The sequence below is a fragment of the Acinetobacter sp. NIPH 542 genome (assembly GCF_000369825.1).
In the GTDB taxonomy this organism is placed as follows: Bacteria; Pseudomonadota; Gammaproteobacteria; order Pseudomonadales; family Moraxellaceae; genus Acinetobacter; species Acinetobacter oleivorans.
Genome location: NZ_KB850206.1, coordinates 1,963,474 through 2,078,816 on the forward strand (window position 1 = coordinate 1,963,474; position 115,343 = coordinate 2,078,816).

The 115,343-nt window shown below is 38.3% G+C and carries 113 protein-coding genes and 4 tRNA genes (2 of these 117 only partly in view); 42 read left to right on the forward strand and 75 right to left on the reverse strand.

Features of this window, described 5'->3' with window-relative positions; all coding sequences use genetic code 11:
- The 8 genes from F886_RS14630 to F886_RS14665 all read right to left on the reverse strand — a co-directional run.
- Window positions 1–142: the start of a sterol desaturase family protein gene (locus tag F886_RS14630; RefSeq protein ID WP_005306805.1), read on the reverse strand. It extends 1,010 nt beyond the left edge of the window; the window shows 142 of its 1,152 coding nt (coding positions 1–142); the start codon lies at window positions 140–142; the stop codon falls past the left edge of the window.
- 132 nt (window positions 143–274) lie between these two features.
- A complete protein-coding gene (locus F886_RS14635; protein WP_005306807.1) occupies window positions 275–1,165 on the reverse strand; it encodes a LysR family transcriptional regulator in 891 nt (296 codons plus the stop codon).
- Window positions 1,166–1,254: 89 nt separating this feature from the next.
- On the reverse strand, window positions 1,255–2,610 hold the full coding sequence (locus F886_RS14640) for an MFS transporter (protein ID WP_005306808.1): 1,356 nt from the start codon (window positions 2,608–2,610) through the stop codon (window positions 1,255–1,257).
- Window positions 2,611–2,652: 42 nt separating this feature from the next.
- Complete coding sequence (gene salA, locus F886_RS14645; RefSeq protein WP_005306809.1) at window positions 2,653–3,930, reverse strand: salicylate 1-monooxygenase; 1,278 nt, start codon at window positions 3,928–3,930, stop codon at window positions 2,653–2,655.
- A gap of 177 nt (window positions 3,931–4,107) precedes the next feature.
- Window positions 4,108–5,481, reverse strand: coding sequence for a PQQ-dependent sugar dehydrogenase (locus F886_RS14650; RefSeq protein ID WP_005306811.1), 1,374 nt, complete (start codon window positions 5,479–5,481; stop codon window positions 4,108–4,110).
- 70 nt (window positions 5,482–5,551) lie between these two features.
- Entirely contained in the window at window positions 5,552–5,962 is a 411-nt protein-coding gene (locus tag F886_RS14655) for a PH domain-containing protein (protein WP_005306813.1), read from the reverse strand.
- A 69-nt stretch (window positions 5,963–6,031) separates the two neighbouring features.
- On the reverse strand, window positions 6,032–7,861 hold the full coding sequence (locus F886_RS14660; RefSeq protein WP_081402280.1) for a DUF1302 domain-containing protein: 1,830 nt from the start codon (window positions 7,859–7,861) through the stop codon (window positions 6,032–6,034).
- 101 nt (window positions 7,862–7,962) lie between these two features.
- The gene (locus F886_RS14665) at window positions 7,963–8,568 is read right to left on the reverse strand and encodes an RBBP9/YdeN family alpha/beta hydrolase (protein ID WP_081402190.1); all 606 of its coding nucleotides are present in this window, start codon (window positions 8,566–8,568) and stop codon (window positions 7,963–7,965) included.
- Window positions 8,569–8,858: 290 nt separating this feature from the next.
- Between F886_RS14665 and F886_RS14670 the strand changes: the two genes are divergently transcribed.
- Window positions 8,859–9,869: an AraC family transcriptional regulator gene (locus tag F886_RS14670; RefSeq protein ID WP_005306820.1), complete on the forward strand. Its 1,011-nt coding sequence runs from the start codon at window positions 8,859–8,861 to the stop codon at window positions 9,867–9,869.
- Between the two features lie 92 nt (window positions 9,870–9,961).
- Here the strand turns inward: F886_RS14670 and F886_RS14675 are convergent, their stop codons facing one another.
- The 8 genes from F886_RS14675 to F886_RS14710 form a co-directional block, all read right to left on the reverse strand.
- Window positions 9,962–10,972 (reverse strand): YeiH family protein, encoded by a 1,011-nt coding sequence (locus F886_RS14675; protein WP_005306822.1) that lies wholly within the window; start codon window positions 10,970–10,972, stop codon window positions 9,962–9,964.
- A complete protein-coding gene (locus F886_RS14680; protein WP_081402281.1) occupies window positions 10,965–11,273 on the reverse strand; it encodes a Rieske (2Fe-2S) protein in 309 nt (102 codons plus the stop codon). Before F886_RS14680 ends, F886_RS14675 begins: the two co-directional genes overlap by 8 nt.
- Window positions 11,274–11,287: 14 nt before the next feature.
- A complete protein-coding gene (locus F886_RS14685) occupies window positions 11,288–11,944 on the reverse strand; it encodes a DsbA family oxidoreductase (protein ID WP_005306828.1) in 657 nt (218 codons plus the stop codon).
- The gene (locus tag F886_RS14690) at window positions 11,941–13,290 is read right to left on the reverse strand and encodes an MFS transporter (protein ID WP_005306830.1); all 1,350 of its coding nucleotides are present in this window, start codon (window positions 13,288–13,290) and stop codon (window positions 11,941–11,943) included. Before F886_RS14690 ends, F886_RS14685 begins: the two co-directional genes overlap by 4 nt.
- Before the next feature lie 117 nt (window positions 13,291–13,407).
- Window positions 13,408–14,460: a beta-keto acid cleavage family enzyme gene (locus F886_RS14695; protein WP_005306833.1), complete on the reverse strand. Its 1,053-nt coding sequence runs from the start codon at window positions 14,458–14,460 to the stop codon at window positions 13,408–13,410.
- A gap of 59 nt (window positions 14,461–14,519) precedes the next feature.
- Entirely contained in the window at window positions 14,520–15,368 is an 849-nt protein-coding gene (locus F886_RS14700; RefSeq protein ID WP_005306837.1) for a TauD/TfdA dioxygenase family protein, read from the reverse strand.
- A gap of 11 nt (window positions 15,369–15,379) precedes the next feature.
- Entirely contained in the window at window positions 15,380–16,366 is a 987-nt protein-coding gene (locus F886_RS14705; protein ID WP_005306840.1) for a quinone oxidoreductase family protein, read from the reverse strand.
- Between the two features lie 136 nt (window positions 16,367–16,502).
- Complete coding sequence (locus F886_RS14710) at window positions 16,503–17,255, reverse strand: aspartate/glutamate racemase family protein (protein WP_005306843.1); 753 nt, start codon at window positions 17,253–17,255, stop codon at window positions 16,503–16,505.
- 280 nt (window positions 17,256–17,535) lie between these two features.
- Here F886_RS14710 and F886_RS14715 point away from each other — a divergent pair, with 280 nt between their 5' ends.
- The 3 genes from F886_RS14715 to F886_RS14725 are packed head-to-tail and all read left to right on the forward strand — an operon-like array spanning window position 17,536 to window position 19,282.
- Complete coding sequence (locus F886_RS14715) at window positions 17,536–18,108, forward strand: nuclear transport factor 2 family protein (RefSeq protein ID WP_005306846.1); 573 nt, start codon at window positions 17,536–17,538, stop codon at window positions 18,106–18,108.
- Window positions 18,075–18,569, forward strand: a complete 495-nt coding sequence (locus F886_RS14720; RefSeq protein WP_005306848.1) for a chalcone isomerase family protein — start codon at window positions 18,075–18,077, stop codon at window positions 18,567–18,569. The genes F886_RS14715 and F886_RS14720 overlap by 34 nt, the downstream gene beginning before the upstream one ends.
- Window positions 18,570–18,586: 17 nt before the next feature.
- Window positions 18,587–19,282, forward strand: coding sequence for a response regulator transcription factor (locus F886_RS14725; protein ID WP_005306850.1), 696 nt, complete (start codon window positions 18,587–18,589; stop codon window positions 19,280–19,282).
- On the opposite strand, the gene F886_RS14730 is transcribed toward F886_RS14725, so the two are convergent.
- The 10 genes from F886_RS14730 to F886_RS14775 all read right to left on the reverse strand — a co-directional run bounded on the left by F886_RS14730 (window position 19,279) and on the right by F886_RS14775 (window position 29,597).
- The gene (locus F886_RS14730; protein ID WP_005306852.1) at window positions 19,279–20,607 is read right to left on the reverse strand and encodes a sensor histidine kinase; all 1,329 of its coding nucleotides are present in this window, start codon (window positions 20,605–20,607) and stop codon (window positions 19,279–19,281) included. The two genes, F886_RS14725 and F886_RS14730, sit on opposite strands and share 4 nt — an antisense overlap.
- A 29-nt stretch (window positions 20,608–20,636) precedes the next feature.
- The gene (locus tag F886_RS14735; protein ID WP_005306855.1) at window positions 20,637–21,686 is read right to left on the reverse strand and encodes an SAM-dependent methyltransferase; all 1,050 of its coding nucleotides are present in this window, start codon (window positions 21,684–21,686) and stop codon (window positions 20,637–20,639) included.
- 8 nt (window positions 21,687–21,694) lie between these two features.
- Entirely contained in the window at window positions 21,695–22,474 is a 780-nt protein-coding gene (locus F886_RS14740; RefSeq protein ID WP_005306858.1) for a DUF1295 domain-containing protein, read from the reverse strand.
- Window positions 22,475–22,503: 29 nt separating this feature from the next.
- Window positions 22,504–23,703: an SAM-dependent methyltransferase gene (locus F886_RS14745; RefSeq protein WP_005306860.1), complete on the reverse strand. Its 1,200-nt coding sequence runs from the start codon at window positions 23,701–23,703 to the stop codon at window positions 22,504–22,506.
- Complete coding sequence (locus F886_RS14750; RefSeq protein WP_005306863.1) at window positions 23,700–24,491, reverse strand: DUF1365 domain-containing protein; 792 nt, start codon at window positions 24,489–24,491, stop codon at window positions 23,700–23,702. The genes F886_RS14745 and F886_RS14750 overlap by 4 nt, the downstream gene beginning before the upstream one ends.
- Before the next feature lie 24 nt (window positions 24,492–24,515).
- Window positions 24,516–25,778: an NAD(P)/FAD-dependent oxidoreductase gene (locus tag F886_RS20165; protein ID WP_005306866.1), complete on the reverse strand. Its 1,263-nt coding sequence runs from the start codon at window positions 25,776–25,778 to the stop codon at window positions 24,516–24,518.
- A complete protein-coding gene (locus F886_RS14760; protein ID WP_005306868.1) occupies window positions 25,775–26,746 on the reverse strand; it encodes an acyl-CoA desaturase in 972 nt (323 codons plus the stop codon). Before F886_RS14760 ends, F886_RS20165 begins: the two co-directional genes overlap by 4 nt.
- Before the next feature lie 119 nt (window positions 26,747–26,865).
- Window positions 26,866–27,429, reverse strand: coding sequence for a lipocalin family protein (locus F886_RS14765; RefSeq protein ID WP_005306872.1), 564 nt, complete (start codon window positions 27,427–27,429; stop codon window positions 26,866–26,868).
- Between the two features lie 96 nt (window positions 27,430–27,525).
- Window positions 27,526–28,929 carry a heavy metal sensor histidine kinase gene (locus F886_RS14770; protein WP_005306875.1) on the reverse strand — a complete coding sequence of 468 codons (1,404 nt, stop codon included), beginning with the start codon at window positions 28,927–28,929 and terminating at the stop codon, window positions 27,526–27,528.
- Window positions 28,926–29,597, reverse strand: a complete 672-nt coding sequence (locus tag F886_RS14775; RefSeq protein ID WP_005306878.1) for a heavy metal response regulator transcription factor — start codon at window positions 29,595–29,597, stop codon at window positions 28,926–28,928. The genes F886_RS14770 and F886_RS14775 overlap by 4 nt, the downstream gene beginning before the upstream one ends.
- A 125-nt stretch (window positions 29,598–29,722) precedes the next feature.
- Here F886_RS14775 and F886_RS14780 point away from each other — a divergent pair, with 125 nt between their 5' ends.
- Window positions 29,723–30,190 (forward strand): GlcG/HbpS family heme-binding protein, encoded by a 468-nt coding sequence (locus F886_RS14780; RefSeq protein ID WP_081402282.1) that lies wholly within the window; start codon window positions 29,723–29,725, stop codon window positions 30,188–30,190.
- Window positions 30,191–30,200: 10 nt separating this feature from the next.
- Window positions 30,201–30,602, forward strand: a complete 402-nt coding sequence (uraH, locus tag F886_RS14785; RefSeq protein ID WP_005306885.1) for a hydroxyisourate hydrolase — start codon at window positions 30,201–30,203, stop codon at window positions 30,600–30,602.
- Between the two features lie 59 nt (window positions 30,603–30,661).
- Here the strand turns inward: uraH and F886_RS14790 are convergent, their stop codons facing one another.
- From F886_RS14790 to F886_RS14805, 4 genes are read right to left on the reverse strand one after another with little or no spacing between them, the layout of a single operon-like run.
- Complete coding sequence (locus F886_RS14790; RefSeq protein WP_005306889.1) at window positions 30,662–31,369, reverse strand: PqiC family protein; 708 nt, start codon at window positions 31,367–31,369, stop codon at window positions 30,662–30,664.
- Window positions 31,359–33,026: a PqiB family protein gene (locus F886_RS14795; RefSeq protein WP_034591362.1), complete on the reverse strand. Its 1,668-nt coding sequence runs from the start codon at window positions 33,024–33,026 to the stop codon at window positions 31,359–31,361. Before F886_RS14795 ends, F886_RS14790 begins: the two co-directional genes overlap by 11 nt.
- A gap of 7 nt (window positions 33,027–33,033) precedes the next feature.
- Window positions 33,034–33,843 carry a paraquat-inducible protein A gene (locus F886_RS14800; protein WP_005306896.1) on the reverse strand — a complete coding sequence of 270 codons (810 nt, stop codon included), beginning with the start codon at window positions 33,841–33,843 and terminating at the stop codon, window positions 33,034–33,036.
- The gene (locus F886_RS14805) at window positions 33,840–34,448 is read right to left on the reverse strand and encodes a paraquat-inducible protein A (RefSeq protein WP_005306899.1); all 609 of its coding nucleotides are present in this window, start codon (window positions 34,446–34,448) and stop codon (window positions 33,840–33,842) included. Before F886_RS14805 ends, F886_RS14800 begins: the two co-directional genes overlap by 4 nt.
- Window positions 34,449–34,797: 349 nt before the next feature.
- Between F886_RS14805 and F886_RS20590 the strand changes: the two genes are divergently transcribed.
- The 3 genes from F886_RS20590 to F886_RS14815 all read left to right on the forward strand — a co-directional run bounded on the left by F886_RS20590 (window position 34,798) and on the right by F886_RS14815 (window position 38,865).
- The gene (locus tag F886_RS20590) at window positions 34,798–34,914 is read left to right on the forward strand and encodes a tautomerase family protein (protein WP_228129973.1); all 117 of its coding nucleotides are present in this window, start codon (window positions 34,798–34,800) and stop codon (window positions 34,912–34,914) included.
- Window positions 34,915–35,524: 610 nt separating this feature from the next.
- Window positions 35,525–37,210: an aspartate-alanine antiporter gene (aspT, locus tag F886_RS14810; RefSeq protein WP_005306902.1), complete on the forward strand. Its 1,686-nt coding sequence runs from the start codon at window positions 35,525–35,527 to the stop codon at window positions 37,208–37,210.
- 56 nt (window positions 37,211–37,266) lie between these two features.
- Complete coding sequence (locus F886_RS14815) at window positions 37,267–38,865, forward strand: bifunctional aspartate transaminase/aspartate 4-decarboxylase (protein WP_005306905.1); 1,599 nt, start codon at window positions 37,267–37,269, stop codon at window positions 38,863–38,865.
- An 83-nt stretch (window positions 38,866–38,948) separates the two neighbouring features.
- Here F886_RS14815 and F886_RS14820 read toward each other — a convergent pair whose 3' ends face one another.
- Window positions 38,949–39,503 (reverse strand): TetR/AcrR family transcriptional regulator, encoded by a 555-nt coding sequence (locus F886_RS14820; RefSeq protein ID WP_005306909.1) that lies wholly within the window; start codon window positions 39,501–39,503, stop codon window positions 38,949–38,951.
- A gap of 629 nt (window positions 39,504–40,132) precedes the next feature.
- Window positions 40,133–41,359: an oxygenase MpaB family protein gene (locus F886_RS14825; protein WP_005306912.1), complete on the reverse strand. Its 1,227-nt coding sequence runs from the start codon at window positions 41,357–41,359 to the stop codon at window positions 40,133–40,135.
- 111 nt (window positions 41,360–41,470) lie between these two features.
- On the opposite strand from F886_RS14825, the gene F886_RS14830 reads away from it, so the two are divergent.
- Window positions 41,471–42,529 carry an AraC family transcriptional regulator gene (locus tag F886_RS14830; protein ID WP_005306915.1) on the forward strand — a complete coding sequence of 353 codons (1,059 nt, stop codon included), beginning with the start codon at window positions 41,471–41,473 and terminating at the stop codon, window positions 42,527–42,529.
- 130 nt (window positions 42,530–42,659) lie between these two features.
- On the opposite strand, the gene F886_RS14835 is transcribed toward F886_RS14830, so the two are convergent.
- On the reverse strand, window positions 42,660–43,751 hold the full coding sequence (locus tag F886_RS14835; RefSeq protein ID WP_005306918.1) for a DUF6670 family protein: 1,092 nt from the start codon (window positions 43,749–43,751) through the stop codon (window positions 42,660–42,662).
- 474 nt (window positions 43,752–44,225) lie between these two features.
- Between F886_RS14835 and F886_RS14840 the strand changes: the two genes are divergently transcribed.
- A complete protein-coding gene (locus F886_RS14840; protein WP_005306921.1) occupies window positions 44,226–44,603 on the forward strand; it encodes a DoxX-like family protein in 378 nt (125 codons plus the stop codon).
- Window positions 44,604–44,653: 50 nt separating this feature from the next.
- Window positions 44,654–45,487: an SDR family NAD(P)-dependent oxidoreductase gene (locus F886_RS14845; RefSeq protein WP_005306924.1), complete on the forward strand. Its 834-nt coding sequence runs from the start codon at window positions 44,654–44,656 to the stop codon at window positions 45,485–45,487.
- 86 nt (window positions 45,488–45,573) lie between these two features.
- Here F886_RS14845 and F886_RS14850 read toward each other — a convergent pair whose 3' ends face one another.
- A complete protein-coding gene (locus F886_RS14850) occupies window positions 45,574–47,403 on the reverse strand; it encodes a monovalent cation:proton antiporter-2 (CPA2) family protein (protein WP_005306926.1) in 1,830 nt (609 codons plus the stop codon).
- 208 nt (window positions 47,404–47,611) lie between these two features.
- The gene (gltS, locus tag F886_RS14855) at window positions 47,612–48,847 is read right to left on the reverse strand and encodes a sodium/glutamate symporter (protein WP_005306928.1); all 1,236 of its coding nucleotides are present in this window, start codon (window positions 48,845–48,847) and stop codon (window positions 47,612–47,614) included.
- 360 nt (window positions 48,848–49,207) lie between these two features.
- On the opposite strand from gltS, the gene F886_RS14860 reads away from it, so the two are divergent.
- Complete coding sequence (locus F886_RS14860) at window positions 49,208–50,359, forward strand: alpha/beta fold hydrolase (RefSeq protein WP_005306931.1); 1,152 nt, start codon at window positions 49,208–49,210, stop codon at window positions 50,357–50,359.
- 717 nt (window positions 50,360–51,076) lie between these two features.
- Complete coding sequence (locus tag F886_RS20285; protein WP_005306934.1) at window positions 51,077–51,418, forward strand: hypothetical protein; 342 nt, start codon at window positions 51,077–51,079, stop codon at window positions 51,416–51,418.
- Here F886_RS20285 and F886_RS14870 read toward each other — a convergent pair.
- The 8 genes from F886_RS14870 to F886_RS14905 form a co-directional block, all read right to left on the reverse strand.
- On the reverse strand, window positions 51,393–51,863 hold the full coding sequence (locus F886_RS14870) for an AnBLUF65 family BLUF photoreceptors (RefSeq protein ID WP_005306937.1): 471 nt from the start codon (window positions 51,861–51,863) through the stop codon (window positions 51,393–51,395). The genes F886_RS20285 and F886_RS14870 overlap by 26 nt on opposite strands.
- A gap of 203 nt (window positions 51,864–52,066) precedes the next feature.
- The gene (locus tag F886_RS14875) at window positions 52,067–52,276 is read right to left on the reverse strand and encodes a cold-shock protein (protein WP_003650775.1); all 210 of its coding nucleotides are present in this window, start codon (window positions 52,274–52,276) and stop codon (window positions 52,067–52,069) included.
- A 459-nt stretch (window positions 52,277–52,735) separates the two neighbouring features.
- Window positions 52,736–52,809 (reverse strand) — tRNA-Trp (locus F886_RS14880).
- 69 nt (window positions 52,810–52,878) lie between these two features.
- Window positions 52,879–52,963, reverse strand: a tRNA-Leu gene (locus F886_RS14885).
- A 27-nt stretch (window positions 52,964–52,990) separates the two neighbouring features.
- Window positions 52,991–53,064 (reverse strand) — tRNA-Trp (locus tag F886_RS14890).
- A 53-nt stretch (window positions 53,065–53,117) separates the two neighbouring features.
- Window positions 53,118–53,202, reverse strand: a tRNA-Leu gene (locus tag F886_RS14895).
- Window positions 53,203–53,304: 102 nt separating this feature from the next.
- On the reverse strand, window positions 53,305–54,111 hold the full coding sequence (locus tag F886_RS14900) for a protein kinase domain-containing protein (RefSeq protein WP_005306942.1): 807 nt from the start codon (window positions 54,109–54,111) through the stop codon (window positions 53,305–53,307).
- The gene (locus F886_RS14905; protein WP_005306944.1) at window positions 54,098–55,606 is read right to left on the reverse strand and encodes a DUF3336 domain-containing protein; all 1,509 of its coding nucleotides are present in this window, start codon (window positions 55,604–55,606) and stop codon (window positions 54,098–54,100) included. Before F886_RS14905 ends, F886_RS14900 begins: the two co-directional genes overlap by 14 nt.
- 178 nt (window positions 55,607–55,784) lie before the next feature.
- Here F886_RS14905 and F886_RS14910 point away from each other — a divergent pair, with 178 nt between their 5' ends.
- Both F886_RS14910 and F886_RS14915 read left to right on the forward strand, forming a co-directional pair.
- Window positions 55,785–56,666: an ATP-binding protein gene (locus tag F886_RS14910; RefSeq protein WP_005306947.1), complete on the forward strand. Its 882-nt coding sequence runs from the start codon at window positions 55,785–55,787 to the stop codon at window positions 56,664–56,666.
- A 108-nt stretch (window positions 56,667–56,774) separates the two neighbouring features.
- The gene (locus F886_RS14915; RefSeq protein ID WP_005306949.1) at window positions 56,775–57,878 is read left to right on the forward strand and encodes a DUF6670 family protein; all 1,104 of its coding nucleotides are present in this window, start codon (window positions 56,775–56,777) and stop codon (window positions 57,876–57,878) included.
- A gap of 2 nt (window positions 57,879–57,880) precedes the next feature.
- On the opposite strand, the gene tsaD is transcribed toward F886_RS14915, so the two are convergent.
- A complete protein-coding gene (tsaD, locus tag F886_RS14920; RefSeq protein ID WP_005306952.1) occupies window positions 57,881–58,891 on the reverse strand; it encodes a tRNA (adenosine(37)-N6)-threonylcarbamoyltransferase complex transferase subunit TsaD in 1,011 nt (336 codons plus the stop codon).
- A gap of 145 nt (window positions 58,892–59,036) precedes the next feature.
- Here tsaD and rpsU point away from each other — a divergent pair, with 145 nt between their 5' ends.
- Together rpsU and F886_RS14930 are read left to right on the forward strand one after the other, a co-directional pair.
- Complete coding sequence (gene rpsU / locus F886_RS14925) at window positions 59,037–59,252, forward strand: 30S ribosomal protein S21 (protein ID WP_001136722.1); 216 nt, start codon at window positions 59,037–59,039, stop codon at window positions 59,250–59,252.
- A gap of 25 nt (window positions 59,253–59,277) precedes the next feature.
- A complete protein-coding gene (locus F886_RS14930) occupies window positions 59,278–59,724 on the forward strand; it encodes a GatB/YqeY domain-containing protein (RefSeq protein ID WP_004791284.1) in 447 nt (148 codons plus the stop codon).
- A gap of 89 nt (window positions 59,725–59,813) precedes the next feature.
- On the opposite strand, the gene F886_RS14935 is transcribed toward F886_RS14930, so the two are convergent.
- The 12 genes from F886_RS14935 to F886_RS14990 all read right to left on the reverse strand — a co-directional run bounded on the left by F886_RS14935 (window position 59,814) and on the right by F886_RS14990 (window position 72,169).
- Window positions 59,814–61,241 (reverse strand): M48 family metalloprotease, encoded by a 1,428-nt coding sequence (locus F886_RS14935; RefSeq protein ID WP_081399123.1) that lies wholly within the window; start codon window positions 61,239–61,241, stop codon window positions 59,814–59,816.
- A 142-nt stretch (window positions 61,242–61,383) separates the two neighbouring features.
- Window positions 61,384–62,349 (reverse strand): 2-hydroxyacid dehydrogenase, encoded by a 966-nt coding sequence (locus F886_RS14940; protein ID WP_005306958.1) that lies wholly within the window; start codon window positions 62,347–62,349, stop codon window positions 61,384–61,386.
- An 11-nt stretch (window positions 62,350–62,360) separates the two neighbouring features.
- Complete coding sequence (locus tag F886_RS14945) at window positions 62,361–63,008, reverse strand: hypothetical protein (protein WP_005306961.1); 648 nt, start codon at window positions 63,006–63,008, stop codon at window positions 62,361–62,363.
- Window positions 63,009–63,108: 100 nt separating this feature from the next.
- On the reverse strand, window positions 63,109–64,998 hold the full coding sequence (locus F886_RS14950) for a M48 family metalloprotease (protein WP_005306963.1): 1,890 nt from the start codon (window positions 64,996–64,998) through the stop codon (window positions 63,109–63,111).
- Between the two features lie 78 nt (window positions 64,999–65,076).
- Window positions 65,077–66,618, reverse strand: a complete 1,542-nt coding sequence (gene purF, locus F886_RS14955; RefSeq protein ID WP_005306965.1) for an amidophosphoribosyltransferase — start codon at window positions 66,616–66,618, stop codon at window positions 65,077–65,079.
- 25 nt (window positions 66,619–66,643) lie between these two features.
- Window positions 66,644–67,231 (reverse strand): CvpA family protein, encoded by a 588-nt coding sequence (locus F886_RS14960; RefSeq protein ID WP_005306969.1) that lies wholly within the window; start codon window positions 67,229–67,231, stop codon window positions 66,644–66,646.
- A gap of 6 nt (window positions 67,232–67,237) precedes the next feature.
- Window positions 67,238–68,242: a quinone-dependent dihydroorotate dehydrogenase gene (locus F886_RS14965; RefSeq protein WP_005306972.1), complete on the reverse strand. Its 1,005-nt coding sequence runs from the start codon at window positions 68,240–68,242 to the stop codon at window positions 67,238–67,240.
- An 89-nt stretch (window positions 68,243–68,331) separates the two neighbouring features.
- Complete coding sequence (gene gspM / locus F886_RS14970; protein WP_005306976.1) at window positions 68,332–68,811, reverse strand: type II secretion system protein GspM; 480 nt, start codon at window positions 68,809–68,811, stop codon at window positions 68,332–68,334.
- On the reverse strand, window positions 68,811–69,950 hold the full coding sequence (gene gspL / locus F886_RS14975) for a type II secretion system protein GspL (protein ID WP_005306979.1): 1,140 nt from the start codon (window positions 69,948–69,950) through the stop codon (window positions 68,811–68,813). Before gspL ends, gspM begins: the two co-directional genes overlap by 1 nt.
- A gap of 23 nt (window positions 69,951–69,973) precedes the next feature.
- Entirely contained in the window at window positions 69,974–70,429 is a 456-nt protein-coding gene (locus F886_RS14980; RefSeq protein WP_004791265.1) for a SixA phosphatase family protein, read from the reverse strand.
- Between the two features lie 56 nt (window positions 70,430–70,485).
- Window positions 70,486–71,559: an NAD(P)H-dependent glycerol-3-phosphate dehydrogenase gene (locus F886_RS14985; protein ID WP_005306983.1), complete on the reverse strand. Its 1,074-nt coding sequence runs from the start codon at window positions 71,557–71,559 to the stop codon at window positions 70,486–70,488.
- 34 nt (window positions 71,560–71,593) lie between these two features.
- Window positions 71,594–72,169: a nitroreductase family protein gene (locus F886_RS14990; RefSeq protein WP_005306986.1), complete on the reverse strand. Its 576-nt coding sequence runs from the start codon at window positions 72,167–72,169 to the stop codon at window positions 71,594–71,596.
- Between the two features lie 209 nt (window positions 72,170–72,378).
- Between F886_RS14990 and F886_RS14995 the strand changes: the two genes are divergently transcribed.
- The gene (locus F886_RS14995) at window positions 72,379–72,759 is read left to right on the forward strand and encodes a hypothetical protein (protein ID WP_003650739.1); all 381 of its coding nucleotides are present in this window, start codon (window positions 72,379–72,381) and stop codon (window positions 72,757–72,759) included.
- Between the two features lie 38 nt (window positions 72,760–72,797).
- On the opposite strand, the gene rhlB is transcribed toward F886_RS14995, so the two are convergent.
- Window positions 72,798–73,949, reverse strand: coding sequence for an ATP-dependent RNA helicase RhlB (rhlB, locus tag F886_RS15000; RefSeq protein WP_004791258.1), 1,152 nt, complete (start codon window positions 73,947–73,949; stop codon window positions 72,798–72,800).
- A gap of 103 nt (window positions 73,950–74,052) precedes the next feature.
- On the reverse strand, window positions 74,053–74,265 hold the full coding sequence (locus F886_RS15005) for a cold-shock protein (RefSeq protein WP_000126912.1): 213 nt from the start codon (window positions 74,263–74,265) through the stop codon (window positions 74,053–74,055).
- Between the two features lie 375 nt (window positions 74,266–74,640).
- On the opposite strand from F886_RS15005, the gene F886_RS15010 reads away from it, so the two are divergent.
- The 5 genes from F886_RS15010 (at window position 74,641) to F886_RS15030 (ending at window position 77,374) form a co-directional block, all read left to right on the forward strand.
- Window positions 74,641–74,886: a sulfurtransferase TusA family protein gene (locus tag F886_RS15010; RefSeq protein ID WP_004791256.1), complete on the forward strand. Its 246-nt coding sequence runs from the start codon at window positions 74,641–74,643 to the stop codon at window positions 74,884–74,886.
- A 133-nt stretch (window positions 74,887–75,019) separates the two neighbouring features.
- Window positions 75,020–75,886, forward strand: coding sequence for an RNA polymerase sigma factor RpoH (gene rpoH / locus F886_RS15015; RefSeq protein WP_004791254.1), 867 nt, complete (start codon window positions 75,020–75,022; stop codon window positions 75,884–75,886).
- 112 nt (window positions 75,887–75,998) lie between these two features.
- On the forward strand, window positions 75,999–76,364 hold the full coding sequence (locus F886_RS15020) for a DUF423 domain-containing protein (RefSeq protein WP_004643452.1): 366 nt from the start codon (window positions 75,999–76,001) through the stop codon (window positions 76,362–76,364).
- 13 nt (window positions 76,365–76,377) lie between these two features.
- Window positions 76,378–76,575 (forward strand): sulfur carrier protein ThiS, encoded by a 198-nt coding sequence (gene thiS / locus F886_RS15025; protein WP_004791249.1) that lies wholly within the window; start codon window positions 76,378–76,380, stop codon window positions 76,573–76,575.
- 13 nt (window positions 76,576–76,588) lie between these two features.
- Entirely contained in the window at window positions 76,589–77,374 is a 786-nt protein-coding gene (locus F886_RS15030) for a thiazole synthase (RefSeq protein ID WP_001154366.1), read from the forward strand.
- A 198-nt stretch (window positions 77,375–77,572) separates the two neighbouring features.
- Here the strand turns inward: F886_RS15030 and yaaA are convergent, their stop codons facing one another.
- A complete protein-coding gene (yaaA, locus tag F886_RS15035) occupies window positions 77,573–78,352 on the reverse strand; it encodes a peroxide stress protein YaaA (protein ID WP_005306994.1) in 780 nt (259 codons plus the stop codon).
- A 125-nt stretch (window positions 78,353–78,477) separates the two neighbouring features.
- On the opposite strand from yaaA, the gene F886_RS15040 reads away from it, so the two are divergent.
- Window positions 78,478–79,110 carry an alpha/beta hydrolase gene (locus tag F886_RS15040; RefSeq protein ID WP_005306997.1) on the forward strand — a complete coding sequence of 211 codons (633 nt, stop codon included), beginning with the start codon at window positions 78,478–78,480 and terminating at the stop codon, window positions 79,108–79,110.
- A 58-nt stretch (window positions 79,111–79,168) separates the two neighbouring features.
- Here the strand turns inward: F886_RS15040 and rtcR are convergent, their stop codons facing one another.
- Window positions 79,169–80,767 carry an RNA repair transcriptional activator RtcR gene (gene rtcR, locus F886_RS15045; RefSeq protein WP_005307000.1) on the reverse strand — a complete coding sequence of 533 codons (1,599 nt, stop codon included), beginning with the start codon at window positions 80,765–80,767 and terminating at the stop codon, window positions 79,169–79,171.
- 67 nt (window positions 80,768–80,834) lie between these two features.
- Here rtcR and F886_RS15050 point away from each other — a divergent pair, with 67 nt between their 5' ends.
- From F886_RS15050 to rtcA, 5 genes are all read left to right on the forward strand, one after another.
- Window positions 80,835–81,809 (forward strand): ribonuclease Z, encoded by a 975-nt coding sequence (locus F886_RS15050; RefSeq protein WP_005307003.1) that lies wholly within the window; start codon window positions 80,835–80,837, stop codon window positions 81,807–81,809.
- A 254-nt stretch (window positions 81,810–82,063) separates the two neighbouring features.
- Window positions 82,064–83,332 (forward strand): RtcB family protein, encoded by a 1,269-nt coding sequence (locus tag F886_RS15055; protein ID WP_005307006.1) that lies wholly within the window; start codon window positions 82,064–82,066, stop codon window positions 83,330–83,332.
- Window positions 83,333–83,334: 2 nt separating this feature from the next.
- Window positions 83,335–83,718 (forward strand): DUF7684 family protein, encoded by a 384-nt coding sequence (locus F886_RS15060; RefSeq protein ID WP_005307009.1) that lies wholly within the window; start codon window positions 83,335–83,337, stop codon window positions 83,716–83,718.
- 12 nt (window positions 83,719–83,730) lie between these two features.
- Complete coding sequence (locus F886_RS15065) at window positions 83,731–84,189, forward strand: DIP1984 family protein (RefSeq protein WP_005073494.1); 459 nt, start codon at window positions 83,731–83,733, stop codon at window positions 84,187–84,189.
- A gap of 259 nt (window positions 84,190–84,448) precedes the next feature.
- Window positions 84,449–85,510, forward strand: coding sequence for an RNA 3'-terminal phosphate cyclase (gene rtcA, locus F886_RS15070; protein WP_005307012.1), 1,062 nt, complete (start codon window positions 84,449–84,451; stop codon window positions 85,508–85,510).
- A 19-nt stretch (window positions 85,511–85,529) separates the two neighbouring features.
- Here rtcA and F886_RS15075 read toward each other — a convergent pair whose 3' ends face one another.
- From F886_RS15075 to pheA, 4 genes are all read right to left on the reverse strand, one after another.
- Window positions 85,530–86,990 carry an aminoacyl-histidine dipeptidase gene (locus tag F886_RS15075; protein WP_005307015.1) on the reverse strand — a complete coding sequence of 487 codons (1,461 nt, stop codon included), beginning with the start codon at window positions 86,988–86,990 and terminating at the stop codon, window positions 85,530–85,532.
- A gap of 170 nt (window positions 86,991–87,160) precedes the next feature.
- Window positions 87,161–87,544: a hypothetical protein gene (locus F886_RS15080; protein WP_005068294.1), complete on the reverse strand. Its 384-nt coding sequence runs from the start codon at window positions 87,542–87,544 to the stop codon at window positions 87,161–87,163.
- 127 nt (window positions 87,545–87,671) lie between these two features.
- Window positions 87,672–89,918, reverse strand: coding sequence for a bifunctional prephenate dehydrogenase/3-phosphoshikimate 1-carboxyvinyltransferase (locus tag F886_RS15085; protein ID WP_005307018.1), 2,247 nt, complete (start codon window positions 89,916–89,918; stop codon window positions 87,672–87,674).
- 107 nt (window positions 89,919–90,025) lie between these two features.
- A complete protein-coding gene (gene pheA / locus F886_RS15090) occupies window positions 90,026–91,135 on the reverse strand; it encodes a prephenate dehydratase (RefSeq protein ID WP_003650703.1) in 1,110 nt (369 codons plus the stop codon).
- Between the two features lie 184 nt (window positions 91,136–91,319).
- Between pheA and F886_RS15095 the strand changes: the two genes are divergently transcribed.
- Window positions 91,320–92,264: an alpha/beta hydrolase gene (locus tag F886_RS15095; protein WP_005307021.1), complete on the forward strand. Its 945-nt coding sequence runs from the start codon at window positions 91,320–91,322 to the stop codon at window positions 92,262–92,264.
- Window positions 92,265–92,372: 108 nt separating this feature from the next.
- Window positions 92,373–92,999 carry a hypothetical protein gene (locus tag F886_RS15100; RefSeq protein WP_005307024.1) on the forward strand — a complete coding sequence of 209 codons (627 nt, stop codon included), beginning with the start codon at window positions 92,373–92,375 and terminating at the stop codon, window positions 92,997–92,999.
- A 50-nt stretch (window positions 93,000–93,049) separates the two neighbouring features.
- Here the strand turns inward: F886_RS15100 and F886_RS15105 are convergent, their stop codons facing one another.
- Entirely contained in the window at window positions 93,050–94,195 is a 1,146-nt protein-coding gene (locus F886_RS15105) for an acyl-CoA dehydrogenase family protein (RefSeq protein WP_005307026.1), read from the reverse strand.
- A 163-nt stretch (window positions 94,196–94,358) separates the two neighbouring features.
- Window positions 94,359–95,717: a dicarboxylate/amino acid:cation symporter gene (locus F886_RS15110; protein ID WP_005307027.1), complete on the reverse strand. Its 1,359-nt coding sequence runs from the start codon at window positions 95,715–95,717 to the stop codon at window positions 94,359–94,361.
- 505 nt (window positions 95,718–96,222) lie between these two features.
- Between F886_RS15110 and F886_RS15115 the strand changes: the two genes are divergently transcribed.
- On the forward strand, window positions 96,223–97,236 hold the full coding sequence (locus tag F886_RS15115; RefSeq protein ID WP_005307029.1) for a glycosyl transferase family protein: 1,014 nt from the start codon (window positions 96,223–96,225) through the stop codon (window positions 97,234–97,236).
- Window positions 97,237–97,438: 202 nt separating this feature from the next.
- Here the strand turns inward: F886_RS15115 and F886_RS15120 are convergent, their stop codons facing one another.
- Together F886_RS15120 and F886_RS15125 are read right to left on the reverse strand one after the other, a co-directional pair.
- Window positions 97,439–97,711, reverse strand: a complete 273-nt coding sequence (locus F886_RS15120) for a YeaC family protein (protein ID WP_004791223.1) — start codon at window positions 97,709–97,711, stop codon at window positions 97,439–97,441.
- Window positions 97,708–98,616 carry an NAD(+) kinase gene (locus F886_RS15125; protein ID WP_004791221.1) on the reverse strand — a complete coding sequence of 303 codons (909 nt, stop codon included), beginning with the start codon at window positions 98,614–98,616 and terminating at the stop codon, window positions 97,708–97,710. The genes F886_RS15120 and F886_RS15125 overlap by 4 nt, the downstream gene beginning before the upstream one ends.
- A 185-nt stretch (window positions 98,617–98,801) precedes the next feature.
- Here F886_RS15125 and mrcB point away from each other — a divergent pair, with 185 nt between their 5' ends.
- Together mrcB and F886_RS15135 are read left to right on the forward strand one after the other, a co-directional pair.
- Complete coding sequence (mrcB, locus tag F886_RS15130; RefSeq protein ID WP_005307032.1) at window positions 98,802–101,198, forward strand: penicillin-binding protein 1B; 2,397 nt, start codon at window positions 98,802–98,804, stop codon at window positions 101,196–101,198.
- Between the two features lie 21 nt (window positions 101,199–101,219).
- Window positions 101,220–101,768 carry a tetratricopeptide repeat protein gene (locus tag F886_RS15135; protein ID WP_005307034.1) on the forward strand — a complete coding sequence of 183 codons (549 nt, stop codon included), beginning with the start codon at window positions 101,220–101,222 and terminating at the stop codon, window positions 101,766–101,768.
- Window positions 101,769–101,790: 22 nt separating this feature from the next.
- On the opposite strand, the gene F886_RS15140 is transcribed toward F886_RS15135, so the two are convergent.
- Window positions 101,791–102,693, reverse strand: a complete 903-nt coding sequence (locus F886_RS15140) for an NUDIX domain-containing protein (protein ID WP_005307036.1) — start codon at window positions 102,691–102,693, stop codon at window positions 101,791–101,793.
- A 136-nt stretch (window positions 102,694–102,829) separates the two neighbouring features.
- On the opposite strand from F886_RS15140, the gene hemP reads away from it, so the two are divergent.
- Window positions 102,830–103,000: a hemin uptake protein HemP gene (hemP, locus tag F886_RS15145; RefSeq protein ID WP_004643472.1), complete on the forward strand. Its 171-nt coding sequence runs from the start codon at window positions 102,830–102,832 to the stop codon at window positions 102,998–103,000.
- 73 nt (window positions 103,001–103,073) lie between these two features.
- Here hemP and F886_RS15150 read toward each other — a convergent pair whose 3' ends face one another.
- The 4 genes from F886_RS15150 to F886_RS15165 all read right to left on the reverse strand — a co-directional run bounded on the left by F886_RS15150 (window position 103,074) and on the right by F886_RS15165 (window position 107,373).
- A complete protein-coding gene (locus F886_RS15150) occupies window positions 103,074–104,414 on the reverse strand; it encodes an ATP-binding protein (RefSeq protein WP_005307038.1) in 1,341 nt (446 codons plus the stop codon).
- Entirely contained in the window at window positions 104,411–105,073 is a 663-nt protein-coding gene (locus tag F886_RS15155; RefSeq protein WP_005307039.1) for a response regulator transcription factor, read from the reverse strand. Before F886_RS15155 ends, F886_RS15150 begins: the two co-directional genes overlap by 4 nt.
- A gap of 107 nt (window positions 105,074–105,180) precedes the next feature.
- Window positions 105,181–105,540 carry a NirD/YgiW/YdeI family stress tolerance protein gene (locus F886_RS15160; RefSeq protein ID WP_005307042.1) on the reverse strand — a complete coding sequence of 120 codons (360 nt, stop codon included), beginning with the start codon at window positions 105,538–105,540 and terminating at the stop codon, window positions 105,181–105,183.
- A gap of 75 nt (window positions 105,541–105,615) precedes the next feature.
- Complete coding sequence (locus F886_RS15165; RefSeq protein ID WP_005307046.1) at window positions 105,616–107,373, reverse strand: type IV pilus assembly ATPase TfpB; 1,758 nt, start codon at window positions 107,371–107,373, stop codon at window positions 105,616–105,618.
- 289 nt (window positions 107,374–107,662) lie between these two features.
- Here F886_RS15165 and F886_RS15170 point away from each other — a divergent pair, with 289 nt between their 5' ends.
- Entirely contained in the window at window positions 107,663–108,934 is a 1,272-nt protein-coding gene (locus F886_RS15170; protein WP_005307048.1) for an MgtC/SapB family protein, read from the forward strand.
- A gap of 18 nt (window positions 108,935–108,952) precedes the next feature.
- Here F886_RS15170 and tsaA read toward each other — a convergent pair whose 3' ends face one another.
- On the reverse strand, window positions 108,953–109,675 hold the full coding sequence (gene tsaA, locus F886_RS15175; RefSeq protein ID WP_081402192.1) for a tRNA (N6-threonylcarbamoyladenosine(37)-N6)-methyltransferase TrmO: 723 nt from the start codon (window positions 109,673–109,675) through the stop codon (window positions 108,953–108,955).
- 101 nt (window positions 109,676–109,776) lie between these two features.
- On the opposite strand from tsaA, the gene F886_RS15180 reads away from it, so the two are divergent.
- Window positions 109,777–110,556, forward strand: a complete 780-nt coding sequence (locus tag F886_RS15180; RefSeq protein WP_005307052.1) for a ferredoxin--NADP reductase — start codon at window positions 109,777–109,779, stop codon at window positions 110,554–110,556.
- 53 nt (window positions 110,557–110,609) lie between these two features.
- On the opposite strand, the gene F886_RS15185 is transcribed toward F886_RS15180, so the two are convergent.
- Window positions 110,610–111,479, reverse strand: a complete 870-nt coding sequence (locus F886_RS15185) for a PhzF family phenazine biosynthesis protein (RefSeq protein ID WP_005307054.1) — start codon at window positions 111,477–111,479, stop codon at window positions 110,610–110,612.
- Window positions 111,480–111,709: 230 nt separating this feature from the next.
- Between F886_RS15185 and F886_RS15190 the strand changes: the two genes are divergently transcribed.
- The 4 genes from F886_RS15190 to abeS all read left to right on the forward strand — a co-directional run.
- The gene (locus F886_RS15190) at window positions 111,710–113,176 is read left to right on the forward strand and encodes an aminotransferase-like domain-containing protein (protein WP_081402193.1); all 1,467 of its coding nucleotides are present in this window, start codon (window positions 111,710–111,712) and stop codon (window positions 113,174–113,176) included.
- Window positions 113,177–113,232: 56 nt separating this feature from the next.
- On the forward strand, window positions 113,233–114,603 hold the full coding sequence (gene yegQ, locus F886_RS15195; protein ID WP_005307059.1) for a prephenate-dependent tRNA uridine(34) hydroxylase TrhP: 1,371 nt from the start codon (window positions 113,233–113,235) through the stop codon (window positions 114,601–114,603).
- 2 nt (window positions 114,604–114,605) lie between these two features.
- Window positions 114,606–114,869, forward strand: a complete 264-nt coding sequence (locus F886_RS15200) for a YfhL family 4Fe-4S dicluster ferredoxin (RefSeq protein WP_005307061.1) — start codon at window positions 114,606–114,608, stop codon at window positions 114,867–114,869.
- A gap of 231 nt (window positions 114,870–115,100) precedes the next feature.
- Window positions 115,101–115,343: the 5' portion of a multidrug efflux SMR transporter AbeS gene (gene abeS / locus F886_RS15205; protein ID WP_005307063.1), read on the forward strand. 87 nt of this gene lie beyond the right edge of the window; only the first 243 of its 330 coding nucleotides appear in the window; its start codon is at window positions 115,101–115,103; its stop codon lies beyond the right edge, outside the window.

Here is a 115,343-nt window from a genome sequence, read left to right on the forward strand (position 1 = left end):
TCGTTAATACACTAGGAAATAAAAAGCATAATGCACCAAACAGACAAAGTAAGCTGAGTGACATCGAAATAAAGGCGCTGATTTTCCCTAAACCTGCGTTCAGTTCTAAATTCTCAAATTTTGCTCTTAATTGATCTGTCATAATTCATATACAATTCTTATTCTGTATAACGCGAATGCTATCAAAATTTAATAATAAATTGGAAAGAACTTTAAGTTCTCAAATCAAAGCGCTTAATCTGAAAATGAAATTTTAAATAGCTGTAAATAGTTTTTATAAAACTTCAAATATTTGACCGACAGATTGAATCAGCCATTTTCTAGCAATAATATCATCACTACGATTAAACCAGTTCAAGCTCACTTTAAAAGAATCCATAGCGAAAGTTAATTCAAACATTTGGACATTACCATGTGCTAAATAATGTCGAGCTGCTCGCGATGGTAATGTAACCAACATATCTGAACTCTGCAAAACACCTTGTAAAACACTAAAATGTGGAACCTCTAAACGAATTCGTCGCTTCAAATCCATTGTTTTTAAATATTGCTCAACTTGGATATGCCCTGTCGATGACTTGATGGCAACATGATCTTCTTGCAAATATTGCTCTAACGTCAGTTGCTGTTGTAGCCTTGGATGGTCAGCTCTAGCAATGCATACATATCTTTCTTCAAATAAAGTACGCGTTTCTATTTTGGGCATTATGGTCTGTGTACTATTAAATACGGCTAGATCTAAAAAGCCATCAATAAGCCACTGTTCAACCTTAGACGACTGAATCTCTTCAATCTCAATTTGAATATAGGGCGCTGTTTTCTGCAAAAAGGCCATAAGACTAGGCAATAGGCAAATCTCCCCTGCGTCGGACAGTCCGATTCGGAAAGTTTTATTGGAGTTTTGAGGATGAAACTCCTGTGCTTGAGCAATCGCTGATTCAATATTAAAAATTGCTTGATGAAAAATTGGATAAAGCTCATGTGCAACTTTTGTAGGTTCGACGCCACCTCTGCTTCGGGTGAACAACTCGTCATTTAATTGACGGCGTAAACGGTTCAAATTATAAGTCACAGAAGGCTGACTCAAATTCAATTTATCAGCAGCTTTACTAATATGACGAGACTCATAAATACAAACAAAAACTTTAATCAAACCTAAATCCATGGTTCTGATCCTTTAAATACTCTAAACAAAGACTTTAACTTCTTTGCTTAGAGTTTAGTTCCTTTTACAGGAATGAAAATGCTTAATTCTTATGGAGATATACTTGAATTTAGCATTACACGTTTGGTTCGATTACAAATACTTATGGCAATAACACTTAAGGTTGCCAGCACACAAGGAATGGCTAGCGCGATAAAATTATATTCAATGGGTAAATGCAAACTTAAAAGCCAGCCGCATAAAATCGGACCTAAAATCGCCCCAATACGGCCTACGCCCAAAGCCATACCAATGCCAGTACTGCGAATTGGTGAAGGGTAAAACTGAGCCATATAAGCGAGCAATAAAATTTGCCCGCCGATAGAAGCCGCTCCTGCAATGGCAATACAGAGATATAAAATGACCATGGGTAAAGCATAGCTCAGCAAGTAAAGTGAAATTGCACCCGCTAAGAAGAGTAAACAAATGACTTTGCCTAGGTGAAAACGATCAGCAAAGTAACCACCACCGATTGCACCCAACATCCCACCCAAGTTTAGCGCCAATAAAAAGACCAGACTGGTTGATAAATCATATCCGGCCTCGACCATAAGTTTTGGTATCCAGTTACCGAGCGCATACACCATCAGTAAAGCCATAAATACACTCATCCAGAAAAACACAGTGACTAAAGCACGGTTCTCGGTAAATAGAGCAACCAAAGGACGAGCGGCGGTTTGTTGATTTTCTTGGTGTAATACGATGCTTGTATGATCAGCTATGTTTTGTTCTGGTGCTAGCTGTTGAAGTAAATCATGCACCTCATTCCATTTTTTCTGGCGAACTAGATAATCGATTGATTCGGGTAAAAATTTCCAAATAATAGGTAATGAAATGAGTGGAATACCCGCCAAAATAAACATGATTTGCCAACCAAATTTAGGAACCAACCACATGCCTAAAAGTGCTGAGCTCATGCCACCAATTGCATAGCCACTAAACATGAGCGATACCAAAGTTGATCGTAATTTCTTTGGGGCAAACTCGGTCATTATGGCAATAACATTTGGCATTACGCCGCCCAAACCGAGGCCGGCAATAAAACGATAAATGGCAAACTCTTTAGGACTGTTGGCAAAACCGCATAACACCGTAAAACCGCTAAAAATAAAGACACACAGCATAATTAAACGCTTACGGCTAAAGCCATAGGACTCTAATTTGTCGGCCAAACTACCGAAAATCATTGCACCAAACATCATGCCAAATAATGCAACACTGCCCAGCAATCCAGCAGTCATACTATCTAACTGCCAATGTTGCATGAGCTTAGGCAATGCCACCCCATAAATGACTAAGTCATAGCCATCAAAAATAATAATGAGCGCACTCAGCAAGATCACCCGCCAATGTAATGGTGTTAATCTTGCATCATCAATCAATTGATTTGCATTTAGTTTTTCCATAATTGCTTTCCTTAGCAAATTGTGTGTAAAACAAAAATTTATTTAAATGGTTGCCATTCCTAATTGATGTAATTGTTGCTGTGCTTCTGCAACATCCTTTTCTAGGTCGTGTTGCCATAACCAATCAAAGCGATGCTCAAGATGTTCGCCAATTTCGGCAAACGTTGGGTACTGAGTCGAATAACACTCATAAATTTCGCCAGACTCACGAGAAGTTTGCTGAACACGACAAGCACGTTTTAAACGGAGCTTTTCATATATCGAAGACACATCGTTTAACTGATCTGCTTGTAAGTTTTTTGTCGATAATAAGGCCGCAAGGATTAATGCATCTTCAAGACCTTGGCCTGCTCCTGCACCTTGGTGGGGTAACATGGCATGTGCAGCGTCGCCCATGACAATGACATGACCTGAGGTACTTTGATAAGTCGAAAGTTCTTCAATTTCATGTAAAGCCCAAATGGTAGGCTGTTCAATTAAACCGAGTAATGTTTGGCAGCTTTCACTCCAGTCTGAAAAATCGGAAAGCATTTGAGCTTTATTGACAGGCTTAGTCCACGGTGTATCGGCTGGTAGTACTGTATCTTCGCGGTTTGAGCAGAAAGCAACGATATTAATTTGCTCTCCCTTTCGAATGGGGAACGTTAAAATATGTTTGTCTTTGCCCAATAACATTTGGGGAATATCTGCTAAATCTGTATCGCCATTTATTTGCTGCAAAGCTTCTTTAAATGAAGCGTGAGAAATAATGCCACGATATGCCCAAGTTCCTGAAAAACGTGGATGAACCGGTGGTAAATGATGAGAAGCTAAAACATATTGGCGCGCCACCGAGCGGATACCGTCAGCCCCAATCAAATAGTCAAATTCATGCTGACTACCATCATTAAAATGCAGAATCACGTGATCATCTTGTTCTTCAATCGCCTCTAGGCGTTTAGAAAAGTGGACATTTTGCGTAGGCATGTGAGGAATAATGGCATCAAGAAAGTCAGCACGATGAACAGATGACTGCCCTACACCTGTCGCGATAGATGCCGATAAATAATCATCGGTATAACCATTGCGCCATTGAAACCATACATCTTGAAATGGTGGCGATACTTTATCTGCAATTGCATGATATTCGTTGGCTAAACCTAACAGTTCAATGGCTTTGACAGCATTAGCACCAAAAGAAATCCCTGCCCCAATTTCAGAAAACTGAGGTGCAGATTCAAACATTTGGACATCTAAATGGGGGTGTTTACTTAAATTACTTGCTAAAGCCAGACCAGCAATACCGCCACCGACCACGGCAATTCGAATATGTGTATTCATGTGTTTGTTCCTTAAACATCATTATCGTTTTCACATATTCATTTTTGAGAAGTTGGCTTATAAAGTCCAATTAGTATTTTTTTTGTTCAGTTATTTAAAAATTAAATAATAGCCATTTGGGCGAGCCTCTATAAAGCCTAAAGGCCGCCCATGCTAATAAATGATCGTTAAAACACTTTATGGTGTGCCTGGCGGGGTTCCAATAGCATATTTCATTGGAGCTTCATAAGTTGTCTCTGCAACTGGCGAAACGCGCCAAATCGTATTGCCCACATCATCTGCAACTAACACGGCACCTGAGAAATCAATTGCCACACCCACAGGACGACCATACGCTTTGCCTTTATCACTGAGGAATCCAGTCAAAATATCTTGCGGCGGACCAGAAGGTTGACCACTTCTAAATGGTACAAAAATGACTTTATAACCACTGTGAGGCTTACGGTTCCAAGAACCGTGCTGACCGATCAATGCACCTCCTCTAAATTGCGGCATGAGTTCGGCTGCATAAAATGTGAGGCCTAAAGAAGCCGTATGGTTGCCTAGTGCATAGTCTGGTTTAATTGCACGAGCAACCATTGCTGGATTTTGTGGTTTTACTCGTACATCAACATGTTGACCATAGTAGCTGTAAGGCCAGCCATAAAAAGCGCCATCTTGAACTGACGTCATATAGTCGGGTACTAGGTCACTCCCAATTTCATCGCGCTCATTAACAACCGTCCAGAGTTTTCCACTTTGAGGTTGCCAAGCCATACCATTTGGATTACGCAGGCCTGTTGCAAATGGGCGTGACTGGCCACTTGCGATATCAAACTCTGTAATTTGTGCTCGGCCTTTTTCTTGATCTAAACCATTTTCAGCAACGTTACTGTTAGAACCAACGGTAATGTACAACTTGGTACCAGCTGGATTAGCAATCACATTTTTGGTCCAATGGTGATTTAAAGGGCCACCCGGTAAGTCCAACACTTTGGTTCCACTGGCCGTAATTTGAGTTTCGCCCTCTTGATAAGGAAAACGTACTAGTGCATCTGTATTAGCGACATACAGGTTATTACCTACTAATGCCATACCAAATGGGGAATTCAAGTTTTGAAGGAATACCGTTTTTTGATCAGCAATTCCATCTCCATTAGTGTCTCGAAGCAAACTAATACGGTTGGCACTCGGATGAGATGATCCTGCACGTCTCATCACGAAAGTCATAATTTTACCCTTAATCCCTTTACCGTCTTCTGGTTTAGGTGGGGCATCTGTTTCAGCAACCAATACATCACCATTGGGTAACACATAAAGCCAACGCGGGTGTTCAAGCCCTTTTGCAAATGCTTTTACCTTCAAACCTTCTGCCGGTGTTGGCATAACACCACTCGGCCAGCCTTCTGCTGGAGCTATATTAACGGTTGGTAATAGGCTTGATTTAGGCTCAGGAAGTTTTGGATCTGGCCCATAACTGTCGGTAATTGGATATTGAGAGGATGAAGCGCATCCAGCTAATGTAATTAAAACCGTAGTGCCAAAAATTGGCAGTAAAAAACGTGTCGCCATGGGTTATCTCCATTTATTTTTTGTCGTCATGGAAATAGCGTAATTTATGTTTGCAATTAAACAAGCAACTTTAATGGAGTCTTTTGTTTATGGCTTGAAAAAAACGTTCTTTATCTTTTGGTGAAATCATCACTGAAGTAATTTCTCCATTTTTCATATAATAAATTTTGAGTCGATCTAATGAGAGTGCTGGAGATGAGAGTGGATTATGAGTAGGCTCTATTTGGGTAATATCATCAATATTAATTTTCCATCGGAATACCAAACTCTTAATCATTAAAGTGTTGTTTTCTACCACATAATAAGTATTAAAGATGGGAAGCCAAATAATAAAAATGATTAAACTATAAATGACAAGATGTGGAAAATTTGAAGCTAAAGAATAATGATGATTTGCTTCATAAATCTTCATAAGGATATTGGCAGTGATAACAACAAATATTAATAAAAGCCACCAATCAATTTTTGATCTAAATTTCAAAAGTTATCCTCCACGTCTAAATCTCATTTATAACGAGTCTTTCTATATTTTTTTAATAAAATAATTGAACTAAAAATTAGCTTTAAATGTTAATGATACAAAATCTCGATCATCTATGGTGCTAAATTCATTAGAACCAAAAAAGTTATTATAGGCAATCTCTGTTGTATATTTTTGCTGATAAGTCATAGATAACGCCGCACTTACACTCATTTGCCCTTCTTGAAAGTTTTGGCTATATCCATAAACATCATGTCTAAAACTAAGACTTGGCGTAATCACTGTAGAGGGTAAAATATCTTGATAATTTAATGCACCACGTAATCGGTAGCCAAATGACCATTCATTAAAAAAACCATTTTTATTACAAAAGCGTTCATTTAAATTGTCTATTTCTGCATTTGTAAGATGAGCTGTACCATACGGCGTACATTTAAACTCACCTGTTTCAGGATTATAAGCCCCTGTTGAAAGCTCACTACGGCCAAATGCGCCTGTCCGGCCAATCCGATGATTACCAATATCTGCAATATGGTTTAAGCCAAACTCTGTAGACCATGTCAGCGAATTTGCACCCCAAATATTGAATATGCTATCAGTTGCTCCCACCGAAAATTGTGTTACGGGTAAACGTACATAGCCTTGAATATATTGACCTAATTCAACAGTTTTTCCCGAAGGCGCAAATGGTGTTCCTTCCGATAACACTTGGGCATAGACAATGTCTGTACCGTTTAGTTGTAAAGGTTGATTAGGTTTGTGGGTTAATTCACTAAAAACGGTTGTTGTTCCAACTTTCCCAGTCAGACTTAATCCAAACATTTTGATATTTTCAGGATAGATAGAAAAATAACTCGCGGTATTAAAATGTTCGGGTCCTGCTGCTGTTACAGCGGTTCCATCAAAGTTTGCATTACGGCTATGGTAGTTCGCATAGTAAATACCTAACTCAGCATTATTTAAACTTGGTAATGTCTGTTTTAAAGCAATACCATATTGGCCGTTATCCTTTGCTTTTCTACTTTCTGCACGTGGAATATAGGTACGTAAACGAATTGCGGTATCTGATAATTTATCTCCCCCTCCAGCAATCAGAACTGGACCTGCATTTTCGGGCACAAAGTCTGAAATCTCAAAAAAAGTTCCGTTACCATCAACAACTGAAGGTCTAAATTTAAATTGATAGAACCCTTCTATTTTCAAATTTTTATTAATGCTTGTGTCGAACGAAAACATTTCGGTTGGAATGATTCTTTCTTTTGCATCACCACCCGGTCGGTTAATTGCAGCAAAATCAAAGGCACTCACCGAATTTAAACCGTTTTGAAAAAACTGAGATTTCCCCCAATTTAAAGTCTGTTTGCCTAATTTTAAATTGATGCTTTTTCCATCATCTAATTCAAAATCTTTCCATATATAGGCATTCCATAAATCGATACCTTTGAACTTTGCGAGCCTTGGCCACGCTGAATCATTAAAGGGTTTAAAGTCTCCTTGTCCTGTCTCATAGGCATGGTCATACCAGTATTTAGTGCTAATGACCGCACCTTGTTGTTTTCCATTTAGCTTAACTTCAGTTATGCCTCTAATAATCTGTGAAATGGCATCATATTTACTAAAATTCATACGCCCATCATCACCATTCACATCAATGCTAGCACCTTGTTTCCCTATTTTGTTTGCGTCAGGCCGATAAAGTAATGAAACAGATGGGTCTTGTGTACTCCAACTGGCACCTAGGCTTAATGTCGTTTTTGTCTCGAACTTCCAGTCTTTATCAATATCAAAACTGGCTGCGTTCGCTTTAGACATGAATAAAATTAGGCTTAATGAAACACCTATTTTTTGAATATATAAAACGTGATTATTTCTTTGATTTAAATAGACGTAATGACCCATCATATTATCTCCTTATAAATATGATTTTTTTTATTTATTGCTTATTACTCAAAGCCATCCATTGGCTTTTAAATGGTTTACATAAGCAGGTATTTTTTGCCCTAGGCTGGTTGTTCGACCTGATCTAATTGTTGAATGAATTGTTCAGCTAAAGGCCAATAGCCAAAGCCAGATGCAGGGTTTAAATGTCCCACTTCACCTAAATTTACGAGTTGACTACCCCACTTTTCTGCCATTTCACTTACAGCTTCATAACGAGCTAAATGGTCATTGGTGCTTGCAATCAAAATGCTGGGGAAAGGTAGTGTTTGATTAGGTAAAGGACTCCATCCTTCTTGATGAAGTACGGTTGGGCTTGGATAATTTTCTGGCCAGCTTTCGTTTAAGTCAGGTGGAGCCACAAGTAGAGCTCCTTGAATTGGTCTTTGATATTTTGCTGCCCAGTGTATTGTCATCAGCACGCCTGCGCTGTGTGCAACCAAAATGACAGGCCCTTGTATTTGTTCGAGTTGTGCCTGAATAGCAGCAACTCTATTTTCACAATTGAGTTTATTGATTTGCACAGGTGGTACAGAACGAACCTTTGCTAGCCTTGTTTCTAAAATCGTTTGCCAATGCTCGGGAACATGATCGCGTAACCCCGGAATAATTAAAATTGTTGCTTTGGTTTGTATTTTTTTCATTTCGACGCCTGTGAATTTTGCCATCTAGGATGCATAAGAATTTTTATAAAACTCCATTCACAATAAAGGCTCATTTCAGTTAATGGTGTACATAAGGCGTCACGGACTTTTCATTTGACGACACATCTTTTTAAAAGTTCGTAAATTAATTAAAATAGTATTTGTAATTACAAGTGAATTAAAAGAACAGGTTTAAAATTAAATAGACATCACGATTAGGCTCTTAAATAAAAGCTTTTGTAATGTGGATATTTTAGTTATAACTAGATATGAGCTGTAAGGAATATGGCTGATTAAGAACAGGAGATAATAAAATGGTGCCTCTTGCGCATACCGCCTCTTTAAAAAATTATCTGGCAGTTGCTCAGCAATTAGATCTAAATCCCTACCATTTATTATCACGTGTTGGGCTTAGCCAAACTCAATTGAATGATCTTAAACAACGTATTCCTGTAGATAAAGCCATTACCTTGCTTGAAGACTCAGCCCAAATGAGTAATTGTGATGTTTTCGGTTTACATATGGCTGAGCAACGCGAAATCGCGGATTTTGGTGAACTGAGCTTATTATTAAGTTACCAATATACTTTGAGAGAAGCGCTACAAACGATTGTTCGTTATAGGAATTTACTCAATAACTCACTTGAAATATATATTGAAGAAATTGATGATACGGTTGTTATTCGAGAGGAAGTTGTGACAACAACTTGCGGGTATAGCCGCCAAGCGACGGAACTTGCTTTAGGGATTACTCATCGTTTTTGTGCAGCACTCATGATGCAAAAATGGCGGCCGTTAAGTGTACACTTCACTCATAACCCGCCTAGCGATTTAACTTTACATCGGCGGATTTTTGGCTGTGCGCTCGAGTTTGGTAGTGACTTTAATGGTATTGTTTGTACGGTGGCCGAACTTGATACAACGAACCCTCAAGCAAATCTGGCTATGGCTAACCATGCACAACGTTATTTAGATATTTTGCAGAATAGTAATGAATCGACCATGATTTTTGATATTCGTAAAAGTATTTATCTTCTTTTGCCAATGGGGCGCGCTACGATTGATCAAGTCGCTCAAACACACGGTATGCACGTACGGACTTTACAGCGTCGATTAGAAGAAGCTCAGACGAGTTTTAGTGATTTAATGAATGAAGTACGCAAAGATCTCGTATTTCGTTATTTAAAAAATCTAAATTATTCACTTGCTCAAGTATCTGATATTTTAGGTTACTCAATGCCGAGTTCTTTTACGCGTTGGTTCATTAGCCAATTTGGTATGTCACCGAATACGTGGCGTAGTCACAATAAAGCCCTGCTCAATTAATTTCTCTTTATGTGAAGCCCAATGAAGTCGTTTAAAATATAAGGAAGCTGGGGAACTATTCCATAACTTCCTTAAAAATTTAATTTTTAAAATTAAAACCACAAGCGCATAAGCCCAAGAACTAACACCACTAAAAAGATGCTTTCGCCGATCATTAAAAGAATTGGTTTAATGCCGACAGATGCTAATTCTTTTAACTGAGTTTTCATTCCTAAAGCACTAATTGCGATGACTAAAAACCAGCGTGATAAATCATTAATTCCATTTTGAACCATCGTTGGCACCCATCCTGTACTGTTAATACCAGCCAATATTAAAAAGCCAACAGCAAACCAAGGCAGTAATGGCGGTCGTCCCCCCGTTGAATCTGCTCCTTGCATGCGAGTAATCATAGCCGCACAAACAATTACTGGAAGCAGCATTGCCACACGCATAAGTTTAACTACAGTCGCCGTATCCCCCGTTTGAGTAGACATGCTATAACCAGCGCCGACCACTTGCGCCACATCGTGAATCGTAGCACCAAGAAACACACCAGCAGCTTGTGGTGATAACTCTAACCACTTCGCAATCATGGGATAGACAATCATTGCAAATGTTGAAAGTGCCGATACGCCAATCACGGTAAATAAAGTCGCTTTTTCTTTTTGCGGATGATTTGGAAAAGCAGCCGATAGTGCCAATGCGGCTGAAGCACCACAGATTGCTGTTGATCCACCAGTGAGCATGCCAAATAGTTTTTGGAAACCTAAGATTTTAGCGGCAATAACAGAAACGGCGATTGTGACAATAACTAGAGTGACAACTAACGCAACAGGCTGCCAACCTAGTGCGGTAATTTGCCCCAAAGTTATACGCATGCCGAGTAACGCGATGCCCATTCTGAGCACACTACGTGCAGTAAACTCAATACCTACCTTACATTTACTTTCAGCCGCTAAAAAATTCACGCTCATGCCAAGCAGTAGTGCAAATAGCATGACTGGCGCACCATAATGCTCTGATAAAAAACAGGCAGCCGCAGCAACGACCGAACTGACCACAAAGCCTGGCGCTAATTCTCTTGTACGCTGGGAAAAATTTTTCAGAACTAAACTACTCATGATTTTCCCCACAACGCATCACAATAAATACCTTGTCCTCGGCCACTTCCACGGGATAAGTCGCAACTTTAAGATGCGCAGAATTAACCAAACAGCCATTTGTTAAATCAAAACGTAGACCATGGGCACAACACTGAATCACTCGTCCTTCTAGACGTCCACTAAATAGCGATGCCCCCTGATGAGGACAGCTGTCATCGATTGCATAAAACTGAGCCGCAACGTTAAATAGTGCGAGATTTTTATCTCCAATTTTTAAAAAAGCCCGCTCACCTAAATTGGGAATTTTTTCAAAAGGCACTTCAAATCGGTTGCTCATATCAACTCTCCCTGCCCCGCTAGCGCCTCTTGCATTGCTTGATAAAGTGCATCTGCTGATTGCGCGCCCACTAAAGTAGAAGCCCGATCAAAAATAAAATAAGGCACGCCATTACCTCCTGTACTTGCAGAGATAAAATCTTGATGATCTTGAATAAGTAAATCTTTGATAAGCTCAGGTGAGAAGCCACAACGTTTCGCGATTTTGTATAAAGTGGTGGTATTTCCGATGTCTAACCCATCATAAAAATATGCAGCAAAGAGTTGTTCTAACAACGCATTGCACTGATCAGGAGTTCCTATTTTTAAAGCTTTATCAAATAAGCGATGAGCTTTGGCCGTATTTGGCATCCGTTTAATCTGTTCAAAATCGATCTTGAGCCCAACTTTATGTGCAGCTTTATTGACCTGTTCTTGTCTCATACGAACTGCTGTCAAGCTACCTAACCGTTTCAAATAAAACGTTTGAAACGGTACACCTTCAACAGCTAAATCAGGTATGAGCTGAACACCTCGCCAGTGCACGACAACTTTGACTTTAGGGTAAAGCTGATAAAATCTATTTATAGCGATCAGTAACTGACGTTTTCCGATCAAACACCAAGGACAAATAAAGTCAAAAAATACATCAATGTGTAATTGCCGAATCATCATTTGTTATTCATCCCGCATTTTTGTATTTGGTTACCTGAATGATTTTTAAGCTCAGTTATTCCTTGCTGCTCAAAGCGTGCAATATCTTTGTGATAATGGCGTTTGGCATAAAAAAATACGGCTGCGGCTGCAATACTGACCAATGGCATAAGTTGAAATGCGCTATGTAAACCAATCACATCAGATATTCTGCCGACCACCAAAGGACCAAGCGCTAAACCAAGAAAATTGTTAGCTAAGGTGAGTGTTGCAAATGCAGAACCATGAACTGAGTTATGTGTGAGATTAGCTACCATGGCACTAGATGGCCCATTGGTTCCTAGGGCAATAAACATTCCGAGGCAGATGAGAAGTAACTGGTTACGTCCCGCAGGCACAGCAAAAGCAATTAATAAAAGAACACAACCGAGCAAGCAGTATGTAATCGCTAAACTGACCTTACGATCTGGACAGTTACGGCCCAAATAATCACACAACATGCCGCATAGAATTGTGCCTACTGCACTACATAGCAAAATGACCGCTGCCATCACACCTGCCTTGTCGGTACTCATGCCGTAATACCGATTGAGATAACTCGGCATCCAGACAATCACTGTGCCACCAACAAATAATTGCAGACCACTACCAATGTAAGTGGCAATAACTGAACGACTTGAATATAAAGTTTTTAAAGGGCTTTTAATGTGCTGGGTTTTACTACGATTTTTATTTTGAGGTATTGCGTTTATTCTGTTTTCTTTCACTAAAATTGGATATAGAAAGGCCAAAATGAGACCAAATAAAGCAATGCCTCCAAAAGCCCAACGCCAACCGAAATGCTGTGCGAGTACACCACCTAAAGCCACACCCAAAAATGAGCCAAATACGCCACCCGCCATAAAAGCACTGGCGAGTGTTGCACGCATTTCTCTTGGAAAAACAGCCACAACCACCGCGATTCCCACGCTGCCATAAGCAGCTTCACCCACACCAACCATAAAACGAGCAATAAACATTTGCTCATAATTTTCAGCCAGTGCACATCCTAAAGTCGCCAAACTCCATAAAGCCGCCATAATGGCCAAGCTTTTCACTCTTCCAAAACGGTCTGCCATTAATGACAACGGCAGAGTCAATAAACCCACCATTAAGGCGACAATGCCACTGAGCAAACCTAACTGGCTATCGCTGAGCAACCACTCATTTTTAAGTAAAGGAAAGACTGCGTTTAAGACTTGCCTTGACATGTAATCTGAAATGAGCAAACCAAATGTCAAAGCAAAAACAAGCCATGCATAACGACGAGGTATACTGATTGACGTATCAACATCGCTCATCTGATCTGAATACTGATGTGCATTCATACGACCTCCTTGTATTTTTTATAATTTCTATTTAGCTAGTGCAGCAACGCACTTTTAAAAACAAAGCGAATAAACTGCACTACATTTGAGGTCTAAATTCCGTTAGACCTTGTCACATTAGTTACGCTGCGGCACACCCTTTTGCCCTGCTTTACGATTAGGTGCAATACCATTTGCGATTAGGGTTTCTTCAATACTGTTGTATTGCACCCCAATACGATAAATTTCACGGGCTTCTTTTCCTGAGGCAATTTCACGGCCTAATTCATGGGCAATCCGAACGGTTTGCTTAATTTGCTCTACAGATGAAAAACGGCGCCCGTGATGATCAATGATCGTGTCTTCGTTACCCACACGAGCATGTAAACCCATTGCCATCGACATGGTGTTAAAAGGCAATACATTTTTGAGCAGAGATTCTGATGTCAAAGTACATCCATCAGGTACGCGATGAATAAAATTAAAGAAATTAAATGGGTTTGGACCATCAAAACCACCGCCAATTCCAATCCAAGTTAAGTTTAACGGCCCCATGTACAACCCTTTACGCACCATACGTTCTAGCGTCTCAAGGCCATGCATACCCGTTAACTGAAAGTGCGGTTGAATATTGTTTTTACATAAGCGCTTAATATGTTCGGCAACCCATGCAGGCCCTGCTGGCACAGTCATCTCTGCATATGCTGCCTGAGTCGCTGGATGTGCCAATGAAGTCCCTTCTAAATATTCAGGATAGAGCAATTCCATAATATTCATTTGTGTGGTGTTAATTGCCACCGTGACCTGATCGGGCTTTGGTGTAAGTTCAGCCAACATATGTCGGGTGTCATCACTTAGCCATAAAGCCGCTTCACCTTCACTTTCTGGTGCAAATGAAATCGAACCACCTACCTGAATAATCATGTCAGGCACAGCCTCACGAACACCTGCGATAAGCTCGTTAAATTTTGACAAGCGTTTAGAGCCTTTGCCATCAAGTTCACGGACATGTAAATGCAACACTGTAGCGCCCGCTTCATAACACTCAACCGCTTTTTGTATTTGCTCATCCATGGTCACCGGAATATCTTCGGGAAAATCTTCCGGCATCCATTCGGGTCCATATGGCGCAACCGTGATTACCACTTTTTCCATATTTTCTGGGTGCAATGAGTCGTCAAAGAATTGCATGTGCATCTCCTGATATATTTTTAGAATTTTCAATTAGATAAAATTATTAACCTATAGATTTAATAGGTTGCGTCACCAATAATGCCGGCCCGCTCCATTTTTCGGTGGCAAGGTGGGTAATCCATGACTGCATAATGTTGTGTGCTGCGGTTATCCCAAATGGCAATGCTGTTAGGTTTCCAGCGCCAACGCACTTGAAACTCTGGAATATACGCTTGAGAAATTAAGTAACGCAGTAATTCAGCTGCGCCCGGATTGGCATCTTGTCCAAACCTGACTCGCTCTTTGGTGTGATAGTTACTGAAGTGGGTTGTGAACGCGTTGACGTATAAAATTTTCTCGCCCGTTTCAGGATGGGTACGTACCACAGGATGCTCAGCATCGGGAAATTTTGCTTTTAAGTCCAAGCGTTTTTCAAGTGGCATAGCCGCACCAAAACTCGCTTCTATGCTGTGATAAGCGCGTAAGTCAGCAATCTTATCCTTAATATCGTTGGGTAACGACTCATAGGCCATCACCATGTTGGTCCACATGGTATCGCCACCCACTGGTGGGCATTCAACACAGTGCAGCACACATCCCATCGGTGGAACCTTGCGCCAGCTTGCATCGCTGTGCCAAGCATTTTCATAACGATCGACGGGACTTTCCGGATGTTTATAAATCTGCACCAAACCCGGATGATCAGGATGGCTGCCTACAGCAGGATGATCTTCTAACTGTCCAAATTTTTCTGCAAATGCGACATGATCCTGACGGCTTAAGTGCTGATCTCGCAAGAACAACACACGGTGTTTAAGCAGTTGTGTGCGAATTTCAGCAAATAATCCATCATCATAAATCGCATCAGCAAGTTTGACTCCACTGAGCTCTGCACCAATATTGCAAGTTAACTGTTCAATTTGCATAAGAAATCCCTTCAAATTACAAAGATTGATGAACCTATTGTTTTACGTGCTTCCAAATCACGATGAGCTTGTACGGCATCCTTTAGCTCATAACGCTGATTAATTTCAATTTTGATTCGTCCATGTCGAACATGATCAAATAATTCATTTGCCAGTTCTTTCTTCTCGGCAGGATCTGCAATGTAGTCGGCCAAAGCTGGACGTGTGACAAACAATGAACCTTTCACGGCGAGTAATACCGGATCAAAAGCAGGAATTGGACCAGACGCTGTTCCTACGCAGACCAACAAACCACGGCGTTTGAGTGAGTCTAATGAACTCATGAAAGTGGCTTGACCGACACTATCGAAAACGACATTTACACCAACGCCGCCTGTTAACTCACGTACACGTTGGGCAACATTTTCATGGCTGTAGTTAATGACATGATCACAACCATGAGCTCGCGCTACGGCAGCTTTTTCTTCTGAAGAAGTGGTACCAATAACAGTCAAACCAAGTAATTTAGCCCATTGAGAAACGATCAGCCCAACACCACCTGCGGCTGCATGTAATAAAATTGAATCGCCCGCTTTAAAGTCATAAATGCGGCGCATCAGATAAGCAGCGGTCAGCCCTCGCATGGTCATGGCTGCCGCTGTTTCACAAGAAATTTCTTCGGGTAATTTAATTAAAGCATTTGCTGGAATTAGACGATGGGTACTATATGCACCTAACGTATTTAAAAAACCTGTATAAGTAACTCGATCGCCTACTTTAAGCTGAGTGACTCCTTCGCCTAAAGCTTCAACGATACCTGAAGCTTCGACGCCCATGCCATTAGGCATTGGAATTTGATAGGTTCCATTGCGAAAATATGTATCGGCATAATTTAAACCGACTGCCACATGACGTAGGCGTACTTCTCCAGCTTTTGGATCTCCTACTTCTACATCTTCATAGCGCATTACTTCTGGCGTTCCTGTTCCATAGAAACGTATAGCTTTCGTCAACGTCATGTCCTATTCCATATTTTGGTTTTTTATTGAGTGCCTATAAAAGCAATAACCAAAATTACAACAGTTAGGATATGGGCCACTTTACATTTCACGACACAAGCTTAACGTTTAATGACAAAGGATATTCCAAATATTGCTAAAGAATACTCCCAGCAATTGCAGCAGACTTATGTAGATTGGCGCTATTAGAGTTTTTATTTTCGTTTAAGCTAAAACTTACCGCCTCTTTTGCGTGAATAGTGGTGGTATCAAATAAAGGAACCGAGAATTTAAGCTCACCAATTAACATACAAATTTCGGTACAACCTAAGATAATTCCTTGAGCTCCTTCAGCAATGAGCCTCTCTACAATAGCGATGTACTTTTGCTGTGAATCGGGATTAATCACACCTAAACAAAGTTCTTCATAAATGATGCTATGGACTATTTTTCGGTCGGCTTTATTTGGAATAACAACATCAATTCCATAATCCTGCAATCGAGCTTTATAAAAATCTTGCTCCATTGTAAAAGCTGTGCCCAACAGCGCAACTTTACCAATGTTTTGACTCAAAATTTCTTTTGCCGTTGCATCAGCAATGTGTAAGAACGGAATCGTAATTGAATCTTCAATCTGTGCAGCAACTTTATGCATGGTGTTAGTACACACCAAAATACAATCTGCTCCTGCCTTTTCTAAATTTTGTGCTTGCTCAGCTAAATATGCGCCAGCTTCTTGCCATAAACCCTTCGCTTGCAAGGCTGCTATTTCTTCAAAATCGACACTATTAATAATGACCTTAGCAGAGTGTAATTTTCCTAACTTATGATGAACCATTTTATTGATTTGTTGATAATAAAGTGCTGTAGATTCCCAACTCATTCCGCCTAATAAGCCGATTGTTTTCATTATTGAATCCTTCTATTTATGCAAAACTTATCTATATCTCTTATGGGTAAAGTGCAGCTAGAATAAAATTGCTTTATTAAATTTTTTCTAGCTTATCTTATTTATTAATCTTAAACGCTGTGACATCCAAAGAAACTTCTAAGTTGAATAGACCTAATTGATGAAAATTCCAAAACAGAAAATGCTCTCCATTAAACCCAAATCATAAAACATAAGAATTCACGCAAACTTCACGACCAGCTCTTTAACTTAATCTTATAAAGTTGGTTCGGATATAGACATGAAAATTATAACTACAGCCTTAGGGCTAATTACCTTGGCAGGTTTAACAGCGTGTAAAAGTGTGCCTAGCTACTCAGGTGATTACGGCAAAGCCGAACAAAAAATTACTGGAATAGAATTAAATGACCAACAAGCGCTAGATATTGGCAATCGTTTTATTGCCGCATTTAATACGCTTGGTACCCCTTCTTTTGTGAATAACGCGAGTCATCTTTACGCCGATCAACTTTATATCAACGATACACTCTCGCAGTTCTCTCAGAAAAAAGATTTGATTAAGCATTTTGAAGGCATGAATGCCCGAGTGAGTAATGTCACTGTAAAACTCATTAGTGCAACTCATCACCAAGATACAGCCTATATTCATTGGTACATGACCTATGACTTTAAAATGTTAGGTCGCTCAAAAACCATGGCTTCTTATGGAATTAGTCAAATTAAGATTAATGAGCAACAAAAAATTATTTTCCAGCAAGATTATTGGGATCCGGCGAATGGCCTTTACCGTTCTTTACCAATATTTGGAGGAGTATATAAATGGGTATTACCGTTCAAAAAAGTCGAATCTTGATATTTCTAGGAATCTTAATCGTATCTCAAGCGAACGCGGCTGAACTAAAAAAATGCAGTTCAGCACCTTTAACGGTTACGAGTAAGAAGGTGGGAAATGTCAGTTACTTTGCTGAAGATTGCCTAAAAAATTGGCAAAGCCAAAGCATCAAAATGGAGTTTAGCTATAACCGTGATATTCCCGAGTGGGCATTTAAACGGGCAGCAAGCCACTTTTTGAAGAAAAATGTTAGCGGATTTGATGCAAAATCTCCGCTTAATCATATTAATGAACTATATAGACCAATTAAGAGTGGAGATCTTTACAGTCTTTACTATCAACATGAAAATCAAAAACTAGAACTAAAATTAAACCAGAAGCTGCTCGGTTCTATAGACAATCCGAATGCAAATCAATATTTTAAAATCTGGTTTGGTAGCGAACCGTTTAATGCTAAATTAAAACAACAACTATTAAATTAATGGCTTAATAAAATCTCATGGGTAATCACTTTATCCTCATGGTTGAGGACCATTTTGAACTCGCAGCAACGGTCTGCGAATTTCTTGAAATGCATGGTTATGTCGTCGACCATGCGCGTAATTTAGATGCTGCACGGACTTTTCTTAAATCTCAGCATTATCACCTTTTACTGCTCGACATAAATCTACCTGATGGCTCGGGTTATGACCTGTGCAACTGGCTACGTACCGAACAAGGTGTTGATATTCCAGTTCTTATGCTGACAGCAAGAGATACTTTAGATGACAAACTTAAAGGTTTTACTGCTGGCACAGATGATTATTTAGTCAAACCTTTTGATTTTAACGAATTAGTAATGCGGATTCGTGCATTAATAAAAAGAGCAGCTGGCGAAGTCACTCATCATAAAATTCAAATTCACGACTTAATTCTTGATAGCGCAACTCAAACTGTAGTTCGTGCCGGCAATAATATCGAGTTACCACCTATTCAATTTAAACTATTAAAAATTTTGATGCGCCAGTCTCCAAAAGTGGTGACCAAGCAAGAACTGATGATGGAATTATGGGGCGACGAAGAACCTGAAAGCGATGCGTTACGCAGTCACATCTACAACTTAAGAAAAATGGTTGATAAACCTTTTGACCTTAAACTATTACACACAGTGGCAGGTGTCGGTTTAAAAATTGCTTTAGACAGTTCAGCAAGTTAACTCAAATAGACCACAACAATTAAGCCCGTGGTCGGCTCCAACTTTAGTTCAGGATGAGTTGTTAAATAATATTGTCGATCAAACAACTCGACTCGCCATCCTAATTGTTTACAAAGCTTTTGTACCAATTGCAAACCAATTCCATGACCTTTAGCCTTTAAAGAGAGTTGTGAATCGCTGAGCTCTTGTACTTTCACATCGTTAGGTAAAGAAATTCCAATTCCATTATCTGCAATAATTAGGCTGTTTTTTTGTTGAATGATGTCGATTTGTGAGCCTTGAGAATAGTTCAGCGCATTACGTAAAATATTGCTTAACACCATTTGTGTCATAGAGGGATATAACCAACGCGGCTGTTCAGAAAGATCGGGTTGAATATGAATATGTATCCCCTTACTCTCACTGACCCCCTCTAAACTTTCGACTAAATCCCTCACAATTCTGGATAAAAAATTCTTTTCAGATGGTAAGCTTTTTACTGTATTACGTGCGATTGCCAGTAAGGTGTCGACTAATAACTGCATATCTTCAATTGTATTATGAAGTCGAACTAGGGCTTTATCCTCTCCATACTTCGCCTGACAAAGTTGCACATTACCCTTCAAAATTGTGAGTGGAGTGCGCAACTCATGACTCACATCTCCTGTAAATTCTCTTTCACGTCGAATAAAATCGCTTAAAACCTGATGATATTTTTCCAAGGCTTGTTTGAGATATTCTGCTTCCATATTGCCATTGGTATTAATATCTTTAAAAGGAGAAGCTTGAGTGTCTTGATGTGCCCAATCAATATTTTCCAAAGCATTTGCTAAACGCGTAATTGGGGAAAAATAGCGTCTTGCTCTTCGGTTTGACCACCATAAAAAGCTATATAAAACAGATAAACTGAACATCAGTGGAGCAAGTCCAAATAACCAGATCAGTTTATTGACATTACTTTCGCCAAATACCAATAGAACATGCTGACCGTTATGCTCACCATATACCGTCATCCGTTCTTTACCATCAACAAATACTCGATGCACACCACTTTCTAAACGCATGTCTTTAAAAGGTTGAGGTGCAACCTCTGTATTCCACCGATATCCATATAAATTTTTGGTATCTGGTAAATCTGCATTTGGATTATGTTCGATGCGTAACCAATAGTGTTCCATTTCCTGCTCTAAAGCAGTTTTAAGTAAAGAGCCTTTAATCACCCAAGCACTACACGCCAACCCGACCACGATTGATAATGCAATCAGACCAATCTGCAACCAATAATATCGATTGAACATTTGGGCTAATGGATGACTCGCTTTGCCATCGTTTCGAGTTCTTATCATATCTTTATCGCCGGGATAGGCTGTAGAAATTACAATGCTCTCTTTTTAAATAAAAAGTGACCAATGACCCATTCTTGTCCTTGCTCAAAACCGAATAGCTCAGCACAAGCCATGAAGAAAATACGCCAGCGTTGCCACCAAATATTGGCATCTTTTCCATAGATTTTTTTAAACAGTGGCTTCAGTTCGACTTCTTGGTTATCCATATTCTCAAGCCAAGCATTTGCCGTTCTCATATAATGCTCACCCGACCATTGCCACTGTTGAGCCAACTCTAAATGCTCTTGAAAATGTAAAAAAGTTGAAGTCGACGGCATTAATCCGCCAGTAAAGAAATACTTGGACATCCAATCATAATCTGATTTTACTTCAAAAGGATAATGTAAAAAGCGATGGCAAAAAATATGACACCAAAGTAAGCCGTCTGCTTTTAACCATCCCTGAATTTTCTCAAATAGACGCTGGTAATTACGAACATGTTCAAACATTTCAACCGATACAACACGATCAAACTGGGCTTGGTCTAATTCAAGTACATTCACATCACAGGTGAGCACTTCAATATTGTTTAAACCTCTCAATTCTGCTTGCCCGAGAATATGCTTTTTTTGAGTTGCAGAATTTGAAACAGCTGTAATCTGTGAGCGTGGATAGTTTTCTGCCATCCACAAAGTTAAAGAACCCCAGCCACAGCCTAACTCTAAAATATGTTGACCATTTTTAAGTTGTGCTCTTTCACAATAAAGCTGAAGTGCGAGCTCTTCTGCCTGATCTAAAGTTGTTGTTTTAGTCGGGAAATAACACGCACTATATTTGAGTCTTTTTCCAAGCACTGCCTGAAAAAACTCAGTGGGTAATTCATAGTGCTGCTCGTTTGCCTTGTCCGTTTCAACGGCGATTTCACTCCGTTTTAGCATATTAAGCACATCCATGTATCGCTGCGCCCCTTGTTCAGGGTCATAACGGCCTTCTTGAATTAAGCGTTTTTTGCTTAAAGCACGGATTGCAGCTCGAATTGCATGATCTGGAAGCACACCACTTTCAACAATTCTCAAAGACTGATGAACAATAAAATCCATATGCGCACCTATTTTTTGGGTTTTCGCGGAATAAACATTGATGTTTTTTGCTGATAATCACGATAATTTTGACCACGACTTTTAATTGCTTGTTTTTCACTAAATGGAATACCCGTGACGTAATATAAAAACAGCCACATCAGTAACGGATAAATCCACAATAAATATTGGCCTGCCGCTAAACCAATGATTGGATAGGCAAACCAATGTAACCATTCAAAAAAATAATTGGGGTGACGTGAATAACGCCATAAACCCTGATCCATGGTTTTGCCATGATGATCTGGATTTAATTTAAACCGATATAACTGCTGATCAGCGAGCTGCTCTCCAATCAAGGCAATCGCCATGATGACAGCCGCAATCACTAAAGTGACTTTATATCCACTACTCCATTCAGTTGCTTCTACATTGAGTAGCGTCCACATTGGTAAGAAGAACAAAAGCACTAAAAGTGTTTGAAAGATAAAAAATAAGAAGAAGCCAAAATGCTGAAACTTTCCCATGGCTTGACGCATTCTCGCGTAACGGCCATCTTCTTTTTGTTCAGATTGATAACGTCTTAACAGATGCCAAAATAATCTTAGAAACCATAAGCCGCTAAAAATACCGATAAAAAATCGTACTTCAACAGGAGCAACTGAAATGAGTAAAGAAGACACAATAATGTTTACTGCCAGACAGAAACTCCATGCAGCATCTACAATTCCAGCTCGGCCATTTAGAGTGGCAAGTAGCCAGCTCAGTAACATGATCATTAAATCTAGAATCAGTAAATTCAAAAACATCAGCAGTCTCCTTACTTGAGCTGTTTGAGTTAGTAACTAGCACTCTCAAACAACAAGTGAACATTGCTTATCACGCCTTCTTTAAAACCGCCTTCGCAATAACATAAATAGAAATCCCACATGCGAATGAAGTTTTCATCGAAACCCAGAGCCAATACTTCTTCTCGTGCGGTTAAAAACCGTGCTCGCCAGTGATGAATTGTTTGTGCATAACTTAAACCGATATCATTTAAATACTTTAGCCTTAAACCACTTTCAGAGGCGGTTTGAGTCAATACACTTATGCTAGGAATAAAGCTACCTGGGAAAATATAGCGCTTAATATAATCGACTGTATTTAATGCTTTTTTATATCGAAAATCTTCAATGGTTATGGCCTGAATAAATGCTAGACCTTTTGGTTTTAATAGCGCTTTACATTGATCAAAGTATGTCGATAAATATTGAGCACCAACGGCCTCAACCATTTCAATTGAAACCAGCTTATCGAACTTTCCTTCGAGCAAGCGATAGTCTTTCAGTTGCACATCAATTCGATGAGCTAAGCCTGCGTCATTTACACGAGTAACGGCTTCATCGTATTGAGCTTGTGAAATGGTAATGGTGGTCACTCTACAGCCGTAATGTTGAGCTGCATAAATGGCAAAACCGCCCCAACCACTTCCGATTTCAACCAAATGATCCATTGGTTTTAAATCTAACTTTTTACAGATCAGCTCTTTCTTAAAATCAGATGCGTCTTCGAGTGTCATATTTTCATTTTCAAAAACGGCACTCGAATACATTAAAGACGGATCTAGAAATAATTTAAAAAAGTCATTGCTTAAGTCGTAATGTTCAGCAATATTTTTACGGCTACCGCTTAAAGAATTCTTTCTATTTTTATACCAAGCTTTAAGAAAAAGCTGGCTCGCTTGTGCAATAACATTCTGGTTGAACTGGTCTAGTACATCTCGATTACGTGCCAAGATCTGCACCAACTCTACAAGTTGCTCGCTGCTCCAATCCCCACGTATATAGCCTTCCGCTGCCCCTAAAACCCCATTTTTTAAAATCAGATCCATCAACAAAGGATTGCGGACTTCAATCACAGCATGTAAGTCTGAAACCTCGCCAACCGTACCACTCCACGCGCCCTGAAAAGTAATCTGTCCATGACGTAGCTTAAGAAGACTCTTGAGTAACAATGGTAGTGACTCATCTTCACCATAAAGAAATGTTTTTATCATGTCTTATCTACCTTGATCTTTTTAGGATGGCGATAAAATGGAACTTTTTTTCGCCACAACTTAAATGCCTGTAAATATATTGAAAACAACATTTTAAAAGGCGCTAGGCTGTTTATAAGAGCATAACGATATTGCTGTGAAGGAAATGTGATGGGCACAAGTTCAAAGCGCATAGTGGCATCAAAGAGTTGTTTTTGTTCTTCAAAGAGCTGCATATGAATGACATTTTGCTGATCTGAAAAACTAAACCGCCAGTGATAAGTCAACTGCATGGGCATGAACGGCGAAACATGAAATGATTTTTCAAAATGAAAATCAAAACTCTGATAATCACCCATATTTCTTTGTTGTTTTGAGCAGTCATGTATATAAACTTTTCGTTCATTCCACGGGGTATTGGTAATTTCACTGACAATAAATACGGGTTTTCCAGTTTTATTTAAAACAAAATAAAATACGACCGAATTAAACCTAAAACCCAAACTACGAGGCAAAGCCAAGACTCTGATTTGCCAGTCTGGCCGAAGATGTGAGTTGTTATTTTGCAGTATCGCTTTTTCGACTCGATCCTTTATAGAACCGCGATACATTTTTAAAAAATCATTTTTAGATAATGTTAGTACATTCCAATGATCAGTCGACCACAGTGAGCAATCTTTTGTAATATCATCTAATTGATCTGGATCGAACCATAAATAATTTAGGGTCGATGTGAATTGATGCGGTTTCGGGCTATAGCGTCTGTGACGAATAAGTACAGGAGCGATAGCAAGTTTATTTAATAACATTTGAAAGCTCCTTACCTATTTTTTTTATAACGCTAAGAGTTGCTCTACAACACGTGCTGCACTGCGGGCTCCATCTTCATGAAACCCCCAGCCCCAATACGCTCCACAAAACGAAGTCCGATTTTGCCCATTAATTTCGTGCCAACGAGATTGAGCTTGAATCGCTTTTGCATCAAACACGGGATGACGATATTTACGCTCAACCAAGATGTCTTCGGCTTTAATTTTCATATTCGGATTTAACGTAGAAAAAATCTGAGTAGCACAGGATAAATTCTGCAAATTATTCATCCAGTAGGTAAAACCATAATGTATGTCGGATAATTCGTTTTGAACTTGAGAAGTTGGTGTTACATGTACATGCCAGCTTGCCCACTGCAAACGGCTTTTAGGCATAATTGAAAGATCACGGTGAACCACCATTCGATTATCTTGATAACCAAATTGACTTAATATTTCCTGTTCAAGCAAAGAACTATCTTTTAAGAGACTTAGGCTATCGTCAGCGTGGCTTGCAAAAATCACCCAGTCGTATTGGGCTTGCCCTTCAACGGTTTCAATCAAAACTGTTTCTGGAGAACGGCTCACAGCTTTTACTTCTGCAAACTTCCACTCAATGGATCGGCAATTCTTTTGAATAGCACGAATATAACTTGCTGAGCCATGTTTAACTGTTTGCCATTGCGGCCGCTCTTTTAGCTGCAACATGCGGTGATGTTGAAAAAAGCTCACCACAAATCGATATGGAATTTGGCCTACCTGCTCAACCGGAGCCGACCATAAGGCACCGCACATCGGATAAAGATGCTCATAACGGAACTCATGACTATATTTGTGAAGGTCCAAATACTCTTCAATCGATAAATTTGGATCAATATCTGCCACATCTATATCTTTATTATCATCATAAAAACGTAGCAAATCTGAGAGCATTTGCAGAAATTTTCGGTTTAAAAAGTTCTGCGGACGGGCAAAGAGCGACCATTTTTTTGAAGGATTATATTGAAGTCCACTGACCAGATTATTCACCGAAAAACTCATATCGCTGCTTTGAGTTTCTACACCTAATTTTTTAAGCATGTCGGTAAATAACGGATAGTTGTAGTCATTAAAAACGATAAAACCACTATCTACCGCGACTTTAGTGCCTTCTATCTCTAGCTCGTGAGTGTCAGTATGACCACCAAAATAGTTATTTTTTTCATACACAGTGACTTGATGTTGTTTTGACAATCTCCAAGCTGCGTAAAGTCCAGATATACCTGAACCAATAATGGCAATTTTCATAACACTTCACCGTTTTCAATTTTCTCTATCGATAAGTCTTTAATCTTTTTATATTGATAAACCTTGTCTGGTACGGGCTTTAGCCCCCACACCAAACCAAATAAAGACATCATTTTGAGTACATAAAAGGTGATATCAATCTGCCACCAATAAAAACCTTGACGCACACTGCCAGCGTAAAAGTGATGGTTGTTGTGCCATCCCTCACCCAAGGTAATTAAAGAAAGTAGGAAGTTATTACGACTGTCATCTGGGGTATTAAACTCACGTGAACCATAACGATGAGCGAGTGAATTAATACACAAGGTTGCATGCGTTAATAGAACTGTGGAAATCACAAAACCCCACACTAAAAGCTGTAAACCATTCGTACCCAACTCAGGAAAATGTTGTGCAAGCCACGAACCTAAACCATAAATTGCTAAAGCCGTCAAAATCACAATAGGCAAACTAAATCGGTCCAGCCAAATCAGCTCTGGATATTTCAACCAATCTTTAATGACTTTTTTTCGAGTAGCAAAATTTTGCTCATTTAAAAACCAGCCTACATGCGAATACCAAAAGCCTGCTTTCGCTGAATGCGGGTCCTGATCGGTGTCGGTAAAATGATGGTGATAACGGTGATGTGCTGCCCACCATAAAGGTCCGCGCTGCGCACTCATGGTCCCGATCAGTATAAAAATGAATTGAACAATACGTGATGTCTGAAAAGTTTTATGCGAAAGATAGCGGTGGAAAAAAGCAGTAATTGCAAACATGCGAAGAAAATAAAACCCCAGCATGAAGAACACAGCGAACCAAGATACGCCCACCCAAAACGCTGCTAAACAAGCGATATGTAATAAAATAAAAGGAATAATTCTTAACCATTGAATGTTCTTTTCAATGACATATTCGCTAGAAGCACCCACTTGCGCATTTTCTGAATCTGACCAGCTATCGATCCAGCGCAGAAAAAATTTAGACATTGATTCTTCCTGATCTAAAGCATTTCTTTTGGTTCTAATTTAGAAAATGCGCAATGAATTTTATGTGAAGTTCACTCGGTTACGAGATAAATATAAGAATCTACGCAACCAGCATTTCACTATTTAGACTGTGTTGTCTTAACGAGTTTAGAAACGTCGTAGCCATAGCTTTTTGCGGTTTGCAGATAAGATTGATATGTCGCCTCATCAAGTTGAGGGCTACGAGAAAGAATCCATAAATATTTCTGGCTTGGGCCACCCACTAAAGCGATCTGATAATTTGGGTCAACTCTTAAAACCCAGTAATCGCCTTTTGTAAAAGGAATCCATCTAAGGCCAGAAGGTAAAAAGCTCACCTTTAATTTACTGTTGCCTTCATTTTGCGAATAAGCAACGCCTTCTGATGAGATCGTTTCTCCATTTTTATTCGTACAACTATTTAAAACACCAACGGTTTTGTCTGCGTTAATAGAATAGTTTGCAGTTGTATTGGCTACACAATTACGCTGAAAAAACATAGGTAAATGCGCAATTTCATACCACTTACCCGCGTATTTATTAATATCAATAGAATCAACAGCGACAGGTTTAGTATTGGTGTCGGCAAAGGTGCTCAAAGGAAGCATTAAACTAACCGCTGCAAGACTGCTGCTCATGACCAGTGACTTAAATAATAATTTCATGACTACCCTCTTCTGTTTATTTCATATGATCAAACATACGTCAGAGGGCTGTGAACAAAGTGTGAATTTTAAAAATTAAGGAACATTAATAAGGATTTAATTGTATTTCTTTGCAGCATCTGCAACCAGAAAATCAAGCTCAAAGCACACACCCTCGACCGTGTTATAAACTCGATAGCGGCCATGGTGTAGATCCATAATTGAAGCAACAATCGACAAACCTAACCCACCTGTCTGGTTCTCATCACTTCGACTTGAGTGGCATTGGTAGAATCTTTCAAAAAGATGCTCAAGTTGATGTTCAGCAATTGAAATACCTCCCGTTACCACAGTCAAGCTCACCCATTGCCTATGCTCAATCATTTTATGTTTAGTTGCGATATAAATAATCCGCTTGTCACCACCGTGAACCAGCGCATTTAAAATCAGGTTATAAACAGCTCTTTGAAATAACTCAGGATCTGCAAATAAGGTTTGAGCTTTTAAGTTAAACCTAAAATGACACTCTTGTTCTTCAGCTTGATATTCAAAAATCTGGCATAGGCCATCTATAACGTCTTGGACGTTTATTTCCTGTTTATTTACAAGCACCATTTTCTGATCGGCTCTTGCCAAGAAAAGCATGCTATCAATCATGCGTTTTAATCTGTGGTAGTCGTCTAAATGAGACACCAGCAAATCTTCATATTGCTCAATCGAACGTTCGCCAGTTAAAGCAATCTCGGTTTGCCCAATCAAATTATTTAAAGGTGTACGGAACTCATGAGCGATATCTTCAGAAAAACGGTTGAGCTGTGTATAGCCCTTTTCAATACGCTCAAGCATGTGATTTATATCTTTTGAAAGTAGCTCAACTTCTAATGGTGAATTTGATAGGTTTAATCTTTTCTGGAGCTGATTTACGTTAATAGAATGAGTTTGCTTACGAAGCTGTTGTAGCGATCGTAAACCTAAATGACACGCTAAAATACAAAGCACAAAGATTGCAAACACGCCGCCGACCACATACATCAAGAGACTTTCTTGAAAAGGTAAAAGAATATTGATGCGTTCCGACCACTGTTTACCTGCAATGAGTAGATAAGGCTCGTTATTAATTTTTATGGTTTTCCAAGCAATGCGTGTTGGATATGAGTTGTTAACTAAATCTTGAAATTGAAGACTGTCTCGCTGTGCAAGTTCAGGCAGTTGAATGTGAAGCGGATTGATATTAATTAAAGTTTTATCTTTATGGATGAGCAGAAACAAGTTGTCTTGGTTGCCAAGCATGTTTTGATACAGCTTAGGACGCGCAATGATTTGCTCTACATTTTCGCTATCTTGCAGCAAAATTTCCAAACGGTTAATTCTGTCTGCTAAAGCTTTATCTTGTTGCTTTAATAAAATCTGGTTAATACCCCAATAGGTCATAAAGCCGACTGAACATAAAATTAAGGCAGAACAGAGCGTGACCAGTAATGTAATACGGACTTCAAGAGAACGTAGAAATTTAAAGTTCATAAGCTAACCGAAATTTTATAGCCCAAGCCACGTATGGTATGAATGAGTTTTAACTCATATCCCTCATCAATTTTGCTTCGTAAACGGCGTACTGCAACGTCAATAAAATTGGTATCGGTGTCAAAGTTAATATTCCAAACTTCGGAACCAATTTGTCTGCGCGTCACGATTTGTTCTTTGTTGAGCAACATGTAACGCAACAAATTAAATTCGGTTTTGCTCAGCTCAACTAAGTTTCCGTTACGCCATACTTTATGAGCAACCATATCCATTTTTAGATCACTAATAGATAGCTCGTTTTCTTGCAGATATTGCTGTCGTCTTAACAGACTTTTAATACGTGCCAACAGTTCAATATAGGAAAATGGTTTAGCCAAGTAATCATCTGCACCCAACTCCAACCCTTTCACTCTATCGATCACCTGATCTTTTGCGGTTAAGAAAATCACCGGAATTTTTGAAAACTGACGTAGTACTTGTAATACGCTCCAGCCGTCTATGTCAGGCAACATGACATCAAGAATAAGCAAGTCATATTGATCTCTCTTTAGCATTTCCAAACCTTGAAGCCCTAAGTGAACACACTCCGCTTGATATCCAGATTCTTTTAATCCTTTGACCAAATAAGTGGCGATCTTGATCTCGTCTTCAATAATAAGGATACGCATTTTGTAGAGACTCATTTGAAAGATGACAACTTTGTAATGTGATTGTCACGCTTGAAGTTAAGCAATTTGTTTAAGATTTTCAAAGCGACATAGAGGCAATCAACATGAAAAAATTGAACTGGCTGATGTTAGCAGCCGTGCTATTCGGTAATAGTACTTTTGCACAGCCCCCTGCTTTGAATCAAGTTTATTCGTTAGATCTAAAAACTGCCCATCTGTTAGCCGACAGTGCGAAAGAGGCATGCAAAAAATTAAATCAAAACATTGCGGTCGTTGTTGTAGATCGCGGCGGTAATCCATTAACTGCCGAACGGCATGAGCTGGTGGGCCCGCATAATTTAATTGCTGCTGAAAAAAAGGCCTATACAGCACTATCTACAAAAACATCGACCTTGGTTTTAAGCCAAAACAGTAACCAAAACCCCGATGCAAAAAATTTAACTACCGTAGCGAATTTACTTTTGTTAGGTGGTGGCGTGCCTGTTCGTTTTGAGAACCAAGTGATCGGCGCGATTGGCGTTGCGGGTGCTGGCGGCGCACAAAATGACAATCAATGCGCAAGTAAAGCCATTGAAACCGTTTTTCATTCATAAGGAGTTCAACATGCCTAAATCATTTATTGCTTTATCTTCGTTATTTATAGCTTCAGCTACATTTGCACAAACTAATCCGCTAAGTGTGCATGTGTTAAATCTAGAGACGGGTTTGCCCTCTTCTCAGGTTGAAGTGGTTTTAGAAAAAAATACCAATAACCAGTGGATTAAACTTAATCAGCAAGTGACCGATTCAAATGGTCGTATTACTGCGCTCTATCCAGAAAATAAAAAACTAGAGCAAGGAGTTTATAAAGTTACCTTTAAAACTGAAGACTGGTTTAAAAAGAACAAACAACAAACTTTTTTTGCTGAAGTTCCTGTAATTTTTAAAGTGGATGGAAGCGTAAATCACTACCATATTCCTTTATTACTTAGCCCTTACGGTTACTCAACCTATCGAGGCAACTAAAAATAAAACCCCTTTATCTGTTGTACACAAATAAAGGGGTTGGTTAAAAGCGATATGTTTTACGAACAAACACCATTGCTAATAACCGATTTTTTGTTTGAATCCAACGCCACAATTGAAGAAGAAACCGTATTAATAATTTGAGTCATTGCCTCACTTGAAGCACTCACAATCGCATCCATCTTTTTTGCTTTCTGATCAATCGGCTGCTTAAAAGCAATTCGACAATTTAACTGAGATCCTGCATTCGTGATGACTTTTGCATTATTTGACTCTAATTGACTAGGCGGTATTTGACGCTTCACTACCCAAGACACCGCAATATTAATATAGCTTTTATCTACAATATCAAAATGAGAAAAGTCTGTAGAAACTCGATATAAAGGCTGATTGTTTCCAGCTAGGCCGCTGCTATAACTGTCAATTGCGCCTAATTTTTGTTGCAAACCCGCCGACAAGGTATCGCGTAATTGCGTACTCATGGTTGATGTCCAGCGCTCATTGTTTAACACCGTAGACTTGCCACTACTGTCTTGCAGCACCAAAGGCGCACGGTCTAAACGGTCAGGGAGTCCAACTGGTAAAACTTCAATGACTCGAATACTAGAGCTAACTGCCGGAGTAATTTTAGGGGAAATCGTATAATAGTTTGGCGTTGGCGAACTCGAACATGCCGTCATGGCAACTGCCGTTAAAAACAGGCCGCTCCCAAGCAGCCATTTGGCTGCTTTAGGATGTTGAAAAGATAGAGTGTTTTTATTTTTCATCATCGGCCTCTGGTGTCTTACCACGAATAATTGATTCGGGATGTTGCTCAATATAATCTGCCATTAACTGTAGTGAAGCTGCCGCACGTGTCATTTGCTGCAATGCTTTACGTACGTCTTGTTGTAACGGCGCATCGCTCGACAAAATAGACTCGGACGATCTTACAGTTTTACGAACATCGTCTAAAGTTGCTTGTAAACCAGGGGCAACTTTTCCATCTAACTGTTTAATCAGTTTGTCGGTAGAGGCAATGGCGGTGTTCATATTGTTGAGCGTTTTACGTACATCTTGCCCAATCTCAACTAATGGGAATTTAGTTAACTTGTCAGCAATCTGAGAAACTTGAGCTTGTAAGCCACTCAATTCGGTTGGTGTAGTCGGAATTACTACACGGTCATCACTCAAAATTTGTAATGTCGCTGGTTTAGCTTTAGGGAACTTATCTAATGCAATGTAATTTTGACCCGTGAGCAGATTGCCTGTTCTCATTTGAGCACGCCAGCCATGTTCAACAAAATCTTTGAAAATTTCACTATTTGGATTAAGCGCTTGACCATTTTCAACACGTGAAGGATAGATAACCGCCTCAACACGCATACGAATCTGTTTATAGTGGTCATAAAACTCTGCATTAATCGATTTAACATTACCAATTTCAATACCCATGAAATCAATTGGCGCTCCAACAGAAAGCCCACGCAATGAATGATCAAAATACATAATCACACCACGAGGTTGTCCGTCAGGCTCTTTTAATGCTTCAGATTTTGAGTCCCAAAGATTAAAGCGACTCTGATTCGCTGCCATTGTGGCATGTGAACTTTCGGGGAATCCAAATGCAATACCACCTGCGACAATACTTGCCAAAGATTGAGTATCTAAATTAAAGCCTGAAGCGTTTAAGGTCACATCGATCCCGCTGGCCTGCCAAAAACGTGCATCGGTAGTGACAAACTTGTCATACGGCGCACGAATAAAAGTTTGCAGCTCTACAGATTTACCATCATCAGATAATTTATAGGCTGTAATTTGCCCTACATTAATTCGACGATAATAAATTGGAGAACCTATATCTAAAGATCCTAAATCATCTGCATTTAAGAAAAATACTTTTCCGGGAACGTCTGAAGATATGACTGGTGGCACTTCTAATCCAGTAAATTCAAACTTATCCTCTTCTGATTTACCGCCATCCACTTCAATGTATGAACCCGACAATAAGGTGTCTATTCCTGAAACTCCACTCGTCCCAATACGCGGTCGCACGACCCAAAATCGTGAATCTTTTGCTGCAAAGTTACTGGCGCCTTTACGTAAATCAATTCTAGCAATAACATGCGAACGATCATCTGAAAGATCAATCTGCCTTACTACACCAATATCGACCTGCTTATAACGAACTGTTGTTTTACCGGCAACTAACCCTTCAGCTGTGCGAAAAGACACATCAATGCTAGGACCATGAGACAGTAACGCCTTTATAGCCAACGAAAGCGCGATTAAAAGAGCAATTAATGGAATGAGCCAGATTAATAAAGGCTTCCATCGACTTTTCTTTTCTTGGGGTTCTGGCAAATCATTCATGTTATCCAGTTCAACTTCCGGATCACGATGATCTGAGTTACCAGTGGTTATTTCATTTTCAGACATACTCATTGTTCTTTTATTGACTGGGATTAATGGAATCATTATTCAACGGCGGATGTTCTGCGTGAATAATCTTTGGTTTTTCTGAAGCAAAAGAAGAAGGTTTATTTGTATTTTGAGATACGTAGAAATTATCCCAAATAATACGTGGGTCAAAACTTAACGATGCAAACATGGTTAAGACTACAACCGCGCCAAAAGCTATCGAACCTGGCCCTGCTAAAATGGTAGCAAGCGATTGAATCTGAATGAGTGCTGTTAATAATGCCACAACAAATACATCAATCATTGACCAACGGCCAATAAACTCAACAATTCGATATAATTTTACACATTGCTCGGGTAAAAATTTCCAACCTGCGGATTGTTGAAGATAGACCGCCACTAATAAAAAATACAAAATCAGTAGCTTCAACATGGGAATAAAAATACTGGCCATGAAAATAACCACTGAAACCAGATAGTCCCCACTTTGCCAAAAGTAAATGACCCCACTCATGATGGTATCTTGCTGACTTCCCAAAAGTGAGTCAGTCACCGTCATGGGAAGTACATTGGCCGGAATATAGAGAATAGTCGCAGCCACCACTAAAGCAAAAGTTCGATTTAAACTCGCTGGTTTACGTGAATGCAGCACGCTATTACATCGAATACAACGTAAAACTTGAAGGCTTTGCTTGAGTCCTCTTTTCTCATTTTGAGCAGAATTTACAACACCACAGCAGTGACACACAATTAATGAAAGATCTTTGGCTCTTGGATATTGCTTAAGCACTGACCCTTGCTGCGAGCTTCGGGTTTGGGTCACATTTTTTATCGTTTTCATGGCAGTGACCTATCAATTTCATTCCATATATCACTCACCTTTATGGAAGTAATATAGACCAACAATACACTTAAGATCGCAAACGCCCATAACGCAATCTCAGGAATCACCAAGACCATTCCCATTAACTTTACAAGCGTGACCAAAATTCCGATTAAAAACACCTCAACCATTCCCCACACTCTCATAAAAAAAAGTGTGCGTAAGGCAATCACCAAAAATGTTGGTCTTTTCTTCAATACGCTTACTGTACCTAATACATAAGAAAGTAAGAGAAGATAGGAAAGCGGCACAACAAAGGTAGTGATTAAGATGAGTACGCCAACGAATGCCCGATCATAATGAAACATCACCCAAACTGCTCCAAGTAAGGTGGTTTCAGATATGTTTCCCTGTAATTCAATTTTTACAATCGGAAAGCTATTGGCAATAACAAATACGATTAATGCCGTTAAGATCAAAGCCAATAATGTCGAAAAAGGTTTGGTGTGCCGATAGAGTTCAGCACCGCAGCATACGCAATAAGCTCTTTTTCCATAAGCAAGCGGGGTTCTACGATAGACAGTATCGCACTCCTCACAACCTGCTAATTCTTTAAGCTTCATAGTTATACTCTAAGGTTTATCGTTTTACTGTGTCACACAAAGCTCTTTTTATTACTAAGATAAATTAAAATATAAATCAATCTAAAAGCTATATCAGACAATGGAAATTACCATAAGTACTGTTCAATATATTGTTGAAACTGCTAAATAATCTATACATATTCGGTGATCAAATAAAAATAGTTATATAAAGTCATAAGCTTAAGCTCAGATAACACACTTTTGACCCAAGTAGCTGAGCGTCAAATTAGTAAATCCTAACTATTGCTTAACATCTTTCCCTATTGAAAAGTTCATGATGCTCTAGATCACTTTTATCCCGTGAACGCCGCAACAAGAATCAGGTTTAATGCAGCATGTGACAGAACAGTTCCTGCAAAAATTTAGCATTCCTGAGCAAGATATCATGTTTGTGATTGTGCAAATTAGCACAGAAGATTGGCACTTTGGTCATGCAAACGAGTAGATCTTTTATTAAAAATGTTAGCATCAATAAACTAGCTCTCAAATTTAAAACCACAATAAAGCTCTCTTTTTAATATGATAAATTTATTTAAAGATAAAAATTAAATACCAAAAAAACCCCACTTAAATATAAGCAGAGTTAAAAATTTAAAGATTATTATGAAGATTAAATTAAATATACCCATAAAACACTTAAAACCAAATTATGCGACACAATTAACAAAAATTTAATTTTAAGTAGATTATTTTTTAATTTTTTATAAATTAACATCCCCAATAACAATAAAAAATAATTACATATAAATATCAATACTTTAATAAAAATATTAAATCAAAAATTAGTAAATATGTTCTTTTACATTATGAAACATTCTTTATATTATTGTAATTAAATTTTACTACAAGTTAAAAACAAAAGTTGATTTAATCAGTCAGAATTACCGATATATCTGGATCACAAGCATTTTAAATATATTATTTCTACAATTAAACTTAAGAAAGTCACCAGATTTGAAGGTTTGCTTAAGCAATTTTCATACTGTATTTTAAAAAAGGAAAAATAAATAATTTCATATATTAAAGATAGATCTAATAATAAAAGTGAGATCAAAATGATTGAATGGTTACAAAGTGTCTTAAAGCACAGCCCCGAAATATTATTGTTCTTATCACTCGCAATCGGCTTCTGGATTGGACAGTTCCAGTTTGGAAAATTTCAGTTTGGCGGAGTCGCAGGCTCCTTACTTGTCGCAGTTGTTTTAAGTCTTATTGGCGTACCTGTCGATAATGGCGTTAAAGCAATTTTATTTGCCCTTTTCATTTACGCGGTAGGCTTTGAAAGTGGCCCTCAGTTTTTTAAATCACTAGGACCACAGTCCATAAAAGAAATTCTTTTAGCAGTATTCATGGCGGTTTGTGGTTTAGTCACTGTTTTAGTCATGGCTAAAATTTTTCACCTCGATAAAGGCTTGGCCGCGGGTCTTGCTGCGGGCGGCATGACTCAATCAGCCATTATTGGAACTGCCGGAGATGCAATTTCTAGACTCGATCTTCCACTCGCAGAAATTCAAAGACTTCAAGCCAATGTCGCGATTGGCTATGCAGTGACTTACATTTTCGGATCATTGGGAGCGATTATTGTCTGTGTGAATATCTTGCCTAAATTTATGGGTAAAGAAATTCACGACGATGCATTAAAAGCTCAAAGTGAACGACTCAAAGGTGCTTTCGAACTAGCCCCAGGTCAAGAACTGGCAATGCCGGAAATTGTTGGCCGTATTTATAAAGTCAAGCAAGCCAACGGGCACACTATTGCGGAAATTGAAGCAAAAGAGCCGAGTATTACGATTGAACGTTTAAAACGTAAAGATCAGTTTATTGATGTTGCTCCCGAACTGACCTTACAAACTGACGATGTCGTCTTGTTGGTTGGGCGCCGTGCCAATGTGGTTTCAGTTGCCGAGCAAATCGGGACCGAATTACAGTCATCGCAAGGTATGGAAATGATTATGGATACCAGCGATGTCATCCTAAGAAATTCCAAATACATCAACCGTACCTTAGGAGACATTAAGGCGAATACGCCAGCTTATTTGAAGCACGGTATTTATGTACTTGCGATTAAACATAACGATGAATCACAACCGTTAAGCGATGATACTCTTTTACGACAAGGTGATGTGGTCACTGTATACGGTACAAAAAACGATCTCGAACGTTTAGTGAAAGAGGCCGGTAAAGCCTTACCTGAAAGCTTAAAAACGGACTGGATTTTTCATGGTGCAGGACTTGTGGTCGGTTTAGTGATTGGTCTCTTCGTGATTCGTTTAGGTGATGTGCCATTAACACTCGGAGCGGGTGGCGGAGCTTTACTATCAGGTCTTCTCTTTGGCTGGATACGAAGCAGAAATCAGGTGCATGGCAATATGCCTCTAGCGGCTTCACAGCTTCTTAAAGATTTAGGTCTGGCAGGATTCGTTGCTGCCGTCGGATTACAATCGGGTTTACAGGCCATTCAAACCATTAAAGAAAGTGGCCTTTCACTCTTTATGATTGGAGTTGTCGTAACACTGGTTCCTCTCCTACTTTCTATGCTCTTTGCACGTTATGTTCTGCGTTATAACAACGTTGCAGTGATGGCAGGTGCACTATCTGGTTCACGCAGTGCAAACCCTGCATTTGGGGCAATCTTAGACAAAGCAGGAAACTCAATTCCGACTGTTCCTTTTGCAATCACCTATGCCTTGGCAAATGTGTTCTTGACCTTACTCGGACCACTGATCGTAGGCTTGGCCTGATTTTATACATTGAATTAGAAATTTTATTCATCTCACTATAATTAAGGAGACGTCCCATGGGGAAAGTCGATTATTCTAAATATGCAAAACTCAGCCCATTTGAGCTTAAAGATAATTTAATAGAATTAGCTCAAAGTAGAACTGACCGAATGATGTTAAATGCTGGGCGTGGTAATCCGAACTTTCTTGCGACTATCCCACGTCGTGCATTCTTCCAACTCGGTCTATTTTCAGCGACCGAATCCGAATTTTCATTTTCATATATGCCAGAAGGTCTAGGTGGCTTCCCGCGCCCTGTTGGACTTCAGTCACGTTTTGATAACTTCATTTTGGAAAACCGAGATAAACCCGGTGTGGTCTTTTTAGGTAAGGCCGTGTCTTATGTACGTGACCAGTTAGGTCTCGACCCAGATCTTTTTTTACTTGAAATGGTTGAAGGGATTTTAGGTTGTAACTACCCTGTGCCGGACCGAATGCTTAGAGTCAGTGAAACGATTATTAAAGAGTACGTCTTAAAGGAAATGGGCGTACAAGGCATGCAAAAAAGAGACTTAGATTTGTTCGCTGTTGAAGGCGGAACAGCAGCAATGGCCTACATTTTCAACTCATTAAAAGAAAATAAAATTATTAAAAATGGCGACCGTATTGCTATTGGTAGCCCAATTTTCACGCCATATCTTGAGATTCCAAAACTTAATGACTATCAGCTTGAAGAGGTACTCATTGAGGCAGATCCTAATCTCGGTTGGCAATATCCAGAATCGGAGCTTAGAAAGTTAGAAGATCCGTCTATTAAAGCATTCTTTTTGGTGAACCCAAGTAATCCCCCATCTGTAAAAATGAGTGATGAAGGGCTTGCGATTTTGGCAGATATCGTTAAAAAACGCCCTGATCTAATTATTTTGACAGATGATGTATACGGTACTTTTGCAGATAACTTCAAATCGCTATTTGCAATTTGTCCTGACAATACAATTCTGGTTTACTCATTCTCTAAATACTTCGGTGCAACTGGTTGGCGACTTGGTGTCATTGCACTTTCAAATGACAATGTGCTTGATAAACAAATTGCGAACTTATCAAAAAAAGAAAAGAAAGAGCTTGAAGAGCGCTACTCATCTTTAACCACTGACCCTGCAAGCATTAAATTTATTGATCGCTTAGTTGCAGATAGCCGTAATGTTGCTTTAAACCACACTGCGGGTCTATCTACACCACAACAAGTTCAAATGGTTTTATTTGCCTTGTTTAATTTAATGGACTCACGCCAAAGCTACAAAAAAGCGGTTAAGTCTGTTGTGCGTGAACGCGATGCGGCACTTTACCGACAACTTGGTGTTGAAGTACCAACAGATCCAAATGCTGTTGACTACTACACCCTAGTCAACCTTGAAAACACCTCACGGACTCTCTATGGAGATGAGTTTGCCGACTGGGTCATGAAAAATAAAAATCCGACAGAACTTTTATTTAGAGTAGCTGATGAAACAGGTGTGGTTTTATTACCGGGTTCTGGCTTCGGTGTGCAGCATCCTTCTGCTCGTGCATCTTTAGCTAACCTGAATGAATACCAATATGCTGCAATTGGTGATTCTTTAAGACGCTTTGCGGATGAAGCTTATGCAGAATATTTAAAAACTAAAAAAGGAAAATAAGTACCTATATAAAGTGAGGCTCTAACAGCCTCACTTTTTCCTTTCTGTTCTTTAATTTTCTATTTCAATTTAATAAGTTCAACTTAATAAACCATATTTAAAAAGTAATCCAGTAACCTCTCAGGCTCTTCATTTTTACTTGAACTTAAACGCCCAAGAATTGCGCCATCAATCATAAATACAAAAATATCAGACTCCTCATACGAAGCTGTTTTCTTATTTTCCATAAGCAGGCTGAAAATTTCATTTTTAAGCCATTGTCTATATCTCACCGCACTTTGATAAGCATTGGGATAAAGCTTTTCAATTTCAAAAATCGCTTTAAACAACAAATAATAAGCACTTTTTAAGTCAGCATGTAAAAGATAGATTTGTCTAAGCTTAAGAGACAAATCTGGATATTGGCAAGATTCACACACTGCTCTCACTTTTTCTTTTAACTGGTCTTTTTGAAGAACCAGACACATTTCAATCAGTCTTTCTTTTGAATGAAAGTAGTTATAAAAAGTGGCTTTGGGAATTTTGGTCTCAATCATGATTCGGTCCACCCCGACCTTGTTGAAGCCATATTGTTTAAATAAATCTGCTGCTATGTGAAGCGCTCGCGTCGCTCTAGATGAAGCTTCTAAATTTTTCATATGTACCGCTTAAAATATTTTTTTGTTGTAAGTAAATGAGATAGAAATACCTTCACCAAAATATTAGGCGAGAAAACAGGCATGCCAAGGCAGCATAAAACCGTGCCCTAGCGTATCTCAGACTTTATTGTTGCTATGAGTTTTTAGTCGTAACGAAGTACAGTTTAATCTACAAATATTTAAACCGTTTTAAAGACCAGTTGAGCGGTATGGATAGAGAAAGCTTGGCAAAGGCCAATAAATAAGAAAAATTAGTATGCATAGAGGACTCCTCATGTCTAAAGAAGTTCTACCGAATTACTGTCAAATAATTATGGTGGCAGAACGAGAGAAGGTTGACAGACTGGTTAGACGCCAGCACACCCGAAGGTGTCCCTCTCCCGTCCTACCGCAACGGGAGGAGACGAGAAGCTTACACACAAGAGTATTCCTCAGAAGGAATATCTGATGCGGTCTAAAACAGCCTGTCAAAGCCGGCTGGCAATGTAGGCCAGCAGGCAAAGGATAGTGCTCAACACTATTACAGTCAAGCACACAAAATGACATCTGTTTTAAATTAGATCATTAAAAAAGTAAGGATAAATAATTAAAATTTATTATTAAATTTGGTTTATACAACTATTTAATCATTATCCCCTCTCATAACTAAGATCAGCCTGAGTATTTTTAATGATTTGTTGCATGAACTCATTGCGTTGTTTAGCTTTATATTTACCTAAACGATCAATACCATTAGGTAGAACACGTGCAACTGAAGTGACAACAAAATTCTTAGCAAATGAACCACCGACTAGTGCGATGCCTGTCATTGATTTTTTTGGGAAAGTTAATGAGCTTGCGATCTCTTTACCAAGCATTAAATGAGCAAGAGTACTAATATAATCTTGGGTCATTTTTCTTTGAATACGGTCTATAAGTTTATTTTGATCAATGCGTATTATTTCATCTAAGGATTGCCACAGAGCACCTCCTAACATGGCAGATGTCTCATCAGGGATAAAAACTTGATGTAATTCGATCCAAGTTAAACGCCAAATATCTCGTTCATTCGTTGGAACAAGTGAAGGATGCACCCCAACAACATGTGCTATTAAACGCCACAGGTGAAAAATATCTTCACGCTCCTGTTTCGCATAAAGTACTCCTAAAATATTTGCACCCAAAGTTGCAAGTAAGGCGAATGGTAAAATTGTTGCAGTGTAAATAACTTGATGAATAGGTTCATCCCACTGATCAAAATCCCAGTCATTTTTGGATTTCATAGCTTTGCGCATATGTGCATGGATCATTCTTATTCGTATACATGCCTTATATCCCGGACTAAAACGACTAGACATACCATTCGGAGCAGTGACATCATTAAACCAATTTAATGTTTCTACAGCACGCTTTCCTGCTTTTTTATAAAGATCTCCCGATCTTAATAAAACGTGATTGGCAACTGGAGCGACATAACTCACAGCCAAACCAGGAATAAAAATGGCAAAAGCTTCTTTACCTATTAATTGATAAAAACGAGTAGCACGCTCCAGCCTTTTATGATCTACCCAATATGGGAAGTCATCCACTACAGCAAAAAAATCTATGAGTTCTTGAGGTGGGTTATCGACAGTCTCAATTCCATATTCAAGAGCTTGATTAAACATATGCCTAGATGAAGATCCAACTCTATGCATACATTCAACTAAATTATCTGCTATAGGATCACCAATTTGTCTAAAGCAATTAAAGGATGCTATCTGTGCTTCTGTAGCGTTCGGTGCATCTTTATTAAAAAATCTAGAGGCTACATTGAAAGGAAACTGTTTCATTGCACTTGGATTTTCAACAATTGCATAAGAATATTTATCCAGCATCTGGGAACTCAAAATGATCAAATATTATTTTTATAAGTTATTAAAAAAACTCTTCACACAATAGGTGTAGATATGCCATATTAATGATCAATTTAGGCCAAGACTAAATATATGCAAGATCCTTTTGGATTATTTCATGAGACCATATCCATTTCTTATGCCCGTCTTTTATTAGAGATTTGCGAAAAATATGATATTAGTGCTGCGATTCTTCTAGAAAATACAGGGCTATCCTTATTAGACATCAAGCAATATGATGCAAAGATGAGTGCACATCAATGGTCTAAATTAGTAGCCAATGCACTTCGGCTGACTGGTAACAACCGTCTAGGAATAGAATACGGATCAGCTTTACGACCAACGGCCCATGGCTCATTAGGTTTTGCTTTTTTGAGTTGCGTAGATGTAGAAACAGCTCTAAATCTTTGCCAACATTTTTTCTGTACACGTATTCAAAGTTTCATACCTAATTGGACTTTCGACGAAAAACTTGTATACATTTATCTAGACGATGTTCATCCAGTAAAATTAGGTGATGAACAGCAGTCTCAACAACTAAGAGCTTTTTTAATTGAAAGTCTTTTATTTGGTGGAATTCATTTATTAGAACTACTTATTCAAGAAAATTTAGAGGAATGTGAAATTTTTCTAGATTGGTGTGAATCTTCAGATTATGAAGAGATTTTAAATAAAAATATAAAATATCATTTTAATAGTAAGCGGAATGCTATAGCTTTTCCTTTAAAATATTTAAAACAGTCCAATCCACAAGGTGATTTAGTTGCCTTCCAACAAGCTATTCAATACTGTGAAAAAGATAAAGGTTTAATAGTAAAAGATGCCACACATCATTTGCAAAACTCGATAAAGATGGAACTTTTACATAATTTTAATAAAAACTATCCTTCTCTTCCCGAGATTGCTAAACGTTTAAATATGTCTGAAAGAACGATTAAACGCCATTTACAGACACAAGGAACTAGCTTTCTTCAACTTCTTAATGAGATTCGTTTCAAGGAAGCAAAAAAACTTTTAGCAAAAGAACAATATAATATTCAAGATATTGCAAACTTGATTGGATATGAAGAGTCTACTAACTTTGTTAGGGCTTTTAAAAAATATTCAGGTATAACTCCTCATCAATATAGAAAAAAATTAAAGTCTGAATAGGCTGTACATTCAGAAAACAGAATGCACAGCAAAATTAGCTTCGTCTAGAGTTTCTGGACAATAAATCCCATCCACTGATAAACCTGATCAACTTACCTTGCTTATTTGGCAAGTTAAAAGCAATAAGTTTCTACCTTCGGTCGATATATTCTAAGTAACCCCTTCCCACTAATGGCTGATCATAGAATTCACCTTGCCATGCATATGAAGAAACAAAACCAGCTGCCAATCCGAAACAATACGGGGTATCTACATGTGCTGAAATATCTAAAACCTTTTGATTGTTGTGATAAGCAACCCAGCGAAAAGTATTTGGTACATTCATTGAAAAATTATCGGGAGTAATCTGCGGTTCTTCTTGAAGACTCGTTACTTCAAAAAGTATATCTCCATTATATTGAATTGACGTTCCATCAATATGACGATAGTAAACAGAAGTCAAAATGGGTTGGTCTTCATAGCAAATAAAAGCCAGCAATAACTGCTGTTCGTGGTCAATATTAATAACTTGATAGCTAAAGACTTTTACAGGAAGTTGAATATTCTCAACTAACCATTTGTTTTTGAGCATTGAGGTAGCTACAGCTTTCCAAGACTCCAACGTGCAAAGTCCTTGAACGGTTTCACTATTTCCCTTTTGTTTGATATGACCTTCATATTGCATGAGCACACTAAAGTGCTTATACAGGCCACTATAGGCAAACCATGAAATAGCTTTTGTGGGCTTTAAATAAAGTTCTAGCTCTAAATCTTCTCTTTTAGTAATGAGTAAGAATCCATCGCCTTGCTCATGCATGATAGTTTGATTGTCAAAATTAATCGCAAAAGGATTTTGGCTAAATTTAATATCATTTTTAATTGAATATGTTCTGTAAGCTTCAGAAGTTGTCGATAAGGCTGTTCCATGCACTAACGAAGCTGTATCCCCTTTTCCATCCTTAGACATTTGATAGTTGGTATCTGTAATCGTAAATCCTACATAACCTAAAACTGAAGCCCAAGATAAATATCGAAATGGTTCAGGTAAGTCAGGTACCATGATCCCGTAATGTGTACTCCCAAAGCGTTTATAAAGAGTATGAGGAGTAAGTTCAAACTCTTTTGGCAATACCGATTGCCGCTCTGGTGTAACAGCTCCTAACAATGACCCTGAAAGTTTAGCAACTTTTTGATTGGCTTTGTCTTTAAGACTCTTCGGTAATCTATGGCTTGAGATTAGCATTTTTAAGATCCTTTATTTTTATCTACTTAAAAAATGAAGTTCCATATTAGAACTTGATAATTTGCAATTGAATGTTAATAAAGGACATCTTGATCTAAGCAAATGCACTAAAACAAAAAAGCCAACTCTTTCGAATTAGCTCTAATTACCTCATGACCACGTCTTTAAAAATTGTTTTTAATTTTATTGTTCGCAACAATTTTCATCAATTTTTCTTATGGGTTTAAATTAACCTTTCTTTATGACATTTCAATTAAAAAACATCTGAACTCACCTATTGAATACTACTCCAAAAGAACCAATTGCCCGCCCTACTCGAATAAGAATTGGAATAAGACATTATAAATACTTCAGCCCTACTATTTTTCTAAATATTCTAAATTGTTCTATAGTGAATTACTTCAATACTATATCTGATGAGTTAATATAATAAGCTTGATCTAAAGAAAATTTTAAACTCTTAAAGTAATTTGCATGAAAAATATTAATATCTTCAAATTTATAAACCTTGTGCTGGCCTTTTTATGGATCTATCAAGGACTTGTTCCCAAATTCCTATTTCTTAATTCTGATGAAATTTTTGTATGGCAATGGGTAGGACTATCACTTGAACATGCAAAACTTGCAGGCCATGCGAGTGGTATTGCTGAAATAATTTTTGGTTTATGTTTTCTCTTTACTGCACATAAATATATTCATTATTTAAGCATTTGGGGTTTGCTTGGCTTACTTCTTTTAATTGGTTTTTTAATACCCTCTACCCTGATCTTGCCCTACAACCCTATCGTAATGAATCTTTCGATGATAAGTTTATCTATTGTCTATCTCATCTTATTAAATGAGCTAAATTAACTTACAGCCATTCATGTAACTATTTTTAAAGATTTTATATAGAGAGTGCAATGAGTTTACCCAAAACTGAAGTTTGCAGTGTGGTCATTACAGGCAGTACAAAAGGTATTGGTTTAGCCCTTGCCCATGCTTTTTTAGATCTTGGATGTTCTGTTGTCATTGCTGGACGAAACCCAGAACATCTTAAGCAGGCTCTTTCTCATTTAGAAACTCATTTCAATAAAGAAAAATTCATTGGTCTGTGTTGCGATGTGACTCAAGTGTCAGATGTGCAAACCCTATGGGATGGTGCAATTGAGCGCTTTGGGCAAGTCGATGTGTGGATTAATAACGCAGGAAGCTGCCACCCCACTAAAGACTTTATCGACCTTCAGCCAGAAGAGTTAAACGCGGCTGTTTCAACCAATATTCTAGGCACGATGTTGGGTTCGCAAGTCGCTTTAAAAGGCATGCTCAAACAAGGTTATGGTCAAATCTTTAATATGGAAGGTTGGGGAAGCAACGGCGAATGGAGTGCAGGCATGACGCCTTATGCAACCACAAAACGAGCAGTCAGTTACTTTAGTAAAGCACTTTATAAAGAGACTAAATCGACAGCAATTTTAACTGGCACACTAAGCCCAGGCATGGTGGCAACCGATTTATTAGTTTCGTCTTGGACCAATGGAAACGTCCAAAACTGGAAAAAAATGAAGCGCTTATTTTTCTTTGTGATTGATTCACCAGAAGTCGTTTGTGCCTATTTAGCAAAGCAAATTATGCAAAACAAAAAAGCCAACCGACGCATCGCGTGGATCACGCCATTGAAGCTTTTTCTTAGATTTTTACAACCTTATTACTGGCGTAGAAATCCAGTTAAAGGCACAGCATTAGAGCACTTATAGTCGGGTTTAGCACTTGAAGCTCTTCTTGCCATAAAATTGTTCAGCAGAAGTTCTTCTAAAAAGGCTTCTACTGAACTTCATACTCATCAAGAATCGGTATCTGAGCTATCTTCTTTATTTAAAATCCGCCCTTCCCGTTTTGGTCGAATCAATGGTGCTGTTGGTCTTGGATGATGCGTATGTGTATATTGCATCCCTACTCCCGCATTGACGTCATCTGCTGCGATTTCAGTTTCAAAACGCTCATTATCCAGATCTCGAATTTCCTCGGTAATTCGTTCTACTTCGTCTTCACCTACACCCAGTTCTTGCAAAATCACGCCACCAAACTTAATTGCAGATTCAAACGTTTCACGAATCATAAAGTCCACTTTTTGTTTGACTAAATGCAGTGAATGCTCACGGTCATATGAACGGACTAATAGTTTTGCCAAAGGAAATTCGTGAGTTACAAGTTCCACAATTCTATTTGTGGTTTCTTTACTGTCCACACACACCACAATCGCTTGTGCTGTTGCAGCACCAGAAGCATGCAGAATATCTAGACGGCAGCCATCGCCATAATAAATTTTAAAACCAAATTTTTCAGCGTTTCGAATCATGTCCGTATTATTATCAATAATGGTCACATCGACACCTCTTGCCAACAATAATTGACTGGTGACCTGCCCAAAACGTCCGAATCCGATCATTAAAACACTACCGCTTAAACCCTCGGCAATATTGACGTTTTCTAATGAAACATCCGTTTTAGTTTGAGTGAAACGTTTAAAAAGAATACCAACAATTGGGGTCAACACCATTGAAAGTACCACAATAGCAGTAAGATTAGATTTAACCGTACTATCAATAACTTGTGCACTTAGCGCGGCAGAGAAAAGCACAAAAGCAAATTCTCCACCCTGAGCCATAAGTAAAGCGCGATCCAACGCTTCTGTATGCGAGCTTTTCGTTACTCGGGCGACTATATAAATCATGAGCGCTTTGGCAAGCATCAGGGCAATTACCCCACTCACAATCAGTTGCCAATTCTGAGCGACAACTGATAAATCCAGTGACATGCCCACGCCAAGGAAAAACAGGCCTAACAAGATTCCTCGGAATGGTTCAATATCAGCTTCAATTTGATGTCTAAAGGTCGATTCAGATAAAAGCACACCTGCTAAAAAAGCACCCATTGCCATGGTCAAACCACTGACTTGCATGAGCAGCGCTGCACCCAACACTACCAATAATGCCGCAGCAGTCATGACTTCTCGGGCTTTAGCGGCAGCCAAAAGCCTAAATAATGGGTTCAGCAACCAATACCCTGCTGCAATCAGACCTGCAATTGCGACTAAGCCAATTCCTATATTTTCTAGGCGCACAGATGTGCTTTCGACCACATGATTTGGTGCCATAAAAGCAACAATAGCCAGCAAAGGTACAATTAGTAAATCTTCAAAAAGTAAGATGGCTACAATTTTTTGCCCACGAGGTTGAGTTAAATCTCCCCGATCACCCAACAACTGCATCACAATAGCAGTCGAGGTCAATACGAAACCTGCCGCACCAATAAAAGCCACTTGCCACGTAAACCCAAATAACAGCCCAACGCCAGTCAAAGCCAATGCACAAATGATGATTTGTAGCGTACCAAGGCCAAAAATTTCGCGTCTAAGACTCCATAAATGTGATGGTTGCATTTCCAAACCAATCACAAATAGGTACATCACAATTCCTAACTCGGCAATATGCAAAATTGCGGTGGAATCTTGAAAAAAGGCAAAACCGAATGGGCCAATAATCAGCCCCGCAATTAAATAACCTAGTACAGAACCTAAGCCAATACGTTTAAAAATAGGGACTGCAATGACGGCCGCTGCCAATAAAACTACGGGGGCAACCAAGCTAATTGAATGTGCTTCTGAGCTCATACATTTCTCATTTTATTTATCTGCAATTTATTCTATGTGAAACTAGGTTTAAGGGCGATTATTAGTTTTGAGAAAAAGTATCCTAAAAACAAAATGGCTTAAATCGTCCAAAAATGAAAATTTAGAGTACCCATATGAAAAAAATATATCTCTATTTTAATGTTCATAATTAAGCACTCGTAAAAAAAGCCCTTACGGGCTTTTTTGATTAAACAACGAATTTCAACATGAGCTGAATCACTGTTGCATTAATTAAATCGACAAAGAACGCACCACAAAGCGGAACAATTAAAAATGCCTTATGCGATGGACCATACATGTTGGTAATCGCTTGCATATTTGCTACTGCTGTTGGCGTTGCGCCCATACCAAAACCACAATGCCCTGCTGACAACACCGCTGCATCATAGTTTTTGCCCATTACACGGAACGTCACAAATGCTGCATATAACGCCATCGTAATCGTTTGAGCACCTAAAATCACAACAAGAGGCCCAGCCAAATCTGCAAGTTGCCAAAGCTTTAATGAAAGCAATGCCATTGCTAAATAAAGCGACAAAGACGCATTACCAAAAACATCAATCGCACGGTCAAAAATATCAATTTTCAACACGCTTTCTAAAATATTTCTTAAGATTACACCACCACCGAGCGCCCAAACGAAGGTTGGTAACTCAAACCAAGTTCCCTTACTAAAGCCAGTCATAAATTCAGCAAATGCTAAACACGCTGCAAACATACCCAGCGTGGTAATTGCATTATCAGCAGTAATTAAACGAACTTGATGTGGGTTTTCAAACGGCGCGAGGTCATCCGAATTGTGTTCAACATGACCATCACGCTGTTGTATTTCAGCATTGGTTTTCGGTTGTGCAAGGTTGTAACGATTGATAAGCAATTTCGCTAATGGGCCACCAATTACACCACCAATAATCAATCCAAAAGTCGCACTCGCCATACCCAGTGCTAAAGCACCCTGAATACCATGCTGACTTTCTAAAATTTCACCCCAAGCTCCGGCTGTACCATGACCACCTGTTAAGGTAATTGAACCTGCAATTAAACCAATTAATGGGTCAAGGCCAAGCAAAGTTGCAAGGCTCATGCCGACCGCATTTTGCACAACAATGAACGATGCAACACAGACTAAAAAGATAACCAAAGCCATACCGCCTTCTTTAAGCTTCATAAAATTGGCACTTAAACCAATAGAAGCAAAGAATACAAGCATAAAGCTGGTTTGCAATTCGCTACTAAAAACAATGCTATATCCCCATAGTGTATGGACAAGTAGAGAAATGACCGCGGCCACCAAACCACCTGCTACAGGTTCGGGAATATTGTAGCGTTTTAAAAAATCAATTCGATTAACAAGAAAGCGGCCCAACAATAAAACAATGACCGCCGAAATTAGCGTATAAAAACCATTAAAAACAAATTCCATATAAACTACTTTCTAATTACATTCCTAAAGGATTGTAAAATAATTATATTTTATTTTTTCATATGTAAAAAAAACACAAATAAACTTTACAAAACTATCCTACCAATAGGCTTTTTACTATTCTTAAAAAAAGCTTAAATTTTTAAAGGTTTCATACAAAAATATTAAATAAATTTATTTCATTATTAATTTCAAATATTTATTGCAAATTATTCTTAATGAAAAATAATTATTCCTTGACACCTTAAGCAGAAAATACTGTCTTTTGGGTCACGGAACTTAGAACTCATTCCCTTTAATATCCCTGAAAAGACCAGCTCCTTATTGCTCTGGGCAACATCTTTATAGGTTTTATATTCAATGAGTTTATTGCTTAAAGTTCGTCAGAACATTCCACAGCTACAGTCTATTAAAAAATCTCTTCAGACACGTGCTGGTCAAAAAATACCTCACATGCTGATCAATGCATCGGATCTATTTTTTAGAGGTCCTGAAATTGCCTTGTCAGGAAAAACACCTTTTGACGTGATCTATAAGCATGAAATTATTAGCTTACGCCATTATAGAAACGAAGCCGATATCTCTACACCTAAACACCGTGTTCCTTTAGTGATTGTTCCGCCATTAGCTGTAAACATGCTCATTTATGATTTGTTTCCTACTCGCAGTTTTGTACGCTTCTTTTTGGCACACGGGTTTGATATCTATTTAATTGACTGGGGTGTGCCAACCCGCCACCAAGCAAAATACAATTTCGGCACCTACATTAAAGTCTTTATGCCCGAAATGCTAAAGCAGGTTCGAGAGCACAGTGGTCAGCAACAGTTGTCTTTACATGGCTGGAGTTTAGGTGGCGCACTTTCACTCTGCTATACCTCATTATTTAAAGATAAAGATATTAAGAATCTAATTATTCTCGCTTCCCCTATCGATACCCATAAAGCGGGTTATATGGGGAAACTTTATGGCAGTCTGACTAAACCTGCCGAATGGGTTCGTAAACATACGCCATTTCGTATTCGCCACCACGTGCCCAGTGAAGCATTTCATATTCATGGCTGGCAAAACACGCTGGGCTTTAAATTAACTGACCCGATTGGAAATTTGAAAACATATTGGGAACTTTTTAAGAATCTTGATAACCGAGAGTTTATTGTCGACCATGCAACCTCAAGTTCATTTATCGATAATATGCTCGCCTATCCAGGTGGAGTCATGCGTGACATTATCCTTCGTTTCTGGATTGATAATGAACTATCCAATGGTGTAATTAAATTTGGCGAACTTACAGCTTATCTAAAAGATATTGAATGTTCAGTGCTCGCGGTCGGTGGTAGCACAGATATTATTGTGACCGCTGATGCTGTTAAGCCACTCATGACTTTGATTAGCAGCCAAGACAAAACCTTTAAAGTCGTTCCTGGTGGTCATATGGGTGTCGTTTCTGGAAGCCAAGCCCCTACTGCGGTTTGGCCAGAAATGAGTCATTGGCTAGCTACACGTTCAGATTAACTCACTCACACATCATCAGACCAGTGTAGTCATATCTACACTGGTTAATATTCAAACTTTGCAAAACTATTCTGTTTATCTTTATGTATGTTGAATCGTATTTTTCTAAGAAATTTTAAAAGCAACTTATTTTAAAATATATAGATACTATAAAGGTATATTAGTATTTCAATTCACAAAAAAGTATTTAAATCATCCAAAAATATAAATTTTATTTATAAAGAATATATTTTAAGAATAAAATATTTTATCAATCGTTAAAAATTATTCAAACATAGTATCTGCCATCAAATTAATATTTTTCATTTTTAAAATTATCTTCATCAAGTAGATGTTACTTTTTGTTATTTATGTAAAGCCCACCTTAACAATAAAATCAAATAACTATTTGTTAAATATAATTTTTCTTTAATTTTATTTTGTAAAATTTGTATATTTTTTATACAAATGTAGGCAATTTCTCACAATCATGTAAGCCAAAGAGTACAACACAACCAATTGTTTTTCCTATAATTAATTTCAGTACATATAAGCACTCTTTACTATTAAATAGAAAGCTGAGTATTAATGAAGAGATCTGGAGAAACGGTAACGTTATCTTTATTAATATAAAAACTCTTAATAATAGAAAAAGAATCTCAAAAAATTAATATGTACTATCTTTCCTCTGGAAACAGAGGAAAGATCTTTTTTTAATCATCAGATAGGGTATAGAAAATGTTTATTGCAAAAAATATATTTGTATATTTACTATCAATGTTAGCTTTATGCTTACTGATTATTTTCTTTAACTACCTTGGAATGAATGAGACGACTAACCTTCTGCTCTCTTCAGCACTTTTTGGAATATTTATTACTTGGTATTACAAAGGTAGCGGACTATGTCTCGCATTATTTAGTTTTTTTTACTGGGCAATGTTTGTAATTAGTCAAAGTTTAGAAGTGATATGGATGCTCGCCAGTTCAGTGATTGTCTACCTAGTAATGACTAAAATGATTCCTAAATTTAAGACCATCCATATCAGTGTAATAGCTAAAAAGGGTTCACCCCACGCTTAACCATACCTACTTTCTTAACTGTATTAATTTTGGTTTGTTCAGCACTTAATAATTCATTTAAGAAAATTTTTAAATTTTGCTCATCAAGACGAATGGGATTAAAACTAGTTTCTCCCATCTTTAAAAAGAAAGATTCAATATTTGTATTACGCTGTACATATTTCATTGACCAACGCTGAAAAGAGTTCTTCTCGATGGAATATGTACACAACCATTTAACATTGTAGTGTCTTTGATCATTTTGAATTTTTTCAAATAATCGTTCAACTACCTCCCGTTCACCTTCCAAGCATTGAAAGAAAGCATTATCTGCGTAATAGAGCACCCCACAAATTTGATTCAAATCATTGAAATCTCGTGCTTCTGTCAAAATATCACGTAAATCTTGCAATAAATCTTCATTTTTTTCGTTTCGTTGACTGGCATAACACAAGCGAACGTTCATTAACAATTCCGTGAAATATAAAATTTCTTTATTTAAAGATTTTTTAATCTACCATATCTCTATTACTAATAATTTATATTAACAAGAAAATAAAAAAGCCCTCTCATAGAGGGCTTTTATAGCTTCTAAAAGAACAACGAAATTTCTTTTAAAAGACTAAAATAAAAAAAGCACTAAATAGTGCTTTTTTTCTTACTGAAATATTATTGTGGAATAATATTTACAGCATTTGGGCCTTTTTGACCTTGAGTAACAGTAAACGTTACACGTTGACCTTCGTGCAAAGTTTTGAAACCTGAACCAGAGATCTCTTTGAAGTGTGCAAACACGTCTGGACCATTGTCTTGTTGAATGAAACCGAAACCTTTAGTTTCGTTAAACCATTTTACTGTACCGCTTACTGTATTAGACATGATATATCCTACTGATTTCTAATATTTTAGTATCATTTAATAATGACACTAACATAACTTTGAAAAAAGAATAACAAATTGAGTTAAGATCTTAAAAAACGAAGGATTATGACTAAAACTACGATACTTTAAAGAAGATTTACTAACAAGACTTTTTTCTAGTTAAGAGCATGATACCTGAAATAAATTTCTATTCAAGCTTTTTATGAGAAAAATTTTATAAATTATAATAAAAAACCCAAAAACAATAACTTAATAGTGCAACTAAAACTTAGTACATCCCCTACCTAACCAACAACTTACATCGAATTAGATAAATTGTAGAAGAATAGAAAGATCAGCACTTAGAACGCATGAGATGACTGAATAAAAAAATATAAAAAAGACTTTAAATAATTTGAACTTTAGAAATTCAGGCAATAAAAAAACTCCTAAACAGGAGCTTCATTTTTAAATCATTGGCAGAGGATCAAGGACTCGAACCTTAACGAACGGTTTTGGAGACCGTCATGCTACCATTACACCAATCCTCTATATTTATGATTAAACAACTCATGATTTAATCATAAAAAAAAGCAAGAACATCGTCTTGCTTCTTTTAATGGTGGGGGCGAAGAGACTCGAACTCTTACACCTTGCGGCGCTGGAACCTAAATCCAGTGCGTCTACCAATTTCGCCACGCCCCCATCTGGGACATTTATTTAAAATAAATGTGGCAGAGGATCAAGGACTCGAACCTTGACGAACGGTTTTGGAGACCGTCATGCTACCATTACACCAATCCTCTTCCAAAACATAGATGACTTAACATCTACATTACCTTTAAGTTTTAACTTAAAGTGGTGGGGGCGAAGAGACTCGAACTCTTACACCTTGCGGCGCTGGAACCTAAATCCAGTGCGTCTACCAATTTCGCCACGCCCCCGATGGCTGTGTATATTAGCGATAAGATCTAACAGTGACAAGTGTTTTTTTTCTAAAAAAAACTGACCGTGTAAATTGTATACAGATACTAGATCAATGATTTTTATAAGTTTGAATGTGCTTTTAAATAATTCATCGCTTCAAACACGTTTGCAAACCTATTTTTTTGTTGTTTTTGCAATAAACCCGAAAGTAATGGATAAAAAATCATAAGTTGTGTGGGTAATTGAATGGTTAAATTTTGACAATGCAATACTGCCCAATCATAGTAACTTCCTGCTTCTAAGCGAGTTTGAGTTAACCATTCATATAGAACGATACCAAATGCGTATAAATCGCTTTGTATATCCTTAGAAGCGCCTCTAAACAGCTCTGGAGCCATATATCGTGGTGTAGCATCCATTCTTAAATCTGAGCTCGATATAAGTCGGGTTTTCTCAAAATCAATCAAATAAGGATTTTGCTCAAACTTTCGAAAATGTTCTTTCTTAATATCTCCATGAATCCAACCAAATTCATGGAGTTCTGCGAGCTTATCTAGTGCGGACCAAATCTTATGATATACATCAGTTAAATCCGCTTCATGAGACAATGAACCAAACCACAAATCAGTATTGGGTAAAATTAAAACTTTACCTAAAGAATGGTTTAATTGAGGAATGGCGCCAACTTCGATTAATTTATGAGGTAAAAGCCACGCGGGTTTCTTATGAGTAATTTCTTCGTAAATCAATTGTTCATGAATGAAATCTTGCTCACTTTGAACATCTGTTGCAGGTAAATGATATTTTAACCAATAGTCTTTGTTATCTATGCTGCATGTCCATAGATACCGCCCTAAAGCGGTACTTGCAGGTTTTGTCACACTTTTTAAGTTTTGTATATGCGAAGCAAAATCATGCTTCAGCATAGTAAGACTCTGGCTGTTGTTGCTTTTCTTCAAAACGCAAAACTTCTAAGCAATGTTGAATCGTCTTGCCAATACGAGCATGGGTCTCAATCGAAGAAATTTTTGGCCAAGTCGCACGTTCCCCTTCTCGCTGTAAGCGTTTAAACAAATGTGGCCGTGGGTTTTGCAAAGTATAGGTATAGTGACTCAAGCCATATTTAGCAATGATATTCACATCACCATAATAACGCTGCCCCATTACCCCATAGCCATGATCAAGTAATCGTCTAATCGGAGAAATAGAACCAAGTCTTTGACGTGTAAAGTCCATAAGTCCCATGGATAACACTTTACCTTGACGTCTTAAAATCCGTTCAGGCCAACTTAAAACATCTTTACGAAAGCGGTCTGCATCATTTTGCATAAATGGAACAATATGCGGGTTCACCTGACTGGCGATGGTATAATTTAAATTATAAAGTCGGGCCATTCTTTCTTGCGGAAAATCATTTCTTACACTGCCATCTACCCATTTTGTGTTTGCCATGTAAGGTGTATGTTCACCGTCATAACGTTTGCTGGTTAAACGTACGGGTGGAAATAGCACAGGTACAGCACATGAAGCCAACACAGCACTCCACACTAAAACATTAGGCGTCATAATGGCATTCATGATGCGCGGGTTTTCTGTTGCATCATACGGTGCAACTGCCACATTAATGTTTAAACCAGATTTTTTAAATGCTTCTTCAAATGTGAGATCACCCAGATTTTCAACAAGGAACTTTTTCAAATAGTGCACATCGGCAATTCCACCATTTCCTTTAATGAGTTCACGAAGTTTTCTAAAATGAAAAGCATCACTAAAGAATTGTTCTCCATTTAATAAATTTTGAACATCTTCACTGGCTGAAGTTCCGAGCATGCCTGTCATAATTGCCCCTGCACTTGAGCCAGACAATACTTTAGGCATTAAATCTTGTTCAATTAACGCTTTACATACTCCAGTGTGAAAAAGTCCTAAAGTCGCTCCACCTGAGAACATAAGAGCTGGTTGTCCATATGCTTTTTCACAATTTTCAAAAAACTCAATTTTTTCTTTTCGTTGGAAAGTAATACATTCACTTGAAGCAATATAGGCCAAGCTTTGGCTAACTTCTTCAATATAATCTTCAATTAACTTTTTCGTTCCCACATGCGTTGCAGCAAACAGCATAGGGTGACCAATATTTGCAATATCGTAGGTTAGACCTTCTTTGAGTAAATAAATAAGATCTAGCGTTCGATGTTGCTGGCGATATCTTTTCAGTAAAGTGTATCTATAAGAAATGAGTTCTGCATCGAAGTAAGGCGAACTATTATCAAATTTCCACTCTTGCACCCCTGTTTCTTCATCTAGTTTTAATGCAAAAGACTTCCACTCTTCGTAAGATTCAGCCATGTCTAACTGACGTTGTAATTTTTTGATACGGTAGGCCTGATGCGGATTCATATCACTGCGTATTTTTTCAAACATATTTCGTCCTCATCTTCACAGATGATTTTACTGAATAGACATAACAACACTATGCGCGGTCTGAAGATTTCAATCAATTGCAAAACCGATAAACTGTATAGACAATAACTTTTTTGTCAGCCTGTTAATTTCGGTGTTAGTATCCTAGTAAATTACTGTTTAACATGATTGACTTACCATGGCTACCATTGATTTACCAGATAATTTAGTTCAAACATTATCACTTGTATTAAATCAGTTACAGCAGGTCTTACCTGAACCTAAACAAGAAACAGATTTTAATGCACCTGCTTTTAGATGGGAAAATCAGCAACTTAAAGCCATCTATACACCCAAAAATATTTATCTGGATGACTTGAAAGGTATTGAACGTCAGAAAGAGAAAATCATTCAAAATACTTTGCAGTTTTTAAATGGTCTACCCGCAAATGATGTGCTTTTAACTGGCTCGCGTGGTACAGGAAAGTCATCTATTGTGCGTGCTTTATTAACTGAGTATGCCCCACAAGGATTACGTTTAATTGAAATTGAGCGGGATGACTTGGCAGATTTACCTAAAGTTCAGAAACTCATTCAAAACCGACCTGAAAAATACATCGTGTATTGTGATGACTTAGCTTTCAATGCTGAAGATGAAAATTACCGTAGTTTAAAAAGTGTATTGGATGGTTCATTACAGTCTGGTTCAAGTAATTTTATTATTTATGCAACCAGTAACCGCCGTCATTTGTTACCAGAGTTCATGCATGAGAACACACCTGTAACCAAGGTCGATGTACCACAATACACTGAGTTACACCCACAAGAAGCGATTGAAGAAAAGATCTCTTTGTCAGATCGTTTTGGTTTGTGGTTATCTTTTTACCCAATGGACCAGAATTTATATTTAGAAATCGTAGAGCATTATCTTGATAAAGCAAATATGGCTTTTAATGATGAAGTTCGCGCTGAAAGTTTGCGTTGGTGTCAAATGCGTGGTCAACGCTCAGGACGTGCTGCATATCAGTTTTCTAAGCACTGGATTGGTTTAAATGGCTTAAAAGAGTTGTCTAACAATTAAACAAAATGTCCCGCAAAGCCTTAGCTTTGGCCTGAAAACCGCTTAGTTTTGATAGTTGTTTTTCATAACCTAAAACAAAGATAGTCCTATCCTCATTTAGGTTTATATATGAAAAAACAATTGCCCAAAATTTCTATAGGCAGCAAAGTTTTAGGTCAAAGCTTATTGTTCGCGCAAAGTGTTATAGATAAAGCAGAAAAATACTCAACTCTTCCTTTCTCTCAGTCTCATATTATCCAGCCCAGAGTCGATGAAAAATATTATAGCTGGACTCATTACGGCATCTTTTTCCCACTTTTGCCAGAGCCGCATCGCTATTTAAATATTATGATTTTATTAGGCACACCTAGTGCTCTTGCATTTGATCATGATGACATAATTCATGGAAATCCGCGAAAAACAGCGACTTTCTTTTCAAGTACCGCAGCAGTAGAGAAAGCTTTGCTTAAGGCTTATATCATTCCTGAAGATACAAAAATTAATGAAGATGGAAGCTTAATCGAACTAGGACAGGAAATTTCAATTCAAGGAAAATTCCCAAAAATTCATATTAATGGACACTACGAGGGTCTTAATTTCGACTTTGATATTGATGTTACCTCACATGTTTCATGGTTTATCAAAACACCGATTTATGATCATTTTAGTTTGTTGGCAAAGTTTAAAGGTTTCTTAACCTATCAAGCAGAACGTATTGAAAGTGAGGGGCTCTGCACTTATGAATATGCTCGAGCAGTTGGGGCTCATTCCATCGCAAATAAACTTATTCCTGATGCTTATAAACTGCCGCTTGATTTTTTTACTTATCAAATTATCAATTTAAATGAGACCACTCAACTTCTTCTTACCAAAGCAGATATTGCAGGTCAGACAGCGGCTTATACTTTGCATATTAGGTATCTTGATCGACCCGCAGAAGTTTATACAGATGTCAGTTTTGATATTATTTCTCACCAAGTTGATGATTACATCTCACCGACTGGGCAAAAGATGCGACTTCCTAAATTCTTTTCGTGGATTGCTCGAAATGAAGCCAAACAAATTATTTTAAATATTCAGGCAGAAATTGACTGCCCACTCCGCTACGGTCATGGGCGAGGATATGCAAGTAGTTATATATTTACCGGTAATTATTTCGGCAATGAAGTTCAAGGCCGTGGTTATATCGAATATATAGATATTGAAAACCAACAGGCCTTTGAAGATGAATAGTTTTACTCAGGAATAGACAACTCAGTCATTGGCCAACGTGGTGTTGTGGTTACAGCCAAACCATCATGCTGGCCTGCTTTTAAACGTTGATAACCTGCAAAAGCAATCATTGCCCCATTATCAGTACAAAGAGCAGGTTCTGCGTAATAAACTTGTGCCTTAATTTTAGCCAATGAAGTTTCCAACTGTTCACGTAATCGTAAATTAGCGCTTACTCCACCTGCAATAACTAGACGCTTAAGTCCAGTTTGCTTTAAGGCTTTTACTGATTTTTTTACCAAGGTATCTACAATTGCTTCTTGGAATGACGCAGCAATGTCAGCATCTCTGTTTTCACCATTCAATTTTTTCAATTGCACAGAAACAGCTGTTTTTAAACCACTAAAAGAAAAATCTAGACCTTGGTGAAGCATTGGTCGTGGAAATTCAAACGCTAATGGATTACCACTTAAAGCCAATTTCGCAATATTAGGACCACCCGGGTATGGCAAACTCATCATTTTTGCAACTTTATCAAAGGCTTCTCCAGCTGCATCATCAATAGATTCACCCAAAAGTTCATATTGACCAATACCGTGAGCTGCCATTAATTGTGTATGCCCACCTGAAACCAATAAAGCAACAAATGGAAATTCAGGCGGTTGACTTGAGAGTAAAGGTGCCAACATATGCCCCTCCATATGGTGAACACCAATGGCAGGTTTATTTAAAGAAAAAGCTAAAGTTCTTCCAAATAAAGCCCCTGTCATTAAGGCTCCCATTAAGCCAGGACCACGTGTATAAGCAACAGCATCAATCTCTTGTTTTGTTACACCACTTTGCTCAAGCAATTGATTCATTAAGGGAATTAATTTTCGAACATGGTCTCGAGAAGCAAGTTCAGGTACTACTCCACCATATTCGGCATGAAGTTTAATTTGACTATAAAGAACCTGTCCCCGCAAGCCGAGTTCGCTATCATAAAGTGCCAACCCTGTTTCATCACAAGAAGTTTCCAAGCCTAAAACAATCATCAAAACTGCCTTTTATATGAGTCAAAATATTGCAATCGCTATTATAGACTTGTGATATGAGTTGTAAATGAGTAAAATACTGACCTTCACTTGTGATCCGGCACAATAGTGTGCTTGATCTTATCCATAATCTAGAGGATTTTACATGCCACAAGTTAAGTTGAAAGAAGGCGAACCAGTTGACGTAGCTATCCGTCGTTTCAAACGTTCATGCGAAAAAGCTGGTGTTTTAGCTGACGTTCGTAAACGTGAATTCTACGAAAAACCAACTCAAGAACGTAAGCGCAAAAAAGCTGCTGCAGTTAAACGCTACCAAAAGAAATTGGCTCGCGAATCTGTACGTACTACTCGCCTTTACTAATTAATTTGTGATTGACTGCTGAATTATGACTACTTTAAAAAACCAAATTACTGATGCATTAAAAACTTCTATGCGTGCCAAAGATATGGCAACAGTGACGGTTTTGCGTAGTCTACAAGCAGCAATTAAGCAAATCGAAGTCGATGAGCGCATAGAGCTTGGCGACGCTCAGGTTCTTGCGGTCATTGAAAAGCAAATTAAACAACGTAAAGAATCGATCAAAGCCTTTGAAGGTGCTGGTCGTGATGATTTAGCTAGTAAAGAACAAGCCGAAGCTGAGATTTTATCTCAGTTTCTACCAGAAGCTATGACTGAGGAAGAGCTTGATTCTCTCATTGAGCAAACGATTTCTGCTCAAGAAGCAACTAGCATGAAAGATATGGGTAAGGTGATGAATTCTCTACGTCCGATCATAGCCGGGCGTGCCGATCCTTCTGTAGTTTCAGCAAAAATTAAAGCTAAATTAGCTTAATCTCTTCTCTTAAATTTTATATTCCCTCAAACCAAAGCTTCTTTTAGTTTGGGCGTGTTTATATATTTAAATTTTTTGAAAGATATATTTCAAATTTTCATTCTTCGCTCATCTTGCATTTGTTTCAATCTACTGTCTATTCTAGCCGACATTGCTTGATTGTCTTTTGCTAATCGCTGAGCATGCAACATCGATTTAATCGCATTCTCTTCACTCCCCGACCAATATTCAGCTTCTGCTCGATAGCGTAAAACATTGACTGCTCTCAATGGTCCTGTCTTGTCCAAATTAGCAGCCTGCTGCAAAAATTGCCAACCTTGGATATCTCTTGGGTTTTTATTGATAAACCGTTGAATAAGAGTTTGAACCTGTGAAAATTTTCCTTGCCGCAGCAACACTTCAGCCAACTTATAACTAAAAGCCCTATTTTCAGGCATAGTCATTTGTGTAGAAGCAATTGAAGTATAGGCTTGATCTAACTTGTTTTGCCCCAGATAAATATCGGTCTGCAAGAGTGTAACAAGAGGTTTTCCACTAGATTTGACTTGATCTAAAGTAGACTGCGCCTGTGCATAATCACCTTGTTTTACATAAAAAGCTGCCAAAGCAATAAGACCCGCAATATTTTTTTGTGAGGCTAAACTCTGTAGTTGGTTTTCGGTAGCCTGATTTGAAACTACCATTGTGTACCATTTTAAAATTTCAAAATCAGCATCATATATGCGATTTTTGACTTTAGGCATCTGGTTCGCACGAAGTCGGGCCTCACTCATGCGCTCAGTCGTTAATGGATGGGTCAGCCAGAAATCTGGTAAAAAACTTACCCGACTAGTCGCACGATGCATTGTTTCAAAATAGTCTGCCATACTTTGCGGGTTATAACCCGCTGCATACATATATTGCATGCCAATACGGTCAGCTTCACGCTCCTGATTTCGACTGTATGTTAACTGGCTATCCATTAATGCAGCCTGCGTTCCCAACATCACTGCTGCTCCTGCATCTCCGCCACCCTGTGCAGCTATGGCCACACCTGCTAAAAGCCCAGCTAAACTTAATAACGTTTGTCCCTTAAAGGCTTCCTCTGAACGACTAAAATGTCTTTGTGATACGTGTGCAATTTCATGCGCCATCACCCCAGCAATTTCATCAATATTGCGAGCTGAAGCAATAAGTCCTGTATTAAGCGCAAATAGACCGCCCGGAACAGCAAATGCATTGATTTGTGGATCTTTAATAACAACTAGACCAATAGGTTGACCAAGTTGAGTCTCACTTAAAATACTTGAAAATACTTGAAAAAATTGGTCTTCGAGCCAGATATCTTGGATAACGGGCATTTGTTTATGAACTTCACGGAAAACTTTTTCACCAATAAATTTTTCTTTTTGTTGATCAAGCAAGCCTATTCCACTTCCAATATTTGGAATTTCCACCTGATTCGCAGATGGCTGAGGGTCGAAAGACTGTGCATACGAAGCATTTGCTATAAAAGTCGCACTTAAAATAACTGGCAAAAATCTCAAAAGTTTTTCTCTATTAAAATTAAACCATAAAAAAAGCCTATTGATGTAAACCACAAAAATTGGTTTTCAATCAATAGACTTTTACTATATCACTCGAAATCGACTAGTTTTGCAATGAAGTGTTATTAATCACTTATATAAAGTTTTGGTTTACCAAATATCTAGGTGTTTTATCCTCTAAAGCTTCAACCAAATTTCTATAAGCAAGATTTGCCATTTTTTTACGGGTTTCAGCAGTAGCCGATCCCACATGAGGCAAAGTCACTACATTCGGCAATTTAAAAAGACCCGAATCTTGTAAAGGTTCTTTTTCATACACATCTAAGCCAGCAGCAAAGATCTGATTTTGCTGTAAAGCTTCAATTAAAGCTTGCTCATCAACTACTGAACCACGGGCAATATTAATAAAAATAGCGTGTTTTTGCATAAGCTCAAACTGCGCTTTACCCATTAAGGCTTTCGATTCATTATTTAAATCAACTGCAGTGACTACAAAATCAGACTGCTGTAGCAATTGATCCAGACCAAGATATTCTGCATTTAATGGCTCAGCCAATTCAGGCTTTTCACGACGATTATGGTAAACAATATTCATGTTAAATCCATAAAAACCACGACGTGCAATTGCAGCACCAATATTGCCAAGTCCAATAATACCTAATGTCTTTCCAAAAACATCTAAACCGAACTGCTGAGGCCCTACCGTTCTTTTCCATTCACCTTGTTTAGTCCAATGATCCAGAAAAGGTACTTTTCTAGCAGCACTTAGTAATAATGTAAAAGCAAGATCAGCTGTTGTTTCAGTTAAAACATGGGGGGTATTTGCTAACCAGATTTTTCTTTGGTTTAAATAAGCCACATCATAATTGTCATAGCCTACCGTTACAGATGAAATAATTTTTAGTTTTTGAGCAGGCGCAAGATTTTTTTCATTCAGTACTCGCCCCGCACCAATCATCCCATCAGCATCTACAACGTGTTGTCTTATTTGTTCATTAATATCACCCAATTTTGGGTTAAGAACTACAACATGATAATCCTGTTGTAATCGAGACAAAATTTCTTCATCAATTTGGCTAAAAACTACAACTTTTTTCATGTAAATCCCTACTACTCGTTGTTATCTTGCATTAATTTCCACAACCTTTTTTTAAGGAGTGGTTTCTCCAGCATTTCTTTTAAACTTGCTAAATGGATGATATTGGCATGCTGAATATAAGAACATTCACCAAGACATAAGATCTTTTTATCTGCTGCAACAGCATCCAAGAAGCCTTGTATATATGAACCAGCTCCCCGCTGATCTTGATACGCAGCTAAAGGAAAAGGCCATTTTAGTTCAGCATACTGCCCTATTTTCGCTTTTTGTATGTTATTCCAAAGCTGTTTTTCTTCTTCACTTAAATTTGTAACATCTAAAAAAATAACACATTTTTCAAGAGAAAAAGCCTGCAACTCAAATGATGCAATTTTAATGGCAGGTGCTTGCACATGATTGTGAGGTTCTATAACGGGTTGAGCCTGTATTGAAACAGGCGCCACAATTTCAGGTTCAACTTTTGGAATATCGTTAATTTGTGGCTTTTTAGGCCGCTCAAGAACTATGGGTTCTACAGAGGGTAATATGATCGGTTCTGGTTCTTCTACAACATGATCTCGCCAAAGGCTTTGAGCATTATTTTTTTGGCACGCCTGTGTCTTAGGAATCCATACATCAATTCCTAAAGTCGCCAATATATTTCTTTGCTGCCCAATCATGTTTAAATCAATACCTCTGCTTAAGCTACATTCTAACGGGCTTGAGTTTTTTTTTCAGTGTTTTATTTCGTTCAGCTGTTTTTATAATCGTAGATGTCTTTTAAATAATCATCACACTATTTCTTTTTTGCATTTGCTCAACAATTTCTTCTGTCTCAAAGCCAAATCGCCAATAAAGTAATTCAAGTACATCTAGTTCGTCTTGTGTGATAATACGATCACTCCACAAGCACATTTCTGCAATCGCAAGAATACTAAGACGGTCACGCAATAACAAACCTGCAATGTCATTTAAAATTTCAGCCAAATCTAAAGGCTCGTCTGAAATCTCATCATAGACATACATTTCATCTGGATTAAGTAGCGAACGCAAAATACGTTCACGTACTTCTAACTGATTTGGACTATTAATTTGCTGGACATGAAGCAAGGCATCAATTAAACGAACAATTTGAGGTTTTACTTCTTCAAATGCTGTTGGCAAATGTAACGGCATTAAATTCAACTCATATTTAACCCGCTCCAGCAAAAGCGCATCTAGCAAACCAATCTCACCATCTTCTTGAATAATAAGCGCTAGTTTTGTTAGAAATTGTCGCGCAATACTTGCCGGCATATGCCCAATGTTTTTACAAGCATCATGAAATATCTGAATATGGATACGCCCATCAAGATTTAATAAAGCATCAATAATGGCATGGCTAACTGGTGCATCTTTAGGGATGAATTCTCGATATTGGCGAATCATCAAAATAGCGACCATTACCTCGCGGGAACCCGTAGCAGTTTGTAGTGCACGCTGAATTAGCTCAGGACGCTTTTTATTGCGACGCACATCACTACTAAGAGGCTTAATGGCATCATTTAATGCAAAACTAATGGGTGATAATCTTAATAAAGGCAAAGGCTGTGGAGATGACCATGGAACATAAATTTCTTTTTCAGATTCTTCTAAAAAATGAAATAAACTAAATAACGGACGATTGCGAAGCTTTTTTAAATTTTCTAATTGTAAATCTTGTAGCAAAGTCGGATTTAACTCATAAATACGTTCACGAATACTTGGGTGAATATTCATCCAACTTTGCGGACTCAGTGAGTTAGCAAAACACATATGCGCGATTGATTCAGAATAGGCACTATGAATTTGTGAGCCAGAATGGTGAACATAAATACGCAACAAAGTCTGCGTATTAGCACTATTTTTTAATAATCGTACCGTTTTTTGATCATTACGGAATGTGCGCCCACTTAAAGTTAAATATTTAATAAATCGGGTAATTAATACGCCTAGGCTTCCAGCTAGCCAAATAACACCACCCACTGCAACAAAGACTGTTTCAAATTTATGTTTATAACCTGGACTGTAGCGCTTAAAACCTTGTTTCGCTAATTTACTACCCCACTGACTAAATGTCGTTAATCCACTATATAAAATCTTTAATTTAGTATTCTCAACAGCCTCACCTGATAAAATTTGATTAAACTCATGACCTAACAAACCATATAATTCAAGTTTATCCAGATTTTGCAAAGCTCCCCATGTCAAAATGATCACAATATCTTTAGGGTGAAAACCTGCCGTAAGTGCATTTACGCCTACTTCATCAGGTAAAACATATAAGGTTGGAACTTTAAGTGAAAAATTTTGCGCCAAATATTCAGTAATTTTTAATGCTTCAAGCTCTTCTGGTGTACTTTCTTCTTTTACTAAACGACGCGCTTTCAGTTGTTTTGCTAAAGAATGTCCACCTTTACGCAAGATATAAAGTTCAGTAACTACCGACCAAACCATAATAAAAAGTAATAGCGCGACGAAATAAGGACTTAAGGTGTGCCACCAGATGGGCTGACTATAATCAAAAAAATGAACGAGTAAACCTAAAATTAAATTTAAGATAAAAATAGTAAGCAGCACAGCAACCAAACACATAGTGATGGACCATGCCATATTCTTATTTTCGATTAGATAGTGGCTTACTTCTTTCAATGTAAATATTCCCAATTACATTGTTAGTTTTCATCATAAAAGAAAAAAGCGGGAAACACCCGCTTTTTTCAGCTATTTCTATTCTTCTTTAATGCCTGTTAAATCTACAGAAGCAGCATCAACATTCACATCAATGTAGCCATCTTTTTTCTTTTTAGCAGAATCATTACGCTTCTGCTCCAAATTATTTAGATAAGCACCATCAATATCACCTGTTACATAAACGCCATCAAACACAGAGCAATCAAACTCAGTTAGATCAGGTACCTTGCTAGTACGTACAGCATTTTTCAAGTCTTCCAATTCTTGGAAAACTAAACGATCAGCACCAATAATTTCCTGGATCTCTTCTACACTGCGTTCTGAAGCAATAAGCTCAGCTTTAGCAGGCATATCAATACCATAAACGTTTGGATACATCACTTTTGGTGCTGCTGACGCAAAGTATACTTTTTTTGCACCAGAATCACGTGCCATCTGGATAATTTCATTACAGGTTGTACCACGTACAATTGAGTCATCAACCAGTAAAACATTCTTACCTTTAAACTCAAGTTCTACAGGGTTTAATTTCTGACGTACTGATTTTTTTCGTTGTTGCTGACCTGGCATAATGAAGGTACGACCGATATAACGGTTTTTCATAAAACCTTCACGGAACTTCACACCTAGAATATTTGCAAGTTCTAATGCTGAAGTACGGCTCGTATCCGGAATTGGAATAACCACATCAATATCATGGTCCTCACCCCAGTCACGTAAAATTTTGTGGGCAAGTTTTTCACCCATTTTTAAACGAGCTTTATAAACTGAAATTCCATCAATAATGGCATCAGGACGTGCAAAATAAACATATTCAAAAATACATGGACGGTATTTTGGATTAGCTGCACATTGTCTTGAGAACAATTCACCATCTGAATTGATGAAAATTGCTTCACCTGGTTCAATATCACGCTCAATTTTAAAACCAAGTGCTGTAATAGCAACTGATTCAGAAGCGATGATATATTCCATCTCGCCTTTTTCAGTCATACGTGAACCATAAATCAATGGGCGAATACCGTTTGGATCGCGGAAACCAACCAAACCATGACCAGTAATCATTGCCACTACGCCATATGCACCTAGACAGCGCTCGTGTACACGAGAAACTGTGTGAAAGATATCATCTGGTGTAGGATTTAAAGTACCGTTCTTTTGCAACTCATGCGCGAATACGTTCAAAAGAACTTCTGAGTCAGAGTCCGTATTCATATGACGTAAATCTGTTTTAAACAGGTCATCATGAATATCTTCGGCATTGGTTAAATTACCATTATGTGCAAGCGTAATACCGTAAGGTGAGTTCACATAAAATGGTTGTGCTTCAGCACTGCTAGCAGAACCAGCAGTTGGGTAACGTACATGGCCAATACCATAATTACCAAGTAATGCTCTCATATGACGAGTATGAAAAACATCACGCACCATACCGTTATCCTTACGAAGGAAAAGACGGCCTTCATGGCAGGTTACTATTCCAGCTGCATCTTGCCCACGATGTTGCAACATCGTTAAAGCATCAAACAACATTTGGTTCACTGGCGATTTACCGGCTATACCAACAACTCCACACATAGCAACCTCGCAGACAAGCTAGGAATTAATAAAAAGGATTCTTTGTCGAATGGTCGGATCGGTTTTCTAAATCTTCCGATTCGTCCATTGGTTTTGAAGGGGTGCTTGATGCACTACCTCCAGATGTTATTTGATGAAATGCCTCACTTGCAGCATCTTTGGACAATTCAGTTGCTAAAGGTGCATAAGGCAGTAAAAATTGTATAAGTACGGACTGTTTCCAGCTTGGTGAACTCTCAACCCAAGGCCCAACGCCTTGCATTGTAATCAACACAACCAACAAGCCCTTTAAGGAACCAAAAGCACCACCTGCTAAACGATTTAATGGCCCCAATTTCAGACTTTTCAAGAGGCCATTTAAAAATGCAGTGACGATCCATGTTAAAACAATGATCAGAAGTGCTATAAATGCAAAAGCTGCAATTTTTTGAACAACCGGATCATGACTCAAACCAGACATGGACGGCGCAAGAAGGACAGCATATTTTGCACCCATAATTAATGCAATGATCCATCCTACCAAGTTCGCAAAGGCTTTGATAAATCCTTGTCGCAAACCGTTTAGCCCCCCAATGAGCAAAAGTATCAGAATAATGATATCAATTGTGTTCATATTCACTTAAGTCATGGCTGCAACACATTGTTTTACTAATATAGGACCGGTGTAAATCAATCCGCTATAGATTTGTACTAATGTTGCTCCAGCTTGCTGTTTGACTGCTGCTTGTTCACCCGACAAAATTCCACCCACGCCAATCAACGGGATTTGTCCTTTTAACGTTTGGGCAAACAAACGTAAGCATTCGGTACTTTTTTCAAAAACAGGCGCACCTGATAATCCACCCGATTCGTTACCATTAGGAAGGTTTTCCACACCGTCTCTAGATAAAGTCGTATTGGTAACGATTAAACCATCAATCTTAAATTGCAATAATTGTGCTGCAATAAACTCAACATCTTCAGCTGTTAAATCAGGTGCAACTTTTAAAACCAAAGGAACATAATGGTTATATTGCTCGGCAAGCTCAAGTTGTCTTTCTTTTAATGTTTGCAATAATTCAGTTAATGCATCGCCACTTTGTAAACTTCTTAAGTTCTTAGTATTTGGAGATGAGATATTAACAGTAACATAAGAAGCGTAGTTATAAACTTTCTCAAGACAAATCAGGTAATCATCAACAGCCTTTTCTACAGGCGTATCTGCATTCTTACCAATGTTAATGCCTAGAATTCCTTTAAATTTTGAAGCTTTAACGTTCTCAACAAGCTTATCAACACCATCATTATTAAAACCCATGCGGTTAATAATGGCTTTAGCTTCAGGAATACGGAACAATCGCGGTTGTGGATTACCCGACTGAGGACGCGGTGTAATTGTTCCAATTTCAATAAAACCGAAACCCAGTCCGGCTAAAGAATCAATATGTGCACCATTCTTATCAAGTCCAGCCGCCAAACCTACCGGATTTGGAAATTCAATTCCCATACAGGTTATTGGTTTTGATTCTACGCTTTGACGTAGTAGGCCGAACTTATGTGCTTTATCAAGCATAGATAATGTTAATTCATGGGCACGCTCTGGTGCTAAACTAAACAACATCGGGCGAGCAAGTGAATATAACATACCAATCACAGTCTACTGATTTTAGGTAGGCATATTATAGGCACAGGCAGCACAAAACACCATGCTTAAGAACACCATATTTTAATATGTTATTGAACCGTCGCTGTTAATTTAATCTGTCCGTCAATTGAAACCATTTCCATTTTTTGAATACTTAAGCCCATTTGTGCAAGTTGGGTTAAAAAGTTCGCTAAAATTGCATAATTCTGATGAGTAACAATAATTTGTAACTGCTCACCATTTTGTTGAGAAGTGACCGTTAAGCCTTGCTGCTGAGCTACACGTTGTATTTTTTCCGATTGACCCAACTCAAGTTCATTTGCGGGTTTCATGGTAACCGCATTGCTCTGCATCCATACCATCAAATCTTTTAAATCATTTAATCGTTGCTGTTGCTGCTCTGCCAAAGAATGCATTTTCCAAAGTGATGCTCCTACAATAGCCACAACGACAAAGATTGTAGTAAAGACCACCATAATACGTTCACGTACAGTTAAGCGATCCAAATATTGAACGATCTGTTCAACCCACTGATCAAAGCGGTTTTGCAATTGAGTTATCATTTTCATTATTGTATTTTCACCACACCTATTGCCCCACCGCCATCGGCTTGAACATTACCGAGCTCTGCTTTGAATCCCTGCTGGTTAAGTTGCTGAGTTAAAGCTTGCAAATCATCTGCCGACTTTGCTTTTAATGCCATTGTTAATATTGATGCATCATAATTTAACTGCTGAGCTAAAATTTGTCTTTGCATTAAAATAGGCCCAACACGACTCAATAAAGAAAGTGCTTGTGTATCACCTTGCTTACTCATGCGTAAATGACTTTCAAATTGGCTTTTTATGTTCTGCTCATTCACACGACTAGAAGAACCAAACCAATATTTATATTGCTCTATCGTCTGCTCAGCGGTTTGATTAGCCACATTTTTTAACTTTACCCAGCGCAACAAGTCATAGCTAAACTGAACCACTATAATTGCTAAAATAACGGCAGCACATGCTTTCCAATAACCCGAGACCGTTTGCTCTTGCCCTTTAGCTTTAGGTAGAACATTAAAAGGATGCTGTTTAGGTTTATCTAAAGCCTGGAATTGATAAATAAATTCTGAACGCTGCTCAGCACTTGATGCTGCCATCAAGCTCTCTAATTGCTCTGATGTCAAACCACTATATTGATAATGTGTTTCAACCGGCTGGAACTCTAAAAATAATCCCAGATCATCTAGCGAATTACCGACCCATTTACTTTCACGCACAAGTAATTTCTGGTCAATATTACATAAGACTACTTGCTGATCTTGAGGTTCCGGTAAAATTAAAAAGTCTGGCAATAAAGCAACGAGCTTAATAGGCAGCAAAGCCATTGCATGTTGCCATGTTTCTACTGTTGTTTTTGCTACTCCTAATACGGTCAATTGATCAGCATGAAAATGGTGAACCACTTTCATATGATCAATCGGCAAAGTCACAAATTCTTCAAGCAAATATTTAACACCATCTGCCCCGAGTTGCTTGTAATGAGACTTTGCCATGTGCTGCTGGAGTACCTGAGCATGGCGACTAGGGAAAAAGATGACAGCTTCTTTTCCTTGATGTAGTTGCAGATCTTGTATTAATTGATCAAGACTTGCTGCCTGCAACCAGTTTTCTCCGTTAGACCAATGCCATATTCCATTGGTTTCAGGCATCCATAAATACAGCATAATGGGCTAAATGACCTTTTTAATTATATTGTGGGTACAAAACTATTTTTTTGTGTTGATAAACCAGTAGCAATCACAGCCTGATCATAAATTCGAGCTTCGGCAAGTGCAAATGGATTAAAGTTTTCATGAGTCAGTAGTTCAGCAATATGCCCTACTACATTCATATGACACACGACTACAATTGACTCATACGGAACCTGAGACAACCACTCAACCGCCTCTTTCGCATTATCGTCCGGTTTAATTTTATCGCATAACAGCACGGGAACATCTTTAAAATAAGTTTGAATATGCGCTAATGTTTCTTGAGCACGCAATAATGGACTCACTACAAAAATATCAGGCTTAACAATATCTTTTAAAAATGTTGCTGTCTGTTCAGCTTGAGCATGCCCACGAGCAGTAAGTGGACGTTTAGTATCATTACCATTTACTGGAGGAGCAGCTTCCCCATGACGAACTAATGTCAGTTGCATAAATATTCCTTGTTAATAATTCTTGCATTATAACCGTAATTTATGACATTTCTTCTTCAGACTTCATGATGAGGTAAAACAAACTCAACATCACTACGGTGCCCATTTTTCATGAGAGATAAGGCAATATTTAAAGGAGGCGCCCCCTCAAAGATAACTTCATATAAAGCATTGGTAATTGGCATATATACGTCTAGTTCTTCTGCTTTACCGCGTACCTGAACAATCGTATTAATTCCTTCAGCGGTTTGCCCCAATTCTTTACTCGCTTGGTCAAGTGTTTTACCTGAACCCAAAGCATAACCAATTTGATAATTACGGCTTAATGGACTATTACAGGTTGCAAATAGGTCACCAACGCCAGATAAACCTAAGAACGTTAATGGATTTGCCCCCTGTTTAACTGCAAAACGGCTCATCTCGGCCAAAGCACGCGTTAAAATCATACTCTTGGTGTTTTCACCAATTTTATAAGCTGCACCAATTCCCATTGCAACGGCATAAATATTTTTAAGTGCTCCACCCAGTTCAACACCATGCACATCATCACTACCAAAAACTCGGAATAACGCACTATGCAGAGCATGCTGTACAGCATAACGAACGAGTTCAGAATCACTGGCAATAACAGTACCAGATGGCATTCCCGCCATAATCTCCTTAGCGAGATTTGGTCCAGACAATACCCCATAAGGAACTTCTGGCAATTCTTCACGAATAATATCGCTCATAAAGCTAAAAGTTTTAGCCTCCACACCCTTGGTTAGAGAGACAATCGCTTGTGCAGTAATAAAAGGAGCAATTTGTTTTAAGACATCACGAAATGAATGGCTAGGAATAGCCACTAAAATAATATCTCGATCACATACTGCTTGTTCAAGGTCAGACACAGCACGTAATGAGGACTCTAAAACAAAGTCTGGCAAATAACGTTTATTAATATGGGTTTTATTGATTTCTTCAGCTGTATCAGCATCACGAATCCAGATCATGGTGTCACAGCCATTACGTGCAGCTAAATTCGCCATTGCCGTACCAAAACTGCCTCCACCTAAAACAGTAATACGTAATGCTGTTTTTTTATCGACCGCAACAGGTTCCACTAAATCTGTAAACTTAAATTCAGTCATGCTTTATTATCCTATTTCTTACTTCTACAGACTTTTATGCCTGCCAAACTTTTACGAATTCTTTACTTTCAATATCTGCACGCGGTGCAATCGCTTTAGCTGCTGTACCCACATAAATAATACCTGAGATTAAATCATGCGGTTGCAATCCTAAATGCTGTTTTAACCAGTTTGACTCGACAACAGCCCCACTACGCCACATGGTAGAAAAACCTTGAACCTGTAAAGACAATAAAAGATTTTGTACAGCAGCTCCAGTACTTAAAATCTGTTCAAAATGTGGAACTTTAGGGTGATCTTGCAGCTGCGTAAGCGCCAAAATGAGTAAAGGCGCGCGGAAAGGATGTTGCTTCACTCGCTCAAGCTGTGCTGAGTCGGTTTCACCTAAATCGGCTAAAGCTTTTGCTAAAACTTCACCAAAAGCACCACGTTGGTCAGCTTCGATAACGACAAAACGTGTTGGTTTAAGTCTATGGTGGTCAGGAGCAGTTAACGCAGCTTGAAAAGCCAACTCTAATTGATCTGCATTTGGAGCAGGCTCAATCAATTGACCAATAGATTGACGTTGGTGAATATTCTGATGAATTATCTGTATTGCTGAATCCGCCATTAATATTGATCTAACTCAAAAAATTCAAAATAGATTAGCATAATCTACAGATAATCCACCATTGTATCTAGAACATAAAAATAACGAGTTCGTGCTTTGACATTTTTTTAAGACAAAACATCAAAACTTATACAACGTCTTCAAAATCAATTAGAAAACTTGTGTTCAAATAGTGAGATCTTTTGACGATTAATGATATTAGGTGAAACATGAAAAAAATAATTTTAGCGAGTGCGTTGAGTAGTGTTGTTTTATTGCTAGGTGCTTGTGCCACTACGCCTAAGAACACTTTGGCAGTTCAAAAAGAAAATAATCAATTTGAAGTCACAGGTATTGGTAAAACGAATCTAATTGCAAAAAATAATGCGATTACTGCCGCTCAAAAAACTTGTTCAAAAAGCACCAGCCCTGTTGTAGTAGATGAAAAAACAACATACAACGGTGTATTAAAAGATGTTGTAAGCGAAAAAACTGGCCAAATGGTTGAAGCAGCGGCTGGTGTAATTGGCACTTTAACTGGAAAAAATGCATCACTTGCAAAAGATGATGATTATCAAACAACCCTTACGTTCTATTGTAAAATTAATTAATCAAAAAAAATCCCAATCAGTTGATTGGGATTTTTTTATTAGCAATAACCGTCTAGACGGGTTAATGGTAATTTCTTACCAATTGCTTTTTCAATTTCCGGCAAGTAAAAAGCATCATCTTCAGATAAGAAACTAATACTTACACCTTGTGACCCAGCACGACCTGTACGTCCAATGCGATGTACATAATCATCTGATTGCTCAGGTAAAGTATAGTTGATCACATGAGATACGCCATCAACATGAATACCACGGCCTGCAACATCAGTTGCGATCATGACGTTATTTTTACCTTGCTTAAACTGCTCTAACATTTTTAAACGTTTATCTTGAGCAATTTCACCTGAAAGCATACCGACCCGATATCCATCTCTCTTTAAATGATCATAAAGACGGCGTACTTGATCACGTCGATTCGCAAAAATCATAACTTTATCGATAGGCTCTTCACGTAAAATATCTTGTAGCAAACGATATTTATCTTGTTTAGCAACTACATAAACGCGCTGCTCAACATCGTTGTTAGTTTTTTGCTCAGGCTCAATCTCAACAGTGATTGGTTCAAACAACCATTGTCTTGCCAAATTAAGTACATCATAACTAAAAGTAGCCGAGAACATGAGCGTTTGGCGTTGTTCCTTACGTGGGGAATAACGCACAATACGTTTTACAGAAGGAATAAAACCCATGTCCAATAAGCGGTCAGCTTCATCGATGACTAAAAATTCAATTTGATCGAGCCAAACTTCTTTTTGTTCTACAAAATCAATTAGACGCCCAGGAGTGGCAACGATGATGTCGACAAAATTAGCATCCAACTGTTTCTTTTGCTTATCGAAATCTACGCCACCCAACAGTGTCACGATGTGTAAATCTGAAAATTTTGTGAGTAACTTTGCATCGCTTTCGATTTGCAATGCCAATTCACGCGTAGGCGCCAAAATCAAAGCACGTGGCTCACCACGAAAACGCTGCTCTTGAATTGGGTTATGTAACAAGTCATTAATTACACTAATAAGGAAAGCAGCAGTTTTACCTGTTCCTGTTTGCGCTCTCCCAATCGCATCATGCCCGCCCAACGTATATTTTAAAACCTTTTGCTGAATCGGGGTCATTTGCTTAAACCCTAAAGCATCAATCGCCTTTTTAAGTTGCGGATGTAAATTCAAGGTTTCAAAACCAGATGTCATAAATACGTGCTCTAACAAACAATCTCTCTAATGAGAAGATCATTATAAACAAAAACGCCCCAATTCAAAAATTGGAGCGTCCATGATTCATCAAAAAGATGAATTAGTCTAAAGGCTGAACGTTTTCAGCTTGAAAACCTTTTTGACCTTGTACTACACTAAATTCTACGCGTTGGCCGTCACGTAAAGAACGGTGACCGTCACCAACGATTGCGCGGAAATGAACAAATACGTCATCACCACCGTTACGTTGAATAAAGCCAAAACCTTTAGTGTCGTTAAACCACTTTACTACGCCTTGTTCGCGAGCTGTCATAAGTCAATCCTCAGATGTTGAAAAAAGGACCTTCCGGTGTTGCAAACAGCAGAGCAAACAAGTGTTTAAAATATTTATAATCTTAAAGCTTGTAATCATTCTGTAAAACTATCAACAATTTCCGGTTACATCCATTTGTTATAAGATTTTTAAACCAATTTAAGTGTGTGGTAAATCTTAAAACGGTTCGAGCTTACCACGGGTTTATGACAATTAATAGAATTTTTTTCAATTATTCCCCGTATTTTTAGTCGTTTTTTTAAACAGCTTATTACAATATTTTTTATAGGTAATTGCTTGTTTCTTCTTTTATAAAATGTGCAGCATTTATAAAAAAATTTGTTAGAATAATTTTTTTAGTTGTTTTGATGATGAATGACCAACACTTCTTCTACTACAGCACCCATTGAAATTAATGCTTTGGGCCAACCCTGTCCAATGCCTTTATTAATGCTAAAACGCGAACTCAAAAAAGTATCAGGTAAACAGCTATTCTTATTAAAATCTTCTGACCCTCATAGTGAAATAGATGTAACTCGTTACTGTGGTTTACATCATTTTATGTGTCAGACAACACATATATCTGAAAGAGAATTTCACTATTTAATTGAAACTCAATGATTCTTTGATAAACTAAAAGATTAGAAATTGCATAAAATTTTACATTTCTCTACCCAATTTTCCTTAATTATGAAGCTGATTCAAATTAAGATGAATTTATTGGTTATCCCATCCGATCCTACAAGGAGAAATCATGAGTGACAGCAGCAATCAATTGATGCCCCTGTCATTGTCTGCGCCCGGTGTAAACCTTGGTGCATATATCAGTACTGTCAATCAGATTCCTATTTTAACGGCCGAGCAAGAAAAAGAACTTGCTGAACGTTATTATTATGACCAAGATCTTGATGCCGCAAAAATGCTGGTAATGTCGCATTTACGTTTCGTCGTTCACATTGCGCGCAGCTATGCAGGTTATGGCCTACCACAAGGCGACCTTATTCAAGAAGGTAATTTAGGCTTAATGAAAGCCGTGAAGCGTTTCGACCCAAATATGGGCGTGCGTCTTGTATCTTTTGCCGTCCACTGGATTAAAGCAGAAATTCACGAATACGTTATTCGTAACTGGCGTATTGTCAAAATTGCAACGACCAAAGCACAACGTAAATTATTTTTCAATTTACGTAGTTTAAAAAAATCGAGTAAAAAATTAACGCTCGAAGAAGCTCAATCGATTGCGAATGACTTAAATGTTACTGCAGAACAAGTTCTGGAGATGGAAGGTCGTTTAACCGCTTATGATGCTGCTTTCGAAGCTCAAGGCGACGACGACGATGACACTCCGCATACTGCACCGGCATTATATCTTGAAGATAATCGCTATGATCCAGCTCGTTTAGTTGAAAATGAAGACTGGGAAGAGCAAAGTACATCTGCTTTACATGATGCAATGGATCAGTTAGATGATCGTTCGCGTAATATTTTACAACGTCGTTGGTTAGATGATGACAAGTCTACTCTCCACGAGTTAGCAGCCGAATATAATGTATCAGCAGAGCGTATTCGCCAGCTTGAAAAGAATGCAATGGAAAAAATTAAAATTGCTATGTCTGCAAGCTAAAAAATAAGTTTAAAAATAAAAGGGCGTTTAGCCCTTTTGTTTTATCTGGCTATGTTTAGCCAACCCAATCTATGATAACGTTGCCTTTCATTATTCATTTGCGTTTTTTGTTATGTGGATTGCCATTTCAGCCCTTAATCTTGCCTTTGCAGTCATGTTGGGTGCTTTTGGAGCACATGGTCTTAAAGCTCACGCGAGTCCAGAGCAACTTGTTTGGTGGCATACTGCAACCGACTACTTTTTCTACCATGCTTTAGGCTTACTAGCACTTGGTATTTTAAGCAAAGTCATCCTGACGTTCCCTATTAAGTTGCCATTCATATTGATTCAGATTGGTATTTTATTTTTCTGTGGTTCACTCTATATCATGGCACTTGGATTACCGAGAATTTTAGGGGCAATTACCCCAATTGGTGGAGCATTTATGATAGCTGGATGGCTCGTTTTGGCTTGGAATGCCCTCAAATACGCAAAATAATTGGAATGTGATCATGCAAATTTATTTAAATGGCGAATTAACGGACACGCCTTGTCAAAACCTGTTGCAACTTATTCAGGAAATGGCACTTGAAGGAAAACGCTTTGCTGTCGAACACAATCAGCAAATCGTTTCTAAAAGCAAATTAGAGCAAATCACTATTGCTCAACATGACCGTATCGAAATTATTCACGCTGTTGGCGGCGGCTAAGTCGGAGTTATCCATGCAAGACACCCCTCTCATTATTGGTTCACGTTCTTTTCAATCTCGTTTATTGGTAGGAACTGGCAAATATAAAGACTTAAATGAAACGGATTTAGCTATTCAAGCCAGTGGTGCAGAAATCGTAACTGTCGCAATCCGCCGTGTGAATATTGGACAAAATCCAGATCAACCGAATTTACTGTCTGTCATTCCACCAGAAAAATATACAATTTTGCCAAATACCGCAGGTTGTTTTGATGCTGATAGCGCAGTTCGTACTTGTATGCTAGCGCGTGAGCTACTCGATGGTCATAACCTAGTAAAACTTGAAGTTCTAGGCGACGAAAAAACCTTATATCCAAATGTAACCGAGACTTTAAAAGCAGCTCGAACTTTGATTGATGACGGTTTTGAGATTATGGTCTATACCTCTGATGACCCGATCATTGCGCAAGAACTTGAAAGTATGGGCTGTGTCGCGATTATGCCTTTAGGTAGTCTAATTGGTTCAGGTTTAGGTATTTTAAACCCGCACACTATTTCAATTATTAAAGAAAATGCAAAAGTACCAGTTTTGGTAGATGCAGGTGTTGGTACAGCAAGTGATGCAGCTATTGCTATGGAACTTGGTTGTGATGGTGTGCTGATGAATACAGCAATTGCAGCTGCTCAAAACCCTATTTTGATGGCTTCTGCAATGAAGAAAGCTGTTGAAGCTGGACGTGAAGCATTTTTAGCAGGTCGTATGCCACGTAAACGTATGGCAAATGCAAGCTCACCAGAAACAGGTTATTTCTTTAAATAATCTATTTCTTGCAAGAACACAGCCTTTAATTACCGTTGTAACTTTAGTGCAACTTGTATAGGCATTTTACTTTTCAAAGATGAAAAGTAACAAAAATCTTTTGTTTCGCTGATATTACATCCATGTAATACAGCGAAACGGTGGCATCCATGCCACCTCACGATAGTTACCGCTTACGAGAGTTTAACTTTAGTAAGGCTAAGCCACTTGCTCATCGCGCTTAAATACCAACTCTTTTGCTGATGAACTCTCAACATCAAAGTAGTATCCATCGGTGTTGAACGCTTTAATATCCTCAGCTTTATTTAATTGGTTTTCAATCATAAAACGAGCCATTAAACCACGTGCTTTTTTCGCATAGAAACTAATGACTTTATATTTACCATTTTTCTGATCAAGAAAAACAGGCTTAACAATTTCAGCCTTAATTTTCTTTTCATTGACCGATTTGTAATACTCATCTGAAGCTAAGTTTACAAGTAATTCAGAATTTATTGCTGCCAAATCTTCATTAATCTGGTTTGTGATAATTTCACCCCAGAACTCATACAAATTATGACCACGCGTATTTTTTAATTTAGTGCCCATCTCAAGACGATAAGGCATCATTAAATCTAAAGGACGTAACAAACCATATAGACCAGAGAGCATACGCAAATGCTGCTGTGCAAAATCAATATCTTTATCTTTTAAATGGTACGCATCTAAACCCGTATAGACATCACCTTTAAATGCATAAATTGCCTGACGAGCATTTGAAAAATCAAATTCGGGCTTCCAATCCCTAAATCGGTCTACATTTAATGTGGCAATTTTTTCACTAACACTCATTAAACTCGCAATTTCCGAAGCAGAAAGTTTACGGCTAACATCAATTAATTGTGCTGAGTGTTCTAACAAGCGAGGCTGAGTAAACTCATCTGTAGGTAACGCTGTTTCATAATCCAAAGTTTTTGCAGGAGAAATTAAAGCAAGCATACATAACCTGAAAAAATTATTCTTAATACCAACTATAACAGTAGATATTTTTTAATGCTAACTCGTGTTTTCAATGACGACTATCGGTAAAATAGCATCACGTATTGTTATTTAGCGGTTCTTATATGTCTGAGCAAACTTTCATCCAGGGTCCAGTAGGTAAAATTGAACTTTTCGTTGACCGCCCTGAAGGTGAAATCAAAGGCTTTGCGGTTGTTTGTCATCCGCACCCATTGCAAGGTGGAACCCCTCAACATAAAGTCCCTGCCCTTTTAACCCAAATCTTTAATGAATATGGTTGCATTGTTTACCGCCCAAGTTTCCGCGGCCTAGGTGGCAGTGAAGGCGTTCATGATGAAGGCCATGGTGAAACTGAAGATATCTTAGCTGTCATTGAACATGTTCGTAAGCTTCATGAAGGCCTACCATTTTATGCAGGTGGTTTCAGCTTCGGCTCACATGTTCTAGCAAAATGCTTTGCACAGCTTGATCCAGAATTACGACCTATACAGTTAATTTTATGCGGTTTACCAACGGCTACTGTAGTAGGTTTACGCCACTATAAAACTCCTGAAATTCAAGGTGATATCCTACTCATCCATGGTGAGCAAGATGACATCACCTTACTTTCAGATGCAATTGCATGGGCAAAACCCCAAAAGCATCCGATTACGATTTTACCGGGCGCTAATCACTTCTTTACAGGTTATTTAAAACAGCTTCGTCAAATCATTACACGCTTTATTATCATGAAATAAAGTGTATGTGATGGGCATAGATTGAGTCTATGTCCATCACTTATGAGCACTGTAACTGCTAAAAATTATTCCAACTTAATCCAAAACGGGCCAAATATTTTTTCACTCGGTCGCTATCGTTCGTTGTATTACGTTGTTGACGAGATACTGAAAAGAGTTGTCTTCCCGCCTCTGCCATTGATTTTGAATTTTCACAGACTTTGAGCACACCTCGTAATTGAATCTGATCAAATTCATCTATTTGTTCTAGCTGCTCAGGACTCAAATAGTTCAACAAAATATCTGTATTTTTACCATTGTAAGATTCATCCTGAGTAATCCAAAGTTGCTTTAGGCGTTGAATTTCTTTTTCTACAGCTTCACGACGAATTAACTCACCATGAGATAAAGTTGCCAAACGAGTTACGCTCGCTGCTAAATCTCTAAAATTTCCTTGCCATGATGCATCTACTGATTTAGCAAACTTTAAATATGTTTCTAAAGCATCACGTTGAAAACGTAATTGTCTTTGATGAATTGCAGCAAAACGCTGTAGCTCAAAATCAATATTGGGTGCAATATCTTCTACACGGTCTTTTAAATTGGGTAAAAAGAACGTCCACGTATTCAAACGAGCCCATAAATCTTCACGAAAACGGCCAGCTTGAACCTCATTACGCAAATCACGGTTAGTACCTGCAATCAACTGAAAATCGGCTTGAATTTCTTTATCACTCCCAACAGGAAAAAAGCTTTTATCTTCTAGTGCTTTTAGCAGCATTGCTTGTTCATCAAGCCCTAACTCACCAATTTCATCTAAAAATAAAATGCCTTGGTCAGCACTTTTTAATAAACCAGCGCGAGATGCAGCTGCTCCTGTAAATGCACCTTTTATGTGACCAAATAAGGTCGACATAGCACTATCACCACGTAAGGTTGCACAGTTAACATCGATAAAACGACCGCTTAATTGAAATTTATCTTTCTTTAATTGAAAAATCTGTTTTGCCAAATGAGACTTACCAACACCTGTTGCACCCATAATTAAAATAGGCGCACTAGAGCGGGTTGCAACTAATTCAACTTCCTCAATAAGCTGATTAAACGCTTTATTATGAGTAGAAATATTTGCTTTAAGTTGTTGCCAATTTTGTTTTTGTTCATCATCGAATCGCTGTTTTAAAACATCGTATCGAGACAAATCCAGATCAATAATTCTATATTCACCTTCTGGGGTCTTTGGTTGATTAGGTGAACTTTGGATAAGTTGAGCTGGTAAATAATGCGCATCTATCAATAAATACCAACAAATTTGAGCAACATGCGTTCCCGTTGTGATATGCAATAAATAGTTATTTTTTTCGACATCAAACAGATAGGTTTTTACAAAATCATAGAGTGCACCATAAACTTCAGCAAAATCCCAAGGATCTTTAATACTAACCTTATGTCCAGAAACCTGAGTTTGTGGAGAAATTTCTTTTGTGTCTGCTGCTATAGATTTAACTAAATTATGATGTTGTCGATCATGTAACAGTACCAATTCATCTATAAGCAAATCTTCATGCATTAACAAGCTAATCGTAGGGCGCCAACGTTGCCATCGATCTGGCTTTCTTCCCTGATCAAGTGTAGAACCGACAAAGCCAATAACGACTGTTTTCTTTGCATCCGCCATAATTTCTATAAAATTTTATAAGTGTCTATAATATACAATACGCATTTGACCAAAAAATTCCAAGAATATGCTTCATTTTACTTTTTTAGGCACATCTTCGGGTGTACCTACCCTGACACGTAATGTTTCAGGATTAGCAGTTCGTAACAGCAAAAATAAGGACTGGATTTTAATTGATGCCGGCGAAGGTACACAGCACCGCGTTCAACAAGCCAAACTTTCATTACAACACCTAGTTGCCATTTGTATTACACACGTTCACGGCGACCATTGTTATGGCCTAGTTGGTTTATTGGCAAGTGCAGGCATGAATGCCCGTAGCAAACCATTAATCGTGATTGCACCGAAAGAAATTCAGCAATGGTTTGAAATCACTGCCCAGCTTACTGACTTACACCTACCTTACTCACTGCAATTTATTGATGTAAATGAAGCAATACAACCACAACAGATCACTGATGAATTCATTGTTCAAGCACACCCACTAAGCCATCGTGTTCCAAGTTTTGCTTTTAGCATTTATATCAAATCTATTCAGAAGAAGTTAGATACCCAAGCTCTAACTCAGCTTGGCGTACCTCAAGGCGATATGTGGGGTCATTTAAAACGAGGCTACAATGTTGAATTTGAGGGGCAAACTTTAAAAGCTCAAGACTTTATCAAAGTTCAAAATCAACAAGTTCATGCAATTATAGGTGGTGATAATGACCAACCTGAACTATTAGCTGATGCTTGCAAAGATGCTCAACTCCTTATTCACGAATCGACTTACTTGCAAACGGTTTTAGATAAAGTCGGCAAAGGTCCAATGCATAGCTCAGCAAAAATGGTGGCTGAATTTGCAGAACAGCAATCTTTAAGTAATTTAATTCTGACGCATTTTAGCCCCCGACATCAGGATAAAGCTGGGCAGCAAGCTATTACTGAAGAAGTTCGCCAGCTTTATAAAGGTCATTTTTATTTAGCCAATGATTTTGATGAATTTACTTTAAATGAAGCTGGACAGCTTTTTAAAGTCGATAAAAACGGTAAGGCCTATTAAATACATATATCCAAAAAGATATTTAAATATATTTTTGGATATCTTTTAAATATTAAAATTTCCAAAAGAAATTAGTCAGACTGAGAAACTAATTATTTTTATATATTATTTTCAATGACTTATATTTTAATTATATTATTTTTAAAAAGTTGGCACACTCAGTGCAATAGTACAAAGCACACAACATCATTGGGATCTTGTGAATAACACCTGCCTGCAAACGCTTGGCAGGCAGGCTTTGAAAGGAAAAGAAAATGTCTGTCATTGAAGAAATTAACCAACAAGCTCAATTTGAACAAAAGCAGCAAGAACGTTCTTATCAAGTTCTGCAGAATGAAAAAAGTATGCCAATCAAAATGTGGACTAAAGGCGTGCTTGTTGATGACAACTCAAAACAACAATTATTGCAAACTGCTCAAATGCCTTTTATTTATAAGTGGATGGCTGTAATGCCAGATGTACACTTCGGTTTAGGAGCAACTATTGGTAGCGTGATTCCAACTAAAGGGGCAATTATTCCTGCTGCTGTGGGTGTAGATATTGGTTGTGGAATGATGGCAACCCGTACAAGCTTAACTGCTTCAGATTTACCAGATAACTTACATGCCCTACGTACTGAACTTGAACGTTTAATCCCACATGGAATGACTAAGCGCGGACGTGATCGTGGGTCATGGGAAACTCCACCAGAAATGGTAGATCAAGCTTGGACCGATCTGGTTGCAGATTTTGAATATATTTGCGCAAAACACCCACGTTTAAAAAACACCAACAACCGCAAACATTTGGGAACTTTAGGTACTGGAAACCACTTTGTAGAAATCTGTTTAGATGAACATGATCATGTTTGGATTATGTTGCACTCAGGTTCTCGTGGTGTAGGAAATGCTATCGGTAATCATTTTATCGAACTTGCCCGTAAAGATATGCAGAAGCATTTTATTAATTTACCAAATAAAGATTTAGCATACTTGGTTGAAGGAACTGAACACTTTGATGATTACTGGTTTGCTGTAGGTTGGGCTCAACGCTTTGCGATGAAGAACCGAGAAATCATGATGCAATCTGCGATTAAAGCCTTGGCTACGATTGTACCAAAGCCTTTTCAGGCACGTTTGGAAGCAGTGAACTGTCACCACAACTATGTGGAAAAGGAAGAACACTACGGTGAAGAAGTAATGGTCACTCGTAAAGGTGCAGTCCGTGCGCGTCTAGGTGAATATGGAATTATTCCTGGTTCAATGGGAGCGAAGTCGTTTATTGTCCGTGGGCTTGGAAATCAGGAATCTTTCTGTTCATGTTCGCATGGTGCAGGCCGTGTTATGAGCCGCACTGAAGCAAAACGACGTTTTACCGTGGAAGATCAGATTGCACAAACTGAAGGTGTAGAATGCCGTAAAGATGCTGCTGTTATTGATGAAATTCCATCGGCATATAAACCAATTGAAGATGTAATGAAAGCTCAAAGCGATTTGGTTGAAGTGGTGTATACCTTACGACAAGTGGTGTGTGTTAAGGGTTAATCATGGGAAAAGATAGTTTAGATATTCGAAGTTATAGAATCAGGGCAAATGAAGAAAAGTATCTGATTCTACCTGAGCAACCCTATTACATCATCTTAGTGGTGGAAACCGCTCAAATTCTGCCTGAATGGCGTAATTGGATTTGTGAGCAGATTGTCTATTCCAAACATTGTCTTCAAGCAATGGTTACAGGGTATGAGTGTTCTATTTGGCATGATGTCCTAGATGAAACATATCTAGTTTTTTACAACTATCAACCACCAGCCGATCATTGCTTTATGACAACTTGGCATGAAGATGAAACTTTAGAAGACATTACTGAATGTGCAAAAACTACTATGCAATTAGAAGATATTTCAAACTTAGTGATTGTACATATTGAATAAAAGGTAAATAAAATGAAACTCGCAGAAGCACTTTTACTTCGAAGCGATCAACAAAAAAAGCTTGCTTCGTTAAAACAACGAATTAATGCCAATGTATTGGTACAAGAAGGTGATGAACCTAGTGAAGATCCAAATGAGCTCATCAAACAAGTATTCGCTTTAACTCAGGAAAGCAATCAATTGATTTGTCGTATTCATTTGACCAATGCACAAGCAAAACTGGAAGATGGCAAAGTATTGTTGTCCCTATTAAGCTTGCGCGATAGTTATGCTGAACAGCATAAGATTTTAATAGATGCGATTGCCAATACACATCGAGAACCTGATCGTTATAGCTCACGTGAAATTAAGTGGAAGAAAGTCATTCCTGTTTCTAGCTTACAAAAGCAGGCGGATGATATCAGTGCGAAACTCCGTGACTTAAACGTTAAAATTCAGGCTGCTAATTGGCAAATTGATCTAATCGATTAAACAATAGATTTTGTGAAATCATTTTCACAATCAAAGTTTGGACATACTGGGTGAGTACAAGATCCTGCGTTACTCCGATCTGAGGGATTGAAAATAATTCAGGCGGCTATGGCAGCATGTGAGCCGTGCATCGATATTCACTTATCAGGCTCAGCACTATGCACCTAGTAAACCTTTGTCAAAAGCAAAGTCACACGTTACTTCGCATTACCATGTACTGACAGTATGTTCATTAAATTAGAAAATAAGGAAAACAGAAGTGAATAAAGCTTTGGCAAATATGCCCAAAACCATCCAAATTGATGGTTCACAAGGTGAAGGCGGTGGACAGATTTTAAGAACCGCCCTTGCCCTCTCAATGATTACAGGTCAGCCCTTTGAATTAATTAATATACGTGCAGGACGTAAAAAACCAGGTTTAATGCGCCAGCATTTGGTCTGTGTACAGGCATCTCAACAAATTAGCCAAGCCTATGTGGAAGGTGCTGAATTACATAGCCAACGTTTATATTTCGCACCTCAGCATGTTCAAAGTGGTAAATATCAATTTCAAATCGGTTCTGCGGGTAGTACAACACTGGTTCTACAAACGCTTCTACCTGTTTTGTTATTACAAAATGAAGCTACCGAACTCACCATTTCAGGGGGTACACATAATCCACTTGCACCAACAGCAGATTTTATTGAACACTGCTTTTTACCTGCTCTAGCGAAGATTGGAATTAACGTCGATTTTAGATTAAATAAAGCTGGCTTTTTTCCAATTGGTGCTGGTGAAATTCAGATTACTGTTCAGCCATGGCAAGATCGAAACAGCTTAAATTTATTAGATCGTGGTGCTTTGCAAGGCAATGAAGCTTTTGCAGCTGTATTAAATCTTTCAGAAGAAGCACAGATAGCACAACGTGAATTAACCACATTAAGTAAAAAACTAAACTTAAGCTCTCAGCAGCAATTTCATTTAAATGGAGTTAGCCAAGGCAATACAATGTATGTGAAAGTTGCTCATCAATATCACACTCAACTTTTTACAGCTTTAGGTGAAATGCGCAAAAGTGCGGAGCAAATAGCTGATCACTTAGCAAAAGATGTAAAGCTATATTTATCTTCACAGGCTGTTGTAGATGAGTATTTGGCAGATCAATTGCTTCTACCTTTAGCTTTAGGTCAAGGTGGTGAATTCACCGCACAATGTATTAGCGAACACACTCGTACTCAAGCAACCATGATTGAAAAATTTATTGATTGTGAAATCGAATTTGTCGAGTTAAATCCAGATCATTTTCATGTAAAGGTTAAAGTTCAAGAGGCTCATGACTGAGCTTCTTAAACCTAAAAAATTACTCTACAGATGCCAAAGCTGTCACCAATAACTTCCAGCACTTTTCTACAGTATCTACTTTAACTCGCTCACCCGGGGCATGTGCTCCCTGAATATCCGGTCCAAACGATACCATCTGTAAATCTGGATAATGTTCAGCAATAATCCCGCACTCCAAGCCTGCATGAATCACTTTAAGATTTGGTTCAATGTTAAATGCCTTTTGATAGGCTTGCTGTAAGCACTTTAAAGCCGCTGAATCTGGGTTTGGCGTCCATCCCGAAACCAACGGCGTGAGTGTAGAGCTAATATTAAATTGACTAAAATGTGCCTGAATTTTTTCTGCAAAGTCTTGAGCTTCTTGGTTCACCATTGAGCGAACCATTAAGACAGCTTTTCCGCCCTCCCGATTTAGTTTTACAACCCCAATATTATTTGAAGTCTCAACTACATCGGGTAGAGCTTGACTCATACTTTCAACACCATATGGACTTGTTGCCAAAGCTTGTAACCATTCATTTTGCTGTTGATGAGTAATGACTTCGGTTACTTCAGTGCTATTCAGTTGAATACTTAATTGCAGATTGTCATCAATACCTTGTAGCTGTTCTTTCCATGCTGTTTGATATTCAGCAAGTAATTTTTCTAGTTCATGTAATTGGTTAGGCGAAATTACAATAGTTGCGACTGCTTCTCGAGGTAAAGCATTACGAGCTGTACCACCTGTAAACTCAACAAGTCGTCCACTAAGCTTTGCTAAATACTCATTTAAAAAGCGGGCCAGAATAACGTTGGCATTGCCACGTCCTAAATGAATATCTACACCAGAATGGCCACCTTTAAGGCCAGCAACCTGAATATTCACTACCGTCAAATTTTCAGGAATTGTCTCATATGTGAGTGGCTGTTCTACTTCAACATCAATACTGCCAGCACAACCGAGATATAACTCGCCCCACTCTTCTGTATCAATATTAAATAACCATTTCCCTTTTAACACACCTGCCTGTAAAAGCCGTGCACCACTCATACCCGCTTCTTCATCAACAGTTAGAAGAACTTCAATTGGCCCATGAGCAATATCATTTGAATCTAAAACTGCCAAAGCCAATGCTACCCCAATGCCATTATCAGCACCTAAAGTAGTGTCTTTAGCAATTAACCAGCCGTCTTCAAGAACTGGGCGAATCGGGTCTTTAAAGAAGTCGTGTACTGTGCCAGTGTTGGCTTGTGTGACCATATCTAAATGGCCTTGCAGAATGACTCCAGGTACATGTTCTTTACCCGCAGTCGCATTCTTACGGATTATCAAATTCCCCACTTCATCTACGTAAGTTTCTAAATTTCGACTTTCAGCCCAGTTTTGTAAAAATTCACGAAGCTGCTGTTCATGCTTTGAAGGGCGAGGAATAGTGCAAAGTGTTTGAAAATGCTGCCAAACCACTTGAGGAGATAACGCTGCAATATTGACTTGTGTCATGAAAACCGTACTCTAATTATGTAAATATCTTAATAATTTCAATATACACAATGCATTAAAGATAGGTAGGAATTTCAGGAAAGATTTTGTATTTTTATCTTTAATCTAAAGAGATTGTACGACTTTTCTAAAAAGCCGTACTTCATGAATAAGTCTTAACAGTCGTATGCTTAGTTCTTCCATTCAAATGCTGAAAAGCTATGATCAGCTTTCAAACTATTTTCAACTGCCTGTGCAAGCTGACGAATAATGCTTTGTGTTTCAATCTTTTCAAACCAATCTTGTTCTTCATCTGGATTGGCAGAAATTTCACACATCAAATGCCCTTCATGGTCTGTTTTTTGACAAGTAATAGACAAGGGTAAAAGATGATTATCTATACTGACTTCTACCTTTTCATGCTCATGCACAATGTGCTGTGCATCAAAACCATAATGCCCCAATTGTTTAAATAGTAAAGCTGCTACATATTCTTGAGTGATATGGCATTCATTTGGTGGATGATCAAGCACCCCATGTTGTGGGCAACTGGCAATAAATTGTAATTTTTTCATCCTTTGTCCTAACACTTTTATCATTATCTGCGCTTAGCATAAGCAATAAACAAACAGCAGCCAAGCCTTTAGCCCGCTGCTGCCGTTGCTATTGTGTTAGCAATTATAAAATGTGTTAGGTCAAAAGTTATTGGCTAACTTCGATTGTTAAGCCTGCACGATTCGCCAACTCAGTGAAAGTTGGGAAGCTTGTCGCCACAGTTTCAGTACCCTGAATTGTAATCGGACCAGAATTACGAAGACCCGCCATACTAAAACTCATAGCAATACGGTGGTCATGATGTGATTCAATTTCACCACCAGCAAAGATTGGTGACCAATCACCTGACTTACCCTTACCTTCGATAATGATGCCATCATCAGTTGGCGTGCAGTCAATACCCATGATTTTTAAGCCATCTGCCATAACCTGAATACGATCAGATTCTTTCACACGAAGTTCTGCCGCACCGGTTAGTACCGTTCGGCCTTCGGCACAAGCTGCTGCAATAAATAAAGCTGGGAATTCATCAATTGCTAAAGGTACTTGGTCTTCCGGCATATGAATACCTTTAAGCGTGCGTGAACCTTTAATATGAATATCAGCAATAGGTTCGCCACCAGCAATACGTTCATTTTCAACGGTCAGGTCAGCACCCATCTGTTTTAAAATTTCAATTACGCCAGTACGTGTTGGGTTAATACCTACAGCTTCCAGAACAACATCGGAACCCTCAGTAATTGCAGCACCCACCATAAAGAAAGCAGCTGATGAAATGTCTGATGGAACCTGAATATCAGTACCTACTAATTTACCGCCACCAACGAGTGAAATTTTATTGCCTTCAGTTTTAACGTCATAACCAAATGCACGAAGCATGCGCTCTGTATGGTCACGAGTAGGTTCTGGTTCAGTTACCGAAGTTTCACCTTCAGCCCACAAACCAGCAAGTAAAATACCCGACTTCACTTGAGCAGATGCCATAGGTAAATCGTATTGAATGCCTTTTAATTGCTGGCTACCCGTAATGCTGACAGGTGGTGTACCTTTCTCACCTGTTGTCTGGATTTGCGCACCCATTAAACGTAAGGGCTTAGCAATACGCTCCATTGGACGTTTAGAAAGTGATGCATCACCTGTCATCACTGAATCAAACTTTTGTGCAGATAACATGCCTGAAAGCAAACGCATGCTTGTACCAGAGTTACCCATATACAATGCACTTGCTGGCGCTTTTAAGCCATGCATGCCCACGCCATGAATGGTCACTTCACCATTTTTAGGGCCTTCAATGCTTACGCCCATATCACGGAAAGCTTGTAAAGTTGCTAAAGCATCTTCACCTTCGAGGAAGCCAGTGACATGAGTCGTGCCTTCGGCAATAGCACCAAACATAATGGAGCGATGTGACACAGATTTGTCACCCGGTACGGTAAATTTACCTTTAAAAGCCTTATTTCCCGGTAAGATACTGAATTGCTGTGTCACCTTATTTTTCTCCATTAAAGGTTTTTTGGCTAACATATGATTGAAATGCTGACGTGCTGCCTGAGCATGGCCGAGTAAACCCATTAATGCATGAGAATCTTCGTTTTCAATCAATTTTCTAAGTACGGTAAGTTGCTTTTCGAAGCCATCTACAGCATTTAATATTGCTGTTTTATTGGCAAAGAAAATGTCATGCCACATTTGAGGATCACTAGCCGCAATCCTTGAAAAGTCACGGAAACCACCTGCTGCATAACGGAAAATATCAAGATTATCTTCACGGTTTGCAAGTTGCTCGACCAAATTAAATGCCATCAAATGTGGTAGATGACTCGTATGTGCCAGCACTTCATCATGCTTAGCAACATCCATACAAATGACTTCAGCTTTAGCAGCTGACCAAAGTTGAATCAGTTTATCAACAGCCCATTCTGCACTTGTCGGTAACGGCGTTAAAATTACTTTGTGATTTGCAAATAGATCAACCTTACCTGCATGAACACCCGTGTGTTCACTACCTGCAATAGGGTGTCCCGGTACAAAACCTGCTGGTAAATTTTCACCAAATACAGCTTTTGCTGCATCAACGACATTACCTTTTGTACTTCCCACATCGGTTAAAATTGTGGTTTCTGACAAATAAGGTTTAATCTGCTCAAGCACTTTTTGCGTAGCACGTACTGGCAAGGCTAAAACGACTAAATCTGCCCCTTTCACGGCTTCAACAGGATCAGAAAATCCTTCTTGTATTAAGCCAAGTGATTTTGCATCTTCTAAAGTTTTCTGTGAGCGTGTAGATGCAACAACTGTTGTGGCCAACTTTTCTGCAACAATAACACGAGCTAAACTCGACCCGATGAGTCCTAAACCAATAAATGCAACTTTTTTAAATAGGGGTTGTGACATAACTTCAACTTTGCTTTTGCTCAAAGTTATTTAAATCATTGAGCAATTTGTTTTTAAGCATAATGACATGCTTACCTTGATGCATGTCATTATTCCAACATAAGTGATTACAGAACAGCGGCAGGATAAGAACCTAAAATACGAATCTCTTTCACCATTGGGCGAATATCATTAATCGCAGCAGCAACATTCTCTTGTTCGATATGACCTTCTAAATCGATAAAGAATACGTATGCCCACTTTTCAGGTAATGCTGGACGAGTTTCAATACTTGTTAAGCTAATATTATGTTTTGCAAATGGTGCTAAAATTTCTAATAAAGCACCCGCACGGTCGTGTGCTGAAATCAATAACGATGTTTTGTCATTACCGCTTTGTGGAATTTTTTCACGGCCAATCACTAAGAAACGCGTGGTATTTTCCGGATTATCTTCAATATTGCTATGTAAGATTTCAAGGTTATACATGCCTGCTGCAATATCAGATGCAATTGCTGCTGAATGCCATTCGTTGCGAATACGGCGGGCAGCTTCTGCATTTGAGTTTAAAGCAACACGTTCAACACCCGGATAATGTGCATCTAACCACTGGCGACATTGTGCCAAAGTTTGCTGATGAGCATAAATCTGCTTAATACTGTCTTTACGTGTATTTTCAGAAACAAGAAATTGATGATGAATACGTAATTCAACTTCACCAATCACATTTAAATTCGATGTTTTAAAGCAATCTAAAGTATGGTTTACAACACCTTCAGATGAGTTCTCAACTGGAACTACACCGTAATGTGCACTACCTGCTTCCACTTCACGGAAGACTTCATCAATCGTTGGAAGCGGGCGTACAACCGCATCTTTACCAAAATGCTTAAGCACAGCAGATTGAGTAAAAGTACCTTCTGGCCCTAAAAATGCAATACTTTGCGGCGCTTCTAAAGCAAGGCAAGCAGACATAATTTCACGGAACAAACGTGCCATGGTTACATCAGACAAAGGACCTTGGTTACGCTCCATAACTTTACGTAAGACTTGCGCTTCACGTTCAGGACGATAAAACAAAGGATTCTCTTCGGAAGCAAATTTAGCTTTAGCAACAGCTTCAGCAAGGCTTGCGCGGCGATTTAATAATTCTTGAATCTGTTGATCTACACTATCAATATCTTCACGAATTTGTTCTAAACTAAGAGAAGTCGTTTTGTTTTGATCATCGTTGATCATTAGAATGCAGCCTCAGTAAAATCATCTTTTAAACGAGAGTATAACAATAGTCTGCTTTGATTTGTTAGGCAATATGGCTGTAAGAGCTTTTTTCATTAACCTTTTTGCACACATTCCTTGAATTACTTTATTTGATAATGATTTTCATTTATCATTTGTATAATAAATTTTATTATTCCCCATTATGCATAAATCATTTTTCTTTTTACCTTGCTGTTTCCTTTTGAGCTCATTAATAAGCAGCTCTGTTTTGGCTCAAACTTCTACACAAAATCAATCAAAAATCGTTTTTCAAAATAATCAGGCACAATTTCAAATTAAATCTAAAAATACAGGCCATGATTATCTTATTCAAATTTATAAACCACCCGTTGCCCCACCCCAACATGGTTATCCAGTACTTTATATATTAGATGGCAATGCAACATTCCCAAGTGCTGCCAATATTGCCCAGTCAATTGGTGCAGGTTCAGCAAAATTAGGCCTAGACCCGCTCATGATCGTCGCGGTTGGCTATCCGCAGCAAAAAACTTTTGATGTGCAAAAACGTGCTTATGATTACACACCAAAACCTTCTGCTGAATTTCAGGCACAAGGTAAATATAAATATGGTGGTGCTGACAAATTCATCAACTTTTTAAATGATGAACTCAAACCAGAAATTGCAAAACAGTTTCCAGTTAATAGTCAACAACAGAGCCTATATGGACATTCTTTTGGCGGCTTATTGGTTCTTTATCATTTTTTTCAAAAGCCAGATGCGTTTCAGCGTTACTTTGCTGCAAGCCCTTCTCTTTGGTTTGACCAAGGCATGTTATTTCAAAAGTTAGATCATTGGCAAAGTCAAAAACAAAGCAATTCTACGATGCTTTTGACCACGGTCGGTACACATGAGCAAGGTGGACCTCGTACTCAACTTGATAATAAATTTAACGAAACAGATTTCTTTAAAGCTCTGGAAAATAAACGTTCAGATCAATTTACTTCTTGGCATTTTTATAACCCTGCTGAACAACATATTACCAATTTGTATGCGAGTTTGCCGAAAGCACTTATGTTTGCTGCATGCCAAAACTTAGAAAACTGCAAATCTTTATTTGATGAGCCTACAGAGCAAACAACTAAATAAAACCCATTTAAATTAAAAGAGGAGCATTCCACTCCTCTTAAAGACAAAGCTCTTAATCGAGAGAATTAGTTATACTGTCTGAAGATGTCATAACAACAGTAAAATAGAATGAATAAAATTCTTGTTTTAGGTCTACTGAGTTTTATTAGTGTCAGTCTAACGGCTTGTGGTGGCTGCCCCCTCATCGCGGGGTGCAATGGTACTGATCCGTCCCCGTACTATATGACGACTGCCAGCAATCAAGTTCGTGGTATTCCCGTGCCAGCCCAGACTAAACTCACTTACAAGTCACAACATTTTAGGCAGGAATTTCAGCAAATACATGCCTTAAAAGAGAAAAATTTAACAGCTATTGCGTTACCAGAAAATACAGCAATCATTTGGGGCGGTATGCCAGTAGACATGTTTATACAGTTTTATAATCCCGAAATGAAAGGATTTTCAGTCTATCCTGCGAAAGGATTTAAAACAGAATTATCAAATGAGTTTTTACGTTTATGGAAAAGTTGTGAAAGTGATTTAAACATTAACCTAAAGGATCCTAATGACTGGTCATTTAATCCTAAAAATATGGAAATAACTGGTTGTGGTGTCGTCTTTCAAAAGCGCAGTGAATATACCGAAGACTCATTCCGTCAAGATGAAGCCGATGAGTTTTTAAGAAAGATCAATCATGCATTACAGCAATTACCGAAACAACAAAACTATCCTGTCATTCAGCAGAAGACTAAATAGTTAAAAACAAAACAGCCTGTTCTAAGACAGGCTGTTTTTTCTCTGCTTAATTAGGCTTTGCCAATTAATCCACGGGCTACGATTTCTTTCATAATTTCATTTGTACCACCGTAAATACGTTGGATACGGGCATCTACAAAGAAACGTGAAATTGGATATTCAGTCATATAACCATAACCACCAAAAAGTTGGAGTAAGTTGTCTGCAACCTTCATTTGCATATCACTACTGAAACTTTTCAATGCTGCAGCTGTTTCTACATCTAGTTTGCCTTCTTGATATAAGGCAACGTTTCTTTCATAAAAAGCTGCTGTAGCAAGCTCATCAATTTTTGCTTGTGCTAAAACAAAACGTGTATTTTGGAATTGTGAAATGGGTTGACCAAATGCTTGGCGCTCTTTTACATAAGCTGTTGCCAAATCAATCGCACCGCGAATTGCCCCAATTGCAGTAGATGCAATTGCAGTACGTTCACGAGGTAACTCTTGCATTAAATAAGCAAAACCTTGCCCAGCTTGACCAAGTAATTGGTTTTTAGGTACTTTCACATTGTCAAAAAACAGCTCAGATGTGTCTTGAGAATGTAGGCCGATTTTGTCTAAATTTGTGCCTTTTTTAAAGCCTTCCAAATGTGTATCTGCCAATAATAATGACACACCTTTCGCCCGTGCTTGAGGATCAGTTTTTACTGCAAGCACAACAAGATCAGCATGCTGTCCATTTGAAATAAATGTTTTTGAACCATTTAATAAATAGTGATCGTCTTGCAAAATGGCACTGGTACGCATTGATTGTAAATCCGAACCTGCTCCTGGTTCAGTCATACCAATTGCACCAACAACTTCACCTGTTACCATTTTCGGTAACCAATGCTGTTTTTGCTCTTCTGTCCCAATATGTAAAATATACGGTGCGGCAATTTCAGAGTGGCAAGAAATAGCTGTAGATAATGCACAAAAGCCAGCACGTGCAGATTCTTCAACCAGCATCAATGAATAGTAAGTTGGAACCCCATAACCACCATATTCTTCTGGAACATCTACACATAAATAGCCATTTTCACCCAGTTGATTCCAAACTGAACGAGGCATGATTCCTTCGCGTTCCCATTGCTCGTAGTGAGGCGCAATATGCTCACTCATAAAACGTTTAAAATTATCACGGAATAATTCTAAATCTGCATCGTATGCCAACATAATATTTTCCTTCAGCTTTATTGTTTTATCGAATCTCATTGCTGTGCATGCTAATCATTTTTTTAGCAACTGTCATGGCATAGCTGCTCATTAAAACTGTACTTTTCAGTCAGCCAATAAAAAAGGAAGCTTTAGCTTCCTTTTTTATATAGGTTTCTTTGAATTAATCTAGACCTTCAGCGACTTGAGGACTTTTTGGTTCCATCATTTTTCTGTCGACTTCATCTGGATTATTTAAAGCATCATTAAGCTTATCTTTATCTAAAGCACCGACCCATTTCGCAACAACAATTGTCGCTAAAGAGTTACCAACAAGGTTAGTTAAAGCACGTGCTTCTGACATGAAACGGTCAATACCTAAAATCAATGCCAAACCTGCAACTGGAATATGTCCTACAGCAGACAAAGTTGCCGCCATGACAATAAAGCCAGATCCAGTTACACCCGCCGCACCCTTAGATGAGATTAAGAGTACTAATAACAAAGTGATCTGATGTTGAATATCAAGCTGAGTATTCGTTGCCTGAGCAATAAAGATTGCAGCCATAGTTAAATAAATTGACGTTCCATCTAGGTTAAATGAATAACCTGTTGGAATAACCAAACCAACTACAGACTTTTCACAACCTGCAATTTCGAGTTTACGCAACATGCGAGGTAAAACAGATTCAGAAGAAGATGTACCAAGTACAATTAATAACTCTTCACGAATCATGCGAATCATTTTAAGGATACTGAATCCACTCATACGGCTGATTGTACCCAAAATCAAGAAGATAAAGAGTAGACACGTAACATAGAAGCAGAGAATTAATTGCCCTAATTGTACAAGTGAACCAACGCCATATTTACCAATGGTGAATGCCATTGCACCGAATGCACCAATCGGAGCCAGTTTCATAATCATGTTCACAATGTTAAAGAACACATGTGCAACTTGATCAATAAATTTTAAAACTGGACGTCCTGCATCACCTAACTTATGTAAAGCAAAACCAAAGAGAATCGCAAAAAGAAGGACTTGTAAGATTTCACCATTTGCAAATGCGCCAACAACCGTATCTGGAATGATGTGCATTAAGAAATCAATGGTAGATTGTGACTCACCAGAACTGACGTATTTTTGAATGCCCGAGGTGTCTAGAGTTGTAGGGTCAATATTCATCCCTACACCCGGTTTAGCAATGTTAATTACAACAAGGCCAATGAGAAGTGCAATTGTTGAAACAACTTCAAAGTATAACAACGCGACGCCGCCAGTTTTTCCGACTGACTTCATGCTTTCCATGCCAGCAATACCGCTGACCACGGTACAGAAAATAACTGGAGCGATGATCATCTTGATCAAACGAATAAAGGCATCACCTAATGGCTTGAGTTTCTCACCTAAACCTGGGATATGCTGTTCAACACCATTGACAATTTGCGTTGAGCTTGGGGAAAAATGCCCTACCAAAACACCCGCAATAATCGCAATAATCACCTGAAAATAAAGTGATTTATAAATCGGTTTTTTAGCCATAACTTTACTTCAATCTATATTTCCAAGTCCGTTGGAAATACCAAAATGAAACGTCTATTCTTTACGAATACACAGCCCTAACCTTTCACATGAACACCGCAAAAGGGAAACGGTTCTTTGTAAACAAAAAACCTTCCTACTACCTCAATGAAAACAAAAAAAGTTGTTTTCTAAAACAGGAGAATACCTGAAGTTTCTAACCACTTTGAGTAGTTAGAAATAACCTCTTACTTTTTCAATAAAAAGCTGAAGATATAGGAGAATCACAGAAAATTATGATATGAGTGCTCAAAAAAGCACGAGAAAGTGTACTCGAATTAAATAATGATTCGGTTAAATTTTTAGCTAATACGCGCAAAAAACACTCATGCAGCCTTAAGACTTTAGTATAAGAAACACTTTTGATATTTTTTCGACAGTTTTTTATGTCATATTGATTAAATACTTGTGGACATTTCATTTTGAGCTGCCTACATCCCATCATTTTTATTGTTTTTGAACCACGATGAATACTAAACGTAATATCTATAAAGATGCTGAACACCCATTCGCTCAATATGTCCGTATTTTAGGTAAGGGAAAAAGTGGTTCACGCTCTTTAAGCTATGAAGAAGCTTATCAAGCATTTAGCATGATTTTAAAAGGTGAAGTGCTTGATGTTCAGTTAGGTGCTTTTTTAATGCTACTTCGTGTTAAAGAAGAATCTATTGATGAACTCGCGGGATTTGTTCAAGCCACTAGAGATCAACTCAATTTTCAACCTTTAGACGTTGATTTAGACTGGTCATCTTATGCAGGCAAACGCAAACATTACCCATGGTTTTTGTTAGCAGCTCTCACACTCGCCCAGCATGGCTATAAGATTGTTATGCATGGTGCATCAGGCCACACGCTTAACCGCGTCTATACCGAGCAAGTTTTAGAATATCTGGGTTATCAAATTTGTCATTCTGAACAAGAAGTTCGCACGCAACTAGCAGAGCAAAATTTTGCCTACTTACCACTAGATGTGATTTCACCAGTTTTAAGTGAACTGATTTCTTTAAGAAATGTAATGGGTCTACGCTCACCTATTCATACTTTAGCCCGTTTAATTAATCCTTTTAATGCTAAAGCCACCTTACAAGCTATCTTCCATCCAGCGTATAGAACCTCTCATCAACATAGTGCACTGCGCTTAGGCTATCAAAATAGTGCTGTGATTAAAGGTGAAGGCGGAGAATTTGAGCGAAATCCAGATGCAAAAACACTCATTTGTGGCATTAAAGATGGTGAGCTTTATGAACACGAATTACCAAAACTCACGCCTGAACGTAGTCCAACTGAAGAAGAGTTAGACTTAGCAACTTTTAAAGCAGTATGGTTAGGTCAACAGCACCATGAATACGGTGAAATGGCAGTAACTGAAACAATGGGAATTGCGCTATATACCATGGGCGTTGTTGCTGGTTTTGAAGAAGCAATGCAGAAAGCAAAAGTGTTATGGGAAACAAGAAATTCAAGCAATCTTAATGCGTAGTTAACAGATGCTATCGTGAAAGTCGACATGGATGTCGACCGTATCACTGCGATACATGGAAGTATCGTCAGTGATACAAAGGATTTTTGGTTACTTTTGATCCTTCAAAAGTAATAAAAGCCTATATGCTATAACTCATGAAAAACATGGTATTCAAGGCTATATGGAATAACAAAAAATAAGTTTTCTGTCTTATAAAATTTTAAACAAAACGAATTGGTTTAAATTCTGGCTCATGTTTGTGGTGATCATCTTCACAAACCTCACCCTCTTCTTTTGTACCGCGGTCAATATAGCCACTACGCTGCTCTTCTGGTAAGTTCTTTAACTCCCAAGCAATTACAGCTTGCATACAAGTTTCACGCTGCTCTTTTGTTAAAACAACGCCATTTGGCCATTTACCAATTTCTACTGCTGTTTTTAAACGCTCTACAATCTCAGGGTTTAAAATAGATAGCATTTGTTCAATATTCATGATTCATCTCTTTGGAAAGATTCAAAATCTTGGTTCCAACCAAGTTTGGTACGGCAGGCCATATAAAAATCATAACCTGGTGGATGCAATAAACTTAGTTTAAATGGATGTTTGCGGATGTGTAAACTATCTCCAACATTGAGCGATATGCTATGTTGACCATCTGCACTCACCATTGGTAACACCCGATTTTCGCGAATAACAATCTTAATTTCGCTTTGTCCACCGACTACGATAGGACGTGATGACAATGTATGCGGATGCATGGGAACTAATGCAATTGCATCCATACTTGGATGTAAAATTGGTCCACCACCTGACAACGCATACGCTGTTGAACCAGTTGGAGTCGAAACAATTAAACCATCACTATGTTGGCGATAAACATATTGGCCATCAATGTTGAGTTCAAAGTCAATCATATGGACCGACTTACCCGAATGCAAAACGACATCGTTTAAAGCAATGGCATCATAAATGACTTCGCCATTTGTTCGCACTTCCATTTCAAGCAAGAAACGGCGATCAAGTTGAAAATGCCCTTGAAGCACTTGGTCAAGTTTAAAAATCGCTTCTGACGGTTTGATATCGGTTAGAAAACCTAATCGACCACGGTTGATACCAATAACAGGTGTATTGTAACGAACTAAAGCTCTTGCCGCGTGGAGTAAAGAACCGTCCCCGCCAACTACAATAACTAAATCAGCAACTTCACCTAATAAATGACGGCTTACTACCTGTGCATGATCATAAGGCACTAATTCAGCAGTTTCCTGATCAAAAATGGGGTTTAAACCTAGGTTCAATAAATGATCATGAATTAAACATAGTGTTTCTACAACTGATGATTTATCTGGTCGACCGATTAACCCGACGTTTCTGAAGGACTTATGTGAAATTTGCACGAATGAGTAAGCTCCGCTGCGATACTTGCCTATAATAACATTAACCTGATTAATTTAAAAAAACATAACTACAAGATGCTGTAAAATTCAATCTAAGTTTTCCAATTATTCACAGTTTTATCATTGCAAATTGATGACAAGCTATCGCATCATTACAGGCATTGTTAGGGTTTTATCTCATTTTTATGAAGTTTGAACGTGGTATCGGTTTCTTTGCACTAATCTTTTCCATTTTGGTCATTGGTGCTTTTATTGCTCTTAGTATCTATCTGATTCGTTTAGATAATATTATCCGTGAAAAATTTGAAGGACAACGGTGGGATATTCCTGCCAAAGTGTTTGCACGACCTCTGGAAATTTATAACAACGCGCCTATTTCCCAAGCAAATTTCACTCAAGAATTGAAGCTACTGGGTTACAAAACTTCAAGTAATTATGACAAATCGGGAAGTTATGTTGCTCAAGGCAGCAACATGTATATTCACACACGTGGTTTTGACTACGGCGACAGTGTTGAACCTGAACAAGTCTTAGAGTTAAGTTTTGCAAATGATCAAGTTGTTGAAGTTCGAAGTACTAAACCCTCTTCAACAGGCGTTGCACGCTTAGAACCGTTACTCATTGGAGGAATTTATCCTCAACACAATGAAGACCGTGTACTCATTAAACTGAATAATGTCCCTAAACCACTTATTGAAGCTTTAATTTCTACAGAAGACCGCAATTTTTATCATCATCATGGTATTTCAATTCGCGGTACGGCTCGTGCACTAGTGAGTAATATCACGGGTGGAAAGCGTCAAGGTGGCTCAACCCTGACTCAACAATTAGTTAAAAACTTCTATCTCACACCTGAGCGCACACTAAAACGTAAAGTTAATGAAGCCTTAATGGCCTTGCTCATCGAATTGCATTACAGCAAAGATGAAATTTTAGAAGCCTATTTAAATGAAGTGAATCTGGGCCAAAACGGTAGCTACTCAATTAATGGCTATGGTTTGGCTTCACAATTTTATTTTGGTTTACCATTACGTGAACTTAGCGTTGCACAACAAGCTTATCTAGTAGGTTTGGTACAAGGCCCTTCTTTATATAATCCTTGGAAAAACCCTGAAGGTGCAAAAAAACGCCGCGACACTGTGTTAAATAACATGCGTGTGATGGGTTATTTAACTCAAGCCGAATATGAAGATGAAATTGCACGTCCTTTAAATGTATTAAGTAAACCAAGTTTAGGCCCTGCAAAATTCCCAGACTTTTTAGATATTGTGCGTCGTCAGTTGCGTACAGAATATCAAGAAAGTGATTTAACCAATCAGGGCTTACGTATTTTTACGACCTTAGACCCAATTACTCAAACACAAGTTCAAAATGCGTTTAAAGCTTCAGTAGATCGCTTAGCTAACAGCAACCCAGCACGTTTGAAAAACCTACAAGGTGCTGTACTAATTGCCCATCCTGAAAATGGTGAGCTTGTTGCAGCAGTTGGCTCTACACAAGACTTTACTGGTTTTAACCGTGCTTTAGATGCAAAACGTCAAGTCGGTTCTTTATTGAAACCTGTCATTTATTTAAGTGCGATTGAATCTGGACGTTATAACTGGGCAAGTCAAATTGAAGATGCTCCAATCAGTGTTCCTGTAGACGGCGGTAAAAGCTGGACACCTAAAAACTATAGCGGTGGTGGACATGGTGTAGTAAGTCTGAGCGAAGCATTAGCAAACTCATACAACCTTTCTGCTGTACGTTTGGGTCAAGAGTTTGGTTTATCAACATTTACCAATAATCTAAGAAAGTTTGGTGTTGAATCAACGATTCCTGCCTACCCTTCTATTTTCCTTGGGGCAGTCAATATGTCACCAATGGAAGTGCTCGGAATCTATGAAAACTTCGCCACAGGCGGTTTTAAATATCCAACTCGTGCAATTCGCTCTGTGGTAGATGCGAATGGTCGTTTACTTGACCGTTATGGCCTGAATGTCCAACAAACGATTGATCCAGCTGTTGGCTATATCATGAACTATGGTTTACAACAGGTTATGTCTTCGGGTACTGGTCGTTCAGCCTATAGCAGCTTATCTCCAGCTTTAAAATTGGCGGGTAAATCAGGTACGACTAACGATACACGTGACTCATGGTTTGCAGGTTATTCGGGTAACCATGTCGCTGTAGTATGGTTAGGTTTAGATGACAACAAAGTAACAGGATTAACAGGCTCATCTGGTGCATTGCCAGTATGGACTAACGTAATGAAACAGTTACGCCAAACTCCTGTGAATATACGTCAACCAGACACTGTACAGTGGCAGTGGATTGATCGTGCAACAGGTGATTTATCTGCTCAGGCTTGTGATGGCGCTATGTATATTCCGATGCTAACACATACGGTTCCGCACCGTGCTACACCATGTGGAGCACCTTATTATCAAGTTGATCCAACATATACGCCACAAAGTGATAACACAACGCCTGACTCTCAGGATGATAATACCGACAGTTATATTCGTGAAAGTGAAAGTCAGATGCAACAAGATCTGTCAAATAACTCACGTGTAATTTCAAGTGGTAGTTATAACAACTAAGCGTAAACAGGAAATTAGGATATGTTGAAGAAAGGTGTTTTTTATATTGGTGCTGTTCTTATGGTCGGCTGTACAACTTTGCCTGATCATTCTGACTCCAAAGAGAAAACACCTACTCCTCCAGTCAAAAAGACGGAAACTCCATCGGGTGTAAAAATTACACCTTATGATCATCCGGAAATTCAACGCAAAAATTTACAGGTGATCGTTCCTCAACAGAAAAAGCCTCAACATTTTAGTGATGATGGCAGCCAGTTACCTGCATTTAAAGTCTTAATGCAAAAAACACAGCAGGCTTATAAAAACCAGCAATGGTCAGAAGCTGAACGCTATGCACTTCAGGCACAGCGTTTAGCACCGCAAGCAGCTGAGACCTATTTATTTCTTGCACTTACTGCAAATCATAAACAGCAATATTCTAATGCTGAGTCTTTAGCACGACGTGGTTTAAGCTTTGCTCAGAGCCAAGCAATGAAAAAACAGCTTTGGCTAACTATTTTAAAAGCTGGGCAACAGCGTAATAACCCAAAAACTGTTCAAGAAGCACAACAAGCATTAAAAGCGCTCTAGCTTTTAATGCTTTTATGTCTTATTAAAAATTACGAATACCCGCCAAGCCATAAGCACCGTGTTGCTGTGCTGTGACTAAATCATCAGGACTCATGCCTCCCAAAGCGAATACGGGAATCTGGCATTTTTCAATCAAGTCAGTTAAACGATTCCACCCTAATACGCTCGCATCTGGATGGGTCTCTGTTACTTTGACAGGACTTACAAAAACAGCATCACAGCCAATTTGCTGAGCATGCTGTAAAGAAACTGCATCGTGGCAAGCAGCAATAAAACGTACTCCCACTTCCAACTCGCCTTTATGCAAACTCATTAATTGGGATTGCTTAAGATGTACTGTTTTTATATGAGTTTTTAACTCAGGTTTTAGCTTGTGCCAAACATCAACATTCACGATTAATTTTGAAAGCTGATTGGTATCTAAAAGAGCTAATTTTTCTAGATCTGCCTGATCAAAACTATCTTTTTCACTACGCCAATACACTAAAGTATCATCATTTTCGACTGGTGCCAGTGTAGGAGTAATTTTAATAAAATGCGGCCAATACAATCTTTTTATGATGTCTTTATTTGCTTTTGGAAAGTTTAAGTGAAGTAATTGTTCACGTGTGTACCATGCCCATGGTTGATGAATAAGATTTAATAGTTCTTCAGGCACATAACTATGGAATAAATGTAAATTGACAATAATGTCATCATATTCATGATGAATATAATCAAATTGATGCCAATCTTTTAAACCAATACCCACTTCCTCATAAATTTCACGGCGACAGGCTTCTTCGGGTGTTTCACCTTGCTCAACTTTCCCGCCCGGAAACTCATGCTTTCCACCTTGATGCTGCTGCTCTTCGCGCCATCCAACTAGTATTTTTCCACGATGGATCAAGATTGCTATAGCGACATCGACGATTGGTTTGGGCATTTTTTTACTCTCTAAAACTTTTCTCAAGTGTAAGCAAATTTTATCATTTTATAAAATCTTAAAAATCTCATTGACAGATCTATTCGATAATGATTATCATTTAAATCGTTCAAGAACATACCACGGAGCACAACAAATGAACGCACCTTTTAGCTTATTTACTCGTAACAATGAAACAGCTCATGCCTTACCAATGTTACATTCTAACAACCTCTTTGCATTAGGCCGTGAAATCCGCATTATGCATGCTGGCGAGGAATATCGTTTACGCCTCACTCGCAACAATCGTCTAATTTTAACTAAATAAAAAATACACTCGCGTTTCAATAATATTCGTGGGAAAACAAAAAATGGATAGCATGGGTAACCATGCTATTTTTTTATAATGGAAGATTAACCTCTACCCTCAAACCACCCTGTTTAGCATGCATAAAACGCAATTCACCATTATGCAATTCAATAATTTTTCGTGTAATTGAAATTCCCAACCCTGAACCTTGCTGCTGAGTACCTAATACTCGAAAAAAACGCTGTCCTAAACGTTGCAATACCTCATCATCTACACCATTTCCTGTATCTTCTATAGTGACCTTAATTTGCTGTTCGTCCTGATTAATCTCGACATGAATAGAACCTAAATTCGGGCTATAACGAATGGCATTATCAAATAAATTTCTAAAAGCAATAAACAGTAATTCTTCATTTGCAAAAGTTTTAGTTTCTGTCGATAAGGTATTTGTCTCTATCAACATCTGTTTAGCATTCGCATCTAAAGTTACAGTTTCAATGACTCTAGCCAATAAATAATTTAAATCGATAACTGTTTTAGGAAGTTGTGGCTGCTCTGCTTCATTGGGTTCTAGGCGAGCCAGAAGGAGTAAGTTTTCAAGAACTTTTGTACTTCTTGAAACGTCTTCTTGTATGCGCTCAAAGTCCTGATGAAGTTCTGGAACATGTTGATATTTACGCTGTAAAACTTGAAGGCGCATTTGTATGGCAGACAACGGAGAACGTAGTTCATGGGAAGCATCTGCTGTAAAACGCTGCTCAGCCACTAATGCTCTTTGCAATCTTGCAAGTAATTGGTTTAGAGCATCAATCACAGGTTGAATTTCTGTAATGACATCTGGTTCTTGAATTGGCTCTAAATTTGATGCAGTTTTTTGAGCAATTCGTCTAGAAAGTAAATTTAGTGCAGCCAATTGATGCTCGGTACGCCAACTTACAATGACCCATTGCAGCAACCAGAACAAAACCATAAGACCGCTATAGCCTGCAAGTGCTTTGAGTACTTCTTCAATGCGTGTACTCATTGGCTGGAAGACTTCAACTTCTAGTTGAGAGTCTTCTTGTTGTGCAGCCAGACTACGCCATAATTGACCATCAAACCAAAAATATGAAAAACCTTCAGATAACTTTCCTTGTTCAAAAAGTTCATGCTGATAACTATGAGAATGAGTAAGTAATTGCCCAGAGCTTAATAACTCATACTGAATATCAAATTCATCACTGAGCTGATCAAACTGTTTCATAGAATGTTTTGACAGATCAGAAACCAGTAAAGTGTCTGAAATTTCATCCATGATTTCGTCTTGAACTGACATGTTGTGATAAACAGAAAATATGGTAAGTAAGCTTAAAGCCACCAAGCCCACCACCACACTACTCCACATGGTGGTTTTAACCAGTTGCGACTGCAAAGATGAGCGATTCGATTTCATTTTAAATCTCCCATACGGTAACCTAGCCCCCGTATGGTTTTAATGCAGCTACTTCCGATTTTTTTTCGAAGCTGATAAATAAATACTTCGATGGCGTTACTTTCAATTTCTTCACCCCATGCATAGAGTGCTTCTTCTAATTGATCACGGGTAATAATATGTTCAGGATGAACCATCAGCTTACGCAATATTTGGAATTCTTTGGCTGTTAAATCAATAGACTTGCCAGCGCTTAATACAACTTTCGCTTGTGTATCAAGTTGCAAATCACCCCACGTTAAAATCGATTGCTGACTTAAAGTTTGTTTACGCAATTGAGCGCGAATTCGGGCAGAGAGTTCTTCTAAACTAAAAGGCTTAACCAAATAATCATTTGCGCCTAAATCTAGTCCTTCTACGCGATCATGAATGCTGTCACGTGCGGTAATAAAAATAACAGGAACATTTTTTTGTTTATAACGGATCGTTGTTAGAACTTTCTCACCCGCTAATTGCGGCAGTCCCCGATCAAGTAAAATACAGTCATAGTCATGCTGTTCGATTGCCGTAAGCGCATAATCACCTCTTTCCACCCAATCGACCTGATAACCATCTAACTCTAACCATGATTGAATACTTTCAGCTTGAGAGCGATCATCTTCTGCAAGCAAAATTCTCATCTATTTTTCCTGTTATATGCTGTTTTAATCTTGCCAAGCCTTTATAAAAAAAGCAAAGCCGCATCATTTAAATGCGGCTAAAAGTAGTAGATTCAGAGATCAATGAATTAGAACTGAACTTGATCGACCTCAATTTCTACACGTTTTAAAGGTTTATAGTCGATGTCTACTTCACCAATTAGAGTGACATTTGTATTTGCTGAAATAGGACGACCCTGCCAAAGCTCATCATCTACATCCACTGTAATGCTACCTGTCTTGTCACGAAATTGATATTTTTCATCACCTAAAGATTTTACAACCTGCCCATGTAATTTGACTGGTGTATTATCTTTTGCCGTTAATGCATGCTTAACAGTTGTTAGCGTTGCTGGAGCAATTGCTGCCTGATTCACAGGTGTATTTGCCATAGCTACGCCAGTAACAGTTAGACCCGTAGTCATTAGTATCGCTTTAAGCATTTTCATAAGATCACCTTTTTAACCACATCTTCGAATAGCGTAAGTACAACAGGCATAGATGAGGTGAATCTTAAGAAAAAGTTAATTTAATGGCACAACCCGCAATACCTCTTCTAATGTTGTAAGACCATCAATGACCTTACGAGCACCCGCAATTCTTAAGGGTTCTATACCTTCTTTTTTAGTTTGCGTTCTCAAATCATTTAAGGTCATATGGCTACTAATAAGATGCTTAAGCTCAAGACTGACTGGCATAAATTCATAAATACCAACTCGCCCTTTATAGCCTGTATGACGACATTGTTCACACCCAACTGCCTGATAAACTTTTTCTGGCATGTCCATAATGTAGTCGAATGTTAAATGTTGCCATTCATCCTCATTAATATGAGTTTGCTGTTTGCAGTGTGGACAAAGTTGTCGTACTAAACGCTGTGCCAATACACCCAAAATAGTTGCTGCCGTTAAAAATGGTTGCACACCTAAATCATGCAAGCGAGTCAAACTGGACGGCGCATCATTGGTGTGTAAAGTTGATAACACCAAATGACCTGTGAGTGCCGCCTGAATGGCCATATTTGCTGTATCTTGATCGCGAATCTCCCCAATCATAATAATATCTGGGTCTTGTCGCATAAGTGCACGAACACCATCTGCAAAACCTAATTCAATTGCATTATTGACCTGCATTTGGTTAAAACTAGGCTCTAGCATTTCAATCGGATCTTCAATGGTACAGACATTAACCTGATCTGTTGCGAGCTGCTTTAAAGATGAATATAACGTTGTGGTTTTACCTGAACCTGTGGGGCCAGTGACCAAAATAATCCCATGGCTATTTTTTGTTAATTGCTGCCACTGTTGTAATAAACTCTCTTCAAAACCAAGTTGATGAAAAGAACGTACCAACACATCTGGATCAAAAATACGCATGACCAGTTTCTCACCAAACGCTGTTGGTAGGGTTGATAAACGGAGTTCTGTTTCTTGACCTTTATGTGTTCGTGTTTTTAATCGACCATCTTGCGGTTTACGTTTTTCCGCTACATTTAAACGCCCTAAAATTTTAATTCGGGAAATTACGGCAGTCAGTGTATTTGATGGCATGTTATAAATGGTGTGCAACACACCATCAATACGGAACCTGACTTTACCATTGTCTTTACGCGGTTCCATGTGAATATCACTGGCACTCTGCTCGAATGCAAATTGTAAAATCCAGTCAACCAATTTCACAATATGCTGATCATTCGCATCTGGGTTCTGACTATCGCCAAGCTGCAAAAGCGCTTCAACATTTTTAGTGTCACGTTCATGAGCTGCATCTTTTTGAGCTGAGTTCACCGCACGACTGACCTGATAATATTCACGCAAATAGCGTTGCAACTGTTCAGGGTTAAGTAATACCCGCTCAATTTTTTTAGGCGCTAGACTTCGCTCTAAATTGTTTAGCCAATCTGTTTGAAATGGTTGATCTGTTCCAATCACAATTCGGTCAGAATGAATTTCAACAGCTAAAATATGATTGCGAATAGCAAACTCTTGTGACATTACTTGCGTTAAAGCACTGACATCTGCCTTTAAAGGATCTATCACAAATAAAGGAAGTTGAACCCGATCTGCAAACCATAAACACAACCGGTTTAAACTTAAATGAGCGTGTGTGTGCTGCTGATCTTTTAAATTAAAATGTGCAATCCACTGTAATGGATGCCACTTTAGCTGGTCTTTTTGGCGGTGGCTTGACTGTACCAGTAATTTATCTCGTTCTGTAATACGGCCTTCTTGTAATAGTTGTTCTAGACACCAATACGTATCTATTTGTACATGTGCATTCATGCGTTATCCCCAATATATTTTTATAATATAACAGAGATATTTTTGATTTAGCTCACCACAAAATTACTAAACCAAAATTTTAAATATTCTTTAACTTCAAATAATTAATCCAATTCTCAACTTAATATTTTTTTGCGTCATAGTTCATATTTATAAAAAAACTGTGTATGTGGTTTTGTCTAAAAAAGACACTATGCTCACTATAATAAAAAGCATAAACTGAACGTGAATATATGATTTTTAAAACGATTAAAATCTACTTATAACAATAAACCAAAGAGGAAGTAACATGGAGCTTCCAATGACAATGTCATTACAAACAACTACATTCGAAGAATTCATTACCGTCATTGCTGCGGCGCTTGGTTGTGGCTTATTAATTGGTTTAGAACGTGAGCGAAGTAAGCTTAAACATGAATACAAAACGTTTGCTGGATTTCGTTCTTTTGCAATTAGTTCATTATTAGGCGCTATCTGTTTTTTATTCGGCACTGAAATTGGAATTGTAGGTGCCCTTCTCATTGGGGCAATTAGTATTGTATCTCTTAAAAATCAGCCTAATGACCCCGGTGTGACCACCGAACTTGCCTTTATTATGACTTACTTTATTGGGGCACTTTGCATTTGGAATATATCATTGGCCGCTGGACTCGCCGTAATCATGACCATTATTTTATTGGCAAAGCAGTCTATGCATGGCATTGCCAGTCAGTGGATTACTGAATCGGAATTACGTGATGGTATTTTTCTACTTGCCTTACTGTTAATAGCGCTGCCTTTAGTACCCAATAAACCCTTTTGGGGTCCAGTTTTAAATCCGCATGTGATTTTAAAATTACTCACTTTGATCTTATTTGTACAAGCACTTGCCCATATTGCGAAGCGGTTACTCTCATCTAAAAACGCTTTATTACTCTCTTCTTTAGCTTCGGGATTTGTTTCCAGTACAGCGACCATTGCCAGTTTAGGTTTAGAAGTACGCTCTGGCAGAGCCAATGCAACTACAAATGCAGGCGCTGCATTAATGTCGTGTGTTTCAACACTCATTCAAACTTTAATTATTGTAATTGGGATTAGCTTTGCTTGGTTTAAGCTGATTATATTTCCTACACTTATTGCATTAGCAGTTTTAGCAATCTGGGCTTTTATTTTATTACGTAAAGCAGAGCCCAGTACAACTTCGCCCGAACTCGATTCAAGAATGTTCAGCTTAAAAGAAGCCATTATTATTGCAGGCACACTCACCCTCATTCAGGCAGGTGTTTATGGCTTAAGTATCTCTTTAGGCGATGCTGGATTAATTGCAGGTACTCTGCTCGCATCTTTATTTGAAATACATGCAGCTATTGCGGCAGTCATTGTGCAAGGTGAACCTGATAGCACCCATCTGACGCCTTTATTAATTGCATTTTTAGGAGGCTTTGCAGTTCATGCGCTTGCCAAAAGTGTGAACTCTGCAATTTCGGGCGGGCTACACTATGCCCTTGCTTTCGTTCCCGCCCAACTCATTCATATGGCTATATTTATTAGTTTACTTTGGCTCAACATTCATTGGTTTTAAAGATTTCTACTGTACAAGTTAAGAAGTCTTCACCACATCAATGACCGTAACTATAAATTGATCGACTTTAAAATGAATATCAAAGTCTGAAAATTTCATTTTATAGATTCGTTCAGCATCTTCTTGATAGGCAGGCCGAGGATCTAAAGCTAAAACTTGCTCAAGCTCATCAATGTACTGTGAATTCATTTCATTATTTTGCAGAAAATATTTTTGCGCTGTTAACGCAGCTTCTGACCAAACGACTGACTTACGTTCAGGTTCTGCATGTGCATAACCACTTTCTGCATCAATAATTGCATCAGAATATTGAATATAAGGTTTGATATCTAAAATTGGAGTGCCATTTAATAAATCACTTCCTGTGATATAGACTCGAACAGACTTACCGACTTTTTCCACTTTATTAAGTTTTACAACTGAAAGCCCGATTGGAGAGGGTCGATACATGCTACGTGTAGCAAACACCCCAATTTTCTCATTACCGCCTAAACGTGGTGGACGAACCTGTGGACGGAATTTATCGGCACTCCCCTGATTTTTGTTTTCATGAAACTGCCAAACTAGCCAGAGATGACTGAACTGCTCAATTCCCTCAAATGCCAGTAAGTCATTATAAGGTTCTACCATATCAATATAAGACTCAATATTTACCAAATTAGGCTGGCGTGGAATACCAAATTTTTCACGATATGGGGAACACATGTGGCCAATTATGGGGAAGGTGACAGAATTGTTCATCACTTTTTCTTATAAACACAATTAAATATATTCAGTTTATCGGGAATGAAATTAGATTAGAATAGCTATCTGTTTTCTTTTAATCGTGATCGAGACCTTTAATGGCTGCTTTTAACGTCGAACGCATTACTCATGTTCACCACTGGAATGACACACTTTTCAGTTTTAAAACTACACGCGATACTAGCTTACGTTTTAAAAATGGTCAGTTCGTAATGATCGGACTAGAAGTGAATGGCAAACCGTTAATGCGTGCGTATTCGATTGCAAGTGCAAACTATGAAGAAGAGTTAGAATTTTTCTCAATTAAAGTACAAGATGGTCCTTTAACTTCAATTTTGCAAAAAGTACAAGTTGGCGATGAAATCTTAATTTCTAAAAAACCGACAGGTACTTTGGTTCATGATGACCTTTTACCGGGTAAAAACTTGTACCTTTTATCTTCTGGTACTGGCCTTGCACCATTCTTATCAATTATTCGTGACCCTGAAACTTACGAACGTTTTGAAAAAGTAATTGTTGTTCATGGTACACGCTATATTTCTGAATTAGCTTACCAAGATTTAATTTTGGATGAACTTCCAAAAAATGAATTCTTTGAAGAGTTAGGTATTAAAGACAAACTTGTTTACTACCCTACAGTAACTCGTGAACCTTTCCACACTCAAGGCCGTGTAACAACTGCAATTGAAACTGGTGCTTTATTTGAAAAAATCGGTTTACCACGTTTTAACCGTGAAACTGACCGCGCAATGCTTTGCGGTAGCCCTGCATTCTTAAAAGACGTTGCTGCGTTACTTGACCAACACGGTTTAGTTGAATCACCTCGTATGGGTGAAATGGGCGACTACGTGATTGAGCGTGCGTTCGTAGAAAAATAAGATTTTTCTAATAAAAAAACCGAGGCAAAGTCCTCGGTTTTTTTATATCTGTTTTATAACTTGATTGTGCCATCAATACAGGTAACAGCCGTTCCACCGACTAAAATTTTATCCTGATACAATTCAAGTTGAAGCTGTCCGTCACGACCTAAAGCCTGCCCCTGTGAAGAAAGAACGACATCATTTTGTGCTGGTAAAATACCATAGTGACGAATGAAAGATGCCACACTGCCATTACCACTACCACAAACTGGATCTTCATTTATTCCACAAGCAGGTCCAAATGAACGAACTTCTATGTGTTTTTGCTCATCATTACTTTCATAAAAACCAAAAACTGTCGCACCCGTAACTTTCATTTCTAAATCATGTTGTTTTAAGGCTGCAAAGTCTGGTTGAGTCGCTAAAACAGCTTCAGCATTCACCGCTTGTAATACTATCCAACGTGCGCCTACATCAACCAATGTGGCATTCCATTGAGTATTAATTTTACATTTTAAAATTTCTGCTAATTTCTCAGTGTGCATTGCATCAAGTGGAGTAATTTTAGGCTTAGGGAGTTCAAATGAAATATGCCCTGAGTCACTCACGGTAAGCGTTACCAAACCCGCAGCACATTGCTGTACCAGCTTACCTTTTTGAGCTGTCACGAGGCCTGCTTCAAGCAAAGCATAGGCAGTACCAATTGTAGGATGTCCTGCAAATGGCAACTCACTTTGTGGAGTAAAAATTCGAACCTGATAATCAGCTTGCGAATCGGTCGCAGGGAGCACAAATGTCGTTTCAGAAAGATTCGTCCAATTCGCAATTTCCTGCATCTGTTCAGATGTTAAGGTACTGGCGTCCATAATGACTGCGACAGGATTACCTTTAAATGCTTGTGAAGTAAAAACATCAACTTGTTTAAATGCAACAACAGACATAGACCACTCCTACTGATTTTAAAATTAAAAAATATGGCTTTTAAGTCCTTACCATTTTTTGATCTTACTGATTTATTTTTAATGGTCACAGTATCAGTTAATATGAAAAATAATAGACACAGTTTTTAAGTTTAGATTTGTGTTAAATGAACTAATCAAAAGCGATCACAATATTTGAGTTAAATAAAAGATCACGATAAAGTGTATCCATTGCTTTGGCTTTTTAATGAATTGATATGTACAAATATAAAAAAGTGAGTGATGACCTCACCCTGCAAATTCAGAATGGCAGGCAGCCTATTGGTTCACGCTTACCATCAATTCGCGACTGCGCAAATCATTATCAGGTCAGCATTAACACCGTAAAAGAAGCTTATCGTCAGCTTGAAGATCAAGGTTTAATTTCAGTTCGTCCACAGTCTGGTTACTATGTTTGTCATGCACCTTCAAACTTACTAGAGCTCGAAGAGCGTTATGTCAGTGAAGAAAAAGTATCACTTTCAGGAATTAGTTGTTTTCTCGCACAAATTGTTAAAAAGCAGATGGATCCCCACTATGTCAATTTGGCTCTGGCTTGCCCTACAGGTGAAAATTTCTACCCAATTGAACGCTTAAAACGCTTAACTGCTCAAGTTTTACGGACGCAGCCAGACATTTTTAAAAACTATACTTTACCGCCCGGCTCTATACGTTTACGTACACAAATTGCGAGGCGAAGTTTACAGCTTGGTATGTTTCTTTCAGCAGATGATATTGTGCTCACTCATGGCACCATGGAAGCTTTAAGTCTCGCGATTATGGCAACAACTCAAGCGGGTGACAGCATTGCACTTGAGATCCCTACATTTCACAATCTGTACCCACTCTTTCATAATTTAGGTCGAAAAATCATAGAAGTGCCGACTTCGCCACATACAGGTATGTGCCTAGATGCTCTTGAAGAACTCTTAAAATCTAAAAGTGTACAAGCCATATTAACTATTCCAACAGGACACAATCCTCTCGGTTTTAGCATGCCTGAAAGCAACCGCCGTCGCTTAGCAGAGCTTGCTAATCAATTTCAAGTTCCCGTCATTGAAGATGCAATGTACGCCGAATTGCAACTGACTGAACCACTCTTACCCAACATTAAGGCATTTGACCAAAATGGATGGGTTTTGGTGTGTGGTAGCTATACCAAGACTGTAGCACCTGACTATCGAATTGGTTGGTTAGAAGCTGGACGCTTCCGTAATATTGTGCAGCAGCTTAAATTTACAACCACTGTTGCCGAACCAGCTTTACTCACAGAAACGTTGGGACTTTTTTTAGAAAATGGCGGATATGATCTGCACTTAAGGCATCTTAAAAAACGCTATCAACAACAAATTGACACCATCAAATCTTATATATGTCGTTATTTTCCACTCGGTACTCGAGTCAGTCGTCCGCAAGCAGGATTTATTTTATGGTTAGAGCTCCCCGAATCCATTGATGCACTAGAACTGTTTCATCAGGCAATGGATGAAAAAATCTTATGCATGCCGGGAATTTTATGTTCGGCTGATAAACGTTTTAGTCATTGTTTACGTATAGCTGCGTGTTTCGAATTAAATCCTAAAATGCTAAATGCTTTGATGCGCTTAGGAGAACTAGCAAAAAATATGCTACCCGTACAAAGAGATATAGGCCAAATCCCTACTAATTCAGTAGGTTGAATCCAAAATATAGAGTTAATAAAATAAAACCATATATTTTTTATGCCTTTTATTTTATGAAAACTGAACTCCTCTCTCCCGCAGGTTCACTAAAAAACATGCGCTATGCATTTGCCTATGGAGCAGATGCCGTATATGCAGGCCAACCACGTTACAGTTTACGTGTGCGTAATAATGCTTTTGATCATGACAACTTAAAAATTGGAATTGATGAAGCGCATGCTTTGGGTAAAAAGTTTTATGTTGTGGTGAATATTCAGCCTCATAACAGCAAATTAAAGAACTTTATTCGTGATCTTGAGCCGATTATAGCAATGCAGCCAGATGCGCTCATTATGTCTGACCCAGGCTTAATTATGATGGTACGTGAGCATTTCCCAGATATGCAAATTCATTTATCTGTTCAAGCCAACGCCATTAACTGGGCCACTGTTAAATTTTGGAAAGATTACGGTTTAAGCCGTGTGATTTTATCTCGTGAGTTGTCATTAGAAGAAATAGAAGAAATCCAACAACACGTACCAGATATTGAACTCGAAGTTTTTGTACATGGCGCACTATGCATGGCCTACTCAGGCCGTTGCCTACTTTCAGGATATATGAACAAACGTGATGCCAACCAAGGTGCATGTACCAATGCTTGTCGTTGGGACTATAAGTTGCATGAAACTCAAGAAGATGCAAACGGCGATGTGATTCCCGTCACTCAGCTCAACACCTCAGAAAAGTCTTGCTGCTCATCAGCACAATCAGAAACAACTTCAGCTCAAACTTTGCTTGTACAACGTAATGATGAAGAAATGTTTGCTGCCGAAGAAGATGAACACGGCACCTATTTTATGAACTCTAAAGATTTACGTGCGGTACAACATGTAGATCGTTTAACAAAAATGGGCATCACCTCACTGAAAATTGAAGGCCGTACTAAATCCTATTTTTATTGTGCCCGTACTGCTCAAATTTATCGAAAAGCCATTGATGATGCATTAGCAGGTAAACCATTTGACTCAAGCTTAATGAGCCAACTTGAAGGTTTGGCAAACCGAGGTTACACCGAGGGCTTTTTAAGACGACATGTGCATAGCGAATATCAAAACTATGCTGATGGTTCATCACATTTTGACTATCAACAATTTTGTGGAGAGGTTTTAGAACGTCACGGTGATTATATTCGCATTGAAGTTAAAAACCGTTTTGTTGTTGGCGACTCACTAGAACTCATGACACCTCAAGGCAATATCACCTTTACTTTAACCGAAATGCGCGATTTAAAAGGTAACCCAATTACAGACGCTAAAGGTTCTGGGCATTTTATTGAAATTCCACTCTCACAAGATGTTGACATCAGTTATGCCCTACTCGTACGCAATTTGCCGCATGCGAAAGAAAGTATTACTGCATCTACATTGGCTTATTCAGCGAGTTAAACATGGCGCTTTTGATTACGAGTGAATGCATCAATTGTGATATGTGCTTACCCGAATGCCCCAACATCGCTATTTTTGAAGGGAGCAAAATTTATGAAATTGATCCACTTCGTTGTACTGAGTGTGTAGGCTTTTACGATGCGCCTACGTGTAAGGCGGTTTGCCCTATCGATTGCATAAAAACAGACCCTGCGCATATTGAAAATAAAGAGCAACTGCTAGAGAAATTTAAAGGGTTAAATTTACTCGGCGAATCTATTTCTTAAAAAGACTATCGAGGATCAGGCTAAAGTTACTGATCCTCTTAAATGACTATACAGATCAATGATTAAATAAGTGAATAAATAGCTGAGAACACTTTGCTAATGATAAAATCAAATGATCAGTTTGGTTTAACGGTGTCTTGGTACCAAAAAAATTGAATAATCGTTAAAGCTGATCTAACCATTTCAACATTTCATGTAGATTGATTAAAACTCATTCTGGCGCAGCTCCCCATGTCTTATCTTTATTTAGCAATTGCGATTGCTTGTGAAGTCATTGCAACTTCAGCCTTAAAAGCATCTCAAGGTTTTACTGTTCCTATTCCATCCATCGTTACAGTTGTGGGTTATGCGATCGCTTTTTATTTATTGTCTCTTACGCTAAAAACGATTCCGATCGGAATTGCATACGCCATTTGGTCGGGCGCGGGTATTATTTTAATTTCTGCAATTGGCTGGATATTTTACAAACAGCAT

Excerpts from the sequence above, each read along its gene's own strand:
- F886_RS14635 (WP_005306807.1), bottom strand. The coding sequence starts at position 1,165 with ATGGATTTAGGTTTGATTAAAGTTTTTGTTTGTATTTATGAGTCTCGT.
- F886_RS14640 (WP_005306808.1), bottom strand. The coding sequence starts at position 2,610 with ATGGAAAAACTAAATGCAAATCAATTGATTGATGATGCAAGATTAACA.
- salA (WP_005306809.1), bottom strand. The coding sequence starts at position 3,930 with ATGAATACACATATTCGAATTGCCGTGGTCGGTGGCGGTATTGCTGGT.
- F886_RS14650 (WP_005306811.1), bottom strand. The coding sequence starts at position 5,481 with ATGGCGACACGTTTTTTACTGCCAATTTTTGGCACTACGGTTTTAATT.
- F886_RS14660 (WP_081402280.1), bottom strand. The coding sequence starts at position 7,861 with ATGGGTCATTACGTCTATTTAAATCAAAGAAATAATCACGTTTTATAT.
- F886_RS14665 (WP_081402190.1), bottom strand. The coding sequence starts at position 8,568 with ATGGCAAAATTCACAGGCGTCGAAATGAAAAAAATACAAACCAAAGCA.
- F886_RS14670 (WP_005306820.1), top strand. The coding sequence starts at position 8,859 with ATGGTGCCTCTTGCGCATACCGCCTCTTTAAAAAATTATCTGGCAGTT.
- F886_RS14675 (WP_005306822.1), bottom strand. The coding sequence starts at position 10,972 with ATGAGTAGTTTAGTTCTGAAAAATTTTTCCCAGCGTACAAGAGAATTA.
- F886_RS14685 (WP_005306828.1), bottom strand. The coding sequence starts at position 11,944 with ATGATGATTCGGCAATTACACATTGATGTATTTTTTGACTTTATTTGT.
- F886_RS14690 (WP_005306830.1), bottom strand. The coding sequence starts at position 13,290 with ATGAATGCACATCAGTATTCAGATCAGATGAGCGATGTTGATACGTCA.
- F886_RS14695 (WP_005306833.1), bottom strand. The coding sequence starts at position 14,460 with ATGCAATTCTTTGACGACTCATTGCACCCAGAAAATATGGAAAAAGTG.
- F886_RS14700 (WP_005306837.1), bottom strand. The coding sequence starts at position 15,368 with ATGCAAATTGAACAGTTAACTTGCAATATTGGTGCAGAGCTCAGTGGA.
- F886_RS14705 (WP_005306840.1), bottom strand. The coding sequence starts at position 16,366 with ATGACGTTGACGAAAGCTATACGTTTCTATGGAACAGGAACGCCAGAA.
- F886_RS14710 (WP_005306843.1), bottom strand. The coding sequence starts at position 17,255 with ATGAAAACAATCGGCTTATTAGGCGGAATGAGTTGGGAATCTACAGCA.
- F886_RS14715 (WP_005306846.1), top strand. The coding sequence starts at position 17,536 with ATGAAAATTATAACTACAGCCTTAGGGCTAATTACCTTGGCAGGTTTA.
- F886_RS14720 (WP_005306848.1), top strand. The coding sequence starts at position 18,075 with ATGGGTATTACCGTTCAAAAAAGTCGAATCTTGATATTTCTAGGAATC.
- F886_RS14725 (WP_005306850.1), top strand. The coding sequence starts at position 18,587 with ATGGGTAATCACTTTATCCTCATGGTTGAGGACCATTTTGAACTCGCA.
- F886_RS14730 (WP_005306852.1), bottom strand. The coding sequence starts at position 20,607 with ATGATAAGAACTCGAAACGATGGCAAAGCGAGTCATCCATTAGCCCAA.
- F886_RS14735 (WP_005306855.1), bottom strand. The coding sequence starts at position 21,686 with ATGGATTTTATTGTTCATCAGTCTTTGAGAATTGTTGAAAGTGGTGTG.
- F886_RS14740 (WP_005306858.1), bottom strand. The coding sequence starts at position 22,474 with ATGTTTTTGAATTTACTGATTCTAGATTTAATGATCATGTTACTGAGC.
- F886_RS14745 (WP_005306860.1), bottom strand. The coding sequence starts at position 23,703 with ATGATAAAAACATTTCTTTATGGTGAAGATGAGTCACTACCATTGTTA.
- F886_RS14750 (WP_005306863.1), bottom strand. The coding sequence starts at position 24,491 with ATGTTATTAAATAAACTTGCTATCGCTCCTGTACTTATTCGTCACAGA.
- F886_RS20165 (WP_005306866.1), bottom strand. The coding sequence starts at position 25,778 with ATGAAAATTGCCATTATTGGTTCAGGTATATCTGGACTTTACGCAGCT.
- F886_RS14760 (WP_005306868.1), bottom strand. The coding sequence starts at position 26,746 with ATGTCTAAATTTTTTCTGCGCTGGATCGATAGCTGGTCAGATTCAGAA.
- F886_RS14765 (WP_005306872.1), bottom strand. The coding sequence starts at position 27,429 with ATGAAATTATTATTTAAGTCACTGGTCATGAGCAGCAGTCTTGCAGCG.
- F886_RS14770 (WP_005306875.1), bottom strand. The coding sequence starts at position 28,929 with ATGAACTTTAAATTTCTACGTTCTCTTGAAGTCCGTATTACATTACTG.
- F886_RS14775 (WP_005306878.1), bottom strand. The coding sequence starts at position 29,597 with ATGCGTATCCTTATTATTGAAGACGAGATCAAGATCGCCACTTATTTG.
- F886_RS14780 (WP_081402282.1), top strand. The coding sequence starts at position 29,723 with ATGTTAGCAGCCGTGCTATTCGGTAATAGTACTTTTGCACAGCCCCCT.
- uraH (WP_005306885.1), top strand. The coding sequence starts at position 30,201 with ATGCCTAAATCATTTATTGCTTTATCTTCGTTATTTATAGCTTCAGCT.
- F886_RS14790 (WP_005306889.1), bottom strand. The coding sequence starts at position 31,369 with ATGAAAAATAAAAACACTCTATCTTTTCAACATCCTAAAGCAGCCAAA.
- F886_RS14795 (WP_034591362.1), bottom strand. The coding sequence starts at position 33,026 with ATGAGTATGTCTGAAAATGAAATAACCACTGGTAACTCAGATCATCGT.
- F886_RS14800 (WP_005306896.1), bottom strand. The coding sequence starts at position 33,843 with ATGAAAACGATAAAAAATGTGACCCAAACCCGAAGCTCGCAGCAAGGG.
- F886_RS14805 (WP_005306899.1), bottom strand. The coding sequence starts at position 34,448 with ATGAAGCTTAAAGAATTAGCAGGTTGTGAGGAGTGCGATACTGTCTAT.
- F886_RS20590 (WP_228129973.1), top strand. The coding sequence starts at position 34,798 with ATGCAGCATGTGACAGAACAGTTCCTGCAAAAATTTAGCATTCCTGAG.
- aspT (WP_005306902.1), top strand. The coding sequence starts at position 35,525 with ATGATTGAATGGTTACAAAGTGTCTTAAAGCACAGCCCCGAAATATTA.
- F886_RS14815 (WP_005306905.1), top strand. The coding sequence starts at position 37,267 with ATGGGGAAAGTCGATTATTCTAAATATGCAAAACTCAGCCCATTTGAG.
- F886_RS14820 (WP_005306909.1), bottom strand. The coding sequence starts at position 39,503 with ATGAAAAATTTAGAAGCTTCATCTAGAGCGACGCGAGCGCTTCACATA.
- F886_RS14825 (WP_005306912.1), bottom strand. The coding sequence starts at position 41,359 with ATGCTGGATAAATATTCTTATGCAATTGTTGAAAATCCAAGTGCAATG.
- F886_RS14830 (WP_005306915.1), top strand. The coding sequence starts at position 41,471 with ATGCAAGATCCTTTTGGATTATTTCATGAGACCATATCCATTTCTTAT.
- F886_RS14835 (WP_005306918.1), bottom strand. The coding sequence starts at position 43,751 with ATGCTAATCTCAAGCCATAGATTACCGAAGAGTCTTAAAGACAAAGCC.
- F886_RS14840 (WP_005306921.1), top strand. The coding sequence starts at position 44,226 with ATGAAAAATATTAATATCTTCAAATTTATAAACCTTGTGCTGGCCTTT.
- F886_RS14845 (WP_005306924.1), top strand. The coding sequence starts at position 44,654 with ATGAGTTTACCCAAAACTGAAGTTTGCAGTGTGGTCATTACAGGCAGT.
- F886_RS14850 (WP_005306926.1), bottom strand. The coding sequence starts at position 47,403 with ATGAGCTCAGAAGCACATTCAATTAGCTTGGTTGCCCCCGTAGTTTTA.
- gltS (WP_005306928.1), bottom strand. The coding sequence starts at position 48,847 with ATGGAATTTGTTTTTAATGGTTTTTATACGCTAATTTCGGCGGTCATT.
- F886_RS14860 (WP_005306931.1), top strand. The coding sequence starts at position 49,208 with ATGAGTTTATTGCTTAAAGTTCGTCAGAACATTCCACAGCTACAGTCT.
- F886_RS20285 (WP_005306934.1), top strand. The coding sequence starts at position 51,077 with ATGTTTATTGCAAAAAATATATTTGTATATTTACTATCAATGTTAGCT.
- F886_RS14870 (WP_005306937.1), bottom strand. The coding sequence starts at position 51,863 with ATGAACGTTCGCTTGTGTTATGCCAGTCAACGAAACGAAAAAAATGAA.
- F886_RS14875 (WP_003650775.1), bottom strand. The coding sequence starts at position 52,276 with ATGTCTAATACAGTAAGCGGTACAGTAAAATGGTTTAACGAAACTAAA.
- F886_RS14900 (WP_005306942.1), bottom strand. The coding sequence starts at position 54,111 with ATGCTGAAGCATGATTTTGCTTCGCATATACAAAACTTAAAAAGTGTG.
- F886_RS14905 (WP_005306944.1), bottom strand. The coding sequence starts at position 55,606 with ATGTTTGAAAAAATACGCAGTGATATGAATCCGCATCAGGCCTACCGT.
- F886_RS14910 (WP_005306947.1), top strand. The coding sequence starts at position 55,785 with ATGGCTACCATTGATTTACCAGATAATTTAGTTCAAACATTATCACTT.
- F886_RS14915 (WP_005306949.1), top strand. The coding sequence starts at position 56,775 with ATGAAAAAACAATTGCCCAAAATTTCTATAGGCAGCAAAGTTTTAGGT.
- tsaD (WP_005306952.1), bottom strand. The coding sequence starts at position 58,891 with ATGATTGTTTTAGGCTTGGAAACTTCTTGTGATGAAACAGGGTTGGCA.
- rpsU (WP_001136722.1), top strand. The coding sequence starts at position 59,037 with ATGCCACAAGTTAAGTTGAAAGAAGGCGAACCAGTTGACGTAGCTATC.
- F886_RS14930 (WP_004791284.1), top strand. The coding sequence starts at position 59,278 with ATGACTACTTTAAAAAACCAAATTACTGATGCATTAAAAACTTCTATG.
- F886_RS14940 (WP_005306958.1), bottom strand. The coding sequence starts at position 62,349 with ATGAAAAAAGTTGTAGTTTTTAGCCAAATTGATGAAGAAATTTTGTCT.
- F886_RS14945 (WP_005306961.1), bottom strand. The coding sequence starts at position 63,008 with ATGATTGGGCAGCAAAGAAATATATTGGCGACTTTAGGAATTGATGTA.
- purF (WP_005306965.1), bottom strand. The coding sequence starts at position 66,618 with ATGTGTGGAGTTGTTGGTATAGCCGGTAAATCGCCAGTGAACCAAATG.
- F886_RS14960 (WP_005306969.1), bottom strand. The coding sequence starts at position 67,231 with ATGAACACAATTGATATCATTATTCTGATACTTTTGCTCATTGGGGGG.
- F886_RS14965 (WP_005306972.1), bottom strand. The coding sequence starts at position 68,242 with ATGTTATATTCACTTGCTCGCCCGATGTTGTTTAGTTTAGCACCAGAG.
- gspM (WP_005306976.1), bottom strand. The coding sequence starts at position 68,811 with ATGAAAATGATAACTCAATTGCAAAACCGCTTTGATCAGTGGGTTGAA.
- gspL (WP_005306979.1), bottom strand. The coding sequence starts at position 69,950 with ATGCTGTATTTATGGATGCCTGAAACCAATGGAATATGGCATTGGTCT.
- F886_RS14980 (WP_004791265.1), bottom strand. The coding sequence starts at position 70,429 with ATGCAACTGACATTAGTTCGTCATGGGGAAGCTGCTCCTCCAGTAAAT.
- F886_RS14985 (WP_005306983.1), bottom strand. The coding sequence starts at position 71,559 with ATGACTGAATTTAAGTTTACAGATTTAGTGGAACCTGTTGCGGTCGAT.
- F886_RS14990 (WP_005306986.1), bottom strand. The coding sequence starts at position 72,169 with ATGGCGGATTCAGCAATACAGATAATTCATCAGAATATTCACCAACGT.
- F886_RS14995 (WP_003650739.1), top strand. The coding sequence starts at position 72,379 with ATGAAAAAAATAATTTTAGCGAGTGCGTTGAGTAGTGTTGTTTTATTG.
- rhlB (WP_004791258.1), bottom strand. The coding sequence starts at position 73,949 with ATGACATCTGGTTTTGAAACCTTGAATTTACATCCGCAACTTAAAAAG.
- F886_RS15005 (WP_000126912.1), bottom strand. The coding sequence starts at position 74,265 with ATGACAGCTCGCGAACAAGGCGTAGTAAAGTGGTTTAACGACACTAAA.
- F886_RS15010 (WP_004791256.1), top strand. The coding sequence starts at position 74,641 with ATGACCAACACTTCTTCTACTACAGCACCCATTGAAATTAATGCTTTG.
- rpoH (WP_004791254.1), top strand. The coding sequence starts at position 75,020 with ATGAGTGACAGCAGCAATCAATTGATGCCCCTGTCATTGTCTGCGCCC.
- F886_RS15020 (WP_004643452.1), top strand. The coding sequence starts at position 75,999 with ATGTGGATTGCCATTTCAGCCCTTAATCTTGCCTTTGCAGTCATGTTG.
- thiS (WP_004791249.1), top strand. The coding sequence starts at position 76,378 with ATGCAAATTTATTTAAATGGCGAATTAACGGACACGCCTTGTCAAAAC.
- F886_RS15030 (WP_001154366.1), top strand. The coding sequence starts at position 76,589 with ATGCAAGACACCCCTCTCATTATTGGTTCACGTTCTTTTCAATCTCGT.
- yaaA (WP_005306994.1), bottom strand. The coding sequence starts at position 78,352 with ATGCTTGCTTTAATTTCTCCTGCAAAAACTTTGGATTATGAAACAGCG.
- F886_RS15040 (WP_005306997.1), top strand. The coding sequence starts at position 78,478 with ATGTCTGAGCAAACTTTCATCCAGGGTCCAGTAGGTAAAATTGAACTT.
- rtcR (WP_005307000.1), bottom strand. The coding sequence starts at position 80,767 with ATGGCGGATGCAAAGAAAACAGTCGTTATTGGCTTTGTCGGTTCTACA.
- F886_RS15050 (WP_005307003.1), top strand. The coding sequence starts at position 80,835 with ATGCTTCATTTTACTTTTTTAGGCACATCTTCGGGTGTACCTACCCTG.
- F886_RS15055 (WP_005307006.1), top strand. The coding sequence starts at position 82,064 with ATGTCTGTCATTGAAGAAATTAACCAACAAGCTCAATTTGAACAAAAG.
- F886_RS15060 (WP_005307009.1), top strand. The coding sequence starts at position 83,335 with ATGGGAAAAGATAGTTTAGATATTCGAAGTTATAGAATCAGGGCAAAT.
- F886_RS15065 (WP_005073494.1), top strand. The coding sequence starts at position 83,731 with ATGAAACTCGCAGAAGCACTTTTACTTCGAAGCGATCAACAAAAAAAG.
- F886_RS15075 (WP_005307015.1), bottom strand. The coding sequence starts at position 86,990 with ATGACACAAGTCAATATTGCAGCGTTATCTCCTCAAGTGGTTTGGCAG.
- F886_RS15080 (WP_005068294.1), bottom strand. The coding sequence starts at position 87,544 with ATGAAAAAATTACAATTTATTGCCAGTTGCCCACAACATGGGGTGCTT.
- F886_RS15085 (WP_005307018.1), bottom strand. The coding sequence starts at position 89,918 with ATGTCACAACCCCTATTTAAAAAAGTTGCATTTATTGGTTTAGGACTC.
- pheA (WP_003650703.1), bottom strand. The coding sequence starts at position 91,135 with ATGATCAACGATGATCAAAACAAAACGACTTCTCTTAGTTTAGAACAA.
- F886_RS15095 (WP_005307021.1), top strand. The coding sequence starts at position 91,320 with ATGCATAAATCATTTTTCTTTTTACCTTGCTGTTTCCTTTTGAGCTCA.
- F886_RS15100 (WP_005307024.1), top strand. The coding sequence starts at position 92,373 with ATGAATAAAATTCTTGTTTTAGGTCTACTGAGTTTTATTAGTGTCAGT.
- F886_RS15105 (WP_005307026.1), bottom strand. The coding sequence starts at position 94,195 with ATGTTGGCATACGATGCAGATTTAGAATTATTCCGTGATAATTTTAAA.
- F886_RS15110 (WP_005307027.1), bottom strand. The coding sequence starts at position 95,717 with ATGGCTAAAAAACCGATTTATAAATCACTTTATTTTCAGGTGATTATT.
- F886_RS15115 (WP_005307029.1), top strand. The coding sequence starts at position 96,223 with ATGAATACTAAACGTAATATCTATAAAGATGCTGAACACCCATTCGCT.
- F886_RS15120 (WP_004791223.1), bottom strand. The coding sequence starts at position 97,711 with ATGAATATTGAACAAATGCTATCTATTTTAAACCCTGAGATTGTAGAG.
- mrcB (WP_005307032.1), top strand. The coding sequence starts at position 98,802 with ATGAAGTTTGAACGTGGTATCGGTTTCTTTGCACTAATCTTTTCCATT.
- F886_RS15135 (WP_005307034.1), top strand. The coding sequence starts at position 101,220 with ATGTTGAAGAAAGGTGTTTTTTATATTGGTGCTGTTCTTATGGTCGGC.
- F886_RS15140 (WP_005307036.1), bottom strand. The coding sequence starts at position 102,693 with ATGCCCAAACCAATCGTCGATGTCGCTATAGCAATCTTGATCCATCGT.
- hemP (WP_004643472.1), top strand. The coding sequence starts at position 102,830 with ATGAACGCACCTTTTAGCTTATTTACTCGTAACAATGAAACAGCTCAT.
- F886_RS15150 (WP_005307038.1), bottom strand. The coding sequence starts at position 104,414 with ATGAAATCGAATCGCTCATCTTTGCAGTCGCAACTGGTTAAAACCACC.
- F886_RS15155 (WP_005307039.1), bottom strand. The coding sequence starts at position 105,073 with ATGAGAATTTTGCTTGCAGAAGATGATCGCTCTCAAGCTGAAAGTATT.
- F886_RS15160 (WP_005307042.1), bottom strand. The coding sequence starts at position 105,540 with ATGAAAATGCTTAAAGCGATACTAATGACTACGGGTCTAACTGTTACT.
- F886_RS15165 (WP_005307046.1), bottom strand. The coding sequence starts at position 107,373 with ATGAATGCACATGTACAAATAGATACGTATTGGTGTCTAGAACAACTA.
- F886_RS15170 (WP_005307048.1), top strand. The coding sequence starts at position 107,663 with ATGGAGCTTCCAATGACAATGTCATTACAAACAACTACATTCGAAGAA.
- tsaA (WP_081402192.1), bottom strand. The coding sequence starts at position 109,675 with ATGAACAATTCTGTCACCTTCCCCATAATTGGCCACATGTGTTCCCCA.
- F886_RS15180 (WP_005307052.1), top strand. The coding sequence starts at position 109,777 with ATGGCTGCTTTTAACGTCGAACGCATTACTCATGTTCACCACTGGAAT.
- F886_RS15185 (WP_005307054.1), bottom strand. The coding sequence starts at position 111,479 with ATGTCTGTTGTTGCATTTAAACAAGTTGATGTTTTTACTTCACAAGCA.
- yegQ (WP_005307059.1), top strand. The coding sequence starts at position 113,233 with ATGAAAACTGAACTCCTCTCTCCCGCAGGTTCACTAAAAAACATGCGC.
- F886_RS15200 (WP_005307061.1), top strand. The coding sequence starts at position 114,606 with ATGGCGCTTTTGATTACGAGTGAATGCATCAATTGTGATATGTGCTTA.